This window comes from Arthrobacter sp. G119Y2, from assembly GCF_038069765.1.
Taxonomy (GTDB): domain Bacteria; phylum Actinomycetota; class Actinomycetes; order Actinomycetales; family Micrococcaceae; genus Arthrobacter_B.
Genome location: NZ_JBBPFS010000004.1, coordinates 1 through 109056 on the forward strand (window position 1 = coordinate 1; position 109056 = coordinate 109056).

118 protein-coding genes, 1 tRNA gene, 1 other RNA gene, 1 pseudogene and 1 riboswitch (1 of these 122 only partly in view) are annotated in these 109056 nt (G+C 66.0%); of the genes and pseudogenes, 65 read left to right on the forward strand and 56 right to left on the reverse strand.

What is annotated here, in order from left to right; all coding sequences use genetic code 11:
• Positions 1 to 178: 178 nt before the first annotated feature.
• The gene (locus tag WKB88_RS09210; protein ID WP_341394262.1) at positions 179 to 1504 is read right to left on the reverse strand and encodes a M20 family metallopeptidase; all 1326 of its coding nucleotides are present in this window, start codon (positions 1502 to 1504) and stop codon (positions 179 to 181) included.
• Between the two features lie 87 nt (positions 1505 to 1591).
• A complete protein-coding gene (locus WKB88_RS09215; RefSeq protein WP_341394263.1) occupies positions 1592 to 2353 on the reverse strand; it encodes an SDR family NAD(P)-dependent oxidoreductase in 762 nt (253 codons plus the stop codon).
• 139 nt (positions 2354 to 2492) lie between these two features.
• On the opposite strand from WKB88_RS09215, the gene WKB88_RS09220 reads away from it, so the two are divergent.
• The 4 genes from WKB88_RS09220 to WKB88_RS09235 all read left to right on the forward strand — a co-directional run bounded on the left by WKB88_RS09220 (position 2493) and on the right by WKB88_RS09235 (position 6215).
• Positions 2493 to 3197 (forward strand): phosphoribosyltransferase, encoded by a 705-nt coding sequence (locus WKB88_RS09220; RefSeq protein WP_341394264.1) that lies wholly within the window; start codon positions 2493 to 2495, stop codon positions 3195 to 3197.
• A 48-nt stretch (positions 3198 to 3245) separates the two neighbouring features.
• Entirely contained in the window at positions 3246 to 4058 is an 813-nt protein-coding gene (locus tag WKB88_RS09225; protein WP_341394265.1) for an SGNH/GDSL hydrolase family protein, read from the forward strand.
• 134 nt (positions 4059 to 4192) lie between these two features.
• Entirely contained in the window at positions 4193 to 4786 is a 594-nt protein-coding gene (locus WKB88_RS09230) for an HdeD family acid-resistance protein (protein ID WP_341394266.1), read from the forward strand.
• Positions 4787 to 4934: 148 nt separating this feature from the next.
• On the forward strand, positions 4935 to 6215 hold the full coding sequence (locus WKB88_RS09235; RefSeq protein WP_341394267.1) for an ammonium transporter: 1281 nt from the start codon (positions 4935 to 4937) through the stop codon (positions 6213 to 6215).
• 37 nt (positions 6216 to 6252) lie between these two features.
• On the opposite strand, the gene WKB88_RS09240 is transcribed toward WKB88_RS09235, so the two are convergent.
• Positions 6253 to 8073: a thiamine pyrophosphate-requiring protein gene (locus WKB88_RS09240; RefSeq protein ID WP_341394268.1), complete on the reverse strand. Its 1821-nt coding sequence runs from the start codon at positions 8071 to 8073 to the stop codon at positions 6253 to 6255.
• A gap of 161 nt (positions 8074 to 8234) precedes the next feature.
• Here WKB88_RS09240 and WKB88_RS09245 point away from each other — a divergent pair, with 161 nt between their 5' ends.
• From WKB88_RS09245 to WKB88_RS09260, 4 genes are all read left to right on the forward strand, one after another.
• Positions 8235 to 8768, forward strand: a complete 534-nt coding sequence (locus tag WKB88_RS09245; protein WP_341394269.1) for a dihydrofolate reductase family protein — start codon at positions 8235 to 8237, stop codon at positions 8766 to 8768.
• Positions 8769 to 8921: 153 nt separating this feature from the next.
• Positions 8922 to 9734, forward strand: coding sequence for an alpha/beta fold hydrolase (locus WKB88_RS09250; protein WP_341394270.1), 813 nt, complete (start codon positions 8922 to 8924; stop codon positions 9732 to 9734).
• Between the two features lie 8 nt (positions 9735 to 9742).
• Positions 9743 to 11338 (forward strand): PAS domain-containing sensor histidine kinase, encoded by a 1596-nt coding sequence (locus WKB88_RS09255; RefSeq protein WP_341394271.1) that lies wholly within the window; start codon positions 9743 to 9745, stop codon positions 11336 to 11338.
• 57 nt (positions 11339 to 11395) lie between these two features.
• Complete coding sequence (locus tag WKB88_RS09260; RefSeq protein ID WP_341394272.1) at positions 11396 to 11881, forward strand: GtrA family protein; 486 nt, start codon at positions 11396 to 11398, stop codon at positions 11879 to 11881.
• An 84-nt stretch (positions 11882 to 11965) separates the two neighbouring features.
• On the opposite strand, the gene WKB88_RS09265 is transcribed toward WKB88_RS09260, so the two are convergent.
• The 4 genes from WKB88_RS09265 to WKB88_RS09280 all read right to left on the reverse strand — a co-directional run bounded on the left by WKB88_RS09265 (position 11966) and on the right by WKB88_RS09280 (position 15620).
• Positions 11966 to 13372 carry an NAD-dependent succinate-semialdehyde dehydrogenase gene (locus WKB88_RS09265; protein WP_341394273.1) on the reverse strand — a complete coding sequence of 469 codons (1407 nt, stop codon included), beginning with the start codon at positions 13370 to 13372 and terminating at the stop codon, positions 11966 to 11968.
• A 71-nt stretch (positions 13373 to 13443) separates the two neighbouring features.
• Positions 13444 to 14244 (reverse strand): trimeric intracellular cation channel family protein, encoded by an 801-nt coding sequence (locus WKB88_RS09270; RefSeq protein ID WP_341394274.1) that lies wholly within the window; start codon positions 14242 to 14244, stop codon positions 13444 to 13446.
• 126 nt (positions 14245 to 14370) lie between these two features.
• Positions 14371 to 14811 (reverse strand): SRPBCC family protein, encoded by a 441-nt coding sequence (locus WKB88_RS09275; RefSeq protein ID WP_341394275.1) that lies wholly within the window; start codon positions 14809 to 14811, stop codon positions 14371 to 14373.
• An 80-nt stretch (positions 14812 to 14891) separates the two neighbouring features.
• Complete coding sequence (locus WKB88_RS09280) at positions 14892 to 15620, reverse strand: NUDIX hydrolase (protein ID WP_341394276.1); 729 nt, start codon at positions 15618 to 15620, stop codon at positions 14892 to 14894.
• A 133-nt stretch (positions 15621 to 15753) separates the two neighbouring features.
• Here WKB88_RS09280 and WKB88_RS09285 point away from each other — a divergent pair, with 133 nt between their 5' ends.
• Complete coding sequence (locus WKB88_RS09285) at positions 15754 to 16380, forward strand: GyrI-like domain-containing protein (protein ID WP_341394277.1); 627 nt, start codon at positions 15754 to 15756, stop codon at positions 16378 to 16380.
• A 152-nt stretch (positions 16381 to 16532) separates the two neighbouring features.
• Here the strand turns inward: WKB88_RS09285 and WKB88_RS09290 are convergent.
• Positions 16533 to 16880, reverse strand: a pseudogene (locus WKB88_RS09290) (TetR family transcriptional regulator); the annotation flags it as partial.
• A 145-nt stretch (positions 16881 to 17025) separates the two neighbouring features.
• Between WKB88_RS09290 and yczE the strand changes: the two are divergent.
• Positions 17026 to 17634 carry a membrane protein YczE gene (yczE, locus tag WKB88_RS09295; RefSeq protein WP_341394279.1) on the forward strand — a complete coding sequence of 203 codons (609 nt, stop codon included), beginning with the start codon at positions 17026 to 17028 and terminating at the stop codon, positions 17632 to 17634.
• A gap of 12 nt (positions 17635 to 17646) precedes the next feature.
• On the opposite strand, the gene WKB88_RS09300 is transcribed toward yczE, so the two are convergent.
• Entirely contained in the window at positions 17647 to 18195 is a 549-nt protein-coding gene (locus WKB88_RS09300) for a dihydrofolate reductase family protein (protein WP_341394280.1), read from the reverse strand.
• Positions 18196 to 18379: 184 nt separating this feature from the next.
• Here WKB88_RS09300 and WKB88_RS09305 point away from each other — a divergent pair, with 184 nt between their 5' ends.
• Positions 18380 to 18742: a hypothetical protein gene (locus tag WKB88_RS09305; protein ID WP_341394281.1), complete on the forward strand. Its 363-nt coding sequence runs from the start codon at positions 18380 to 18382 to the stop codon at positions 18740 to 18742.
• Positions 18743 to 18838: 96 nt separating this feature from the next.
• On the opposite strand, the gene WKB88_RS09310 is transcribed toward WKB88_RS09305, so the two are convergent.
• From WKB88_RS09310 to WKB88_RS09320, 3 genes are read right to left on the reverse strand one after another with little or no spacing between them, the layout of a single operon-like run.
• Positions 18839 to 19531, reverse strand: coding sequence for a TetR/AcrR family transcriptional regulator (locus tag WKB88_RS09310; RefSeq protein ID WP_341394282.1), 693 nt, complete (start codon positions 19529 to 19531; stop codon positions 18839 to 18841).
• A 25-nt stretch (positions 19532 to 19556) separates the two neighbouring features.
• Positions 19557 to 20828, reverse strand: coding sequence for an ABC transporter permease (locus tag WKB88_RS09315; RefSeq protein WP_341394283.1), 1272 nt, complete (start codon positions 20826 to 20828; stop codon positions 19557 to 19559).
• Entirely contained in the window at positions 20825 to 21547 is a 723-nt protein-coding gene (locus tag WKB88_RS09320) for an ABC transporter ATP-binding protein (RefSeq protein ID WP_341394284.1), read from the reverse strand. The genes WKB88_RS09315 and WKB88_RS09320 overlap by 4 nt, the downstream gene beginning before the upstream one ends.
• A 175-nt stretch (positions 21548 to 21722) precedes the next feature.
• Between WKB88_RS09320 and WKB88_RS09325 the strand changes: the two genes are divergently transcribed.
• Entirely contained in the window at positions 21723 to 22493 is a 771-nt protein-coding gene (locus WKB88_RS09325) for an alpha/beta hydrolase (protein WP_341394285.1), read from the forward strand.
• A 22-nt stretch (positions 22494 to 22515) separates the two neighbouring features.
• Here the strand turns inward: WKB88_RS09325 and WKB88_RS09330 are convergent, their stop codons facing one another.
• Positions 22516 to 22911 carry a ClpX C4-type zinc finger protein gene (locus WKB88_RS09330; protein ID WP_341394286.1) on the reverse strand — a complete coding sequence of 132 codons (396 nt, stop codon included), beginning with the start codon at positions 22909 to 22911 and terminating at the stop codon, positions 22516 to 22518.
• A 133-nt stretch (positions 22912 to 23044) separates the two neighbouring features.
• Here WKB88_RS09330 and WKB88_RS09335 point away from each other — a divergent pair, with 133 nt between their 5' ends.
• The 3 genes from WKB88_RS09335 (at position 23045) to WKB88_RS09345 (ending at position 25966) form a co-directional block, all read left to right on the forward strand.
• Positions 23045 to 24295, forward strand: coding sequence for an MFS transporter (locus tag WKB88_RS09335; protein WP_341394287.1), 1251 nt, complete (start codon positions 23045 to 23047; stop codon positions 24293 to 24295).
• Positions 24296 to 24352: 57 nt separating this feature from the next.
• Positions 24353 to 25024: an alpha/beta hydrolase family protein gene (locus tag WKB88_RS09340; protein ID WP_341394288.1), complete on the forward strand. Its 672-nt coding sequence runs from the start codon at positions 24353 to 24355 to the stop codon at positions 25022 to 25024.
• 90 nt (positions 25025 to 25114) lie between these two features.
• On the forward strand, positions 25115 to 25966 hold the full coding sequence (locus tag WKB88_RS09345) for a hypothetical protein (RefSeq protein ID WP_341394290.1): 852 nt from the start codon (positions 25115 to 25117) through the stop codon (positions 25964 to 25966).
• Between the two features lie 64 nt (positions 25967 to 26030).
• Here the strand turns inward: WKB88_RS09345 and WKB88_RS09350 are convergent, their stop codons facing one another.
• Positions 26031 to 26369 (reverse strand): hypothetical protein, encoded by a 339-nt coding sequence (locus WKB88_RS09350; protein ID WP_341394291.1) that lies wholly within the window; start codon positions 26367 to 26369, stop codon positions 26031 to 26033.
• 85 nt (positions 26370 to 26454) lie between these two features.
• Positions 26455 to 26688, reverse strand: a complete 234-nt coding sequence (locus tag WKB88_RS09355; protein WP_341394292.1) for a hypothetical protein — start codon at positions 26686 to 26688, stop codon at positions 26455 to 26457.
• A 164-nt stretch (positions 26689 to 26852) separates the two neighbouring features.
• Between WKB88_RS09355 and WKB88_RS09360 the strand changes: the two genes are divergently transcribed.
• The 3 genes from WKB88_RS09360 to galK all read left to right on the forward strand — a co-directional run bounded on the left by WKB88_RS09360 (position 26853) and on the right by galK (position 30135).
• Positions 26853 to 27692: an SDR family oxidoreductase gene (locus tag WKB88_RS09360; protein WP_341394293.1), complete on the forward strand. Its 840-nt coding sequence runs from the start codon at positions 26853 to 26855 to the stop codon at positions 27690 to 27692.
• 143 nt (positions 27693 to 27835) lie between these two features.
• Positions 27836 to 28981 carry a galactose-1-phosphate uridylyltransferase gene (galT, locus tag WKB88_RS09365; protein ID WP_341394294.1) on the forward strand — a complete coding sequence of 382 codons (1146 nt, stop codon included), beginning with the start codon at positions 27836 to 27838 and terminating at the stop codon, positions 28979 to 28981.
• Positions 28978 to 30135, forward strand: coding sequence for a galactokinase (gene galK, locus WKB88_RS09370; RefSeq protein ID WP_341394295.1), 1158 nt, complete (start codon positions 28978 to 28980; stop codon positions 30133 to 30135). The genes galT and galK overlap by 4 nt, the downstream gene beginning before the upstream one ends.
• Before the next feature lie 76 nt (positions 30136 to 30211).
• Here galK and WKB88_RS09375 read toward each other — a convergent pair whose 3' ends face one another.
• Entirely contained in the window at positions 30212 to 30703 is a 492-nt protein-coding gene (locus WKB88_RS09375) for a hypothetical protein (protein WP_341394296.1), read from the reverse strand.
• 97 nt (positions 30704 to 30800) lie between these two features.
• On the reverse strand, positions 30801 to 31649 hold the full coding sequence (locus WKB88_RS09380) for a phosphotransferase family protein (protein ID WP_341394297.1): 849 nt from the start codon (positions 31647 to 31649) through the stop codon (positions 30801 to 30803).
• Positions 31650 to 31697: 48 nt separating this feature from the next.
• On the opposite strand from WKB88_RS09380, the gene WKB88_RS09385 reads away from it, so the two are divergent.
• A complete protein-coding gene (locus tag WKB88_RS09385; RefSeq protein ID WP_341394298.1) occupies positions 31698 to 32054 on the forward strand; it encodes a nuclear transport factor 2 family protein in 357 nt (118 codons plus the stop codon).
• Between the two features lie 134 nt (positions 32055 to 32188).
• On the opposite strand, the gene ssrA is transcribed toward WKB88_RS09385, so the two are convergent.
• Positions 32189 to 32559: a transfer-messenger RNA gene (gene ssrA, locus WKB88_RS09390) on the reverse strand.
• 159 nt (positions 32560 to 32718) lie between these two features.
• Here ssrA and WKB88_RS09395 point away from each other — a divergent pair.
• Positions 32719 to 33414: a nucleoside/nucleotide kinase family protein gene (locus WKB88_RS09395; protein WP_341394299.1), complete on the forward strand. Its 696-nt coding sequence runs from the start codon at positions 32719 to 32721 to the stop codon at positions 33412 to 33414.
• A gap of 27 nt (positions 33415 to 33441) precedes the next feature.
• Here the strand turns inward: WKB88_RS09395 and WKB88_RS09400 are convergent, their stop codons facing one another.
• Positions 33442 to 33741, reverse strand: coding sequence for a hypothetical protein (locus WKB88_RS09400; protein ID WP_341394300.1), 300 nt, complete (start codon positions 33739 to 33741; stop codon positions 33442 to 33444).
• A gap of 99 nt (positions 33742 to 33840) precedes the next feature.
• On the opposite strand from WKB88_RS09400, the gene WKB88_RS09405 reads away from it, so the two are divergent.
• Positions 33841 to 34782: an SMP-30/gluconolactonase/LRE family protein gene (locus WKB88_RS09405; RefSeq protein WP_341394301.1), complete on the forward strand. Its 942-nt coding sequence runs from the start codon at positions 33841 to 33843 to the stop codon at positions 34780 to 34782.
• Between the two features lie 61 nt (positions 34783 to 34843).
• Here the strand turns inward: WKB88_RS09405 and WKB88_RS09410 are convergent, their stop codons facing one another.
• The 6 genes from WKB88_RS09410 to WKB88_RS09435 form a co-directional block, all read right to left on the reverse strand.
• The gene (locus tag WKB88_RS09410) at positions 34844 to 35938 is read right to left on the reverse strand and encodes an FAD-dependent monooxygenase (RefSeq protein WP_341394302.1); all 1095 of its coding nucleotides are present in this window, start codon (positions 35936 to 35938) and stop codon (positions 34844 to 34846) included.
• An 86-nt stretch (positions 35939 to 36024) separates the two neighbouring features.
• Positions 36025 to 36897, reverse strand: a complete 873-nt coding sequence (locus WKB88_RS09415) for an NAD(P)H-binding protein (RefSeq protein ID WP_341394303.1) — start codon at positions 36895 to 36897, stop codon at positions 36025 to 36027.
• Between the two features lie 65 nt (positions 36898 to 36962).
• Positions 36963 to 37310: an antibiotic biosynthesis monooxygenase family protein gene (locus WKB88_RS09420; protein ID WP_341394304.1), complete on the reverse strand. Its 348-nt coding sequence runs from the start codon at positions 37308 to 37310 to the stop codon at positions 36963 to 36965.
• Between the two features lie 23 nt (positions 37311 to 37333).
• The gene (locus tag WKB88_RS09425) at positions 37334 to 38176 is read right to left on the reverse strand and encodes a sugar phosphate isomerase/epimerase family protein (protein WP_341394305.1); all 843 of its coding nucleotides are present in this window, start codon (positions 38174 to 38176) and stop codon (positions 37334 to 37336) included.
• Positions 38173 to 39387, reverse strand: a complete 1215-nt coding sequence (locus WKB88_RS09430; protein WP_341394306.1) for a dihydrodipicolinate synthase family protein — start codon at positions 39385 to 39387, stop codon at positions 38173 to 38175. Before WKB88_RS09430 ends, WKB88_RS09425 begins: the two co-directional genes overlap by 4 nt.
• Positions 39387 to 40565 carry a Gfo/Idh/MocA family protein gene (locus WKB88_RS09435; protein ID WP_341394307.1) on the reverse strand — a complete coding sequence of 393 codons (1179 nt, stop codon included), beginning with the start codon at positions 40563 to 40565 and terminating at the stop codon, positions 39387 to 39389. Before WKB88_RS09435 ends, WKB88_RS09430 begins: the two co-directional genes overlap by 1 nt.
• 136 nt (positions 40566 to 40701) lie before the next feature.
• Here WKB88_RS09435 and WKB88_RS09440 point away from each other — a divergent pair, with 136 nt between their 5' ends.
• A complete protein-coding gene (locus WKB88_RS09440; protein WP_341394309.1) occupies positions 40702 to 41754 on the forward strand; it encodes a LacI family DNA-binding transcriptional regulator in 1053 nt (350 codons plus the stop codon).
• Between the two features lie 79 nt (positions 41755 to 41833).
• Here the strand turns inward: WKB88_RS09440 and WKB88_RS09445 are convergent, their stop codons facing one another.
• Positions 41834 to 42685, reverse strand: coding sequence for a LysR family transcriptional regulator (locus tag WKB88_RS09445; RefSeq protein ID WP_341394310.1), 852 nt, complete (start codon positions 42683 to 42685; stop codon positions 41834 to 41836).
• 205 nt (positions 42686 to 42890) lie between these two features.
• Here WKB88_RS09445 and WKB88_RS09450 point away from each other — a divergent pair, with 205 nt between their 5' ends.
• From WKB88_RS09450 to WKB88_RS09490, 9 genes are all read left to right on the forward strand, one after another.
• Positions 42891 to 44339, forward strand: coding sequence for an MFS transporter (locus tag WKB88_RS09450; RefSeq protein ID WP_341394734.1), 1449 nt, complete (start codon positions 42891 to 42893; stop codon positions 44337 to 44339).
• Between the two features lie 116 nt (positions 44340 to 44455).
• A riboswitch (guanidine-III (ykkC-III) riboswitch) is annotated at positions 44456 to 44520 on the forward strand.
• A gap of 10 nt (positions 44521 to 44530) precedes the next feature.
• Complete coding sequence (locus WKB88_RS09455; RefSeq protein ID WP_341394312.1) at positions 44531 to 44845, forward strand: DMT family transporter; 315 nt, start codon at positions 44531 to 44533, stop codon at positions 44843 to 44845.
• Between the two features lie 2 nt (positions 44846 to 44847).
• A complete protein-coding gene (locus tag WKB88_RS09460) occupies positions 44848 to 45231 on the forward strand; it encodes a DMT family transporter (RefSeq protein WP_341394313.1) in 384 nt (127 codons plus the stop codon).
• Between the two features lie 163 nt (positions 45232 to 45394).
• The gene (locus WKB88_RS09465) at positions 45395 to 46855 is read left to right on the forward strand and encodes an amino acid permease (RefSeq protein ID WP_341394314.1); all 1461 of its coding nucleotides are present in this window, start codon (positions 45395 to 45397) and stop codon (positions 46853 to 46855) included.
• A gap of 109 nt (positions 46856 to 46964) precedes the next feature.
• Entirely contained in the window at positions 46965 to 47852 is an 888-nt protein-coding gene (locus WKB88_RS09470; protein WP_341394315.1) for a GAP family protein, read from the forward strand.
• 206 nt (positions 47853 to 48058) lie between these two features.
• Entirely contained in the window at positions 48059 to 48460 is a 402-nt protein-coding gene (locus tag WKB88_RS09475) for a hypothetical protein (RefSeq protein ID WP_341394316.1), read from the forward strand.
• A 181-nt stretch (positions 48461 to 48641) separates the two neighbouring features.
• A complete protein-coding gene (locus WKB88_RS09480; RefSeq protein ID WP_341394317.1) occupies positions 48642 to 49046 on the forward strand; it encodes a hypothetical protein in 405 nt (134 codons plus the stop codon).
• Positions 49047 to 49199: 153 nt separating this feature from the next.
• A complete protein-coding gene (locus WKB88_RS09485; protein WP_341394318.1) occupies positions 49200 to 49568 on the forward strand; it encodes a DUF1622 domain-containing protein in 369 nt (122 codons plus the stop codon).
• Positions 49569 to 49907: 339 nt separating this feature from the next.
• The gene (locus WKB88_RS09490) at positions 49908 to 50408 is read left to right on the forward strand and encodes a PLD nuclease N-terminal domain-containing protein (RefSeq protein WP_341394319.1); all 501 of its coding nucleotides are present in this window, start codon (positions 49908 to 49910) and stop codon (positions 50406 to 50408) included.
• 65 nt (positions 50409 to 50473) lie between these two features.
• On the opposite strand, the gene WKB88_RS09495 is transcribed toward WKB88_RS09490, so the two are convergent.
• Positions 50474 to 52072, reverse strand: coding sequence for an HNH endonuclease signature motif containing protein (locus WKB88_RS09495; RefSeq protein WP_341394320.1), 1599 nt, complete (start codon positions 52070 to 52072; stop codon positions 50474 to 50476).
• A gap of 471 nt (positions 52073 to 52543) precedes the next feature.
• On the opposite strand from WKB88_RS09495, the gene WKB88_RS09500 reads away from it, so the two are divergent.
• Positions 52544 to 53812: an Nramp family divalent metal transporter gene (locus tag WKB88_RS09500; RefSeq protein WP_341394321.1), complete on the forward strand. Its 1269-nt coding sequence runs from the start codon at positions 52544 to 52546 to the stop codon at positions 53810 to 53812.
• Positions 53813 to 53880: 68 nt separating this feature from the next.
• On the opposite strand, the gene trxB is transcribed toward WKB88_RS09500, so the two are convergent.
• Positions 53881 to 54858 carry a thioredoxin-disulfide reductase gene (gene trxB / locus WKB88_RS09505; RefSeq protein ID WP_341394322.1) on the reverse strand — a complete coding sequence of 326 codons (978 nt, stop codon included), beginning with the start codon at positions 54856 to 54858 and terminating at the stop codon, positions 53881 to 53883.
• A gap of 63 nt (positions 54859 to 54921) precedes the next feature.
• On the opposite strand from trxB, the gene WKB88_RS09510 reads away from it, so the two are divergent.
• Entirely contained in the window at positions 54922 to 55464 is a 543-nt protein-coding gene (locus WKB88_RS09510) for a GNAT family N-acetyltransferase (protein ID WP_341394323.1), read from the forward strand.
• Here the strand turns inward: WKB88_RS09510 and WKB88_RS09515 are convergent.
• Together WKB88_RS09515 and WKB88_RS09520 are read right to left on the reverse strand one after the other, a co-directional pair.
• Entirely contained in the window at positions 55461 to 55868 is a 408-nt protein-coding gene (locus tag WKB88_RS09515; RefSeq protein WP_341394324.1) for a PadR family transcriptional regulator, read from the reverse strand. The two genes, WKB88_RS09510 and WKB88_RS09515, sit on opposite strands and share 4 nt — an antisense overlap.
• A gap of 77 nt (positions 55869 to 55945) precedes the next feature.
• Positions 55946 to 57070, reverse strand: a complete 1125-nt coding sequence (locus WKB88_RS09520) for a hypothetical protein (RefSeq protein WP_341394325.1) — start codon at positions 57068 to 57070, stop codon at positions 55946 to 55948.
• 106 nt (positions 57071 to 57176) lie between these two features.
• On the opposite strand from WKB88_RS09520, the gene WKB88_RS09525 reads away from it, so the two are divergent.
• The gene (locus WKB88_RS09525; RefSeq protein WP_341394326.1) at positions 57177 to 57764 is read left to right on the forward strand and encodes a GNAT family N-acetyltransferase; all 588 of its coding nucleotides are present in this window, start codon (positions 57177 to 57179) and stop codon (positions 57762 to 57764) included.
• 24 nt (positions 57765 to 57788) lie between these two features.
• On the opposite strand, the gene WKB88_RS09530 is transcribed toward WKB88_RS09525, so the two are convergent.
• The 3 genes from WKB88_RS09530 to WKB88_RS09540 form a co-directional block, all read right to left on the reverse strand.
• Complete coding sequence (locus WKB88_RS09530) at positions 57789 to 58667, reverse strand: ABC transporter permease (RefSeq protein WP_341394327.1); 879 nt, start codon at positions 58665 to 58667, stop codon at positions 57789 to 57791.
• Positions 58664 to 59593, reverse strand: coding sequence for an ABC transporter ATP-binding protein (locus tag WKB88_RS09535; protein ID WP_341394328.1), 930 nt, complete (start codon positions 59591 to 59593; stop codon positions 58664 to 58666). Before WKB88_RS09535 ends, WKB88_RS09530 begins: the two co-directional genes overlap by 4 nt.
• 72 nt (positions 59594 to 59665) lie before the next feature.
• Complete coding sequence (locus WKB88_RS09540; RefSeq protein WP_341394329.1) at positions 59666 to 60211, reverse strand: GNAT family N-acetyltransferase; 546 nt, start codon at positions 60209 to 60211, stop codon at positions 59666 to 59668.
• Positions 60212 to 60260: 49 nt separating this feature from the next.
• Between WKB88_RS09540 and WKB88_RS09545 the strand changes: the two genes are divergently transcribed.
• Both WKB88_RS09545 and WKB88_RS09550 read left to right on the forward strand, forming a co-directional pair.
• Complete coding sequence (locus tag WKB88_RS09545) at positions 60261 to 60971, forward strand: DUF6308 family protein (protein WP_341394330.1); 711 nt, start codon at positions 60261 to 60263, stop codon at positions 60969 to 60971.
• 39 nt (positions 60972 to 61010) lie between these two features.
• Complete coding sequence (locus tag WKB88_RS09550; RefSeq protein WP_341394331.1) at positions 61011 to 61640, forward strand: HAAS signaling domain-containing protein; 630 nt, start codon at positions 61011 to 61013, stop codon at positions 61638 to 61640.
• Positions 61641 to 61764: 124 nt separating this feature from the next.
• On the opposite strand, the gene WKB88_RS09555 is transcribed toward WKB88_RS09550, so the two are convergent.
• Positions 61765 to 62910 carry a glycerol dehydrogenase gene (locus WKB88_RS09555; protein ID WP_341394332.1) on the reverse strand — a complete coding sequence of 382 codons (1146 nt, stop codon included), beginning with the start codon at positions 62908 to 62910 and terminating at the stop codon, positions 61765 to 61767.
• A 232-nt stretch (positions 62911 to 63142) separates the two neighbouring features.
• Between WKB88_RS09555 and WKB88_RS09560 the strand changes: the two genes are divergently transcribed.
• Positions 63143 to 63574, forward strand: coding sequence for a LexA family protein (locus tag WKB88_RS09560; RefSeq protein ID WP_341394333.1), 432 nt, complete (start codon positions 63143 to 63145; stop codon positions 63572 to 63574).
• A gap of 45 nt (positions 63575 to 63619) precedes the next feature.
• Entirely contained in the window at positions 63620 to 64906 is a 1287-nt protein-coding gene (locus tag WKB88_RS09565; RefSeq protein ID WP_341394334.1) for a Y-family DNA polymerase, read from the forward strand.
• A gap of 55 nt (positions 64907 to 64961) precedes the next feature.
• On the opposite strand, the gene WKB88_RS09570 is transcribed toward WKB88_RS09565, so the two are convergent.
• Positions 64962 to 65330 carry a VOC family protein gene (locus WKB88_RS09570; protein WP_341394335.1) on the reverse strand — a complete coding sequence of 123 codons (369 nt, stop codon included), beginning with the start codon at positions 65328 to 65330 and terminating at the stop codon, positions 64962 to 64964.
• Positions 65331 to 65392: 62 nt separating this feature from the next.
• Here WKB88_RS09570 and WKB88_RS09575 point away from each other — a divergent pair, with 62 nt between their 5' ends.
• Entirely contained in the window at positions 65393 to 65836 is a 444-nt protein-coding gene (locus tag WKB88_RS09575) for a MarR family winged helix-turn-helix transcriptional regulator (RefSeq protein WP_341394336.1), read from the forward strand.
• A gap of 47 nt (positions 65837 to 65883) precedes the next feature.
• Positions 65884 to 66306, forward strand: coding sequence for an alternative ribosome rescue aminoacyl-tRNA hydrolase ArfB (arfB, locus tag WKB88_RS09580; RefSeq protein WP_341394337.1), 423 nt, complete (start codon positions 65884 to 65886; stop codon positions 66304 to 66306).
• Between the two features lie 76 nt (positions 66307 to 66382).
• Here arfB and WKB88_RS09585 read toward each other — a convergent pair.
• Positions 66383 to 66455: transfer RNA gene (locus WKB88_RS09585), tRNA-Ala, on the reverse strand.
• 222 nt (positions 66456 to 66677) lie between these two features.
• On the opposite strand from WKB88_RS09585, the gene WKB88_RS09590 reads away from it, so the two are divergent.
• On the forward strand, positions 66678 to 67097 hold the full coding sequence (locus WKB88_RS09590) for a four-helix bundle copper-binding protein (RefSeq protein WP_341394338.1): 420 nt from the start codon (positions 66678 to 66680) through the stop codon (positions 67095 to 67097).
• Positions 67098 to 67171: 74 nt separating this feature from the next.
• On the opposite strand, the gene WKB88_RS09595 is transcribed toward WKB88_RS09590, so the two are convergent.
• On the reverse strand, positions 67172 to 67687 hold the full coding sequence (locus WKB88_RS09595) for a mycothiol transferase (RefSeq protein ID WP_341394339.1): 516 nt from the start codon (positions 67685 to 67687) through the stop codon (positions 67172 to 67174).
• Between the two features lie 169 nt (positions 67688 to 67856).
• Here WKB88_RS09595 and WKB88_RS09600 point away from each other — a divergent pair, with 169 nt between their 5' ends.
• The 3 genes from WKB88_RS09600 (at position 67857) to WKB88_RS09610 (ending at position 70865) form a co-directional block, all read left to right on the forward strand.
• A complete protein-coding gene (locus WKB88_RS09600; protein WP_341394340.1) occupies positions 67857 to 68081 on the forward strand; it encodes a hypothetical protein in 225 nt (74 codons plus the stop codon).
• 68 nt (positions 68082 to 68149) lie between these two features.
• On the forward strand, positions 68150 to 70036 hold the full coding sequence (locus tag WKB88_RS09605) for a heavy metal translocating P-type ATPase (protein WP_341394341.1): 1887 nt from the start codon (positions 68150 to 68152) through the stop codon (positions 70034 to 70036).
• A gap of 283 nt (positions 70037 to 70319) precedes the next feature.
• Complete coding sequence (locus WKB88_RS09610) at positions 70320 to 70865, forward strand: AAA family ATPase (RefSeq protein ID WP_341394342.1); 546 nt, start codon at positions 70320 to 70322, stop codon at positions 70863 to 70865.
• 402 nt (positions 70866 to 71267) lie between these two features.
• Here WKB88_RS09610 and WKB88_RS09615 read toward each other — a convergent pair whose 3' ends face one another.
• Together WKB88_RS09615 and WKB88_RS09620 are read right to left on the reverse strand one after the other, a co-directional pair.
• Positions 71268 to 72029 carry an SDR family NAD(P)-dependent oxidoreductase gene (locus WKB88_RS09615; RefSeq protein ID WP_341394343.1) on the reverse strand — a complete coding sequence of 254 codons (762 nt, stop codon included), beginning with the start codon at positions 72027 to 72029 and terminating at the stop codon, positions 71268 to 71270.
• Between the two features lie 61 nt (positions 72030 to 72090).
• Positions 72091 to 73092: an acetamidase/formamidase family protein gene (locus WKB88_RS09620; RefSeq protein ID WP_341394344.1), complete on the reverse strand. Its 1002-nt coding sequence runs from the start codon at positions 73090 to 73092 to the stop codon at positions 72091 to 72093.
• A 177-nt stretch (positions 73093 to 73269) separates the two neighbouring features.
• Between WKB88_RS09620 and corA the strand changes: the two genes are divergently transcribed.
• Positions 73270 to 74265 carry a magnesium/cobalt transporter CorA gene (corA, locus tag WKB88_RS09625; RefSeq protein ID WP_341394345.1) on the forward strand — a complete coding sequence of 332 codons (996 nt, stop codon included), beginning with the start codon at positions 73270 to 73272 and terminating at the stop codon, positions 74263 to 74265.
• Positions 74266 to 74268: 3 nt separating this feature from the next.
• On the opposite strand, the gene WKB88_RS09630 is transcribed toward corA, so the two are convergent.
• A complete protein-coding gene (locus WKB88_RS09630) occupies positions 74269 to 74589 on the reverse strand; it encodes a hypothetical protein (RefSeq protein WP_341394346.1) in 321 nt (106 codons plus the stop codon).
• A gap of 204 nt (positions 74590 to 74793) precedes the next feature.
• Here WKB88_RS09630 and WKB88_RS09635 point away from each other — a divergent pair, with 204 nt between their 5' ends.
• The gene (locus WKB88_RS09635) at positions 74794 to 75195 is read left to right on the forward strand and encodes an META domain-containing protein (protein WP_341394347.1); all 402 of its coding nucleotides are present in this window, start codon (positions 74794 to 74796) and stop codon (positions 75193 to 75195) included.
• Here the strand turns inward: WKB88_RS09635 and WKB88_RS09640 are convergent.
• Together WKB88_RS09640 and WKB88_RS09645 are read right to left on the reverse strand one after the other, a co-directional pair.
• On the reverse strand, positions 75192 to 76313 hold the full coding sequence (locus tag WKB88_RS09640; RefSeq protein ID WP_341394348.1) for an alcohol dehydrogenase catalytic domain-containing protein: 1122 nt from the start codon (positions 76311 to 76313) through the stop codon (positions 75192 to 75194). The genes WKB88_RS09635 and WKB88_RS09640 overlap by 4 nt on opposite strands.
• Before the next feature lie 94 nt (positions 76314 to 76407).
• Positions 76408 to 77760, reverse strand: a complete 1353-nt coding sequence (locus WKB88_RS09645) for an MFS transporter (RefSeq protein ID WP_341394349.1) — start codon at positions 77758 to 77760, stop codon at positions 76408 to 76410.
• Between the two features lie 404 nt (positions 77761 to 78164).
• On the opposite strand from WKB88_RS09645, the gene WKB88_RS09650 reads away from it, so the two are divergent.
• Positions 78165 to 79610: a DHA2 family efflux MFS transporter permease subunit gene (locus WKB88_RS09650; protein ID WP_445818906.1), complete on the forward strand. Its 1446-nt coding sequence runs from the start codon at positions 78165 to 78167 to the stop codon at positions 79608 to 79610.
• Here WKB88_RS09650 and WKB88_RS09655 read toward each other — a convergent pair.
• Positions 79523 to 80587, reverse strand: a complete 1065-nt coding sequence (locus tag WKB88_RS09655; protein ID WP_341394351.1) for a glycosyltransferase — start codon at positions 80585 to 80587, stop codon at positions 79523 to 79525. The two genes, WKB88_RS09650 and WKB88_RS09655, sit on opposite strands and share 88 nt — an antisense overlap.
• A 107-nt stretch (positions 80588 to 80694) precedes the next feature.
• Positions 80695 to 81576 carry a manganese catalase family protein gene (locus WKB88_RS09660; protein WP_341394352.1) on the reverse strand — a complete coding sequence of 294 codons (882 nt, stop codon included), beginning with the start codon at positions 81574 to 81576 and terminating at the stop codon, positions 80695 to 80697.
• Between the two features lie 175 nt (positions 81577 to 81751).
• Between WKB88_RS09660 and WKB88_RS09665 the strand changes: the two genes are divergently transcribed.
• The 5 genes from WKB88_RS09665 (at position 81752) to WKB88_RS09685 (ending at position 84504) form a co-directional block, all read left to right on the forward strand.
• Complete coding sequence (locus WKB88_RS09665) at positions 81752 to 82480, forward strand: GAF and ANTAR domain-containing protein (RefSeq protein ID WP_341394353.1); 729 nt, start codon at positions 81752 to 81754, stop codon at positions 82478 to 82480.
• A gap of 142 nt (positions 82481 to 82622) precedes the next feature.
• Complete coding sequence (locus tag WKB88_RS09670; RefSeq protein ID WP_341394354.1) at positions 82623 to 82982, forward strand: hypothetical protein; 360 nt, start codon at positions 82623 to 82625, stop codon at positions 82980 to 82982.
• A 44-nt stretch (positions 82983 to 83026) separates the two neighbouring features.
• Complete coding sequence (locus WKB88_RS09675; RefSeq protein ID WP_341394355.1) at positions 83027 to 83227, forward strand: hypothetical protein; 201 nt, start codon at positions 83027 to 83029, stop codon at positions 83225 to 83227.
• A gap of 174 nt (positions 83228 to 83401) precedes the next feature.
• Positions 83402 to 84121, forward strand: a complete 720-nt coding sequence (locus tag WKB88_RS09680; RefSeq protein WP_341394356.1) for a GAF and ANTAR domain-containing protein — start codon at positions 83402 to 83404, stop codon at positions 84119 to 84121.
• A 98-nt stretch (positions 84122 to 84219) separates the two neighbouring features.
• A complete protein-coding gene (locus WKB88_RS09685; protein WP_341394357.1) occupies positions 84220 to 84504 on the forward strand; it encodes a hypothetical protein in 285 nt (94 codons plus the stop codon).
• A 19-nt stretch (positions 84505 to 84523) separates the two neighbouring features.
• Here WKB88_RS09685 and WKB88_RS09690 read toward each other — a convergent pair whose 3' ends face one another.
• Positions 84524 to 85405, reverse strand: a complete 882-nt coding sequence (locus WKB88_RS09690) for a manganese catalase family protein (RefSeq protein WP_341394358.1) — start codon at positions 85403 to 85405, stop codon at positions 84524 to 84526.
• Between the two features lie 213 nt (positions 85406 to 85618).
• Here WKB88_RS09690 and WKB88_RS09695 point away from each other — a divergent pair, with 213 nt between their 5' ends.
• Positions 85619 to 87151 (forward strand): S10 family peptidase, encoded by a 1533-nt coding sequence (locus WKB88_RS09695; protein ID WP_341394359.1) that lies wholly within the window; start codon positions 85619 to 85621, stop codon positions 87149 to 87151.
• 6 nt (positions 87152 to 87157) lie between these two features.
• On the opposite strand, the gene WKB88_RS09700 is transcribed toward WKB88_RS09695, so the two are convergent.
• The gene (locus tag WKB88_RS09700; RefSeq protein WP_341394360.1) at positions 87158 to 87658 is read right to left on the reverse strand and encodes a DUF456 domain-containing protein; all 501 of its coding nucleotides are present in this window, start codon (positions 87656 to 87658) and stop codon (positions 87158 to 87160) included.
• Positions 87659 to 87789: 131 nt separating this feature from the next.
• On the opposite strand from WKB88_RS09700, the gene WKB88_RS09705 reads away from it, so the two are divergent.
• Entirely contained in the window at positions 87790 to 88794 is a 1005-nt protein-coding gene (locus WKB88_RS09705) for a hypothetical protein (protein WP_341394361.1), read from the forward strand.
• 138 nt (positions 88795 to 88932) lie between these two features.
• Here WKB88_RS09705 and WKB88_RS09710 read toward each other — a convergent pair whose 3' ends face one another.
• The gene (locus tag WKB88_RS09710; RefSeq protein ID WP_152221190.1) at positions 88933 to 89841 is read right to left on the reverse strand and encodes an SDR family oxidoreductase; all 909 of its coding nucleotides are present in this window, start codon (positions 89839 to 89841) and stop codon (positions 88933 to 88935) included.
• Between the two features lie 254 nt (positions 89842 to 90095).
• The gene (locus WKB88_RS09715) at positions 90096 to 91301 is read right to left on the reverse strand and encodes a multidrug effflux MFS transporter (protein ID WP_341394363.1); all 1206 of its coding nucleotides are present in this window, start codon (positions 91299 to 91301) and stop codon (positions 90096 to 90098) included.
• 110 nt (positions 91302 to 91411) lie between these two features.
• On the opposite strand from WKB88_RS09715, the gene WKB88_RS09720 reads away from it, so the two are divergent.
• Positions 91412 to 91867 (forward strand): universal stress protein, encoded by a 456-nt coding sequence (locus tag WKB88_RS09720; protein ID WP_341394364.1) that lies wholly within the window; start codon positions 91412 to 91414, stop codon positions 91865 to 91867.
• A 35-nt stretch (positions 91868 to 91902) separates the two neighbouring features.
• Here the strand turns inward: WKB88_RS09720 and WKB88_RS09725 are convergent, their stop codons facing one another.
• Positions 91903 to 93426 carry an MFS transporter gene (locus tag WKB88_RS09725; RefSeq protein WP_341394365.1) on the reverse strand — a complete coding sequence of 508 codons (1524 nt, stop codon included), beginning with the start codon at positions 93424 to 93426 and terminating at the stop codon, positions 91903 to 91905.
• Positions 93427 to 93533: 107 nt separating this feature from the next.
• Between WKB88_RS09725 and WKB88_RS09730 the strand changes: the two genes are divergently transcribed.
• The 4 genes from WKB88_RS09730 (at position 93534) to WKB88_RS09745 (ending at position 95895) form a co-directional block, all read left to right on the forward strand.
• Complete coding sequence (locus tag WKB88_RS09730; protein ID WP_341394366.1) at positions 93534 to 94106, forward strand: TetR/AcrR family transcriptional regulator; 573 nt, start codon at positions 93534 to 93536, stop codon at positions 94104 to 94106.
• Between the two features lie 21 nt (positions 94107 to 94127).
• Entirely contained in the window at positions 94128 to 94595 is a 468-nt protein-coding gene (gene rraA, locus WKB88_RS09735; RefSeq protein WP_341394367.1) for a ribonuclease E activity regulator RraA, read from the forward strand.
• 77 nt (positions 94596 to 94672) lie between these two features.
• The gene (locus WKB88_RS09740; RefSeq protein WP_341394368.1) at positions 94673 to 95311 is read left to right on the forward strand and encodes a ClpP family protease; all 639 of its coding nucleotides are present in this window, start codon (positions 94673 to 94675) and stop codon (positions 95309 to 95311) included.
• Entirely contained in the window at positions 95308 to 95895 is a 588-nt protein-coding gene (locus WKB88_RS09745; RefSeq protein WP_341394369.1) for a ClpP family protease, read from the forward strand. The genes WKB88_RS09740 and WKB88_RS09745 overlap by 4 nt, the downstream gene beginning before the upstream one ends.
• 51 nt (positions 95896 to 95946) lie before the next feature.
• Here the strand turns inward: WKB88_RS09745 and WKB88_RS09750 are convergent, their stop codons facing one another.
• Positions 95947 to 96375: a helix-turn-helix domain-containing protein gene (locus WKB88_RS09750; RefSeq protein ID WP_341394370.1), complete on the reverse strand. Its 429-nt coding sequence runs from the start codon at positions 96373 to 96375 to the stop codon at positions 95947 to 95949.
• A 117-nt stretch (positions 96376 to 96492) separates the two neighbouring features.
• On the opposite strand from WKB88_RS09750, the gene WKB88_RS09755 reads away from it, so the two are divergent.
• Positions 96493 to 97074 carry a dienelactone hydrolase family protein gene (locus WKB88_RS09755; RefSeq protein WP_341394371.1) on the forward strand — a complete coding sequence of 194 codons (582 nt, stop codon included), beginning with the start codon at positions 96493 to 96495 and terminating at the stop codon, positions 97072 to 97074.
• A 45-nt stretch (positions 97075 to 97119) separates the two neighbouring features.
• Here WKB88_RS09755 and WKB88_RS09760 read toward each other — a convergent pair whose 3' ends face one another.
• The 5 genes from WKB88_RS09760 to WKB88_RS09780 form a co-directional block, all read right to left on the reverse strand.
• Positions 97120 to 97965 carry an HpcH/HpaI aldolase/citrate lyase family protein gene (locus tag WKB88_RS09760; protein WP_341394372.1) on the reverse strand — a complete coding sequence of 282 codons (846 nt, stop codon included), beginning with the start codon at positions 97963 to 97965 and terminating at the stop codon, positions 97120 to 97122.
• 103 nt (positions 97966 to 98068) lie between these two features.
• The gene (locus tag WKB88_RS09765) at positions 98069 to 98242 is read right to left on the reverse strand and encodes a hypothetical protein (protein ID WP_341394373.1); all 174 of its coding nucleotides are present in this window, start codon (positions 98240 to 98242) and stop codon (positions 98069 to 98071) included.
• A 53-nt stretch (positions 98243 to 98295) separates the two neighbouring features.
• The gene (locus tag WKB88_RS09770) at positions 98296 to 99693 is read right to left on the reverse strand and encodes an FAD-binding oxidoreductase (protein ID WP_341394374.1); all 1398 of its coding nucleotides are present in this window, start codon (positions 99691 to 99693) and stop codon (positions 98296 to 98298) included.
• Position 99694: 1 nt separating this feature from the next.
• The gene (locus WKB88_RS09775) at positions 99695 to 101554 is read right to left on the reverse strand and encodes an L-lactate permease (RefSeq protein WP_341394375.1); all 1860 of its coding nucleotides are present in this window, start codon (positions 101552 to 101554) and stop codon (positions 99695 to 99697) included.
• 144 nt (positions 101555 to 101698) lie between these two features.
• A complete protein-coding gene (locus WKB88_RS09780; protein ID WP_341394376.1) occupies positions 101699 to 103084 on the reverse strand; it encodes an alanine/glycine:cation symporter family protein in 1386 nt (461 codons plus the stop codon).
• On the opposite strand from WKB88_RS09780, the gene WKB88_RS09785 reads away from it, so the two are divergent.
• Both WKB88_RS09785 and WKB88_RS09790 read left to right on the forward strand, forming a co-directional pair.
• Positions 103074 to 103331, forward strand: a complete 258-nt coding sequence (locus WKB88_RS09785) for a hypothetical protein (RefSeq protein WP_341394377.1) — start codon at positions 103074 to 103076, stop codon at positions 103329 to 103331. The two genes, WKB88_RS09780 and WKB88_RS09785, sit on opposite strands and share 11 nt — an antisense overlap.
• 65 nt (positions 103332 to 103396) lie before the next feature.
• A complete protein-coding gene (locus WKB88_RS09790) occupies positions 103397 to 104896 on the forward strand; it encodes a mannitol dehydrogenase family protein (protein WP_341394378.1) in 1500 nt (499 codons plus the stop codon).
• Here the strand turns inward: WKB88_RS09790 and WKB88_RS09795 are convergent.
• Positions 104893 to 105723 carry a sugar-binding transcriptional regulator gene (locus tag WKB88_RS09795; protein WP_341394379.1) on the reverse strand — a complete coding sequence of 277 codons (831 nt, stop codon included), beginning with the start codon at positions 105721 to 105723 and terminating at the stop codon, positions 104893 to 104895. The genes WKB88_RS09790 and WKB88_RS09795 overlap by 4 nt on opposite strands.
• Positions 105724 to 105956: 233 nt before the next feature.
• On the opposite strand from WKB88_RS09795, the gene WKB88_RS09800 reads away from it, so the two are divergent.
• The 3 genes from WKB88_RS09800 to WKB88_RS09810 all read left to right on the forward strand — a co-directional run.
• Positions 105957 to 107339, forward strand: a complete 1383-nt coding sequence (locus WKB88_RS09800; RefSeq protein WP_341394380.1) for an ABC transporter substrate-binding protein — start codon at positions 105957 to 105959, stop codon at positions 107337 to 107339.
• A gap of 65 nt (positions 107340 to 107404) precedes the next feature.
• Complete coding sequence (locus WKB88_RS09805) at positions 107405 to 108280, forward strand: carbohydrate ABC transporter permease (protein ID WP_445818907.1); 876 nt, start codon at positions 107405 to 107407, stop codon at positions 108278 to 108280.
• A gap of 2 nt (positions 108281 to 108282) precedes the next feature.
• Positions 108283 to 109056: the 5' portion of a carbohydrate ABC transporter permease gene (locus WKB88_RS09810; protein WP_445818896.1), read on the forward strand. The gene runs 117 nt beyond the window's last position; 774 of the gene's 891 nt are visible here — the first part of the coding sequence; its start codon is at positions 108283 to 108285; the stop codon falls past the right edge of the window.

Below are 109056 nucleotides of genomic sequence, written 5' to 3' on the forward strand. Positions count from 1 at the left end.
GCCAAGTCGGTTCCGGTGGCAACACCCCCCGGATCATGGGCGACTGGGGGCAAAAACCATGCCGGAACCGACCGGCCAACACACCCATATCCTGCATCAGGAACGGGCTACGAAAAAGGTAACGGGGCGTCGTGGTCATTCCAGTCTCATTTCCTGGTGCGGGGAAGCTTGTCCGGGGTCAGTCGAAATAGGCGGGAACGTCCACGGGCCCGCCGGCGTCGGCGAATTCCCGGGCCACCGCGCCGCGCAGCTCGGGGTCGCAGAGGTAGTCCAGCGCGGTCAGCGCGAGTCCCGCGGCGCCGTCGAGCGCGCCGGATTCGGCCGCCGGCGAGCCGGCTGCCTCCGCGAAGGCCCTGGTATGCAGGGCCACGTCGGCCGGGGCAATGCCGATCAGCGGATGGATCCCCGGGATGCGGTAGCTGACGTTGCCGAAGTCGGTGGAGGCAGCGATGGTTTCGGAGACGACGCCGGCCGGCAGGGGGCTGCGGCCCCGGCGCTGCTGGGCCGCCACCCACCGGCCGGTCAGGGCCGAGTTGGTCCGCACCGGCAGAGACGGCGGGTGTTCATCCCAGCTGATGTCCACTGCCGTGCCGGTCATGAGCGCGGCGCCGGCGGCAATGTCTTCGAGCCGGCTGCTCAGGTCCTTCAGGCTTTCGGGGTACTTGGACCGTGCGTAGAGCTTCAGGACGGCCTTTTCCGGGATGACGCTGGGACGCTGCCCGCCCTCGGTGATGATGGCGTGCACGCGGTCCGCCGGCGACAGCTGTTGGCGGAGCAGCCCGATGCCGGTGTAGGCAAGGGAGGCGGCGTCCAGCGCGTTGCGACCCATGAAGGGCTGGGCGGAGGCGTGTGCTGCAACGCCGGAGAACGTCACTGTGAGCAGGCGCCGGCCGAGCCAGACCTGCTCGGACAGGTCCATCGCATAGGGATGGACCATGATCGCCGCGTCGACGCCGTCGAAAGCGCCGTTGCGGGCCAGGACTTCCTTGCCCGAGTGCCCTTCCTCGGCGGGGGTGCCCAGGAACACCACCCGGCCGGGGAAGGCTTCCGGGTTTTCCCCGAGGGTTTGGGCCAGGGCGATGAAGGCGCCTACTCCGGTGGCCGCAATGACGTTGTGGCCGCAGGCGTGGCCCACCTCCGGCAGCGCGTCATACTCGCTGAGGACGGCGATGGCCGGTCCTTCGCCGCTTCCGATTTCGGCCCGCAGTGCGGTGGGAACGCCGTGGGCGCCCAGTTCTGCCTGAATGCCGTGCCGGTGCAGCAGATCAGCGAGGAAGGCGGCGCTGCGGTGTTCCTCGTAGGCGGTTTCGGGATCCTTGTGCAGGGTATGGACAACCTCATTGAGGTCATCCGCGAGCGCGTCCACCCGGGCTTCCACGGCGGCGGCCAGCCCTGCCGGTGCTCCGGCGAAGGGTGACTCCGGGGTTTGGGCCGTCTGCATCCTGCGGGTTGTTTCGGCGTCGAGCTGGTTCAAGTAGGCAGTGCTGGGTGTGATGCGCGTCATGGGCCCCCACCCTAAGGGCCCGGCCCGCCCGGGAGCCAGTTAGATGACGCACCGTGTTGGGCGCACAGGTGCCGCGCGCCGCCTGCGCTACCTGCCTCGGCCGGCAATCCGGGCTACCAGTGCCTGCGGTCCGCGGGCGCCGAACCAGGCCAGCGCCTTGTACCGCTTCGAGGGAATGGAGACACCCTTGCCGGCGAAGGCATCGGCAAGGCCCTCACGCACCACCCGTTCGGCGTCGAGCCACATCCAGTTCGGATACACGGACTTGTCCATGTCCATGCGCTGGTGGAACTCGGTGTGGACAAACCCCGGGCACAGCGCGGTCACATGCACGCCGCGGCCGCCGTAGGAGAGGTTGGCCCAGCGGCTGAAGGTGATGACCCACGATTTCGCGGCGCTGTAGGTGCCGCGCGGGATAAACCCGGCCACCGACGCGACGTTAATGATGTGCCCGCCCGGTCCCTCGAGGCGGGAAAGCATGGTATTCAGGGCCGTGTGGCTCAGCTGCAGCGGAGCCGCCACCAGCACGTTCAAATGGTCCAGCTCCGCGGACAGGTCATTGCGTTCGAAGCTGTTCTTCAGCCCGTACCCGGCGTTGTTGACCAGCATCGTGATGTCCGGCTTCTCCAGCCGCCGACCCACCCGCTCCACTCCCCCGGGATCGGCAAGGTCCGCCGCGATGTACTCCGTCTGGACGGAGTATTCCCGGGCCAGTTCCTCTGCCGAATCCTTGAGCCGCTGTTCGTTGCGGGCCGTGAGGACCAGGTTATAGCCGCGGTTGGCCAGCTGGCGGGCGAATTCAGCGCCGATACCCGATGTGGCGCCGGTAATTAATGCTGTGGGAGTCATGGGTCCACCTTTCCACGCCTACCCTGCTATGCCCCGCAGGCTTTGGCAACGCGCGGCGAGGTTCCGCGCCCGGTGCCTTGCCAGCAGCCCTAAGCCGCCCCTACCGTGACAAGATAACCGGCCCCCTTCAGGAGGAGCCATGGCACCACCGCGGTTATATCGGGACAGGCAGGATGCAGGGCGGAAACTCGGCGTCGAACTGGCGGCGTATTTCGGCCTGCCGCATTTGCTGGTGCTGGGGCTGCCGCGCGGCGGCGTACCGGTTGCCGCCGCAGCGGCGGAGCTGCTCCGGGCCCCGCTGGACGTTGTGGCGGTCCGCAAGGTGGGGCTTCCCTCCCAGCCGGAACTGGCGGCCGGAGCCATGGCATGGCTGGCGGGAACCGTCACGACCGTGCGCAATGAACCCGTACTGGTGGACTGGCAGCGCGCCCTCGCGTCCCGGCGCGGCCGGGATCAGCATCCCCCGGGCCGGCCCTTCGACGCAGACCAGGCTTTTGATGAGGCGGCGGCCGTTGAACTGCTCGAACTGATCCGCCGGGACAAGCTCTACCGGATGCAGCGGGATCCGCTGGACGTGCGGGGGCGGACCGTCATAGTCGTGGATGACGGACTGGCCACCGGCAGCACGATGCGGGCAGCCCTGCTGGCCCTGCGCCGGCAGGAGCCGGCCCGCCTGATCGCCGCAGCTCCGGTCGCCTGCGGCAGCGCGGGCTGGCTTTCCAGCTTCGCCGACGACGCCGTCGTTCCCTGGGAGAGCAGTGAACTGGCATCCGTGGGACAGGCGTATGAGAGCTTCGACCAGACCACCGACGCGCAGGTCCGGCAGCTCCTGGACTTCCCCTAAAGTGTCCGGACTCCTCCGGATCCCTCCCACCATCGAAGGCAGGAACCCATGAACGCAGCGCCAGACAACGACGGCGGCACACGCAGCTGGGCCGGAGCCCGCTATGTGGCGCTGGGAAGCTCCTACGCGTCGGCGCCGGGCCTGGGGCACCCTGTGCCCGGCAGCCCGCCGGAGGCAGGGCGCACGGATGCCAACTATGCCCACCTCCTGGCGGGAGCACTGCAGCTGTCCCTCACCGATGCCACCAGCTCCGGGGCAACCACCGCGGATGTAATGTGGCGCTCGCAGTACGGACAGGCGCCGCAGGCCGATGCGCTCACCCCCGACACGGACCTGGTCACGGTCACCATCGGAGGCAACGACATCGGTTATGCCGCTTCCATGATGCTGGCGGGACTGTCGCCGGCGGCATATCTGCGCCACCGCCCGTCGCTGGAGCTCATCAAGGCGCTGGCTCCGGCAGCGCTGAACCGGAACATTGCCATGCTGCCGGCTGACATGGCATCCGTTGGCCAGCTCATCCGGCGGCGCTCCCCCAACGCCGTCGTCCTGTTTGTGGAATACCTCACCGTGCTGCCGCTGGACCCGCACACCAGGGTGCCCGGCATGAAGCCCGCGCAGGCCGCCGCCTCCCGCCGCCTCGCTGTACACCTGGCGCTGGCCACGGAAGCCGGTGCCAACGCCACCGGGTGTTCGGTGCTCCGGGTGGCGAAAGCCAGTGCCGACCACTACGCCGGATCCGATGACCCGTGGACCGTGGGGGCCTTCCTTCCGGCCGAGGGCGGGCCGCTGCCGTTCCATCCCAACCAGGCCGGCCATGAAGCCGTGGCGCGGATGATCCGAGACTACCTCGGAGCGTAGAACCGGCCGGCCGGTGTGCGTTCCGGGCTCTCCGAAGGCGCGGAACGCGGCCTGCCCTACCGCTGGCAGCGCCTTCGACGGGATAATTCCAGGGAGCGGGCAACCCGCTTTTCGAACTCCGCGGGAGGTTCCAGATGTCCATGTCAGGAAGCGTGTTCAGGCTCGGCGGATTGAACCTCGACATCAGTGAACTCACCCGCAAGGCCGTCCGGAGTATCCGCGCCGGCCTGGCCCTCACCGGAGTGCTTTCCATCATTCTGGGTGCCCTGGTGCTGTTCTGGCCCGGGGCAACGCTGGAGGTTGTCGCGTTCCTTTTCGGACTGTTTTTCCTGGTGTCCGGGGCGATACGGGTAGTCACGGGAATCTTCACGCCCCTGTCGGGAGGCCTTCGGGTGCTCAACATCCTCACCGGTGTGCTGATCTTCATTGTCGGCGTGGTGGCCATGCGCAACCCGCTGGCTTCACTGGCCGTCCTGGGCATGGTGATCGGCATCGCCTGGATCATCGAGGGCATCATGGCACTGACCGAAAGTGAGAGCGGCGGATCGCGGTGGTACGCCATCACCTACGGGATCATCAACATCATCGCCGGAGTGGTGGTGCTGTTCCTGCCGGTGGATTCCCTGACCGCCCTGGTTGTCTTTGGCGGAATCTTCCTCGTGGTCCTGGGCATTGTGGAAGTGGTTCGGGCGATCGCGTTTGGCCGCGGCATGCCGCTGGCCTCCTAGCGTCCAGCAACCTTCCAGCAGCTGTTAACACAGTGCTAACCTGCCGCGAAACCTGCCTGAAATACGGGGCCTCCACGCTGGGATAAGTACGGTTTCCATCCCCGCGCTCCGGCCCGCGTGGCCGGCCATCCCCGAATGGAGTAACTCCATGGATTCTGGAAACACCGCCTGGCTGCTCGCCAGCTCCGCACTGGTCTGCCTGATGATCCCCGGTATCGCCTTCTTCTACGGAGGAATGGTGGGCTCCCGCCGGATCCTGAACATGATGCTGATGTGCTTCGCCGGAGCCAGCCTCGTCGCTGTGCTCTGGGTGCTCTACGGCTATTCGGCTGCCTTCGGCAACTCGATGACCGGAGCCGGCCTGCTGGGAAACCCCGCCGAGTTCTTCGGGCTGTCCGAACTGCTGGTGGAGGATCCGGAGAGCTCACTGCCGACGGCCCTCTTTGCAGCCTTCCAGCTGATGTTCGCCTGCGTCACTACGGCTCTGGTGGCCGGTGCCGCGGCCGGCCGCATGAAGTTCGGCGCCTGGATGCTGTTCGCCGGGCTCTGGGCAACCCTCGTCTACTTTCCCGTGGCGCACTGGGTCTTCGCTTTCAGCAGCGAGGACGGGTCCGTGGCCGGGGGCTGGATCGCCAACCAGCTGGGAGCCGTGGACTTTGCCGGCGGCACGGCCGTCCACCTGAATGCCGGCGTCGCCGCGCTGGCCCTGGCACTGGTCCTGGGCCGCAGCAAGGGCTGGCCGCACGCCCACGGCAAGCCGCACAGCCGGCCCCTCGTGCTGCTGGGCGCCGGGCTGCTGTGGGTGGGCTGGTACGGCTTCAATGCCGGCTCGGCCCTCAGCGCCGGCCACGCCGCTTCCGTCGTTTTCCTCAACACGGCCGTGGCTGCGGCGGCGGGACTGCTCGGCTGGATGCTGATGGACCGGCTGCGGCTGGGAACGTCCTCCTCGCTGGGAGCGGCCTCCGGGCTGATTTCTGCGCTGGTGGCCATTACCCCCGCCTGCGGCGCGGTCAGCCCGCTGGGTGCCCTGGCGATCGGACTGCTGGCCGGCCTCGTGTGCTCGCTGGCCATCGAATGGAAGTTCCGGCTCGGTTACGACGACTCGCTCGACGTCGTCGGCGTCCATGCCGTGGGCGGGCTGCTGGGCACCCTGCTGATTGGCCTGTTCGCGACCGATGCGGCGCCGAACGGGGTCAGCGGCCTGTTCTACGGCGGAGGCTTTGAACTGCTCGGCATCCAGGCGCTGGCCGCAGCCGCGGTCCTTGTCTACTCCTTCGCCGTCACCTGGCTCATTGCGAAGGCGCTGCAGCTGACCATCGGCCTGCGCATCCCGGAGGAAAGCGAGCTGCAGGGGATCGACATTGCGGCGCACGCCGAGTCCGCCTATCTGAACGACGAGGAGCCGGTGGAGCTGGGCGCCCGCCCCTAACCCGGCAGCTAGTCTCCCGCCTCCAGTCCTCCGCCCGTCAGTCCTCCGCCAGGGCCTCCTCCTGGCGGAGGTAGACGGACAGCAAATCGCGGGCATGCTGTGTCTGCGGCCCTTCCTTCTCCATGGCCTCCATCATGGATTCCGCCTGGGCCCGGCCGCCGGGGAAGGGCGGCAGGAGCGGAACGTCGGGGTCGGAAACCACTTCGATGATGCACGGGCGGTCCGCGGCGAGCGCCCGGTCCCAGGCCTCCCCGAGCAGTTCGGGGTCCTCCACCCGGATCCCTTCGAAACCCAGCAGCTCCGCGTATCCGGCGTAGTTGAACTCCGGCAGGGCCTGGCTGTCCTCGAACCGCGGTTCGGTCTCCATCTCCCGCTGTTCCCAGGTGACCTCGGTGAGTTCGCGGTTGTTCAGCACGCAGACGATGAAGCGCGGATCCTCCCACTGCTTCCACATCCGGCTGACGGTGATGAGTTCGGTGAGCCCGGCCATCTGCATGGCCCCGTCTCCGGCCAGCGCAATGAGCGGGCGGTCGGGAGCGGCCAGCTTTGCGGCAATGCCGTAGGGCACCGCGCAGCCCATGCTGGCCAGCGTGCTGGACAGGTGTGCGGGAACTCCGCGGGGCAGGCGCAGCTGGCGGGCGTACCAGTAGACGCTGCTTCCCACGTCCACCGCCACCTGCGCGTTGTCCGGCAGGCGCCGGCTCAGTTCGTGGATTGCCCGTTCCGGGTTCACCGGGTCCGCCGGCGTGAACGCTCGTTCCAGGGACAGGTCGTGCCAGGAGCGGACGGCCCGTTCCACGTCGGTGCGCCAGGCGGTCGCGCCGCGTTCGGTGAGCAGGGGCAGCAGCGCATCGAGGGTGGCGGCCGCCTCGCCGGTCAGCGCCGCTTCCACCGGGTACCGGTTGCCGATGGCGGCGGAATCGATGTCGATCTGCACGGCCCGGGCGGCTCCCGGCGGCGGATAGAACTCGGTCCAGGGATCATTGGAGCCGATGATGAGCAGGGTGTCGCAGTTGGCCAGCGCAAATCCGCTGGCTGAAGTGCCCAAATGTCCCATCACGCCTGCGGCCAGGGGATGGGATTCATCCACATACGGCTTCCCCAGCAGGCTGGTGGTGATGGCCGCACCCACCTTTTCCGCCAGCGCCACCACCTGTTCCTGGGCGCCGCGCGCTCCCTGGCCGACGAGCAGGGCAATTTTCTGCCCGCTGTTCAAGAGTTCCGCGGCGGCCTGGACATCCTCCGAGCGGGGCAGGATCCGCGCCGGCCGCCAGACCGGTGAGGTGCTGAGGACACCGTGTTCCTGGTCCAGCTCCGGTGTCTGCGCCTGCTGGACGTCGTGGGGCAGGATGACCACCGACGGCGTGCGGGTGGCCAGTGCTTCCTTGAAGGCCCGGTCAATTACCAGCGGCGCCTGCTCCGGGCTGCTGACCTGCTGCCGGAAGCCGGACGCAACGTCACGGAAGAGGTGCATCAGGTCCACCTCCTGCATGTAGGCCGACCCAAGCACGCTCAGGCTTTGCTGTCCGATCAGGGCCACCACGGGCGCGGAATCCATCCGAGCGTCATACAGGCCGTTGAGCAGATGGATGGCACCGGGTCCCTGGGTGGAGACCACCACACCCACTTCCCCGGTGTACTTCGCGTGGCCCACGGCCATGAACGCCGCGTTTTCCTCGTGCCGGGCCTGGACGAACTCCGGTCCGCCGGCCCGCCGCAGCGCACCCATCAGCGGGTTAATGCCGTCTCCGCTGTAACCAAAGATCCGGCCCACGCCCCACGCCTTGAGCCGGGAGACCAACAAATCCGCCACCAGCTTCGGTTCGCCCTGCTGTTCCGCGCCCGCCGTTTTGCCCATCGCCTGCCTCCTGGAAATGATCAGTGTGCTAAGTACCCCCACTCTAACCTCGCCTCCAGACAGGGACGCAGCGGACGACGCCGCGGACGACTTTGCCCTCACAGGCTGCTGTCGGCGCATGGATTGGTGTACAGGAACCGGGCCGCCGATATGCTCTTCCCATGGGTGTCCTCTATTACGTCGCGTCGTCGCTGGATGGTTTCATAGCCACGGAGGACCACAATCTGGACTGGCTGATGGCCTTCGGATTCGAGGCTTTCCAGGACCACTATGACAAGTTCATGGCCGGTGTCGGTTCCCTGGTGATGGGTTCAGCCACGTATGAATTCGTGCGCCGCCAGGAGCCGGACAGCTGGGCCTACGGCTCCCTGCCCTGCCAGGTGCTCACCCACCGAAGCCTCGAGGCACCCCCGGAGAGCGGCGTGCGTTTTGCTTCCGGGGACATCAGGCAGATTTGCGCTGACGCCGTTCGGGACGCCGCCGGACGCAACGTGTGGGTGGTGGGCGGCGGCGACGTTGCCGCGCAGTTCGCGGAGGCCGGGCTACTGGATGAAATCCGGGTTACCTACATGCCGGTTGCGCTGGGCTCGGGGCGGCGGCTGCTCCCGGTGTCCACGCCGACCGCTCCCATGCGGCTGGCCGGCACGACGTCGTTCAACGGCGGTGCCGCCGAGCTCCGCTTTTCACTGACGTAGGGCTCCAGCGGCGCTCCAGCGGCACTGCCGGACACGGCGTCACCGCCGCCGCTCCCCGTGTTTCGGGGGCTGGGCACCGGACCACGGTAGAGTGTGGGTTTCGCGCAGGCGCCGTGGCCCGGCCCGCAAGTCTCAGAAAGTGGCAGATCAATCATGGGGACAGATATCCGCACCCGCAACAACGTCCAGGTCCTGGGAAACCCTGACGGGCCGGTGATGATGTTCGCGCACGGCTTCGGCTGTGACCAGGGCATGTGGCAGCGCCTGGTTCCCCGGTTTTCCCGCGACTACCGGATCGTCCTGTTCGACCACATGGGTGCCGGCAACTCGGATATCGACTCCTATTCCTCCGCCAAATACTCTTCGCTGGACGGCTATACCTCCGACGTGCAGGACATCATGTCGGAGCTTGACCTGCGGGACGTGACCTTCGTGGGCCACAGCGTGGGGGGCATGATGGGCGTGGCCGCAGCGGCGGCGGACCCGTCGCGCTTTAAGGCACTGGTGTTCCTGGCCTCCTCGCCCAGCTACATGGATTACCCGGAGGACGGCTACGTGGGCGGAACGTCGCAGCGGGACATCCGGGAGCTGCTGGATTCGCTGGACAGCAACTACATGGTCTGGGCAGCAACCATGGCACCGGCCATCATGGGAAATCCGGACTCCCCGCAGCTGCACAGTGAGCTGGAGGGCAGCTTCTGCCGGATCAACCCGACCATCGCCCGCGAGTTTGCCCGGGTCGCGTTCCTCTCCGACGTCCGCCACCTGCTTCCGGACGTCACCGTCCCCACGCTCGTCATGCAGTGCTCCGAAGACCTGCTGGCTCCCGTCCACGTCGGCACATACACGCAGGAACAGCTGCCCCACGCCACTCTGGCGGTCATGAAGGCCACCGGCCACCTTCCGCACGTCAGCGCTCCGGCGGAAACCGCCGACACCATCATCAGCTACCTGCAGGCGGCGTAGTTCCTCTGGTGGAAGCTGCTCCCCTGGACTACGAAGCGCTGTTTCACGATGCTCCGGCCGGGTATCTCATCAGCGGGGCTGACGGCACCATCCTCGAAGCCAACCGCACGCTGCTGTCCTGGCTGGGAATGAGCCGCCGGGAGCTGGTGGGAACCAGCTTCCTGAAACTGCTGCCGATCGGCGACCGGATTCTCTACGCAACGCACGCCGCACCCCAGATGGGGGTCGCCGGTGCGTTTGCCGAGCTCGCCGTCGACCTCATCAAGGCTGACGGCGCCCGGATGCCGGCCCTGCTCTCGGCGAGCAGGGTCCCTGCCGAAAACGGCGGGCCGGCCCTGGACCGGGTCATTGTCTTCAACGCCCGCGAGCGCCGGCTCTACGAACAGGAACTGGTCAACACCCTGCGCAAGACCGAGGAAGCCGAGGCGGCACGGGCCAGCGCCGAGGCATCTGTTTTCGCCCAGCAGGAGGCACTGCGGCAAAAGGACCTGGTCCTGCAGGAAAGCCTGACTGAAAGCCGGCGCAAAGAAGCCCTGCTGGAGACCATCCTGAACACTGTCGAGGTGGGCGTGGTGGTGATCGACGAGGCGGGAACGGACCTCCTCACCAACAGCCGGCAGATTCACAACCGACAGCGCGCCCTCCCTCCGGGCATCCATGACGCCGAGGAGCACGACCTGCTCATGTTTGGTCCGGACCGGGTGACCCTTCTGCCCGCGGACCTGCGGCCGCTGCGGCGCGCCATGCTGGGCGGCTCCTATTCGGATCAGCTGGTGTGGTTTGGCGCCGGTGAGGGCCAGCAGGCGCTAAGCGTCTCGGCCCGTTCAGTGCGGGGCGACGGTGCGTTCCGGGGTTCGGTGATTGTCTTCAGCGACGTCACCGGCCTGGTAAACGCAGTGCGTGCCAAGGATGACTTTGTTGCCAACGTTTCGCACGAGCTGCGCACACCGCTGACGTCGATCATGGGGTACCTGGACCTGCTGCTGGAGGACGCGGACGACCTGCCGGGCCATGTCACGGCATCGCTGAAGGTCGCCATGCGCAACTCCGAGAAGCTGCTGGCCCTGGTCTCGGACCTGCTCACCGCGGCTGCCGGCGGCAGCACCCTGGCACTTCAGGCCACGGACCTGTCCGAGCTGATCCGGTCCGCCGTCACCTCAGCCGCGCCCCGGGCCGAAATCAGCGGAGTGCATTTCGAGACCGACCTGCCGGACACCCTCCCGGACACCCTTGACCCACAGCGCATCGGCCAGGTGCTGGACAATCTGCTGTCAAACGCCGTCAAATACTCGCCCGACGGCGGCATTGTCACCGTCAGCGCGCGGCGCACCGAGACGCACACCAGCATCGAGGTGGCCGACCCCGGCATCGGCATGACGGCCGCGGAACAGGGCGAGGTGTTCACGAAGTTCTTCCGTTCCGCAACGGCGCGCAAGGCTGCCATTCCCGGCGTCGGCCTCGGGCTGGTCATCAGCCGCAAGATCGTCGAGGAACATCACGGCACCATAACGCTGCACAGCGAGCCCGGCCGGGGAACTGTCTTCACCGTCACGCTCCCGGTTGCCCAGGCCCGGGCAAATTTTGTGCCCGTTGACCCCTTGTGAAAATATCCAAGTAAATCCCCGGTATCTGCCGGGCTGAAGTCAGCAAGGGACGTATCCATGGCCAGCAGCAAAGCCGCACCGGTGCGAAAAATAATGCGCCGGCTGGGATCTTTCTCCCTTGTGGGCACTGTTGCCTTCCTCGTGGACATCTCGCTCTACAACCTGCTGGCTTCAACGGTCCTGGACGACAGCCCCATCACAGCCAAGGTGGCTTCCGTTGCCGCCGCAACCACGGTGTCCTGGCTCGGCAGCCGGTACCTGACGTTCCGCAGTACCCGGGGCCGGCGCCTCCGCAGCGAAACGCTGCTGTTTGCCCTCACCAACTTTGTGGGGCTGCTGATTGCCACCGGCTGCCTCTATGTCTCCCACTACCTGCTCGGCTTCGACAGCCAGCTGGCGGACAACATCTCCGGAAACGTGGTGGGAGTGATTGCCGGCAACGTTTTCCGGTACTTCGCCTACCGGTACGTCGTCTTCACCACCGACGAGGAACGTGCCGCACGGGCCGCCCGGAAGGAAGCCCTGCTGAAGGAACCCGCGTAGGTTCCGCCTTCCCTGCTAACGACGACGGCTGCGTCTCCTTCAGCTGAAGGAGACGCCGCCGTCGTCGTTATGGGGAAGAGGTTCCTACTTGGCCGTGGGGTCCGCGCCGCCCCGGTGCTGCTTCGGCGTGCGGATGAGCTTCTTGTTCACGAACTCGTCCATGCCGTAGCGGCCCAGCTCGCGGCCTACGCCGGAACGCTTGACCCCGCCAAAGGGCAGGTCTTCCTGCGTTCCGGAGACACCGTTGATCCAGACCATGCCCGATTCCAGGCGGTCCGCGACTTCCAGTGCCTTGTCCTCATCGGTGCTGAAGACGGCGCCGCCCAGGCCGTAGGGCGAGCTGTTGGCCAGTTCCACCGCTTCATCCGCGCTGGAAACCTTGTAAATCACTGCTGCGGGGCCGAAGAGCTCCTCGGAGAAAGCACGCATCTCCTCCGTAACTCCCGTCAGCACGGTGGGCTGCATGTAGGCACCCGGGCCGTCCACCAGGCTGCCGCCGGTGTGCAGCGTGGCACCCTTGTCCACGGCGTCCTGAATCTGTTCGACCAGTCCGTCCGCTGCGGCCTGCGACGACAGCGGACCGAACCGGGTGGCCTCGTCCAGAGGATCCCCGGGCTGGATCTTCGCCATCTTCGCCGTGAACTTCTCGACGAAGTCCTCGTACAGGTCCTCCATGATGATGAAGCGCTTGGCGGCGTTGCAGGCCTGCCCGCCGTTGCCCATCCGGCCGGCCACTGCTGACTTGACGGTGGCGTCCAGGTCCTCGGAATCGAGCACGATGAACGGATCGCTGCCGCCCAGTTCCAGCACGTACTTCTTCAGGTTCCGGCCGGCGACCTCAGCGACGGCCGAACCGGCGCGTTCGGACCCGGTCAGGGAGACCCCCTGGATACGCGGGTCGGCAATGATGACCGCAGCCTGGTCATTGGTGGCGAAGAGGTTGATGTAGGCATCCTGCGGCAGTCCGGCGTCGCGGAAGATCTGTTCCATGGCCAGCGCGGACTGCGGGCAGTTGTTGGCGTGCTTAAGCAGCACGGTGTTGCCCAGCATCAGGTTGGGGCCGGCGAAGCGGGCCACCTGGTAGTACGGGTAGTTCCAGGGCATGATGCCCAGGATCGCGCCGATCGGCTCGGTGCGCACGGTGGCTCCGCCGCCGCCCTTGACGGTGAGTTCCTCGTCGGCCATGAAGCCGGGGCCTTCAGCGGCGTAGTAGTCATAGATGTTTGCGGAAAGGGCGACCTCGCCCTTGGCCTCGCGCAGGGGCTTGCCCATCTCGGTGGCGATGAGCGCTGCGAGTTCATCGCTGCGCTCGCGGTACAGCTCCGCCACCCGGGCGATGATCTTGCTTCTGGCTTCAACCGGCTGGCCGCGCCAGGAGGCAAAGGCCCCGTGGGCGGCGCTGATTGCTTCGCTGATCTCGCTGTCGGTGGCTTCGGCGAATTCCTGAAGTGTTTCCCCGGTTGCGGGGTTCACGGTTTTGTAAGCAGTCATGCGGGCCACGCTACCGGTGACCGTGACCCGGGCAACACGGGGTTCGCTCCCGGCTCAACCGACGTTTCAGATTAGGTGCCGACGGGCCGGGCGTCGTCGTCGGGCTCCGCGCGGTTCCGGCGCCGGGACCGCAGGCCCGGGATGCGGCCAAAGCGCGGCCGCGGCCAGCCCTGCTGCTCGCGTTTGCCGTTCCGCCGGCCGGCGCCCGGGGCGCTTGACGGACGCGGGCGCCGGGTCATGCGGACGCTCCATTCCCCCGGTCCCGGCAGGCGCCAGCCGCGGCGGCGGGCCACGGTGCAGAGGACGGCGGCGGTCACGATGGCTACCGCCATTCCCACGTTGGGCATGCCCAGGCGGTACAGGATGGCCATTTCGACGGCGGCAACCAGAGCGCCTGTCGCGTAGAGCGTGTTGCCGCCGAAGATGGCCGGCACCCGGCCCACCACAATGTCGCGGATCATGCCGCCGCCCACCGCGGTGGCCACGCCGAGCAGGATTGCCGGCAGCCACTCCAGGCCCACGGTCAGGGCTTTCGATGTTCCGGTGGCGGCCCAGCAGCCCAGGGCCAGGGCATCAATGACAATCAGGAAGCGGTTGGCCCATTTGCCCTTGAGTTCGATCAGGTACGCAATGAACGCTCCGGCAATGGCGGCCAAAAGGTACGCGGGGTTGGTCAGGGCAACCGGTGTTCCGACCTGCAGCAGGGTATCGCGCAGGACACCGCCGCCCAGGGCGGAAGTCAGCGCCAGGACGAGGAAGCCGACCGGATCCATGCGCAGCTGCCGGGCCACTGCACCGCCCAGGACGCCGTTGGCCAGCACTCCGGCAAGGTCCACGACGTTGAAGACGGCCTCCGGATCGAAATTCTCCACGCCGCTCCCGGTGTTAGTTTGCCTGCCCGTGTTTCAGGCATCCATTCTACGGGGCGGCAGCCCCCTGGGCGGCCCTCCAGAGGGCGTTGGAAGCGAGGAGCCCCAGACGGGTCAAGAGCAGCGGAATCACTTCACGGCGAAGTGCGCGGCGAGCTTCCCGAGTGTCTGTTCGATGCTGGCCGGGTGGTTGCGGGTAACGCCCGTGACCCGGTACATCACCCGGTGGCGCACCTTCCGGGCGTCCCACTGCTCGGTCACGAGGGTGCCGCCGTCGGCGGGTTCGAGGAGGTACCGCCAGACATGCCCTCCGGCATGCCGCCAGGCGATGCGGCGGCCCTCTTCGAACTCCGTTACCGTGTTGCGGATTTTGTACGGAATGCCCATCTTCATGTCCATGCCGAATCGGGCTCCCGGGGACAACCGGGCCGGCCCGTCGGGCTGGGCCTCGCGGACAGTGCCGGACCCGTCGATGACGCCGTGCATCGCAGGGCGGGCGAGCAGGTCAAAGACGGCGTCAGGGGCAGCCGGAACGAGCCGGTCACGGGAAATCAGATAAGGACTGTTCATCCGGCCAGTCTAGGGCGCCCGTCATTGCTGACGAGGCACGGACGGCCATGCGCGCCGGCGGTGCGGGATGGTGAGGAAGCCTACGTGGTGCGCTGATAGATCCAGCCGGTTCCGTCCCGCACCAGCCGGTGCCGGGCGGACGCGTCTGCTGTTTCCGCTGCTTTTCCCCCGGCGTCCTCCCCCATGTCTTCCCCCGCGTCCGGATACTCCGGATCACCAGGCCAGACCATCACCGACGGTTCCCGCCCGGGAAGCATGCGCGTGGCATAGGTTTCGGGGACAGCGGCAGCGGCCGCGGCAAGCGCCTCCGCCACACTCTTCCTGCCCAGCAGCCCGTGCAGGGTGACCCAGGTGGGCGGCACCAGATCCATCGTGCCCTCATGTCCGCGCCGGAGCGCCTCCGCGGGCGTAAGCCAGACGGCGTCCACGTGTTCCTCCGGACTCAGCGTGATGTCGCCGGCCGGCGCCGGCGCGAGGAAGAACTCCGTTTTCCAGCGGCGGGGCGCTTCGGGCGGCGGAACCCAGCAGGACAACCTGACCAGTTGCTGCGGCTGCAGCACCAGTCCGGTTTCCTCGGCTGTTTCGCGCACGCCCGCCCGGCGGGCAGAAGCCAGGTTGGCGTCGTCGCCGTCCGCTGTCTCAGCGGCGGTGCCGATATCAACGGCGTCCCCGGGATCCACCACTCCTCCGGGAAATACCCAGGCGCCGGCGAAGGACCCCCGGTGGCGGGGACGTTCGAGCAGCAGCACCTGCAAACCTTCGGGGTCATCCCGCAGCAGCACCACTGTGGCGGCCGTGCCATGAAGCATGATGGAAAATCCGTTCCTGAGGAAACTTTGTGTGACCGGGACCATTAGGTCCCTACTGGATCGTAGCTGTTTGCCCGCAGACGGTAGCCCTCGATCCCGGGAACCTACCCTGAGAACCGGCTGAGAGGCGGGCATGACAGTGGAGAAGTTCGAGTTCAGGAAAGCGTATCCGGAGCTGTACGCACCCGGATCCGGAGATTTTATGCTGGTTCAGGTTCCGCCCCTGCAGTTTCTGGCCTGCGACGGGCACGGAGATCCGAACACCTCCGCCGAGTACTCCGGCGCCCTGGCCTGCCTCTACCCGGTGGCGTACACGCTGAAGTTCGCGTCGAAAAAGGATCTGGGGCGGGATTTCACCGTGGCCCCGCTCGAGGGCCTGTGGCGGGCGGACGATATGGACGCGTTCACCCGCCGGGAGAAGGACACCTGGGACTGGACCATGCTGCTGGCCCAGCCGGAGTGGATCACCGGGGACATGGTGCAGACCGCCGTCACGGCGGTGCGGAACAAAAAAGGGCTTCCGGGTCTGGAACGGCTGCGGCTGTTTCGGCTCGAAGAAGGCACCGCGGTGCAGATACTGCACCGCGGACCCTACAACGACGAGGGGCCAGTCCTGGAGCGGCTGCACCACCAGTGGATGCCCGCCCACGGACTGACGTTCAACGGCGACCACCACGAGGTGTATCTCAGTGATCCGAGGCGGACCGCCCCCGAAAAACTGCGGACGGTGCTGCGGCAGCCCGTCCGTCCGGCAGCTTAGCGGCGGCCCGGGAACTGACGGTCCTGCTGTGCCGCACTCTCCCCGGACGCGGTGAGCGCACCGAGCATCGATTCGAGCTGCTCGTCGCTGACCCGGGTCAGCGCTGTGAGCAACTTGGTGATGCGGGTGCGTTCCCTGTCCTCAAAGCGGGTGGCATCCAAGATGTCGCTGACCCACAATCCGTCCATCGCCAGGCGGATGATCACGCCGATGATCCCTGTGGGCTGGCGGGGGTCCAGATTGTCACGGTCCAGGCGCCGGTTCAGGTAGATCAGTGATTCCGCCAGGTTCGGCCGCCCGACGGCGGTGGCCAGCAGTGCGCCCTGGTCCGTCTCGCTGTTGGACCCAGCATCAGAGAACGCCTTGATGTAGGCGCGGTCCTGCGCGCCCACCGGATCCGGATCAGCTTCCGCCAGCCGGCCCAGTTCATGGACCAGCTCGATGATCATTGCTTCAACGTCCTGCTCGACTTCGTCGATTGGTGCGCCCGGCCTGAACATTCTTCCTCCAGCTCAACGGTCAACCGTGTTTCGGTTGACCGACCAGCTTAGCCCGTTTTCGGATTTCCTTCCGCTCCGGCAACCCTTTCTCCGTCATGCCTGACATCTGCTTGAACCGGGGCCGATTACGGGCTTGTCTTGGGGCATGACTTGGATCACCGTGCGCCGTTCCGCCCAGCTCCTGTTCGGGCTCTTTTGCTACGGCTTTGCAATCGGCATGATGATTCAGGCAAATCTGGGAGTGTCCCCCTGGGACGTCCTCGGGCAGGGTACCTCTAGGCAGTCGGGCATCCCGTTCGGCTTTGTCACCAACCTGATTGGCCTGCTGGTGCTCCTGCTGTGGATTCCGCTCCGGCAGAAACCGGGGATTGGCACTGTCCTCAACGTACTGCTGGTGGGCCCCAGTGCCGAGATCTGCCTCATCCTGGTTCGGCAGCCCGAGCAGCTCTGGGCGCAGGTGCTGCTTTTCGCCGGCGGGCTGCTCCTGCTCGCTGCGGCCACGGGGCTTTACCTCGGAACACGGCTGGGACCGGGTCCCCGGGACGGACTCATGACCGGAATACATATCCGTTTCGGCTGGCCGGTCTGGGCGGTCCGCACCGGTATCGAAGTGGCCGTGCTCGCTCTTGGCTGGGCGCTGGGAGGCACCGTAGGGCTGGGCACGGTGGCCTTTGCCCTGCTGGTGGGCCCGCTCATCAGCCGCGCCCTGCCGCTCTTCGACATGCGGGGAATTCCGCTGCGTGCGCAGAGCTAGCGGACGCTCGCGTTACGTCCTCAGCCCATAGGTTAGGAGGGCGTTCCCTGAGGCCGTTATCTGCGAATCGGCCAGCCTCAGCCGGGTCAGCGGATCCCCGGGCTCGAACAGGCGCCGACCGGTGCCAACCACCACCGGGTGGATCATCAGCGTGAGGGATTCCAGCAGACCGGCAAAGAGCAGTCGGCGTACCACGGAGATGCTGCCGTTCACCGCAATGTCCCCGCCGTCGAGCTCCTTGAGCCGCCGCACAAAATCCTCCAGCTCGCCGTCCATCAACCGGGAATTGTTCCACTGCAGGTCTTCGTCCGAGAGCGTTCGGGAGGCCACAAATTTCCGGACCGGGTTGATGAAGCCGCCAAAGTCGTCCGAGGTGTTGCCCGGCCAGTAGTCCGCCCACTGCTGATAGGTCACCCGTCCCAGCAGCACCGTGTCCTGGGTGGACAGGGCCGCTTCCATGGCGGCGCCCATATCCTCGTCAAAGTGGTCAAACTGCCACTCCCCCGGGTTTTCCACCACACCATCGATGGAACTGAACAGTGCCGCCGTCACCTTGCGCATGGCCGTACTCCCGCATCTCTGGTCCGATGTCCGGCCTTACGCGCCGCCGGACCGTTCCCCGGAAGAATAGTCGCTGCGGATGCAGGAAGGAACGCCGGACGGGGTTCGCGCGGGGGTTCCGGCCGGCGCTGATGAGTCTTACGATGGGGCGTGCCTCTTCACCCTCTCCCAAGGAGGAATGGCCATGCCTCAGAGCACGCCGTCAACGCCCGGCCAGCAGGGCCCGGCCGGGCGGCAGGACTACGGCAACGTTCCCGTGATCATCTCCGCCGTTCTGGCAGCAGTGGCCGGAGTGTCCGTGGCGCTCTTTTCCACCGGAGGCACGGAGCGCGAGTTCCGGTGGGAGCTCGGCGTCGCGGCTGCCTGCGTTACCTTCATTGTGTCGCTGCTGATTTTCCTGCTCCTGATTTTGACTGCCCGCCCCAATCCCGAGCATCTGGGCAAAGGCACCGGGATCAAGCGCAGTTTTGGATCGCGTCCCGGTGTGACGGACGACGACGGCGAAGGCGACGGCGAGTTCCGTTCCGGCACCCCCGGCCCCCGCTGATTCCCGGCCCGTACTGATTCCCGGCCGGCGCTGATTCCCGGCCCGTACTGATTCCGGCCGGCGCTGACGGCGGCAGTCCTGCCGGCAGCGCCCCTCTCAACGCGCGAAAATCTTCTCCAGCAGCTCTCGGGAGCGGTCCATGGCGGCGGCGCCGGGCCACCCGCCGTCGTCCTCCGGCTCGCTCTCCTGCAGCACCACGCGGACGACTGCCAGCGCCAGGCCCACGGCCATCCGCGCCTCGGCGGCGAGCTCCGCTGCCGGTTCGGTGCGAAGCTGATCCCGGTACCGGGTGACGACGAGGTTCACCAACTGGTTCTCATGGACCGCCATCCATTCGTTCTGCTTGGACAACAGCTCCGGTGTGCCCATCACCACCTGCATCCGGGCCCGGGCCAGTTCGGCGTCGGGCTGGCCTTCAAACAGTGCGGAGAACACCGCTTTGGCGAGCGCGAAAACCACCGGGGCGGCGCTGTCGGCCCGAAAGGCGCGGGCCACCGCCTCGGTTGCATCGGCGGGAGGCGGCCCAAGAAACACGCCTTCCTTGGAGCCGAAGTAGTTGAAGAAGGTCCGCGGCGAGACCATGCCGGCGGCACAGATCATGTCCACCGTCACCCGGTCATACCCGCGCTCCAGCACCAGGTCTATCGCGGCCCTTTCGATCACGGCACGGGCGGCTGCGCGCTTGCGGGCGCGCAGCCCCTCGCCGGGGTGCCCCTCGCCGTCGTGCCCCTCAGCGCCCGGCTCCTCGACGCCCGGATTACCGCCCTTGCCTGCCCCCGCCGTCGTCATGGTCGCTGCCCCCGGTCTTCAGCCGCTACTCGTACCGCAGGGCGTCGATTGGATTCTGCTTCGCCGCGCGCCGGGCCGGCAGGGTGCCGGCCAGGAAGGCGATCAGCATAACGACGCCGATGATAGTTGCAACGGACGCCGGGGTGAACAGCATGATGTGGAGTCCGGGCAGCGATGAGAGGACGGTGTTGGAAAGCACCGAACTGATCACCGAGCCGAGCCCGACGGCGACGCCGGCTCCCAGGGCTGAGCCGAGGAAGCCGATGAAGATCGCTTCAACGCTGAACAATGCAAAAATCTTGCCGCCGCCCATGCCCATGGCCTTCATCAGGCCGATCTCCCGGGTGCGTTCCTGCACGCTCATCAGCAGCGTGTTGACGATGCCGAAGCCTGCGGCGATCAGGGCGATGACGGCGAAGGCGTTCAGGACGCCGATGATGCCGTTGATGACGGTCTGGATGGCGCCGATCTGGTCGGCAACCGTGAGGCCGGTGAAGCCCTTGGCGTCCAGGTCAGCCTTGACCGCGGCCAGGTGTTCTTCGTCCGTGCCCTCGTCCAGGTACGCCACGGAGGTGATGTAACCGGTGGAAACGCCTTCCGGAATTCCGGTGCGCTGCAGGGCGTCCATCTCGGCACGCAGGCCGGCGCTGAAGCCGGATCCGTCGCCAAAGAGCGAGTCGTTCTGCACGCCGGCAATGACGGCGTCAACGGTGTGCTGGGTTCCGGCATAGTCAGTCACGGCAAGAGTGACGGTCTGGTCCACGGCTGCCTGCTCGTCGGTGAAGCCCAGCGCTTCCACGTAGCTGGACGGGACCAGCACTTCCAGCGAGCCGCTGTCCTCCGCGAGCTGGCGGCCGGCGGCGAGGTCCGCATCCGCCAGCCCCGCCATCGGGTTCACGGTCAGCTCAAACTTGGCCCCGCCGTCGTACTGGATGAAATCGGGAGCGAGCATCGCGGCCGGTTCCACCTTCTCGATGCCTTCGGTGGCACGGATAGCCTCGATGTCCGCATCGGAGAGCAGGGTGAAGTTGCCCTGGGTGGCGGCGCCGTCGGGGTTGTATTCCTTGGGCCCCTCATCGGCCGCTTCCGCTTCGGTGGCGGGCGAGACCGTCATCAGGTTGTCGCCGCCGATGGCGCCCACCTGCTTGTCGATGTAGTCCGAGACGCCGGCACCGATGGCGCTGGTGAGCGTCAGGGTGAAGGCACCGATGAAGATCGCGACGACGGTGAGCGCGGTGCGGACCTTGCTGCGGAAGGTATTGGATACGGCAGAGCGGAGAATGTCGCCGGCGGTCATGCGGAGGCCCCTGTGGTGATGGTGGTGGAGGAAAGCTCGGCGGCCGACACTTCGCGGCCGTCCTTGATGTAGAGCTGGCGGCCGCAGCGGGCCGCGAGGTCGGTGTCGTGGGTGACGGCGATCAGGGTGATCCCCTGTTCCCTGTTCAGGTCGAAGAGGATGTCTTCGACGACGGCGCCGGTGGCGGTGTCAAGGTTGCCGGTGGGTTCATCGGCGAAGATCACCGACGGATTGTTCACCAGGGCGCGGGCGATCACCACCCGCTGTTTCTGGCCGCCGGAGAGGTCCGTGGCCTTGTTTCGAGCCTTGTCCGCCATTTCCAGGCGTTCCAGCGCCTCCATGCCGCGCTTTTTCCGCTCGGCCGGCTTTACTCCGGCGATCATGAGCGGCAGCACCACGTTGTCCAGCACCGAGGAGTTGGGGGTGAGGAAGAACTGCTGGAACACGAATCCGAAGTCCCGGTTGCGCAGCTCGTTCAGTTCGTTCTTGCCCAGGGAGCGGGCATCCTGGCCCTTGACCGAGATGATGCCGCCGTCGGGCGTATCCAGCAGTGCCAGCAGGTGCATGAGTGTCGACTTGCCGGATCCGCTCTTGCCGACGATGGCCAGGGAATCCCCGGCCTCCACGGCAAGGCTGACCCCTTTGAGTGCGTCAAACCGGTTCTCCCCCTGGCCGTATGACTTGGTCAGGTCCTGGGCGCTGAGTACGTGTGGTGTCATAAGCCAACCGTACGTGCAGCACCTGCAAGTTTGCAGGGAGTGCACCTTTGGTAGGCGGGCGCTGGCCTTACCCTGCCCGGTGCACCCTTTACACGGCGCAGCGGGGCCGCTTGACTCGTGGTGGAGTTACCGGACCGGCCGGCCCGGACACCGGCAGGAGGGAAAGGTGCCTGAGATGTCCCGTCGAACCTTTGCAGCTGCCGCTGCCGTACTGGCAGCCGGTGCCTTCATCCCGGGCTGCCGCCCGGTGCGAAGTACGGATGCCGGGATACACGCAGCCCGCCTCAGCGCCCGGCCGGAGAAGGACGGCGTCGCTGCGGCCCCGGGACAGCGGCCTCTGGGACTGGTCGCTGAACGTGATGCGCTGCTGTATGTGCCGGCTGAACCGGCCGGTTCGGCGGCTGCCCCGGGCGGACTCCTGCCGCTGCTGGTTCTCCTGCACGGTGCAGGTTCGGACGCCGCGGGAGGACTGTCCCTGCTGACGGGCCTTGCTGATGAGTACGGGCTGGTACTGATGGCTCCCGCGTCGCGCTCCGGAACCTGGGACGCCATCCGCGGCGCATACGAGGCCGACGTGGATCATATCGATGCAGGGCTGCGGGAGACGTTTTCCGCCGTCGGCATTGATCCCGAGCGCATCGGCATCTGCGGCTTTTCCGACGGCGCGTCCTATGCGCTGGGCCTCGGTCTGGCCAACGGGGACCTGTTTTCCAAAGTGATCGCCTTTTCACCGGGATTCATTCCGTCCGGTCCGCGGCAGGGCAAGCCGGCTGTCTTTGTTTCCCACGGCACCGGTGACGACGTTCTCCCCATCCGTTCCACCAGCCGGAAAATCGTCCCGGCCCTCGAACGGGACGGATACGACGTCACCTACCGGGAGTTCGACGGCGGCCACACGGTCCCGGCGGCGATTGCCAGGGAGGCCCTGGACTGGCTCGGGTGGTGAGCGGACCAGCTGTCTGAAGCAACTAGCTGCGGAACCGCTCCCAGGCTGACTGGCGGGACATGCCCAGCGCTTCGCCGATCCCGGCCCAGCTGATGTGCCGCGCGCGGGCTGCGGCGACCCACCGGCGCAGGTGGTTTTCGACGTCGTCGCGCGCCCGGGCGACCTGCGGCAGCTTCTCCAGCAGCTCCTTGTCGCTGAGGAGGTCCCATGGGGCTCGGGGCGCGGGCTGCACATCCGACGGCGCCTGCCGGAACAGGACGAGCGCGGCCTCTGTGCAGTTCCGGCAAATGGCAGCTGCCGGCGCACCCACCAGCAGGCCGGTCTCCTCGCGCGGGCGCAGGCAGAACGAACACATAAACGGCTGAGCGGCAGGATCCGCGGCAGCAACTTCTCCGGATTCCCCGGAACGGCTTTCCATTCCCCCACCCTACGGTGCAGCTTGAACCACCTGCCGTACGCCTGCCTTGTGAGCCCTTGCCGTGTCAGGTATTACCTGACAGACTCGCCGGATGTCAGGGCTTGCCTGACATCGGTAATCCACAGGGGGAAACATGGCAAAACGGGTTTCGGAGGTTCATTCTGCCGCCTCCGCCGGCGAGGCAAGCCCACGGACGCTTCGGTTTATCCTGGCCGCCGGCGCCGCGGAGGGTTTCGGAGATGCCCTAACCCGCACGCTCCTGCCCATCCTGGCCGTAACAGTGCTCGGTCTCGGCACCGGCTTCGTGGGCCTGCTGAACGCCGTCAGCCTCACCGCGTTTCTCCTGCTGGGCATGCCGGCCGGAATGCTCATTGACCGGATCCGGAACAGGACGCGTGCCATGGGGGCGGCAACCCTCGGCCGCTGCCTCGCTGCGGTGCTTCTCACTGCGGGATACTGCTTGGAGCTGCTCTCAGGACCCGCCCTGCTGGGCGCCGCCGTCCTTGTGGGTGTGGCCGACGTCGTCTTCACCACCGCGCAGAGCACCGTCATTCCCGCAGCCGTGCCTCCCCGGGGACTGAAGGCGGCCTACTCCCGCCTGGCACTGGTGAACCAGGCGGCGTCGACAACCGCGGCAGCCGCAGGCAGCGCCGCACTGGCGCTGCTCGGCCTGCCCGGCATAATGCTGGCGGCGGCCGCCTCCTACGCAGGGTCGCTGGTTTTCCAGCGCGGCATCCGTGTCAGCCCCGTTCCGCGGGTGCGCCGGAGGGAAGCGGGCGGGCAGTTCCGCCGCGGGTTCGCCACCCTGCGCCGGACCCCCGCGCTGTGGGCACTGACCCTTTCCGGAACTCTGACCAACGCCGGAGCAATGCTGGGCAACACGGTGCTGCCGGTGTTTGTCCTCCGGGATCTGGGGATCGACCCGGCGGCCTACGCAGCGCTGGGCGTGGTGGCTGCGGCCGGTGCCATGGCCGGTGCTGCCGCCGCGCCGCGCCTCACCGCCGGACTTGGCTTGAAGGTGCTGCGGACCGGCGCGGCACTGCTGGCTGTTCCCGCGGTGGGCATGGCCATGGCCTGCCAGTGGCTTCCCGGGCCTGAGATCACGTGGCTGGCGGCCCAGTCGCTGGCCTGGAGCTTTCTGGTGTCGGTCTCGGCGGTGGCCGGGGCGGAGGTGCTGCCCCGGACGGTGCCGCCCGGGGAACTCGCCACCGTCGGGTCGGTGCAGCGCACCATCACCTTGGGAGTCATGCCGGTCGCGGCAGTCCTGGGCGGTTTGGCCGCGGGGCTGGCCGGCCCCGTTCCGCTGCTGGCGGTGTGGGCTCTGTTGTCGGGGGCGGCCGCCCTTCCGCTGCTGCGGGCGGATTCCCTCCGCGGATTCCGGTGACGGGCGGCACGAACGCCTGTCGGGACCTGCTGGCTGCAGCCGCGTAAATTGAAGGACATGTCCATCCAGCACGAAAAGTTTCTTGTTCCGGCAGGCGGAGTCGAAGTCTCGGCGGCCTTTGCCTCCCCCGCAAACGCAACCGCCGCCGTCGTCGTCGCGCACGGCGCCGGCGCCGGGATGGATCACCCGTTCCTCACCGGCTTCACCGATGCGCTCAATGACGACGGCGTTGCCACGCTGCGTTTCAACTTCCCCTACCGCGAGGCCGGGAAGAAGTTTCCGGACCGCCCTCCGGCTGCCATCGAAGCGTGGCGGGCTGCCATGACTGCGGCGGCCGCCCGGACACCGGGTCTTCCGCTCTGGGCGTGCGGCAAATCCTTCGGCGGGCGGATGGCCTCAATGGCCGCCGCGGAGGGAATGACGACGGCGGGCCTGATCTTCCTGGGTTACCCGCTGCATCCGCCGGGCAAGCCCGAAAAGCTGCGTGACGAGCATCTGTACGGGCTGACCCTGCCGATGCTGTTTCTGCAGGGAACCCGGGACCCGTTCGCGCTGCCGGGGGAACCGGAACCCGTGGCCGAACGCATTGGCCCCAACGCCCGCATTCACTGGGTCGACGGCGGCAACCACTCATTTGAGGTCCGCGGGAATAAGCGGGACCCGGAGGTTGTGGGGGCCGAGCTGGCCGGCCCGGTCGTGCGGTTCCTGGAAGGGACGGCGCCGGACTGAGCCGATACCGGGGCGGCACAGCCCACGCACCTCCGTGAGATAGGTTTCACCCCCTGTCCCGACGGGCCCGGCACTGGGTAAGCTATCGCCATGCTGAAGAGACTGGCGAAGAAGGTCGCGGTTGCAGCCCTGGTCTTCACGGCCCTTGCTGCAGGCCTGGTGGCGGTTCTGGGATACGGCGCCTTCCAGATGCTCGGGTGGATCCTCTCGGAATCCTCCGATCTGGCGGACGGCGCCGAGGGTTTTTCCGGGTTCGACGACGGTCCCTCCCTGCTCTCATTCTTCGGCGTCTTCATCGCGCCGTCGCTCTTCATCGGAGCGGCGGTGCTGCTGACCCTGGGCGTACGGGGCGTCAGGCGCAGGGCGCGCAGGGCCCAGAACCGACGTTATGACGCCGCTGCGCAGGCTGAAGCTTGGCGCCGGCTGTACCAGCGCCGCGACGAACTGCTGGTGAAGTGGTCCCGGTATGAAACCGATGTGTCGCTGATGATCGACTACCCGGTCATGACCGACTACTCCGACCCCGTCATCCGCGACGTCATCGTCGCTATGCAGGGCATCCGGGCCGCTGAGGCGGAAGCCCTGGACCTCGGCCGCGGCCAGGTAGAGGCTTCCACGCTTCGCCGCGCCGTGGACCGTTTCGAAGTTGCCTTTGTCACCGCCGAAAAATACGCGCGGCGCTGCGGGCAGTCAAAGCTCAGCGATGCCGAACGCAGCAAGCTCGCCACAGCGCGGCAGGCGTTGAACATCATCCTCGACGGCGCCGCCACCCCTTCGGAGGTGGAAGCGGCCTACCGCAGCCTGCGGGGTTCCCTGCGCGGGATTATTGATCTGCCGGATCAGGCCGTCGCCGGCCTGGAAGCGCACACCCGGCAGAGCCTGGGCGTGCACCCGCACGGAGCGCATCAGCACCGGAGGGTGTCGGCGGAACGGGCGGCCTGAGGCAGGCCGCCCGCCGCCGGAGAGGTTAGCGCAGCGCCGGAGAGGCTAGCGCGACTGCAATGGGTTAGCGCGGCTGCGCCGGATTGGTGGGATCGCCCTGCGACGGCGGATTGATCTTGGGTCCGGTGGTCGCCGGGGAAACCTTGGAGCCCTGCTGATTCTGCGTCACCTCGGGCAGGTCCTCCGGAACCGAGCCGCTCGGCTCCTCACCGTTGCGCAGCGCGTCCAGCCGGCGCTCAAGGACCTGAATCACCGGCAGCCGGTTTCCGTGTGCGCGTTCGTAGTCCAGCAGCCCGGACACTCCGGCTTCGTCGAGCGGATGGATCCTGGACGGCAGTGAGCCCAGCGGAATGTGGTCGAAATCGGGCAGCTGAAGGTCTTCGTGCGCGGGTGAATCGGTCATGGTTGCTTCCTCCTGCAATTTGTCGGGTTTGGCTCTGGCGCTCTTTCGGGAACAGCCTTTCGGGAACGGTGCAGCGGGACGGCTGTCAGCCGGCACTGCCGCGGGGGTAGTCATCCTCGTCAGGAGGCAACCCGCCGTCGGCCCCCTGCTCAAGCCGGTCCGCTTCCGAGCCCTCCGGCCGCAGCGGATCTCCGTGCGCCCGCACGGGGTCCTGGATTCCGCTGTCTTCCTGGGCCTCGGGGACCGTGGGAGCCTGCTGCTCCAAGGCATCGGCTTCGTTCTGCGCCGGCACGGCGGATGTGTCATCTGCGGTGGGCATCGTCATTCTCCTTTGCTGTCGGCGGCTGCTGCGGGACAGCAGCGCGAAGGCTGTCGAGATCGCGCCGGCCCAAGTCCCGGGTGCCCGAAAACAGGGCTTCCCAAGAGCTGCCGGCACCATTAGATTATAAGCCTGCTTACCACTTTGCCAGTGAAAGGACTGTCATGAACCAGCCGGAACAGCAGCAGGACACCCCGGGCACGCAGGGCCAGATGACCCCCACTCCGGACTGCGGCGAAAAAACCTACCGAGGAATGGGCAAGCTCACCGGCAAGACCGCGGTGATCACCGGCGGCGACAGCGGCATCGGCCGTGCAGTCGCCATCGCCTACGCACGCGAAGGCGCCGACGTCGTCATTTCCTACCTGAATGAGGACGACGACGCGAAGGAGACGGCCAGTTGGGTGGAGGAAGCCGGACGGCGCGCCGTGCTGGTTCCCGGAGACCTGGACACGGCCGAGCAGTGCCGCAAGGTCATCGAAACCGCGGTGCGCGAATTCGGCAAGGTCGACATCCTCGTGAACAACGCCGCGTACCAGATGAACCACGAGACTCTGGAGGAGATTTCCGACGAAGAGTGGGAGTACACGTTCAAGGTCAACATCAACGCCATGTTCTACCTGGTCAAGGCCGCACTTCCGCACATGGCGCCCGGATCCGCAATCATCGGCAGCTCCTCGGTGAACTCGGACATGCCCAGCCCCACGCTCGCGCCGTACGCGGCCACGAAGTCGGCGATCGCCAACTTCTCCGCCAGCCTCGCGCAGCTGCTGGGCGAGAAGGGCATCCGGGTCAACAGCGTCGCGCCCGGACCCATCTGGACGCCGCTGATTCCCGCCACCATGCCGCCGGAGAAGGTGGCGTCCTTCGGGTCCGACACCCCGCTGGGCAGGCCCGGGCAGCCCGCCGAACTGGCACCGGTGTACGTGCTCCTGGCGTCCGACGACGGCAGCTACATCTCGGGTGCGCGGGTTGCAGTGACGGGCGGCCGCCCAATCCTGTAACCCTCCCGGCGGCGGCGTTCCGCCGTCGCGCGTTCCGCAAGGCCCGCTGTCACACGTTCCGCCGGGGCGCCGTCACACCCCGCGTTAGAGCCGGGAGCTTGGGATAGTCTGTGAATTTCAGCGACAGGCCGACAAAGGAATTCATGACAGTCTCCACCAGCACGCGGCTCTCCGACGGCCGGGAACTCATCTATTTTGATGCCTCCGCGGAGACTGCACGCCGGCGGACGGCAGCCCCGGCTGATCGCCGGGGACTGCCCGCCCGGCCCGGCAACGGCACCGCCCGGTACGACGCACTGACCGGAGAGTGGATCGCAGTGGCTGCACACCGCCAGTCACGGACCCACCTGCCGCCCGCCGACCAGTGCCCGCTGTGCCCGTCGTCGCCGTCGCGCGCCTCGGAAATCCCGGCTGAAGACTACGAAGTGGTGGTGTTCGAGAACCGCTTTCCGTCCTTCGGCCCCGATCTGGGCATGCTCCCCGACAACCCGTCCTGGGGCACGACGGCGCCTGCCTACGGACGCTGCGAAGTGGTGGCCTTCGACTCCGCACACGAAGGGTCCTTCGGGTCGCTGTCACCGGAGCGCGCCCGCACCGTCGTCGACGCCTGGGCACAGCGCACGGAGGCGCTCTCCGCCATGGAAGGCATTCGGCAGGTGTTCTGCTTCGAGAACCGCGGGGCAGATATCGGTGTAACCCTCCTGCATCCGCACGGCCAGATCTATGCCTACCCGTTCATCCCTCCGCGCTCCGCGGTCATGGCGCAGCAGGCGGCAGCCTTCCACGAGGCCTCCGGCGGACGGCAGACCCTGATTGGTGCAGCTCTGGAGGCGGAACGGAGCTCCGGGGACCGGATGATCCTCGAAGGCCGGCACTTCAGCGCCTTTGTTCCCTTTGCAGCCCGTTGGCCGCTGGAAGTCCATTTGGTGCCCCACCGCCAGGTGGCGGACCTTTCCGAACTGAACGACGACGAGCGCGACGACCTGACGTCCGTCTACCTTGACCTGCTGGGCCGCGTGGACGGCCTGTACTCCATACCCACCCCGTACATTGCCGCCTGGCACCAGGCCCCGCTGGACCCCCGGTTCCGCCCGGCGAGCCGCCTGCACCTGCAGCTGACCTCGCCGCGCCGGGCTGAGGACAAGCTGAAGTTCCTGGCCGGCTCCGAAGCGGCGATGGGAGCCTTCATCAACGACACCCTTCCCGAACAGGTGGCAGCAAGCCTGCGTGCCGCCGCCCCCTCTTCCTCCGCCGATAAAGTGCAGTCCGCAGGAAAGGCCCGGTCATGACTCTCTCCGCCCCTGAACTGGCAGCCGCTTTCACCGAGCGTTTCGGGCGGGAGCCGGCAGGGATCTGGTCCGCTCCCGGACGGGTTAACCTGATTGGCGAGCACACCGACTACAACGACGGTTTTGTGCTGCCGTTTGCCATCAACCGCTCGACGTCGGTGGCTGCCGCGCCGCGCGGCGACCGCAACGCGCACATCCATTCGGCGTTCGACGGAGGAAGCACGGCCAGCACCCATCTGGACGACCTACGGCCCGGCAGCGTCGAAGACTGGGCCGCTTATCCGCTGGGGGTGCTGTGGGCCTTCGAGGACCAGGGCACCAAGGTCCCCGGCGTCGACGTGTATCTGGATTCGGATGTACCCGTAGGGGCGGGCCTCTCCTCTTCGGCTGCCCTCGAGTGCGCTGTGGCAGTCATGGCCAACGACCTCTCCGAGGCCGGACTGACCGGACCCGAACTGGCCGCACTTGGCCAGCGGGCCGAAAACCTCATGGTGGGTGCACCCACCGGAATCATGGACCAGTCCGCATCCCTGCTCGGTGAGGAGGGACATGCCGTCTTCCTGGACTGCCGCAACCGGGAAGCGCAGCTCGTACCGCTGGATCTGGCCGGCAACGGCCTGACCCTGCTGGTGATCGACACCCGGGTCAGCCACGAACATTCCACCGGCGGTTACGCCTCCCGGCGGGCCTCCTGCGAGCAGGGCGCCAAAGCCATGGGAGTCGCTGCCCTGCGCGATCTCAGCACGGAAGACCTGGCCGAGGCCGCCGGCATCCTGGATGAAGAGACCTTCCGCCGCGTGCGGCACGTGGTCACGGAAAATGCCCGTGTGCTGGCTGCCGTCGACGTCCTGCGCACGGAAGGTCCGGCCAAACTCGGTGCCCTCCTCGTGGAAAGCCACGCTTCCATGCGCGACGACTTCGAAATCTCCTGCCCCGAGCTGGATCTGGCGGTGGAGACGGCCCTCGGCGCCGGTGCGCTCGGCGCCCGGATGACCGGCGGCGGGTTCGGCGGTTCGGCCATCGCCCTGGTGAACTCCGACGACGCCGGCGCCGTCACCGATGCTGTGACCCGCGCCTTCGCCGCGGCGGACTACGCCGCTCCCGCCGTCTTCACCGTGCTGCCTGCCGCCGGAGCCGGCCGGACGGAAGGCTAGGACCGAAGGCTAGGACGGAGCCGCTCCACATCTCTCGTGCAGATAACGGGCCTGCAGAGATTCCATCCAGCCCGGCTCAGTGGCTAACGGTCCCGCGCCTGGACTCCAGCACCGGCGCTATCCAAGCATCGCAGACGATTCCGGTCACCCACGAGTAGACCGCCTTGTGCCACACATCAACCACGGTTTCGCCTGCCGGCCAGGAGGTCGGCGGAGCTCCGACACCGGTGGCATTCTCCAGCGTCTGGTCCGTGGCCAGCCGCACTACGGTGTGGGTGGTGTTCGCCACCGGACCCCGGATACCCGTTACCGCCCAGACTCCCCGCAGCGCGCCGAGCACGGCACCGGTCCCCCAGTGCATGGCGTGGTTCCAGACCGGCGGGCGGGCGTCGTCGTCGGGCTTCTGGCCCAGCAGCGACAGCAGGGTTCGCGCCGGCACGTAGGAATTGGGCCGCGAGGTGAACAGCTGCTCCACCTTTTCCCCGGCGGTCATCGCTGCCACACCCACCAGCCCCGCCGCCGCTCCCGACCCTGCCGCCTTGAGCAGCGTTCGTCCGCGTCCTGCCATGGTTGACCTCCCCTGTCCGAGTTTTCTGTCTGGGTTTAGTACGTGAAACCCAGCCTAGGAGACGGGGCCGGATCCGGCACCTGTGATGACGCAGGTGCTACAGGTTCTGCCGGAGCCAGGCACTGGCCCGCGCGGCTGTCCGTTGAATTTCCTCCGCTGATCTGCCGTTGACCACGGCAAACGCGAGCTGCTGCAGCCGGAAGGTGTTTCGCCGCACCAACGCCCGGCTGGTGTCCTCAGAATCGGCGATCAACGGCAGCTTGTCCCACCCGTTCCACGCACCGACGCATGCAAGGTCAGTAGAACGGTCGCTCCGGGAAGCCAAATCCCAATCGAGGACTCCGACGACCCGTCCGCCGTCCCAGAAGACGTTCTGTCCGGCCAGATCGCCGTGGGCGAAGACCTCCCGGAAAGGTTCAAGGGCCGCCAGGGCGCAGACCGCGTGCAGGGCCCGCCCCTGAACGTCCCCGTCCAGAAGCGGAACCACCTCCTTCCGCTGGATGCCGTACCACTCGGCCCCTCCGCAGAATTCCAGGGGCTCAGCGAGCAGCTCTTCGATTGGCCCGGTGGGAATGGACGCAACCCGGGCGAGCAGCTTCCGGAGCTCACCCAGGTCCCCCTCGCCTGCCGGGCAGGGTGCCCCGGGTATCAGTTCGGTGGCGACCGCCGAGGTCCCGTCGAGTTCCACGACCGGACCCAGCGACCGCGGGAGCAGGAAGCCAACCGATGCGGGGATGCTGTCCACAAGCTGCTGCCGCCGCCGCATCCCGGCCGCAGTGCCGAGATCACGCCGCACCCGAACGGCGGCGTACCCCCGGAGCAGGACAACGGTGTGTGCTGTTCCAAGGTCCACAACGGTCCGCTGTGCTGCCTGTGCTCCCGGCGGCAAACCATCGACGGCAAGATCCACAATGTCGTGCAGAACGCCGTTCACGCTTTTCCCCATGGTCCGAAAGTAACAGGGCTGAGCCGGAGAATCGGGCACACTGGCTCCATGGCCGCACACACCCTGATACAAACCGCAGAGATGGAGCTTCTCGAGTCCTCGACGCGGGGCAATGCACCTCGGGTTCGGGAACTGCTACACCCGGGCTTTCTCGAGATCGGCCGTTCCGGGCGGCGGTGGACCCGCGCCGAGGTCATCGAAGCACTGAACCGCGAAGCCGCGCGCCCGGTGCCGGACACGGACGAATGGGACTTCACCGAACTCGCTCCGCACCTTGTTCTCGTCACCTACCGGATCCGTTCGGGCACCCGACAGAGCCGCCACGCTTCACTGTGGGACACGTCGGCCGCCACGGCACGCCTGCGGTATCACCAGGGAACGGTCGTGCCGCCGGACTTCGAGTAAGCCTGGAAACCCGGAGGGTCCGGACATGAGGCAGGGCCGGAAAACACTAAAGTCCCGGAACCTGTGAAGGTCCCGGAAACACGGAAGGCCTGCCCGGTGCCGGGCAGGCCTTCGCGGTCCGGCAGGTGCCGGATCTGTGGAGATGGGGGGAATCGAACCCCCGTCCGATGTTGAGTTGAAAGGGCTTCTCCGGGCGCAGTCTGCGTCGGATTTTCTTGGCCCCAGCCGTCGTACAGACGTGCGGCTGATCCGGGCCCAGCCGTTAAAGTGTCCTGAACACCCCAACGGCAAGAGTGTTCAGCAGTGGCCCTCTAAACGACGCCAGATACCGGAGCGAGAGCAACTCCGGGCTGACGGACTGTGCCTTACTGCTTAGGCAGCAAGGGCGAAGTCAGTGCGCATAGGTTTGGCACTTATTTTTTTGCAGAGAGCGTTAGCGAGATAACTCTGCATCCTCGGCCCGCTTCCCCTTTCGCGGCAAACACCGTCGAAACCGATCATCCCCGTTTTAGTTATCAAGGTTTGTGTAGTTATCAAGGTTCATGCACTCACGCCGCCGGCCCGTTCCCGGCGTCCAAAAATAATAACGCAGGCCTCCCCGGGATGATTCCCGGTGCGCCGGAAAAAACCCGTGCGCATGAGAAATGTGCACGAGAATGGTGGGATGAACAACTTTCAGCCCGGGGAGGGCACCGGCCGGGCCCCGCAGCAATCGGTCAGCGTCGCTGAGCTCGCCCGCCGCGCGCGGTTGCTGGCATCTGCAGGAACGCGTCGGATTTTGGGGATCACCGGAGCGCCCGGGGCGGGCAAGTCCACGCTTGCGGCGCACCTCGTGGAAACGCTGGGTCCCGAAACCGCCGTCTTGGTGCCGATGGACGGTTTCCACCTGGCCAACAGCGTGCTGGACGCGTTGGGCCGGCGCGGGCGCAAGGGTGCTCCGGACACGTTCGACGACGGCGGATACGCTGCGCTGCTGGAGCGCCTCCGCAGCCAGACGGCCGAGGAGCCGGTCATTTACGCCCCTGACTTTCGGCGCGAACTGGAAGAACCGATCGGGTCTGCTCTAGCCATCCGTGCCGCTGTCCCGCTCGTCATCACCGAGGGCAACTACCTGCTCCTCCCCCGGGGCCACTGGCCGCGGGCCCGGGCCGCCATGGACGAGGTGTGGTACCTCGAGGCCGACGACGCCGTCCGCCGTGAGCGGCTGATCCGCCGCCACACGCAGTTTGGCAAGACGGCGGATGAGGCCCGCGAGTGGACCTCGGGCAGTGACGAAGCCAATGCCCGGATCATCGCAGCCTATGCAGGGCAGGCGGACGCCGTCGTCCGGGTTGCCGATGCATCCGCAGGACACGGGTAACCCGGCGGATGCATCGACAGCAGGCCGCTAGCGGCGGCGTCCGAAGATGAGGGAGGCAGCAGCCGTGGCGGCAGTCACCGTAAAGACCGACGGCCAGGCACCGAGCTTCTTCGCGAGCGGGTGCGACAGGCCAAACGCCGTCACGTAGCCGGCGGTCAGGGCTGCGGCCGTACCGGTGCCGGCGTCGCGCTTCCACAGGGTAAAGGCTGCCGCGCCTGCGGCAGCCAGGACCGCTCCGCCGAGCTGGCGGTTGCCGGTGTCCCGTGCGGTCTTGTAGCCGCCGATCAGACCGGCGCTGGAAACGAGGGAACTCAGAAGTGCACTCACTGCGGATTTTCTCCTTTTAGCTGGGAACAAGTTCCAGCCTAGCGCGGCCCACCGTCTAAGCTGGGGCGGACCCCTTCCCCTCCCGCTGAAGGACTGAACATGACGACGACACCCGAAAATCTGCTGGCTGACGATGCCGCACTGGAAAAGGTGGCCACCGGCGCCGACTGGGCCGAAGGGCCGGTCTGGATTCCCGGGCGGTCGGCGGTGCGCTTCAGCGATATTCCGGGCAACCGGATCCTGGAATACCGCGAGCGGACCGGCGACTTGGAGGTCTACGCACAGAACGCCGAGTTCACCAACGGCCGGGCTCTGGACCTCGACGGAGCGGTCATCCAGTGCTCGCACGGCCGGCGGGCTATTGAGCGGGACACCGGCACGGCGGACGACGCCGTCCCCGCCGTCAGCACGCTTGTGGACTCCTACAACGGGCGGCGGCTGAACTCGCCGAACGATGTGGTGGTGAAGTCCGACGGCACCATCTGGTTCAGCGATCCCTCCTATGGAATCCAGAAGGAGACGGAGGGCCACCCGGGCCGGGAAGAGTACGGTGACCGCTATGTCTTCCGCTTTGATCCGGCCAGCGGTGAGCTGACTCCGGCGGTCATTGACGTCGAGGTGCCCAACGGGCTGGCGTTCTCCCCGGATGAATCCGTCCTGTACGTATCGGATACCTCGCTGGGCACCCCCGCCATGGACGGCGGCGAGCGCCTGCACTGCCACGCAATTCATGCGTACGACGTCGTCGGCGGCCGGTTTGCCCGCAACGGACGGGTTTTTGCCGAGGTGGATCCGGGCGTTCCGGACGGCTTCCGGGTGGACGTCCACGGCAACATCTGGTCCTCGTCGCAGGACGGGGTGCAGGTGTTTTCCCCCGAAGGTGAGCAGCTGCTGCGGATCCCGGTTCCAGAGACTGTCAGCAACGTGTGCTTCGGCGGCGAGGACGGCACCACCCTGTATATGACGGCGTCGAGCAGCCTGTACCGGATCCGCACCACGGTTACCGATGCGGCTGCCGCGCTTCGGGACGGCGGCCGTTAGAGGCGGTCGTTAGAGGCGGCCGTTAGAGCAGCAGCCGCCGGGCGGTTGCCCCTAGCCACGGTCAGCTGAATCGTGCGGCGGTGGACACCGCGAGGTTGCGGGCTGCAGTGAAGCGTTTGGCCGTGCTGGCCCGGTTCAGCAGCCGTGCCGCACGCACCATCCGGTTTCCCCGGCGGCGCCGGCCGGCGTCGTAGGCGCGCAGGGCGGCGTCGGCGTCGGAAGCCTTCGCCAAGGCCTCCACCAGCGCTACCGCGTCAAGAAGTGCTTCGCAGGCGCCCCGCCCCAGGTTTGGCGCCATGCCGTGGGCGGCATCGCCCAGCAGCACCGTCCTTCCGAAGACGTAGGAGGGCAGCCGCGGTATGTCGAACAACTCGCGGTAGTCCACCGGGCTCCCCTCGAGGTTTCCAATGACCCGGACCACGGCCGGATGCCAGCCGCGGTAGAGGCTGGTCAGTATCTCACCCGCCCTTCCCCGGACTTCTTCCGGGGAACCTTCCCCTGGTCCGGAACCCTGTCCGGCACCTTGCCCGGAACCTTGCCCGGAACGGAAGAGCGCCAGGTCTTCAGAGCGGATACAGGCGAACCAGTTGGTGTTTTGCCCGTCCAGCGGTGTGATGCCGAACAGGCGTCCGGGCCCCCACGTCTCCGTCACTTCGGCAGCCGGACCGGGAACAACACCCCGGAATGCCACCGTTCCCAGCGGCCGGGGCCTCGCGGCGCAGCATCCGGTGCGCAGCCGGCTGGAAATACCGTCCGCGGCAATAACAACGTCGGCGCGGGGCAGGGTTTCCAGGCCGGCAACCGGCGAGTTCCAATGAATGATCCCCGGGGGAAGTTCATCCGCCAGCGCCTCCAACAGGACTGTCCGGGGCACCAGTCTAGCGGTTCTGCCTCCGCCGAGCGCCGCAATCTCGCTGCCGTCGGGCCTCAGGAGGCGGGCACCGGGCTGCTCAACCGAACCGGCGCGGACCGTCGCGCCGGCTCCCAGCACATCCAGTGCCCGCGTTGCCTCCGGCCACATCGCCAGCGCCGTTCCGCTTCCGGGCAAGCTCCCGTTCCGTTCAAGGACCTGCACTGACCAGCCGGCACGGAGCAGCCCCCGGGCGGCGGCCGTTCCTGCAATGCCTGCTCCGACGATCACTGCCGATCCGCGCATCGCCGCCCCTCCTCAATCTCCGGAGCCGCGCCCGGCGGCCAATCCCGGTAAGCCTGCCGGAAACCGATGAATGATGCAACGGCCGCTCACGTGGCCAGCAACGGGCGCAGATTCTCCCAGGCCCAGGCGCCCAGCGTGGTGGGAGTGGTTGAGAGGTAGTTCCGCTGATTCTCCGGCGTAAAACCCAGCTGGCCCCGGGACATGCCCAGCACTCCCTCGACCTGTGCCTCGGTGAGGCCGGCAGCGCGCAGCCCGGCCGCGGCGTCGCCCTCCGCCATTTGATCAACGACCAGCTCGCGGCCGACTGCCTCTCCGACGATCCGTGCGACTTCCGGGAAGGTCAGATCCCGTGGCCCAAGTACGCCAAGCGTGCTCACCCCGGTCCAGTCCCGAGCCAGCAGACGCGCCGCGGCCACATCGCCCACATCCCGCGGGTCCACCCAGGGCATCTGGTGCTCCGCCGGAAGCGTCGTGGAGAGCACGCCCGCCCGCAGGGACTCCAGATCCATCAGCAGATTGGTAAAAAAGTAGCCGCAGCGCAGATGCGTCACGTGCGCGCCGGTGGCATTGAGCAATTCCTCGGTGCCGCCCAGTCCGTCAATCTCGCCGAAACCGCTGCGGGCTTCGGCGCCGACACTGCTTTGAAACACCACCCGCGGCACGGCATTGGTGCTGACCGCCGATGCCGCAGTCCTGCCCATCCGGAGATATCCGGCAACCGGATCGTCATCCCCGGTGGGAGGATCCACCCAGTACAGCGCATCTGCACCCAGCGTCGCCCGGATCACTGCCCGTTCATCCCCGGAGTCGCCTTCCACCACATCGCAGCGTCCAATGAGGGCGGGATCCAAACGGCCGGCGTCCCGCACCAGGACCGTGGGCTGCATTCCCGCCTGCACCAGCAGCTGGACCACCCTAGATCCCACGCGTCCCGTTGGGGTTGTCACCACAATCTTCATGAGAATCCTCCGCAGCCGTCGCCACCAGAGTGGCCTGCCGGCAGGTATTCATCAAGAGGAAGCGCTCACTCCGTGGTTCCGGTGCTGCCTCCGGCGGTCCGGTAGCTCCACAGCTCGGCGCTCAAACCGACGGGCTTGCTCCGCGGAGTCCCCGCCGGCTCTCCGTCACCTGCCGCTGCTGCGCCGTGCCCGTGGCCGAAGTTCTTAGACTCCACCCAAGCCTGGAACGACTCCTCATCCCGCCACCGCGTGAGAACAAGCCAGGTCGTGCGTTCGTCGGTGGGCTGCAGCAGTTCAAACCCCTCGAAGCCGTCCTGTCCGTCCACGGCACCGGCACGGGCTGCAAACCGGTGCGCGAGCTCATCTCCGGAATCGGCGGGAACGGTGATGGCGTTGATCTTGATAATGGTCATGGCCCTATTATCGTCGGTGTAGCCTACCCGGCCCAGGGCAGCACCAGCGAGGCGTAGCGCGCCTTGACGGTCTCCAGGAGCTCGTCGCCGGGGTTGTCCCAAATTTCCTGGTTAAAGATCTCCACCTCAATGTCACCGGTGTATCCGGCCTCGGCCACCCAGCCGGTGATCGTGGCAAAGTCGATGACGCCGTCGCCCATGATCCCGCGCGAAAGCAGGGCATCGGAAGCGATGGGCAGGTTGAAATCGCAGACCTGGTAGGACGCGATCCGGTTTTCACGGCCGGCCCTGGCAATCTGCGCCCGCAGCTGCGGGTCCCACCACACGTGGAAGGTATCCACTGCCACGCCGACGACGGCGGCCGGGTAGGGAGCGGCCAGGTCCAGCGCCTGCCCCAGAGTGGAGAGAAGTGCACGGTCCGCGGCGTACATCGGATGCAGGGGCTCCAACACCAGGCGCACACCGTGCTCGGCGACAAAGGGGACCAGTTCCTCCAGACGGTCCGCGATGCGTTGCCGTGCGGCAATGATGTCCCTGTCACCGTCCGGAAGCCCGCCAACCACGAGGAACAGCTCGGACGTCCCCAGGGCTTCGGCCTCCAGGATGGCGGCCCGGTTGTCCCGGACCGCTGCCTCGCGGCCCTCGGCGTCCGCGGCGGTCAGGAAACCGCCGCGGCACAGGGAGGACACCCGGAGCCCGGCATTGCTGATGAGTTTGGCCGCCCGTTCCGTGCCTACTTCGGCAACGCGGTCCCGCCACGGGCCGACGGCGGGGATTCCGGCGCGGACGCATCCCTCGATGACCTGCTCCAGGGTCCAGTATTTGGTGGTGGCGCTGTTCAGGGACAGCCGGGAGAAGTCAGTCACGAGGCAACTCCGTTCACGGTGAGCCAGGCCTGCATGCGGGCGGCGGAGAAGTCAGGGTCCGCGAGCAGTCCGGCCCGGTCCGCCAGCTCGAAGGTCCGCACCAGATGTGGGACCGAGCGGCCGTTCTGCAGCCCGCCCACCATGGAGAAGCCGGGCTGCCTGCCGTTGAGCCAGGACAGGAACGCGATACCCGTCTTGTAGTAGAACGTGGGGGCGCTGAAGATATGCAGGCCCAGCTCCCGGGTGGAATCCAGGATGGCCCGCGCCTTGTCCGGCCGGCCGGCGTCGTAATCCTGCAGTGCAGCGGAGGCGGCCGGGTAGATCGCCGCAAAAATCCCCAACAGGGCGTCGGAATGGTGCGTCCCGTCGCCGTCGATCAGCTCGGGATAGTTGAAATCGTCCCCGGTATAAAGGCGCACTCCCTCCGGAAGGGCCGCACGCAGCGCCTTCTCGTGGGCGGCGTCGAGCAGGGACACCTTCACTCCGTCAACCTTTTCGGCGGACCCTTCGATCAGTTCCCGGAAGGTGGCGGTGGCTGCATCGACGTCCGCGCCGCCCCAGTAGCCGGCCAGCGCGGGGTCGAACATGTCCCCCAGCCAGTGCAGGATGACCGGCTCAGCGGCTTCGGCCAGCAGCGTGGAGTACACGCGCAGGTAATCCTCCGGACCCGATGCCGCTTGGGCAAGGGCGCGCGAAGCCATCAGGATCACCTTGGCCCCGGATCCCTCCACCACTGCCATCTGCTCGCGGTAGGCCTCCAGCACCGCGTCCACTCCCGCCCGCCCGGACGGCAGCATGGCCAGGTCAAGCTGGTCGGTGCCGGCTCCGGCGGCAAGCAGGTCGCGGACAGTCTTGCCGGCGACGGCGGGCGCATCCGAACCAACCACGCCCGCGGCCTCAGCTCCGGAGCGTTTGATCAGTTCCTGAGTGGCCGCCCAATCCAGGCCCATTCCGCGCTGGGCCGTGTCCATGGCATCGGCGACCCCCAGCCCGTAGGACCACAGCTCATGCCGGTAACCCAGCGTGGCGTCCCAGTCCAGGTCAGCCGGAGCACCCGGGACATTGTTGCCGGCGGTACGCGGGATAACGTGGGCGGCGGCGTACGCTCGGCGTGCGCGCAGCGGCGCCGACGGGCGGTGCCACTCCGGAGGCGGAGCGGTCGTATAGGCGCGGGTGCCGCCGTCGTCGGCCGGAAGCATCAGCTCAGCCATCAGAGGGCAATCTCTTCAATGTCCAAGGTGCGCCGCTCCGCGGAGGATCTCAGGCCGAGTTCGGCCAGCTGCACGCCCCGGGCAGCGGAGAGCAGGCCGAAGCGGTGTTCGCGGCCGGCGACGACGTCGCGCAGGAATTCTTCCCACTGCAGCTTGAAGCCATTGTCCAGGTCCGCGTTGGCCGGAACTTCCTGCCACTGGCTGCGGAAGGATTCGGTCACCGGCAGGTCCGGGTTCCAGACCGGCTTGGGTGTGTTCACCCGGTGCTGGGACACGCACTTGTTCAGACCGGCGACGGCGGAGCCGTGCGTGCCGTCCACCTGGAATTCGACCAGTTCGTCGCGGTACACGCGGACGGCCCAGGAGGAGTTGATCTGGCCGACCACAGGATCACCGGCCGGGGTTTCCAGCTCGAAGATGCCGTAGGCGGCGTCGTCTGCGGTGGCCTGGTATTCGTTGCTGTCCTCGTCCCAGCGGGTGGGGATGTGGGTGACGGTCTTGGCGTTGACGGTGCGGACTTTGCCGATGATGCCTTCGAGCACGTAGCTCCAGTGACAGAACATGTCGGTGGTCATGCCGCCGCCGTCTTCCTTGCGGTAGTTCCAGGACGGACGCTGTGCGGCCTGGCTCTCCCCCTCGAAGACCCAATAGCCGAATTCGCCCCGGATGGAGAGGATCCGCCCGAAAAACCCTTCGTCAACCAGGCGGCGGAGCTTGACGAGCCCGGGCAGGTACAGCTTGTCGTGCACGACGCCGGCGGTCACCCCGGTTTCGCGTCCGAGCCGGGCCAGCTCAATGGCCTCCTCGAGGGTTTCCGCCGTGGGTTTTTCGGTGAAGATGTGCTTGCCGGCCAGCATGGCCTTCTTGAGGGTGGCAGCCCGGAGGTTTGTCATGGAAGCGTCGAAAACGACGTCGACGGTGGGGTCCGCGATGACGGCGTCCAGGTCCGTGGTCCATTCGGACACCTTGTGCTTTTCCGCCAGTTCCCGGAGCTTGGCTTCATTCCGGCCCACCAGGATCGGCTCCACCTGGACCCGTGTGCCGTCTTCGAGGAGGAATCCGCCGGCTTCAACGATGGGCAGGATGGAACGCAGCAGGTGCTGGCGGTACCCCATCCGTCCGGTGATTCCGTTCATGGCAATACGGATGGTGCGGGGCCTGGGGGTGGTGTTCTCCATGGGGTCGGTCTCCGTCGACGGCGGGAAAATGCGGAAAGCGCATTCCGGAATGGGTCCATCCTGCCCCAGCCCCTAGCTTCTGGCAAGCACTTTCCCGGGGGTGCCATAATTGCCCCCTGACTACAGTGGAGGAAACGTGCCCGCTAGCACCTTGTATGAAGTTGCCCGCCATGCCGGGGTTTCCCTCGCCACCGCCTCCCGCGTGCTCAACGGCTCCAGCCGCCGTCCCGGCGATGCCATTTCCGAACGGGTCAGGGCGTCAGCGGTGGAGCTCGGCTACATCGCCAATGCACAGGCCCAGGGCCTGGCGAAAAAGAACAGCGGGATGCTGGGACTGATCCTTCACGACATTGCGGACCCGTACTTTTCCACCATTGCCCGCGGCGTCCAGGAGGCCGTACAGGACCAGCAGAAGGTGGTCCTGCTGGCAAGCACGGGCGGCGGACCGGCCAGCGAGCACCGCGCCGTCGCCGCTTTTGCCGCACGCCGTGCGGATGCGATCGTGATCGCCGGAACGCGTTTTAACGCCCCGGAAGCCGCCCAAGAAAATGAACTCCTGCTCGCCGAGCTGCGGCGCTACCGTACCAACGGCGGCAAGGTGGCGGTGATCGGCCAGCCTCTGGTGGGATCTGTGGCCGAGGACGGCTTCCGCACCGTCCCGGTGCCCAACCGTGAGCTCAGCCTTCGGCTTGCTGCGGATCTGGCCGGTGCCGGCCACCACCGCTTCCTCATCCTGGCAGGCCCCGAGGGCCTGCTCACCTCCGACGAACGCGTGGCCGGCTTCCAGGAGGGCCTGAGGCAGGCAGGCCTGGAGCCCGCGGAGGTTCGACGGACCGGGTTCAACCGCGACGGCGGTTACGAGGCGGCCGTCGCGCTGGCGGGCGAACTGGCCGGGGGTCCCGGGGGCCGCCCCGCCGTCTGCGTGTTTGCAGCCAGCGATGTGATGGCCATTGGAGCCATCGCCGGCCTGCGCGAGCATGCGCTGCGCATTCCCGAGGATGTTGCAGTCGCCGGTTTTGACGACATCGAAACCCTTCGTGATTTCACTCCTGCACTGACCACGGCGCAGCTGCCGCTGTCCAGTCTGGGCAGCGAGGCGGTCGCCCTCGTACTCGCGGAGGATTCTTCGACAGAGCCCTACGTGGCTGAAGGCCACGTTATTCTGCGCCGGAGCACGGACGTTTCCTAGCCGTACCTGAGTACAGCGGGGCGCCTCGCCACCGCCTTTTCCCCGGCGCCCGGGTCTTCCGCCTGTCGCCCGGATCTTCCTAGACTCCGGCCTCCACGTTGTCAGCGATGGCGGCGGCGAGCACATCCACCACGTCCCGGTTGGCCAGCGGATTACTCATCAGGGTGAAGTCCACTTCGCCGAGCGGAGGAAGGTCCAGCCGTCTGCCTACTTTCTCCAGATCGGCCGGAACCAGGGAGGAAGGCAGCACTGACAGGCCAATCCCGGCACGGGTTGCCGCCAGGATCCCGTTAACCTCGCGCGTGTTGCAGGTGACCCGCCAGGTCCGGCCGGCGGCTTCCAGCGCCTCGATCGCGAACCGCCGGCTCAGACTCGGATGCGGGTAGGCAACGAGCGGAACCGGAGCACCCGGTTCCAGGACTGTCTCCTTGAGCCCGACCCAGACAAACCGGTCACGACGAACATCCGTTCCCTGATCAGAGTTGGCTGCGGTTTTGATAAACACCAGGTCGAGCTGTCCGGCCTGCAGCCGGCGGTGGAGGCGGTCGCTCTGGCTCACGGTCAACTCGAGATTAATCTGCGGATACAGCCGGCGGAAGCGGCGCAGAATATCCGGCAGCCGGGTCAGGGACAGGTCGTCCGCGCTGCCGAAGCGGATCCGGCCCCGCATGGCCGAACCGGAGAAATACGATTCCGCGCTCTGATGTGCGGCCAGGATGTTCCGGGCAAAACCGGCCATGGCGTCGCCGTTGTCGGTCAGGCGCACCGTTTGCGTGTCACGCTCCAGGAGGATCCGGCCGCACGCGGCTTCCAGCTTGCGCACGTGCTGGCTGACGGTGGGCTGGGCCAGGTTCAACCGGGCTGCGGCTCCCGTGAAACTCAGGGTTTCCGCCACAGTCAGAAAACTCAGCAGCTGTGCGGGCTCATACATCGTTCCTCCGGTTGACGCATTCATCTCCGACCGCAGCAAAACCGCCCGCGCCTATTACAAAGTGCAATGAGGTTGATAGGGAGCATACTCCCTCTATTCGCTGCTGTCCCGAACTAGGCTGAGGTCCTCATTCCTCCTCACCGCACCCGCCGCTTCGCTCACAGGACGTTCCTTGGTACACCCGTCACCGCAGAAACCCTCCCCGCTGCCTCCTTCACCACAGCCCTCTTCCCAACGGTCCGCCTCCCCGCATCCCGCACCGGCCCAGACTTCTCTTGCTCAGACTTCTCCTGCTCAGGCCCCTCCCACCCCCGTTGCTTCTCCGGCTCAGGCCACTCCCGCCCCCGCTGCTTCGCCTTCAGAGCGCGTGCCGTGGCGGGACACCTTTGCCTCGCTGCGGATCCTGAACTTCCGGCTCTTCACCGCCGCGCACCTCGTGGCCGTGGTGGCCATCTGGATGCAGCGCATTGCCCAGGACTGGCTTGTTCTGGAGCTTTCCGGAAGCGTCACCGCCGTCGGTATCACCACCGCCTTCCAGTTCCTGCCGACCCTGCTGCTCGGACCCCTGGGCGGAATCATCGCTGACCGGCATTCCAAGCGGATCCTGCTGATGGTGAGCCAGTCTGCCGCCGCCGTCCTGGCCCTTGCCCTTGCGGTGCTTGCGCTGACCGGCGCGGTTCAGGTGTGGCATGTCTACCTTGTGGCGCTGGCGCTGGGCATGGTGACCGTGATTGACCAGCCGGCACGGCAGGTTTTCGTCCATGAAATGGTGGGGCCTAAGCACCTGCGCAACGCCCTGAGTGTGAGCTCCTCGGTCTTCCAGCTCGGCGCCATGGTGGGGCCGGCAGTGGCCGGCGTCATGATCGGCGCCGTCGGCGGAGGGTGGGCCTTCGCCATCAACGCAGCCGCCTGCAGCTTCACGGTGTTCATGCTCGGACGGCTTCGCACCGATCAGCTTTTCCGGACCGAACCCGCGCCCCGCACCAAGGGGATGCTCCGGGAAGGAGCGCGGTATGCCCGCACCACGCCCACCGTGTTCTGGCCGATGGCCATGTGCGCCTTCGTATCGGTCTTTGCCCTGAGTACCCCTGTTCTGATGGCGGCTTTCGCGGACGAGGTCTTCCACAGCGGCGCCAACGGCTTCGGACTCCTGAATACCCTGGTGGCCACCGGAGCGTTGGCCGGTGCGGTGGCGTCGACGCGGCGCCGGACGCTGCGGCTTCGGACCGTCATCGTCAGCGCGGCCACCTTCGCCATCGCTCTGGCTGCGTCCGCCTTTTCGCCGTCCCTTCCGGTCTTCGGCGCGGTCATGATCGTGGCCGGATTCTGTTCCATGCAGTTCATTACGAGCGCCAATCAGCTCGTGCAGTCGACGACGGCGGTAGTCATCCGCGGGCGGGTCATGAGCCTGTACATCATGGTTCTGATTGGCGGACAGGCAGTCGGCGGACCACTCACCGGCTGGCTGGCCGAAGTTCTCGAACCGCAGGGCGCTATTTTCGTCGCCGGGGCGGTCCCCGCACTGGCTGCCGCCGTCATCGGCCTCATCCTGGCACGGCAGGGAAACCTGCGGCTGCGGTTGCCTTCACGGCTGCGCCTGCGGTCACCTCTGCGGCCACGGGGCATCGCCGAGAGCCGGAGGCAGCAGGCCTGATCCGCTTGATCGCTGAGCCGTTGAACTGCTGATGCGCCCGCCGGCAGACGGCACGGGCACAAGCACCGGCAGTCAGCGGCACCGGCAGGCCCGTTCCGGATTTGCTACCGTAGGAGATCAAGACCGGATCCCGGTCTCCGGACGACGGTTCAGTACCCGGACAGCGACAAGACTGGCCAAAGGAATGTGTCATGGCATGGGTCATCCTTGTTTTCTCCGGCATGCTGGAGGCGGTCTGGGCAACAGCGCTCGGCAAATCGGAGAACTTCCGGCGTCTCTGGCCCACGGTCATCTTCGCGGCGGGGATTGTCCTGAGCATGGCCGGCCTTGCCGTTGCCATGCAGTCCATACCTGTGGGCACCGCTTATGCCGTGTGGGTGGGTATCGGGGCCGTTCTGACCGCCGCCTACGCGATGGTGTTCGGCGGCGAGAAAGCCACGGTCATTAAGGTCCTGCTGCTGCTCGGCGTGGTGGGCTGCGTTGTCGGCCTAAAGTTGGTGGGCTAAGCATGCCGTGGATCATCCTTCTCCTCAGCGCCGTCCTGGAAGCCGTCTGGGCAACCGCCCTCGACGCCTCGGCAGGCTTTACCGTTCTCCTTCCGTCCCTGATCTTCCTTGCCGCCGGGGCCCTTTCCATGGTGGGTCTTTCGTACGCCATGAACTTCATTCCCATCTCCACTGCCTACGCAGTCTGGACGGGCCTGGGTGCGGTTCTGACCGTGGCCTATGCCATGATCTTCGGCAATGAACAGCCCGGGCTGCTGAAGATCCTTTTCCTGACGGGAATCATCGGCTGTGTGGTCGGACTGAAGTTCGTGGATTCGCCATCCGGTGAGGGACGGGACAGCTCCAACCGCAGCGCCTCCGCACAGGATCAGGAAAGCGGGCACTAGCGGCTTCTAGGGGCGGCCTTTGCCGGCGGGGCGTGCCAAGGCCGGCTTTTTGCCGCCAGGGCTTTCCAAGGAGTTCAGGCGGGACGATACTGCTCTGGATGCCGGAGTGAAAACGAACTCCGGCACACCTCAGGTAAACCGGCAGCGACGATCGGAGCCTTCCATGGCCACGGCAGAAAGCTCGTCCTCCACCTCCCTCTTCCGGCGCAAGCCCATTGACGAGGTGGAAGACGAAAAAACCGGCAGCAAACTCTTCAAAAGCCTCGGCCTATGGCAACTGACCGCCATCGGCGTCGGCGGCATCATCGGCATCGGCATCTTCACCCTCGCCGGCCTGGTGGCCAACGGCGGCGCTGATGCTCCCGGCGTCGGGCCCGGCGTGCTGATCTCCTTCCTCATCGCCGGCCTGGCGAGTGCGGCTGCGGCATTGTCCTATGCAGAATTTGCCGGCATGGTTCCCCGGGCCGGTTCCGCGTACACCTACGGGTATGTGGCGCTTGGGGAGATCATCGGCTGGTTCATCGGCTGGGATCTGCTGTTGGAATACACCGCCATCGTTGCCGTGGTCGCCATTGGCATTTCCGGCTATTTCACCGAGTTCATGGCCGGAATCGGCATCGACGTGCCGGCCTGGATGCAGGGCACCGGCGATACCGTGGAGGGCGGGGTCGTGAACCTTCCCGCTCTGGTGGTCTGCCTCTTCATCACGTGGATTCTCAGCCGCGGCACCAAGACCTTCGGCCGGTTCGAGCTCGTGGCCGTGGGGCTGAAGGTGCTGCTCATCCTCTTCATCGTGGGTCTCGGGTTCTTTTTCGTGAACGTAGAGAACTACACACCCTTCCTGCCCAACGGCTTCGGCGTGGTCTTCACAGGTGCCGCCACGGTGTTTTTCGCGGTGTTCGGCTATGACGCCATGAGCACGGCAGCGGAGGAGGCAACCGACGGCAAGAAGCACATGCCCAAGGCAATCCTGCTGTCGCTGGCCGTGGCCATGGTGCTGTATGTCCTGGCCACACTGGTGTTGACGGGCATGCAGAACTACACCGAAATCAGCCCCACCGCAGGCTTCGCGTCTGCGTTCCAGTCCGTCGGGTTGCCCGTCATCGCCACCGTGATTTCGGCCTTCGCCGTGCTCTCCATCCTGACCGTCATGCTCACCTTCCTGCTCGGTGTCACCCGGGTCTGGTTTTCCATGAGCCGCGACGGCCTGCTGCCGAGCTGGTTCGCCGGGACCGACCGCCACGGCACTCCGCAGCGCGTGACCTGGATCGCCGGCATTGCTTCCGCCCTGCTCGCGGGCGTCTTCCCCATCCGCGCCGTGGCCGATCTGACAAACATCGGCATCCTCGCTGCGTTTGTGGTGGTCTGCGTGGCAGTCATCGTCCTGCGCCGCCGCCAGCCCGATGCGCCCAGGGAGTTCCGCCTGCCGCTGATGCCGTGGATTCCGGCATTTGGCGTTCTCTCCTCCGGGTTCCTTATGCTGCAGCTGCACTGGGAGACATGGCTGCGCTTCGGCGTCTGGCTCGTGATTGGGCTGATCATCTACTGGTTCTACGGGCGGCGTCATTCGCTGCTGAATCCCAGCAGCCCGCGCCTGGCGCCGCCGGCACCCGAGGCCGCCTAACTGCCAGCCCCTGCCCGGCGCCGGGGCCGTTCCTTTGGACGACCGCTTCTGTGGGACGTCCTCCTTTCGGCCGACGACGACGGCGGCACGGTCTTCTACCGTTGGGGCCATGGATCCCGCTCATTTTGGTGCTTTGGCCGTACTCGCCCTCGTGGATTCCACGAGCTTTGGAACCCTGCTCATTCCGGTCTGGCTGTTGCTGGCACCGGGCAGGCTGCGTCCCGGAAGGATACTGCTGTTCCTGGCGACTGTGGCCGTCTTCTACTTCGCCGCCGGGCTGGCCATCCTGTTTGGCGCCGGGTTTGTGATCGAGAATTACGGCGGGCTTTTCCAATCGCGCGGATTCTCGGTGCTTCTGCTGGTTGCCGGCGCAGCGCTGCTGGCTTGGAGCTTCCAGCTCGAGGCCAAGGCAAAACAGGAAAAGGCCTCGCGGTTACAAGTCCAGGTGCCTGTCACCGCTGACCGGCAGGAGGGCGAAAGTTTCGCCGGTTCCGGTGCCGGTACTAGTTCCAGTTCCAGTTCCAGTTCCAGTTCCAGTGCTGCCAGTGCCGGGACCAGTGCTGCCAGTGCCGGGACCAGTGCTGCCAGTGTCGCCGGTGCCGTTCCTGCGGGCCGATTGTCGCGCTGGCGGCTGAAGGCAGTGGGGACCGACTCCCGGCGGGGCGGAAGTGCGGCCCTGGTCGGTTTGGCGCTGGCGGCTGCCACTCTGGAACTCGCGACCATGCTTCCGTATCTGGGTGCGATCGGCTTGATCAGCACCTCTGCTATGGCGTGGCCGCTGCCCGGTTTCGTCCTCGCCGCCTACTGCACGCTCATGGTCATGCCGGCACTCATCCTTCTGGCTGCACGCCTCACCGCGTCCCGGCGGGTGGACCCGATCCTGAGAAGGCTGGACGGCTTTCTGACCCGGACGTCTACAAACACCCTCTCCTGGGTGACTGGAATTCTGGGTGTCATCCTGATCATCAACACTGTCGGGCCCGCCCTCAGCGGATAACCGCCGCGCCGCCTTTTGGGACAGCCGTCTCCACCGTCGTTGGCGGCCACGCCCTTGGCGGCAGCGGCCCTGCCAGCCGTATTTCGTCCCACGGGTAAAACGCGACACAGCACGTTTCAGCGCACCGTTAGACATCGTTCGGTATAAAAGGGGCTATCATCTGCTTGAGGACCTGCTGGGTGGGTCCGGTAGCTGGGGGAGTAAAAATGGGCGGGGAGTCTCAAGAAGTGCCTTTTGCACGGAAAAAATCCGCAATGCTCTTTCGCCGCGGGCGGACCATGCTGGTTCTCGTGGCGGCGTTCTGGTTGTGGCTGCTGCTCGGCAGTGCCAATTTTATTGCCAGCCTCTTCGAATCGCCTTTCTACGCACTGCTGGCTCTGTACGGCCTCGGTGTCGTAACCCTCATCTCCCTACTGGTGGCCGTAGTTTCCGTTTTTTATCTGGTTGCGAACCGTCCTGAAAGCACCAAGGCTGCTGCAGGCGATTCGGTTCGTCCCGGTTTCTCCGAGCTGGCACCGGTTATCCGTCTGGTTCCGCGCAAGGTCGCTGACCACAGCGCCGCCCTGACCAACAAGGCAGCAGCAAAATGGCGGGATCTGGCTTCCTGACCTGAGCAATTCCGGCTAAGCAGTTCCCAGCAGCGGGGCCAACCTTGCGCAGGGTTACTCCCCCAAAGGGGCCAAACCCGGCAGCAGGGTTACTCCCCCCATAAGGGACCAAGCCCTTGCAGCGGGGCTACTCTCCCAGCAGCGGGGCCAAAATGTCAGAGCCGGGCGGCAAGGTTGTCCCATGCCTTCCGTCGTTTCAGGTTTCCTTCCTGCCCCCTCACCTGCGGCGCCTCATGTTCCGGGACCCGCTGTCAGCATTCCGGTCGGGACCTTGGCTGGAACGCCGTCGCCAATCACGCATGCGCCGTACCGCCGTGAGCCGTACATCCGGTGCCGGACGCCGTCGTCGTCCGTCATTGACGGCAAGGCAGCTGCCTGGACCCGCACCGCAGTCCTCCTGCATTGGATGGACGATCTCGGACGAGCCCACAACCGTTGGGTTCCCGCGAGGGCAGTGCAGCGCGTGAGCCGGGACGAATCGTCGTGGCAGGACCCCTACGACGACTGGTCCTTCTACTATCCGGAGCTTCCCGCAGCTTTGCCTTCCGCAGCCTCGCACTCCGCGGCTCTGCCCGCCGCAGCTTAGGACCAGTCGAGCGGCGTATCCCGCCGGGGTTCTCCTCTTTATGCGCTCCTGCGCTGTCAATTCCTTGACACTTCCGCGCCCCCGCGTGCTTATGGAGGTAAGGCGGAGCGCCGGCTGGGATCAGCAGCTGCAGCCCGGGGAGCGGAGCAGGAAATGGAATTCAAGAACATCATTGAGGCGGCCGGGGAAATCGTTGACCTGGCAGGGGTAGCGGTAATCATTATCGGTGCCGTTATTGCTACGGTGTCCGCTCTGCGGACCCTCCTCCGGCGCAGCGGACGGCCGGTGTATGAGTCCTACCGTCAGCAGCTGGGCAGATCCATTCTCCTCGGTCTGGAGCTGCTGGTGGCTGCGGACATCATTCGCACGGTGGCTGTGACTCCCACCTTTGAGTCGCTCGGTGTATTGGCTCTGATCGTCCTGATACGGACTTTCCTCAGCTACACCCTGCAGCTGGAAGTCACGGGCAGGCTGCCCTGGCAGCAGTCACGCGGCACCGCCGCCGTTCCTCCTGGTGGATAAGTGGGACGGGGGCCGGCGGGAATCAACCGCGAGCCAAAGCACCGGGCCACCCGAACCCGACCGGAACCAACCGGAACCCAACCGGAATCAGCCTGTTCCACCCGTGCTCATGGGGCCACTCTGAGGTGCTGCCAATGCTCTTTCGGGTGTCGCCCCTGCGGAAGGTGGAGATTGCCGGTCCCAAATGTCATCACAGGGGATGAGGTGCGCCGGCAGCGGCTGATCCTATTCTGGACTGGCGGCGAAAAGGCTTCAACAGAGGGTGCGGCCGCACGAATGGAGATTTTCATTCATTGATTGTTGGGCCTCTGTTAATGATGAAGGAGCAAGGTTTTCCGTATGCCGATCGAATACCTTATGTGGGCTCCTTTGGTGGCTACATCGCTGGTTTTGTACGTCACTCTGGCAGCGGCCGCCTTTTTCAGCATCGCCAATTCGGACTGGGTTTCTCCCCTTTCCCGCCGACTGTGGGCGGCAACCGTGATTCTGCTGCCCATTGCTGGTGCCGTGTTGTGGTTGGCGGCCTCGCATCGCTACAACACAACCCACCACGACGACGGCGAGGCGGAACGGACGCCGAAGGCCGACGCCGGCAAGGCGGAACGGACGCCGAAGGCCGACGCCGGCAAAGTGGCGCCGGATAGGAGCTTTCTGGCTAAGCGGAAGCCAGTTCAGCGGACGACGGGTAAGAGGACTCAGGCTAAGAGAACGAAGGCCAGGAGAACGCTGGCTAAGAGAACACTGTCTAAAGGAAAGCCAGCTAAAAGGACGGCGGCCAGTCACGGTAGCGGACGGTGGACCCTGCCTGTTCACCACCTCCGCAGCCGCGGCGGTATCTAGGCAACAACAGCGGCAGGCATGGCCCGCACCGATATATCCCCTAGAAGGTGTGGCGAATGTATCCCCTAGAAAGGTGGCGGGTCGTCTCCGTAGTCGTCCGGGTCGCCAGCATCTGGGGGTGCCAGGGCTGGGACAGTCGGGATTGGCGGGGCCGGTGCTGCGACGGCTGGGGCTGACGGGGCTGGGACCGGCGGGGCTGGGACCGGCGGGGCTGGTTCCGTGTCCTGGGTCAGCGCGAGGCGCGGTTCGGTGCGGTACTTTCGTCCTCCCGGTGAGGTCCACTCAATAATCCCGGGACTGGGCTGGCAGGCTTTCCAGAATCCTTTGGTTTTGAACATGTGGTGCCGCCGGCATAAATGTTCCAGGTTGTCGTGATCGGTCACGCCTCCCTGCGCCCAGGGTTTGGTGTGGTCGATTTCGGAGATCACCGCGTTGGTCCGGCAGCCCGGGAACCGGCACGTCCCGTCCCGGACCCGCAGCAGCTGCTTCAACCCGTCCGGTACTTTCCGCCGCTTTCCAACCCGCAGGACTTCCTCGGTGTCCGGGTTCCGTTCCACCGGTGTCCACTTCGCCGCTTCGCGGGCCATCCGCCGTGCCGTTTCGGGGCTGATGGGTCCGTAGCCGTGCAGTTCCGCGGGCTGGTCGTCGGCGCCCAGGAGGGTTTCGGCGCTGATCAGGACCAGGATCTCGGTCCGGGCCCGGGAACCGTGGCCGCCGCACCCGGTGCCGGTCTTCGAACCCCCGCTTCTGCCCGCCCCGGAACGCTTACCTGCACTGGCACGCGGGCAGTCACCCTCACACGTAGCGCCGTGGTTTCCGCCGTCGAGGAGGTCGGTGAGGATGTCGGTGCGGAGCTGGTCCACGGTGCGCGGGTCGCCGTGGGCCTGCTCGCCGCGGGCTGCGAGGCTGAGCCGGGTGAAGAACGCCTGGGCTTTCTCGGCCGGGAGCAGGGCCGAGAGCCAGGACATTCCGTCACAGTCCGGCTGCAGGGCAACCCGCCGCTGTTCGAAGGCGCTGCGCTGACGCACGACGATGGTTTCCGGGTAGGTGTTCTCCCGCAGCCGCCGGGCCCGGACCCGGAACTGGGTGTGGGTTTGTTCGGGTGCCAGGTCCAGCAGTTGTGTTTGGAAGGAGGGCAGTTCCTTGGCGGGGATGTTCTGGCATTGATCGATGACGGTCTGCGCGTGGGCGTAGCTGATGTTTCCGGTTTCCAGGGCGTGGAGGGTGGGGGTGTGGGTGGTGCACAGGGTGCCGGCTTCACTCATCAGCATCATGGCGGTGTTTGTGGGGATGTGCAGGATCGCAGCTGCTTCCTCGGCGGCGAGGCTGAAGGCCATCGCGGGGTCCAGGGTGGCGGTGTCCTGGTGGTATTCGGTGCGGAACTGGGTGTGGATGCGGGTGAGGGTTTTGGCTTGCTGGGCCTGGGCCCAGCGGATGAGGTGATCGAGGCGGGAGAGGACGGTGGCGGCTTCGTCCTGGTTCAGGGACTGCAGGTTTTGCAGGGCCAGGGACCCGGTGAGCCCGTCCTGGGACACGGGGCCGGAGCATTCAGGAGCGGTCGGGGCTGGAACGGTACCGGGAGCGGCAGCGTAAACCGACAGGCCGCACTTCGCAGCGTTGCCGTTGCCGGCAGTCTCACCGGGGAAAGATCCGTTCTGATCCATGTCTTCAGGCTTTCACCCGCCACTGACATTTCCGGCCCCAAAAGAGCCCGAAACGGCCCCTCGGGAGCCCTTTCAGGTACTCCAAATACCCGACTTTTTCACCCGACTACCTAGGCGGTGGCCGTGCGACTCCCCTGTGCCTATCGCACAGCATCCGCCCAGTGAGACAGCGTCCGGTCCGGCAAATGAGACTGTCGGGTCCGCCGAAGGAAACCGTCCGGTCAGGCGAAGGAGACAGGGTCGGGTCAGGCGAGAGAAGACTGGCACCCTCCTGCCTGAGGAGCCTGGTTCGGGCGCTGTGCAGGGGAGCTGTGCAGGGAAGTTATGCAGGGAAACGGATACGAATCCCATTGGCTCTTTTTCCTCGCCCGCGCAGGACTTTTCCCTCACCAGCACAAGACTTTGCCCCGAGTGTTCGACCTCCCGGCAGCTTAACTTCGGCTCACCGAACTAGCGTGTTACGTTTCTGTTATGAGCAACAAAACGGCCACCTCAGCCTCGGCCGCATCCCACGTGACGGCACCCGCTCCGAAGCGCCTGCTCTGGATGCTCGGTCCGGCATTGGTTGCCGGAGTCGCGTATCTGGACCCGGGCAACGTCGCCAGCAATATGACTGCCGGAGCCCGCTTCGGTTACCTGCTGGTCTGGGTAGTGGTTGCCGCCAACACCATGGCCTGGCTCATCCAATACCTCTCCGCCAAGCTGGGCCTGGTCACGGGCAGGTCCCTGCCCGAACTCCTGGGTCAGCGCATAAGCCGCAAATCAGCACGCCGGTTGTACTGGCTCCAGGCTGAACTCGTGGCCATGGCCACCGACGTTGCTGAGGTCATTGGCGGAGCGGTAGCCCTCTGGCTTTTGTTCGACCTGCCGCTGCTGCTCGGCGGAGTGATCACAGGAGTGATTTCCATGGCCGTGCTCGGCCTGCAGGGCAGCGGCCGGCACCGGACCTTCGAGTACGTGATCGTGTCCATGATGGCGATCATCGCCGTCGGCTTCACTGCCGGCGTCGTCATTTCACCGCCCGACGCCGGTGAACTGGCAGGCGGTCTGGTTCCGCGCTTCGAGGGCAGCGAATCCGTGCTGCTAGCCGCCTCCATTCTGGGCGCGACCGTCATGCCGCACGCCATTTACGCACATTCGGCGCTGACCCGCGACCGCTTCCCGGACCGCAGCGCCGCCCTCACCACTCCGATGTTGATCCGTGCCACACGGTGGGATGTCACCATTGCACTGGCCGTGGCCGGAACGGTGAACCTGGCCATCCTGCTGCTTGCGGCCAGTTCTTTGCAGGGAGTCGACGGCACCGACACGCTGGAAGGAGCTCACGCTGCCATCGCTGCATCCCTGGGCGGCGCCGTCGCAACCCTCTTTGCGGTGGGACTCCTCGCCTCGGGCCTGGCCTCGACGTCGGTGGGCGCATACGCCGGAGCTGAAATCATGCAGGGGCTGCTGAAGGTCCGCATTCCGATGCTCCTGCGCCGCCTGATCACCCTGATTCCGGCGCTCCTGATTCTTGCGGCCGGAATCGACCCCACCTGGGCGCTGGTCCTGAGCCAGGTCATTCTGTCCTTCGGTATTCCGTTTGCCCTGATTCCGCTGGTCTGGCTCACCTCCCGCAAGGATCTGATGGGAGTTCACTGCAACCGCTGGTGGACGACGGCGCTTGGCGTGGTGGTCGCGCTGCTTCTGGTGGGTCTGAACATCACGCTGCTCGTCCTGACCTTCAGCGGTGCAGCCTAACGGCAACCGCGATTCACCGGGCGCCGCCGCAGCCGCGTTGACATCGGGTCAGTCAGTCAGTCAGTCAGTCAGTCAGTCAACGATCCCTCCACCAGCGCGGTGGCAATACTGTCGGCGTCCTGCAGCGCTGCCAGGTAGCGTTCGGCGTCGAGAGCTGCCGCGCAACCGGTCCCGGCAGCCGTGATGGCCTGGCGGTAGCGGTGGTCCACAGCGTCTCCGCAGGCAAAGACCCCGTCGGCTGAAGTGGCAGTGGTGGGAGCGGAAACGCTGATGTAGCCCTCCGAATCCAGCTCCACCTGCCCGTGCAGCAGTTCGGTGCGCGGCACATGGCCGATGGCGACAAACACCCCGTTGGCGGGCAGCTCCCGTTTTTCCCCGGTCACCGTGTCAGTAAGAGTCACTCCCGAAACCCTGTCAGTACCGTGGACGGCGGTTACCTCGCTGTTCCACTCGAACCGGATCTTTTCGTGGCTTTTGGCCCGCATCGCCATGATGCGCGAGGCCCGCAGCTCGCCGCGGCGCACAATAACCGTAACCGTCTTGCCGAACCGGCTCAGAAACAGTGCCTCCTCCATGGCCGAGTCCCCGCCGCCAACCACCAGGACGTCCTGATCGCGGAAGAAGAACCCGTCGCACGTGGCGCACCAGGAGATACCCCGGCCGTTGAGCCGTTTCTCCTCAGGCAGTCCCAGCTCCTTGTAGGCGGAGCCCGTGGCCAGAATGACGCTGCGCGCCTTGTACTTGCCGCCACCCCCGGTCTCCACCCGCTTGGTGTGCCCGCCCAGTTCCACGGATACGACGTCGTCGTACTGCACGACGGCGCCGAACTTTTCCGCCTGCCGGCGCAGGTTGTCCATCAGGTCCGGACCCTGGATGCCGTCCGGAAAACCGGGAAAGTTCTCCACCTCAGTGGTGTTCATGAGGGCGCCGCCCGCGGTCACGGAGCCCGCGAGGACGCGCGGTGTGAGCCCCGCGCGAGCGGCATAAACAGCTGCCGTGTAGCCGGCCGGACCGGAGCCGACGAGGATGACCTGATCAGTGCCCATTGTGTGCGCGCCTTCCGGTGTGGTCCTTCCGGTGTGGTTCCAGTGTGAAGGCATACTTGACGGGTGAGAACCCTTCCCCTGCCAGCCGTCGACCTGGTGCAGCTGCCGGTTCCGGCCATCGATGCCCTCGCCGCCGGCGACCTGGCCACAGCCAACCAGCTTTCCCCCGTGCCCCTGACGGCACACTTTTCCTCGGACCGGCAGGCGGTGTGGAAAATCCGCAGTGTGCAGCTGGCTACCGCGCCCGACGACGCCGGGTGGGTCACCGGAGCGATCGTGGACCGCGCGAGCGGGCAGGCAGTGGGCTGCGCCGGATTCCACGGGCCGCCCGATGCCGGCGGCATGGTGGAACTGGGGTATTCAGTGGACCCGGTTTTCCGCCGGCGCGGCTATGCCCGGGCAGCGCTGGAACTGCTGCTCGCGCGGGCGGCCCGGGAGCCTGCCGCGCGGACGGTGCGGGCGACGGTCAGCCCCGAAAATGAAGCCTCCATCAACCTCGTGCTGCAGTACGGGTTCGAGGAAAACGGCTCCCAATGGGATGAGGAAGACGGGCTGGAGATTATTTTTGAGCGTGACGCGGGTCTGCAGAGTTCCGCGGGACGTTAGCGGTCAGGAAGCCGCTCAGTAAGCCGGCCATCGGCTGCCGCGGTCTGCGCGGGCGCCGCGGAATTTTCATCCGGTGCAGCGCCCAGGAGGTCGGCAACCGCACCGGCAAAGGGCTGCCACTCGCGCTGCATCTGCGCCAGCCGCTCACGTCCGGCGGCGGTAATCTCGAAGACCTTGCGGCCGGGTCCGCCCTCCCCCTCGCGCCACACCGAGGTCACCGCGCCCTCGGTTTCCAGGCGGTTGAGAACGGGATAAAGCGCACCACCCTTAACCGGGCCGATACCGGTTTTCTGCAGGCGCTGAGCCACGGCATATCCGTGGGCGCCGCCATGCGCCAGTACTGCCAGCACGCAGGTCGTAAGCAGGCCCCGCTGCCACTCCCGGGACAGTTCGGGATCATTCATGACACTAATCATGCCACCCACTAGTTACCGCTGCGACTAGGACGGGTGAGCCTCGGCCCGGTGTGCATGTCCTCTTCTCAGACGTCTGTTGGTTCGGAGCCTTTGCGCCGGCCACGCAGATCCCGCCGCCACGCGAGCAGGGCGCCCACAATAAAGAACGCCGTAGCGAACCAGCGCCACAGACTCGGCTGGTCACCAGTCCACAGGTACACGACCGTAATAAGGACCCACACTGCGGCAACCACCGTGGCCGCCCAGGCCAGGAAACGCCCCTGGGCGCGGTGGGGCTGCGCCGAACCGTCCACCAGCTGCAGGGCGTACAGCTGAGGCGAACCGAGCACGTCCTGCGGATGCGCTGCACCGCTCTCCCGCCATGTGGTCCGGGCCTCAGCCACGTAGCCGGAGGCGGCCGGGCGGCTCAGGAAGTAGCGGCCGCGGAGCAACCCGCTGAGCTGCGTAAACCACTTGTCGGCCGAGAGGTCCTGCTGGGCCGCCGAACGTCCGCGGCTGGGCATATTCCACGCCACGACAAACACAGTGATAAACGCGAGCAGCGGCACGAAGGTTGACACCGCACCGATCGGTTGGCTGTCCGCGAGCGGAAGGGCGGCGGCGGTGCCTAGTCCAAGGGCAGCGACTGCCAGCGCCACCAGTGACCAGCTTCGCCGAAGCTGCCCGGCGCGGCGTGCAAACCAGCCTGCCACCACGGACCCGAAGGCAACGGTTCCGGCCGTGAGCAACACGAGCTGCCAGGGAAACATCTCCACCGTCATGCCCTGCGCGAGCAGCAGGTAGGCGCTCAGAAGGGATCCGGTAAAGCCCACAGCCAGCAGGACGCCCTGCAGATGATCCGCCGGGGCGGCGCCGTCCATGTCGACGGCGGCGCGTTCCTCGTCAGTGATCCGGTCGGCGGCCACCTCGTCAGCATAGGTTTCCGCGTCACCAAAAAGCTCCTGCGCAGGGCGGCCGGATTCTGCGCAGGCTTCCTGCGCTTCAACCAGGACCTGTTCAATCAGCTCCCGCCCGGCCGCAGAATGCCCGACTGCCAGCCGCCATCGGAGCGCGTATCCCCATTGTTTATCCTCCGGCCGGACCCAGTCGGTCTCGTTGTACGTGCCCATGGATTCTCCTTGCTGTTCTCCGGCGGCCAGCCGCCCGGTGGTGGTTCCACCGATCTTGGCACCTTCTAGTCTGAAACTCAACTAGTCGAAATACTGATCAGTCCAGCTGGCAGCCCCTGCCCCGCCCCCTGGACGCCTATCCCGTCTCATTTCACGGGACCAGCCACCCGACAGCTAGGCTGGCCCGGTGATTTCCGAAAACCTCTTCGCCCGCCAGGCCACCCTGACCACCGAGCGGCTGCGCCTGGAGCCGCTGGGCCCGGAGCATTTCGACGGCGCCTGGGCGGGCCTGCAGGATGAGGAAGCTATGCGTCTGACCGGAACGCACGCGAATTTCGCGCCGGCGCAGATCCGGACTTGGCTGGCAGGACTGGCCGGACGGCACGACCGGGCTGACTGGGCCGTCATCCGGCTCGCCGATGACCGCAACCCGGATGAGCGGTACCGCCGGGAGCAGTATCTGGGCGAGGTCGTGCTGAATGACCTGGACCCGGACAACGAATCCGTCGGCTTCCGGATCGCACTGGCACCGGCCGAGGTGCTGGGCCAGGGGTACGGCACGGAGGCGACCCGCGCCGTCGTCGCGCATGCGTTTGATGTTCTGGGCCTGCACCGGGTGGCACTGGAGGTTTTCGCCTTCAATCCGCGGGCGCAGCGCGCGTACGAAAAGGCAGGCTTCACTGTTGAGGGCCGCCAGCGCGAGGCCCTGTTCTGGGAGGGCGAGTGGGTGGACGCCATCAGCATGGCGATGCTCGCGGGTGACCCGCGGCCCTAAGCCATTCGATGTCCGGATGCGGCTCTAGGCGATGCGCCGGCGGATCTGCACGGCCGCCAGCAGGGTAAACACCACCGCCATGACGCTCAGGACAGCCACCACGTAGCCGTTGCTGATCTCCCAGTCCCCCATGGTTGCCGTGATGCCGAAGAGCTCCTGCAGTTCCGCCACGGCGCCGGGCTGGTCGCCGGCCATGGCCTGCAGCGAATCCGCCGTCATCTCCTGCCGGACCGGAACCGACGCCTGCATAAACGGCAGCGCGTTGATGACCGCCCGGACACCTTCGGGCAGTGCGCCCACGGGAATGTAGGCACCGGCCAGGAAGCCCAGGATCGTTCCCACAATGGTGGACAGCGCGGAATAGGCTCCGGCTGTGCGGACAAAGGAAACCACAAACGCACTCAGCGCCGCGAATGCCAGACAGCTCAGCGCCAAAAAGCCGTACACCGTGGCAATTTGCGCGGGACCGAAGCTCACCCCGTCCACCAGATACAGGTATACGAGGCTGATGATCAGCACCACGGTGGTCATGATCAGGGCCACGACGCCGGCGGAGAGCAGATAGCCGAGGATCAGTTTTTCGCGGCGGATCGGTGATACCAGGAAGTCCCGGAACCGGCCGGACGCCGAATCCTCCACAAAGACGTTCATGGCACCCAGGCCGGTGGTGATGGAGGTGATCCCGACAATGCCGGCGAACATCCAGGTGTCCACAAAGCCCTTCACCTCGGCCTCGGTGGCGCCGGGAAAGGACTGCTGCAGATCATCCACCTGCCCGCTGCCGAGGAACAGGGTGTAGAGCAGGAACAGGATCAGCGCCGAGAGCAGCGAAAAGAAAACGCCCAGCCGGTCACGGAAGAAGAGGCGGAGGTTGCGGGACATCAGGGTGAGGACCACGCTCATGCTGCTTCCCCCTCGCGTCCGGTGAGCGCCAGGAACACGTCGTCCATGGTGCCGTGCCGGAACTCAAAGTCCAGGACGTGGTCTCCGTGCCGGTTCAGGATGCGGCGTGCCGCGGCGGCGTCGCCGGCCACCAGCCGCACCGCGCCGCCGTCGTCCTCATCCCGGACCCCGGCACCCTCCTCCGCCGCGAGAGCCAGCAGCGCGGGGCGGTCGTCGGTGGTGATGCTGAGGATTGAGCTGCTGTGCCGCGCGCGCAGCTGGGCGGGAGTTCCGTCGGCGATGATCCTGCCGCGTTCAATGATGCAGACCCGGTCCGCTTCTTCGGTTTCCTCCATGTAGTGCGTGGTCAGGAAGACGGTGAGGCCGTGGCGGTCCCGCAGCTCGCGGATGGTGGACCAGACCAGGGCCCGGCTGGCGGGGTCCAGACCGGCGGTGGGTTCATCCAGGAAGAGGATCGACGGCGAATGCAGCAGTGCGCGGGCAATGTCCACGCGCCGGCGCTGGCCGCCGGAGTACGTGCCGTAGGGGCGGTCCACAAACTCCTCGAGACCGATCAGCGCGCTTAGCTCCGTAATCCGGGCCTCGTTGGCCCCCGTGTCCGGGGAGTAGAACCGGGCACGCGTCCGCAGGTTCTCCCGGCCGGTGAGTAGCGGGTCCAGGACCGAATCCTGAAAAACCACGCCGATGTTCTTCCGCACGGCGCCGCCTGCGGTGCGCACGTCGTCGCCGTCCACCGATGCCTCTCCGGCGTTGAAGGGAATGACCGTGGTCAGGCAGGAAATGGTGGTGGATTTGCCGGCTCCATTTGTGCCGAGGAAAGCGAAAACCGTGCCGGCCTGCACGTCGAAGGACAGATCGTCGACTGCGGTGGTGGCGCCGTATTTCTTTGTCAGTCCGCGGACCGAGATGGCCGTTTCCGTGCTCACAATTCCCCCGAATTTCTCGGCCGGCGGCCGGTTATTTCTCCAGAGTCTACGGGCAGGCGGGCGGTTCCCCGGTCAGGCCGGCAGGTCATCCCATTCGAACGATGTGGTGTCCTTGCTTTCCCAGTCCTGGCGCAGGATGGCGTAGGCGACGGAGGCTACCCGGGGACCTTCAGCGGTGGGCCAGCCCAGACGGTAGTGGGCTTCCTTCAGGAATCCGGTCCGGAGGAAGGTTTTGCGCATGGCGATGTTGTCCTCCCGTGTCTGGCCCTCAAACCGCACCGGTTCCGGGAACTGCTCAAACACCTTGGCGCACAGCGCGGTGAGCACCTTCGGCCCCAGACCCTTGCCGCGGAACTCCTCGGCCAGGCGTAAATCAAACATGGGAGTGTCCTCGTCGAGGTCTTCCAGGACCACCAGCCCAATCCGGGAGGCGCCGTCGTTAATCCAGTAGCCGAGGGATTCCTCCGACCAGAAGCGCCCGCTGGCCACGGACTCCCGCGCCGACTCCTCCGAATGCCGGGCCCGCACGTGGAACGGAAACCGGTTGGACGTGAGAAACTCCACCAGGTCACGGGAATCCTGCTCGGAGTTGGCCATGGGGCTGAAGGTAATGGGCATGGTCGAACTCTAGAGAACGACAGTAGGGTGTGGAAGCAACACCTGCTTTATGACTTTCCAACCCACCGACGGGGGAACCATGAAACGCGTTATTTCGACGGGCGAAATCACCGTTGATACGGCAGCGCAGAATCTGCGGGATTTCTTCACCGAGATTATGCCGCGCACCGGAATGGTCCGCAGCAGCTCCCGGTTCGATTCCTGGGCCGGCGGAGGCGATGCCCCCGAAACCGTGAACCGGATTACCGCCGATGACCTCGTAGCAGCATCCTTCAGGTCGGTGAAGATTCCGCCGCGGACCGCAGTAGCCGTCTTGGAGACGCGGGCGGAGGAAATCTCCGATCTCCTGGCGCAGATTCCCGCAGACGTGGACCTGCCCGACGCCGATCCGGTGCGAGACCTGGGCGCTGACAGCCCCGCCCGCCAGCTGTGGAACCTGCTCCGCGGCAAGGCTGACGACGCCGGGTGGGGAGTTGGCCCCAGCACCACCAGCAAGATCATGGCCCGGAAAAGGCCGCGGCTGATCCCGGTCTACGATTCCATCATCCGCCGGGTGACCGCGCTGCCCGGCCCCAAGGACCAGTGGCTCTACTGGCACACGTCCTATGCCGACGGCGTGCTGGCCGAGCGGCTGGCCGAGATCCGAGCCAAGTCGGGAATCACCGAGCCGATTACCGACCTGCGGGAGCTGGACATCGTGCTCTGGATGCACGGCAAGCGGCAGGGTTTCGAGCCGCAGGCTGAGGACATTGAAACCTGAGCCGTTCGCCCGCACAACTACCCAACTGAAGGAACTGCCATGAACGCGGACGCGGACACTCATCCCGAGCACATCGTTGCCCACCCCCTGGTCCGGGCGTATCTGCAGGATCTGGACCGGATGCTGGCCGGGACCGAAGACCGCGCCGAAGTCCTCGACGCCGTGACGGAACACATCACCTCCGCTGCGGCCGCGCTGCCCGGCCCGCCCACCACGGCTCAGGTGCAGGACATTCTGGCCGGCTTGGGTCCGGTGGAACGCATCGCCGCGGCGGGTGCTTCGGCAGCGGAAAGGGCAAAAAACGCGGCGCCCCAAAGCGTGCCACCGCCAACGCAGGCCGACAGCGCGTGGCTGGGAACGCCGTCGGGCATCGTGGCGCTGGTTTCACTGATCCTATCGGTGTTCCTGTTGCCCCTTTTCCTCCCGCTGGCAGGCCTGTCGCTCGTGCTGGCAATTATCGCCCTGGTCAGGCGCCGTCCCCGCCCGCGCAGTGCCCTGGTCATCACGATCAGCAGCAGCGTGCTCATCGTGGCGTACCTGGCCATCGGAATCCTGGCCACGCTGGCGCTGTTTTCGCTTACCACCGGCGATGGGTCCACCTCCGAACCAGCTGTGCCCAGCCCCGCAGGTACGTCGGCGCCGGCTTCGGCTCCCGCAGGCCAGCCCTAGCCGATGACTAAAGCCGCGCTTTGGCTGTTCCTTGCTAGCGAGACCATCCAGCAGCAGAGAGAGGGTTAACGCCAACAGGCCAACGATTGCACGGCAGACCCGCGGGAACGAGAATGCAGCTGCCTCAATGCGCCTTATACGGGACGGGCTCGGGGAGGCCCGCTTCCCGCCGCACCCGCCGGGAAAAACGTTCGATGGACTTCAGCGCCGCCACCACGTCCGCGGGACCAACGTCAAACGGCATCGACTTCATGGTTTCACCCGGCACCGTGGCGGCCTCCGCCACCAAATCCAGTTCCCGCGCGTCGTCCACGGACAAGCCCACCTCGGTGAGAGTGTTCGGCAGGCCGACCCGGGTGGTGAACTCGACAAAGTCCCTGACCTCCGCGGTGGGGGCGCCCTCAAGCACCAGCTGCGTCAAAGACCCGATATTGACCTTCTGCCCGTGGGCGAGTCCGTGCGTCTGCGGCGCGGCGGTCAGGCCGTTGTGGATGGCGTGCGCTGCCGCCAGTCCCCCGGATTCAAACCCGAGGCCCGAGAGCAGGGTGTTGGCCTCAATGACCTTCTCCAGCGCCGGCGTGACCACATGGTCACGGGCCGCATCCAGCGCCGGCAGCGCGAATTCCCACAGCACGTCCCAGCTCAAACGGGCCAGAGCGGTTCCGGTCTCGGTCGGAAGCCCGCCGGCCATGGTCAGCGAGAAGGAGGCTGCCGTGGCCCGGGCTTCAAGCCAGGTGGCAAGCGCATCCCCCACCCCGTAGGCGAGGAACGACGCCGGGGCGTTGGCGACAATCTGTGAGTCCACCAGCACCAGGTCCGGGTTCCGGGAAAAGAACCGGTACTCCTCGAACGCACCGTCGGCGGTGTACACGACGGCGAGGGCGGAGGTCGGCGCATCGGTTGACGCAACCGTCGGCACCGAGGCCCAGCGGATCCCGGCCGCATCTCCGGCGGCCTTGCACGCATCGATGGTGCTGCCTCCGCCGACGCCCACCACCACATCGGCTTCGGCTGCACGGATGGCCTGGGTCAACCGGTCAATCTCGGCAGCAGTGGGGGTGCCGTTGAAGACTTCCCGGGTCACCGGCAGTTCCTGCACCTGCAGCGAGACGGTGATGTCATGACTCACGAAACCCCAGACGACGTCGTCGGCCACCAACAGCGGTTTCTTCCCGATCTGCGCCAGAAACTCGCCCAGGCGGTGAATGGCGCCCGCCCCCTGGACGTAGCGGCCGGGACTGATCACGGTACGAACTGGTGCCTGCTTCATATTGAGCTCCTGACCCACGTCTGGGACGGCTGCGCCGCCGCCCGGATTTCAGCGTAGGGGGCGGGCCATAGCCACGGCTAGGGAACAGTACTGCAACCCGGGGCGGGCCCACCCAAGTGAACGTCAGGCGGAAGCTTCCGGTTCGGTGCAGGAATTGCGCGGCGGCAGCCCGGCCCGGCGGCGGCGGTGCTAACCTGAAGGCATTCGAAAGTGTGTTCTAGGGAGGCGGGTCATGGCAGTCTTTTCCTCGAACCCTTCCCAGCGCCCGAGCGGCGGGGAAGAGGGAGCAGCAACCCGCTCCTCCACCCTGCCGGCCGGCTTCGCCTCCCCGGCCCAGGACTATTACGACGCCGGCATCGACCTGAACCGGCATCTGATCCGGGATGCGACGTCGACGTTCATCATGCGGGTTTCCGGCGATGCCATGGACGGCGCCGGCATCAGCGACGGCGACGAGATTATCGTGGACCGTTCCCTGACGCCCAAGGACGGTTCCGTCGTCGTCGCCGTCCTCAACGGCGAGCTGACCATCCGGCGTTTGCTGCTCACCGGCCAGGGCATCTTCCTGCATGCGGACAGCCCCGGTTCAACGGATATTCCGGTGCCGGATCCGGCCGAACTGTCAGTGTGGGGCGTGGTGACCCGGTGCCTGCACCACGTCTAGCTTGCAGTACCGCCGGTTGGTGCGGCCGCAGCCGAGGAGCTCGCCGTGGCTGAGCAGCAGCGGTTCGCTCTGGTGGACGTCAACAGCTTTTATGTTTCCTGCGAGCGCGTTTTTGATCCGTCGCTCGCCGGCATTCCGGTAGTGGTGCTGTCCAACAATGACGGTTGCGTGGTGGCGCGCTCCGATGAAGCCAAGGCCCTGGGCATCAAAACCGGAGAGCCGTGGTTCAAGCTGGCCGAGGCCGCACCAAAACTGGGCCTGGTGCAGCGCTCGAGCAACTATGAACTGTACGGAGACCTGAGTTCGCGGGTGATGCAGCTGCTGGCCCGCTTTTCCTCGGAGCAGGAAATCTATTCCATTGACGAGTGCTTCCTGCACCTGAACGGAACCGATGAACAGCTGCGCAGCCGCGGAACCGAAATTCGGGCCGCGGTGGCGCGGAACATCGGGCTGCCCGTCTGCGTGGGGATTGGCAGCACCAAAACCCTGGCCAAGTTCGCCAACCGGATTGCCAAGCAGAATCCGCATCTGGGCGGGGTGTGCAACCTGGACGCCCTGGGTCCCGCCGTCGTCGACACCATCATGTCCCGGGTGCCGGTCACCGGACTGTGGGGTGTGGGCGCGCGGAACGGAACCCGGCTGAACGCTCTGGGCATTCACACGATTGCGGACCTGCGCGACGCCGATCCCGTCGTGATCCGCGCCAAGTTCTCCGTGGTGCTGCAGCGGACGGTGCTGGAGCTGAACGGCACCGCGTGCATTCCAATGGAAACCGAATCCGCCGACAAACAGCAGGTGCTCTTTTCGCGCAGCTTTGCGACGCCGGTGACCACCCGCGAATCCATGCGCCAGGTCATGAGCCTCTACGCACAAAAAGCAGCCATCCGGTTGGCGAAGGAGGGGCAGCTAGCCACGGTGATGACGGTCTTTGCCGCGACGTCCCGGTTCAATACGACGGCGGCATCATCGCCTTCAGCGACAGTGCGGCTCGAGCGGCCCACAGCCGATCCGTTGGTGCTGACCCGCGCCGCCATCACCGCCATGGACTCACAGGTGGTGGAGGGTGCGCCCTACGCCAAGGCCGGCATTATGCTCACCGGCCTGTCCCCTGCCGGGGCAGAGCCGGTGTTTGATCTCTTTGACGCCGGCCCGGAGCAGCCGGACATCGGTCCGCTGCTGGCACAGGTCACGGACAAGTACGGCGCCGCCAGCATCGGTCTGGGTTTGGCCGGGATGGCTTCCGCCAAACCGGACTGGACCATGGCCCGGAAATTCGCCTCCCCGCGCTTCACCACGGAGTGGTCGGACCTGCCGGTGGTGAAGGCGGTTTAAGCGGTCACATGCTCCTCGCACAGCCAGGCACTGAGACGGAACAGTGAAGTGCAAACTATCCCTGACTGTGCACCGTGACGGCGTATCCTTCGGAATCGAGGAAGGTGAAAGTGGTGCCGAACGGCCCCTCGAAAGGCGGCTGCACGATCCGCACTCCCGCGTTGGCCATGGACCGGTGAAGCGTCTCCGCCTCCGGGTCATGCAGCCACAGCGCCACGCCCAATCCCGGCTGTTCGACAGCGTCCAGGTTCACTCCGGGCGCCGCTTCACGCACGGCAAAAGCTATAGGCGAGGTTGCAAAGACAACGGCGCCGGGAGGGGAAGCAGGCGCCCGGGTCAGGCCGACCATATCCTCATAAAAAGCTGCGGCCTGTTCCAGACTTCGCACCTGAAGGGCGATGAAATCGGGTCCTGTGACGGTCATGGTGTCTCCTTGGATTATGTGTCAGGTTACTGACATACGTCATCGTATGTCAGGATATTGACATGAGCAAACCTGACCGTCCACAGATCGGATATCTCCTCAAAGAGGCCCAAGCTGTGCTTCGGGTGCGCATGGATGAGGTGCTGCGGCCGCTGGGCCTCAGTGTTCCGCAGTACGTATGTCTGCATCTGCTCGAGCGCGAGCCGGGCATTTCCGCGGCTGAGCTCGCCCGGGGCGCCTTCGTCACGCGGCAATCGATGAACACCCTGCTGCAAAACCTGCAGGACCGGGGTCTGGTGGAGCGCCCGGCACGGCCGGCGGCGGGCCGGACCCTGCCGGCGGTGCTCACGGGACCGGGAGCTGAGGTGCTTGCGGACGCACAGGCTCTGGTTGACCAAGTGGAAACCCGAATGCTCTCCCGCCTTGATGCACAGGGCGTCGAAGGGCTGGGCGCGGCACTGTCCCTGTGTATCGAGGCCTTGGAGGCGCCGGCGTCGGGCAGCTGACAGCTTGGGGCCCCGCATAGCCGGACCCGGCATGGGACGCTGGTGACATGGATTTGATGGTCTCGCCCGCGCTCACGATCCCGGCGTCAGAGCTGAGCTGGCGGTTCTCCCGCTCCTCCGGGCCCGGCGGCCAGCACGTGAACACCTCGGACAGCCGCGCTTCCGTGTCCTGGAACATCGCCGATTCGGCGGTGTTGTCGGAGACCCAGCGGGTGCTGCTGCTGAGCCGCCTGCAGCGGCGCCTCATCGACGGCGTGGTTACGGTGACGGCGTCTGAACAGCGCTCACAGCTGCGCAACCGGGAGATAGCTCTGGCCAAGCTGGCTGACCTCGTGGCGGAAGCCCTTGCTCCCGAAGCTGCCCTGCGCAGGAAAACCAAACCCACGCGGGGCTCGAACTATCGGCGCCTCGATGCCAAGAAGCAGCGGGCTGCGACAAAACAGCAACGCAGAAGGCCGCCGACGGATTAGCGGCTGCTTCGGTGGTGACACGTTCAGCTTCGCCTGCCCGGACTACAAAAAACCCCCGACATGCGGGGGCATCCTGTGGAGCTTAGGGGAATCGAACCCCTGACCTTTTCATTGCGAACGAAACGCTCTACCAACTGAGCTAAAGCCCCTTCCCCGGCACCAGCCGGGCGGCTCCGGAGAGCTAACCCCGATTCTAGACCCGCTCCCATGCCCCCGCGCAAATCGCAGCCGCCAAACGAGCGCCGGAGGCCCCCGAACCGGGCCCGACCCTGCCTCCGGAACCGCACCCCGGGCTATCCTGACAGCCCGGCCGCCAGCATCCGGCCGGCCGGAAACGCACCTCTATTCCGCAAGCGAAAAGGAGCAGTGCCATGTCCCTCATCGAAGATGTGATCAGCGAACGGCCCGACGGCGCCGGAACAGACCTCTTGGCCGTATCCACCTGCGTTATTGCCTGCTTTGACTGCGTGCAGGTCTGCAACGCCTGTGCGGATGCCTGCCTCAGTGAAGACATGCTCGGCGACATGGTCGAGTGCATCCGCATGGATCTGAACTGCGCCGACATCTGCGCAGCTACCGGCGCCACTGTAGCGCGCACCGGAACCCGGTACGGCGGATACGACGGGAGCACGGCAACCCTGCTGCGCGCCTGCGCCGCAGCCTGCCGCCGGTGCGCCGAAGAGTGCGAACAGCATGCCGCCGCACACGGGCACTGCCGGATCTGCGCGGAAACCTGCCGCCGCTGCGCCGCCATGTGCGAGGAACTGCTGGTGGTGTTGGAACGCGGCTGAGGATCCCCCAAAAAGAACCCGGCGTACGCACAAACTAGGCCCCCGCCCAACGCCGGCACGACGGCGGGGCCGGGCTATGTGCCCGACGCCAGAACCATCCCGCGCAGGTAGGCTGCCTGGCCCGCGTGCTCCAGGCCGTCCCCCAGGATGCTGACCAGCCGGACACCCAGAGTGACGGGCGGATCCCAGGCGGTGTCCACCACCTGGTCAAGGTCGCCGCCGTTCACACCGGAGACAAAGGCGGCCGTACGCGAATGCACCGCCTCGTAGTAGTCCAGCAGCACGTCGGCCGACTGGACCTGAACCAGGGCCACCTGCTCCGAATCGTGCCCGTAGCCGGTGTCATCCACCGCCAGCGGCAGCCCGACGCGTTGGTACCAGCCTTCTGCCGTCCACGCCTGCTCGTGCCCGGCCAGCGGAGCTATCTGGGCGTCTTCGCTCCGCGCCAGGTGCCAGATCAGCCAGGTAATCGAATTTCCCGCCGGGTACGGGCGGTGGTTCAGGGCTGCAGCATCCAGGCCGTGCACAGCCCCGCGCACGGCCTGGGGCAGGCGGCCGAAGGCATCAATGAGAAGATCGCTCTGTTCCATGGCGGTTGACTCCGTAGGTCGCATTTCGGCGCCGGACTGCGGCGGGGGATCGCGGCCATCCTTTCACGCCCGGTACCGCCGGGAAAGGGAGGAAGCACAGAAGTGCCCTCCTCAAAAAATTCGGCGGCCGGCCGGTTCCATCTGCCGGCCGCGGCCCTAAAATTGCCAGATGAGTTGGACTGACGAGCGTCCTCCCTGGCTTCCGCCCCTGCCGTCACCAAACCGCGGGAGAGTGCGGATCATCGTGGGCATGACCCTGATTATCGCCGTCATGCTCGGCATCCTCGTGGTCGCTTTCCTGGGCGAAACACTGAGCATGTATTCCTGGTGGCCGCTGGCCGCCGGCCTGGCGTTCCTCATGTCCGGGCTGTTGAGCCGCCGCCGGATGCCGTGATGTTCCAAGCGGGTTAGGCAAGCTTTCTCTTGCTGGAATTACCCCGCCGGCAGGCCTATAACGAAAGCATGAAGAGACTCTCAGCGATCCGGCGATACCCGGTGGTGGCGGCAACAATCGCCGTCGGGCTGGCAGTCCTGGCGCTGCACGGAGCCGGCCTGCCGGCTGCCGCCGCCTGGCTCGCTTCCGGCTACGCCCTGCTCGTCGCCGCAGCCACCGGCGTCCGGATGATTCGTGACCTGCGCCGCGGCCACTGGGGACTGGACATCCTCGCCGTACTGGCCATTCTCGCCACCGTTGCAGTGGGCGAATATGTTGCTGCCCTGATCATCGTGCTGATGCTCTCCGGGGGTGAAGCGCTCGAAGACTATGCGGCCAGCCGGGCCCGCAGCGAACTAGATGCCCTGCTGGAACGGGCACCGCAGACAGCGCACCGGATGCAGCCCGGAACGGAGACGCCGGCGGACATCCCGGCCTCCGAGGTCAGTGTCGGGGACATCCTGCTCATCAAACCCTCCGAACTGGTGCCCGTGGACGGCATCCTGCTCAGCGCTGAAGCTTCCTTTGACGAGTCGTCGCTGACCGGCGAATCGCTGCCGGTCTCCCGCACCGCAGGAGAGACGGTGCTGAGCGGTTCCGTCAACGGCTCGCAGGCTGTCCGCATCCGGGCCACGGCCACGACCGAGGACAGCCAGTACCAGCGGATCGTGGCTCTGGTCCGCGAAGCCTCGGAGTCCAAAGCACCCGTGGTGCGGCTGGCGGACCGGTTCGCGGTGCCCTTTACGGCGGTGTCCCTGCTTATCGCCGGCGCCGCATGGTTCCTCAGCGGTGATCCGGTGCGCTTCGCCGAGGTGCTTGTGCTGGCCACACCCTGCCCGCTGCTGATCGCCGCCCCGGTGGCTTTCCTGGGCGGTATGAGCCGGTCCGCCCGCAACGGCATCATCGTCAAGGGCGGAGCCACCCTGCAGCAGCTGGCCCGGGCCCGCAGCATTGCCTTCGACAAGACCGGCACCCTGACCTACGGCAGGCCACGGCTTGTATCCGTTCATCCCGAGCCGCCGTTCACCGCCGATGAGGTGCTGCAGCTCGCTGCCTCCGCCGAGCAGTACTCTTCCCATGTGCTGGCTGCCGCGGTGCAAACTGCCGCCCAGGACCGCGGACTGGCCCTTCGCCCGGCCGCCTCGGCATCGGAAGTGGCAACCAACGGAGTGCAGGCCAGCATCGGGGGCCGCACCGTGCTGGTCGGCAAACAGCGTTTTGTCGCGGCTGCAGTGCCAGACGAGGTCAGCGCTCCGGCGGCCGGGCAACTGATGGTTTATGTCGGGATTGACGGGCGGTTCGCGGGCACGCTGGCCCTCAGCGACACTCCGCGGGAAAACGCACAGGCCACCCTGGACCGTCTGGCGGGACTCGGGCTGCAGTCTCCGGTGATGCTGACCGGAGACGGCAAGGCCTCGGCGGAAGGCACCGCGGCCGTACTGGGTATCCGCACGGTCCATGCGGAACTGCTGCCCGAGGACAAGGTCCGCCTGGTCGCGGCCCTGCCGCAGCGGCCGGTGATCATGGTGGGCGACGGCGTGAATGACGCGCCGGTGCTTGCAGCCGCCGACGTCGGAATTGCCATGGGTGCCCGCGGATCCACGGCCGCCGGAGAATCCGCCGACGCCGTGATCGTCACCGACGACATCTCCAAAGTGGCCGACGCCGTCGACATCGGCCGGCGGACCATGCGCGTGGCGCTGGGCAGCATCTGGCTGGGCATCAGCCTCAGCGTAGGACTGATGCTCACCGCCGCCTTTGGATTCATCCCCGCCGTTGCCGGGGCCCTGACCCAGGAGCTGGTGGATCTGGCCGCCATCCTGAATGCACTGCGGGCGCTGGGCGGCGGAAGAAGCGCGGCGCCGGTGCCCTCCGTTCCGCCGGAGTCCCGGAAAGTCCGCGAAGTGCGGGCCTAGGGAAGAATGGCGGCCTGCAGCACTGCTCCAGCTCCCTTCAGCGGGGCCTCTCTGTGTCGTCCGGTGCGCTATCTATCTGTCTTCACTGCTGTGTTGCCTGCCCAGGAGGGGACGATAAAAGCACAAATGCCCCGGGTGCGCTTCTACAAATATTTACAGAGAGGCGAGGGCCATGTAGTGCTCCCGGCTATATCACGGGTGCGCACGGAGGTGCAGACTTGTTAGCCGATCGGCTTGCGGGCGTGCCATGAAGGCCATTTCTTTTGGCGTTAGAGTTCGGTCCATGATCATTTGGCTCAACGGCGCCCACGGAGCGGGAAAGACGACGACGAGCACGCTCCTGCAGCAATTACTGCCCGACGCACGCGTCTTCGACGCTGAGAAGGTCGGCGAGGTGCTCATGGACATCAAGCCGGGACTTCCTGCAACGGATAATTTCCAGCACTGGGAACCGTGGCGACCGCTCGTTGTCGAAACCGCTCGGCGCGTGCTCGAGTACACCGGAGGCACACTCGTGATGCCGATGACTGTCCTGGTCGAGAGCTATTGGCGGGAGATCAGCGGTGGTCTTGCCAAGCACGGCGTACCGGTCCAGCATTTCGTGCTCCACGCCGATCAGGCCACGCTTCGCGACCGGATACAGAACGACAAAGTCCTCGGCCCCTCGACGTTCCGCTTCGCCTACGTGGAGCCGTACGCCGAGGCAGCCCGTACCTGGCTCCACAAAGCAGCCGAGGTCATCGACACCACTGGCATCACGGCGGACCAAGCCGCCCAGCAGATCGCAGATTCAATGCTTGGCCGGATTTCGAACCGGATCAACGGCTAGGTTCGGCCGCTGGGATTTTTTGAGAAACCACCCACACTCACAAGGCGATCCAAGTGCCCGTAAGCCGGCGCCCCGGTGAAACGCGCTGCTGCCCCTTCCCCTCTAGGGACATTGCCATGCCGATGCTGGCATCGAGGTTTGCATGTCCCTGCCCGCGAAAAATGCCCGGTGAAGGCGGCCCAAACGCTACAGCTGAACGCATGCAACTACATGTCAGCGTTGCCGCACGGGCGTGCACGAATGCGACCCTTTCCGTGCATGCTGATGCATCCCTAAAGACCAGGTGCCAGATCACCTATCTTCCGCGGGGCGCTCGGCGGCGCGAAATCACCGGCGCCGGTGCCCTCCGTTCCTCCGGAGGCGCGGGACGTTCACGAAGCCCTTGCCTAAAAAAGCCAGCACCTAGAACTGGATACCGCGCGAGAGCCCGCCGTCCACGAGGAGGTTCGCGCCGGTTGTCCGGCTGGAAACCGGGCTGGAGAGGAACACGACGGCGTCGGCTACTTCCTGCGGGACCCCCATCCGGCCCGTCGGATTGAGCGCCATCGACGCGGCGAAGAGTTCCGGGTTGTTTGCCTCGATGCTCTGCCACACCCCGCCGTCGTGATACGTGTTTCCGGGCGAAACGGTGTTGGCCCGGATCCCCTGGTCCGCCAGCTGGAAAGCCAGGCCGGACATGTACGCAATGAGCGCGGACTTCACCGTTCCGTAGGGGCCGGAGGTGAAGTCCACTTCCCGTCCGGAGACGCTGGAGATGGCAACGAGGGAGGGAGAGGAGCTGCCCCGAACATGCGGAATCGCTGCCTTCATGAGGCGTACGGTGCCCAGCAGATCCACATCGAGGGAGGCCTGCCACCCTGCGTCGGAATCGTCGATGGCGAGGGCGCTGACGTTGCTGACCACCGCGTCGATTCCGCTAAAGCGTTCGGCCGCGCCCTCAACCCAGCGTGCCACCGCCGCAGCATTCCCCATGTCCACCGCCGTGCCCTCCACCAGCGGTCCCACGGCAGCCAGAACCTCCTCCGTCTCCGCCACTTGGGAGGCGTTGCGGGCGCAGAAGGCCACGTTGGCGCCTTCCGCCAGGAAGGTTTCCACGATGGCCCGGCCAATCCCCCGCGTTCCTCCGGTCACCAGCGCGGTCTTTCCGGTCAGCTGCAGATCCATGGTGATCCTTCCGGGTGAATGCTAAACGAGTTCGGTACTGGCTAGACGAGTTCGGTACTGGTTAGACGAGTTCGGTACTGCGGCGGCGAAGATCGGCGTGGAGACCCTCATAGGCGTCCGCCGGCGGAAACAGTGCCTTCCGTGCCTTGACTACCACGCTGTAGTTGGCGTCCACCGCGTTGGCAATGGGGGCAAGCGCGGTCTGGGTCAGCAACTGGTACGCATCCATCTGATGGAGCCCGAAAAGCTCACCAAACCAGCGAACCATCTCCACCTGCCCAATCCGCCAGGAGTCCTCCATGGGACGCGAGGAGCCAACCGCCATCCACTCCGTGTCGGTCTCCAGCCGCGGCCAGGCCGGGGCTCCGCCCTTAATCAGTTCCACGATGATCGTGGAATTCATCGCTCCCTCAACGGCGGTGCCGCAGGCTTCGCCCTCCCCCTGCCGGTAGTGTCCGTCACCGACGGAAAACAAGGCACCCTCTTGGTTGACCCCGAGGTAGACCGTCGTTCCAGCCTTTACCTCCGGGGAATCCATGTTGCCGCCGAAGCGCTCCGGCACCAGCGAGGAGCGCACCTCTCCGCCCGGCGGCGCTACGCCCACGGTGCCGAGCATCGGTTCAAGGGGAAGCGCAATCTCAAAGTCTCCGAAGCGGGCCTGAAATCCCACCGTCTGCCGTACGGAGTCAACGTGGTAAATCCAGGTGGTGTCGGGCAGCGGATCCTGCAAAAACGCTGTCCGGTCGGTACTCGTCAGACCGCCGAAAAATGGAATAGTGGCCGACGCGCCGTAACTCCGGGCGGGAGAGAGCTCCACGATATGCAGGGCCAGCGTGTCCCCGGGCTCTGCCCCTTCAACATAAAAGGGTCCGGTCTGCGGATTCACAAAATTCAAATCGACTTTTTCACTGGACAGGTCCTCAACCGACGTCAAGGCATTGTTGAAGGCATCCTCGGACCATAATTTCAGCGCTGTTCCCGGTTTTATCCGCAGCACCGGAGCTGCTCCCCCGAAGGTATAGACAAGTTGTTCACGACTGGGCCTGTATTCGACGGTCTCCATGCCCGGATACTATAGGCGCCGCTTTTCACAAACAACAGGTCTGGAGCGCCGCGAAAAAGCCCCTCCGACTGACCGGCAAACGCTTGCCCGTCCCTCCGGCTGCCGGCGGGAGGGATAATGGACACCGGTCCGGATCAGCCGCGGCCGGAGCTCAGATCTACCAGCTAGGGGACGTCCATGACCTTGATCGACAACGGTGTGTATGTGGACGGCAAGCGGCAACACACTCCGGACAACCTCGACGAGACCTTCGAATTGACGCGCACGTCCGGCGGGATGGCGTGGATTGGCCTGTACCGGCCCGACGACGTTGAGCTGCTGGCAGTCGCCGAAGAATTCGGCCTGAACCTGCTGACCGTGGAGGATGCCCTGGCCGGACATCAGCGGGCCAAGCTGGAGCACTACGATGACACCCTCTTTGCGGTGCTGCGCCCGGCCCGCTATCTCGATGAAGTGGAGCGCGTGGAGTTCGGCGAGCTGCACGTCTTTGTCGGTCCCAACTTTGTTGTCACCGTCCGGCACGCCGAATCCCCGGATCTTGGCCGCGTGCGCAAGCGGCTGGAACAGGAGCCGGACCTGCTGGCACTTGGCCCCCATGCCGTCCTCTACGCCGTGATGGACCAGGTGGTGGATGAATACGCGCCGGTGGCCGCCGGGCTGGAGAACGACATCGACGAGATCGAGGACCAGCTCTTCGGCGGCGACGTCGAAGTGTCGCGCCGCATCTATGAACTTTCCCGCGAGGTTATCCAGTTCCAGCGGGCGCTCTCTCCGCTGGAAGGCGTGGTGGGAGCCCTGCAGCGCAACGCAGACCAGTTTGGTGTTCCCGCCGAGCTGCGGGACAACCTTGGGGACGTACTGGACCACGTGCTGCGGCTGATCGACCGGGTCAATGCTTACCGCGCCCTGCTGGAGAACGCCCTGAACCTGGCCTCCACGCTGGCCTCGAACCGGCTTGCCGAAACCAGCATTGAACAAAACGAGCAGGTCAAGCGCATTTCTTCCTGGGCCGCCATCCTCTTTGCCCCTACTCTGGTGGGAACCATCTACGGCATGAACTTTGAACACATGCCGGAGCTGGGCTTGGAATGGGGTTATCCGCTGGCACTGGTGGCGATGGTGGTTATGGGTGTTGCCCTGTATGTCACATTCAAGCGGAACAAGTGGCTCTGACGTTCAGCCTGCTGGCTCGCTGAAGTCCGTCTTTGCGGTATTCTCCATTGGTTTCGCGACCCTCACGGCATTGCGTTCAGTAACTGCTATGCCAGCGATGAAAACAGTGACGGCGAAATACAGGGGGATGAACCCCCCGAACCCGTCATCCTCCGGCATCCTCTGATTAGCCAGCAGGAACACCGCCGCCGCCACGGCTGCCCAGACGGCACTCCAAGTGAGCTTCACGGCCGTGCGTACGCCATGCCACATAGGAACTTTGCCGGTGACTCCGGTTTCCGTGCCATTTGCAGTCATACCCAGCCACGCGCCGACTTTACCCATGTTTTGGATCACTCCATTTCCGAATAATTCGTTGAACGTCGAAAGCTGCGGCCCTGCTATTCCCGGTTTCCACGCTCCCAGATCATCATCAAGGATCCAACTTATTCCGGCCCGCCCCCGGAATGCGACAATTGACGGATCCCTTCCCGGTGGGGATAAGAGATACGATCCGGGCATTCTCCCGCTGACAGGAAAAGGACGGCCATGATGCGTTTTAGGACACCCGGCGGACGGCTGCTGCCGGCCGCCGCCCTCAGGCTGGCAGCGGCACTGCTGGTTGTCGCCGCCTTGGCTTCCTGCGCTGACAGTCCGGGCTCCGGGACGCCGTCGGTCGAAGGAACGTGGGGTGACACCGGCGATTCCAGTGCCCCCTCGCTGGACTTTGCATCCGACGGACGCGTTAGCGGAACCGACGGGTGCAACCGGCTGATGGGTCACTGGACGCAGGAGGGCGCGTCAGTGGCGCTTAAGGAGATGGCCTCCACCCTGATGGCGTGCCAGGATGTGGACACGTGGCTCTCGGCAGCCGCCACCGCCGAGGTGGACGGTGACACGCTGGCATTGTTCAATTCGGACGGCGAACCGATCGGCACCCTCCGGCGCTAGGGCTGGCCGGCCGGTTCATCGAAGTGGATGATCTGCCGCAGGGCACGCCCTTCAGCCAAATCGTCCATGGCCCGGTTGATATCCCCGAGCCCGATTCGGGACGAGACCAGTTTTTCCACCGGCAGCCGGCCCTGACGCCACAAATCGGCAAAGACGGGAATATCCCGGGACGGAACGGCAGAGCCCAAATAGCTCCCGATGATCGTCCGGGCCTCCGCAACCAGTGTGAGCGGCGAAACCCGGGCCATGGCATCCGGTGCCGGCAAGCCCACGGTAATCGTGGTGCCGCCCGGCTCCGTCAGGGCGACGGCGGTCTCGAAGGCCCGGGCGTTCCCGGCCGCTTCCACCACCACGGGCGCCGTAATTGCTCCGGACTGCGCATCCGCCGGGCTGTAGGCAGCAGCAGCTCCCAGCGCCACGGCCTGGTCCAGTTTGTCAGGATTTGCATCGATGCCTATGACTTCGGCCCCCAGCGCCCGGGCTGTGAGCAGGGCGGCCATGCCGACGCCGCCCAGGCCCACCACGATCAAGGTGTCCCCCGGCACCGGCTTGGCCAGGTTCAGTACGGCACCTCCGCCGGTCAGGACAGCACACCCCAGCAGGGCAGCAACCTCGGGTGGAACGTCCGCGTCCACCTTCACCACCGACCGCTGGTCAACGACGGCGTGGGTGGCGAAACCCGAGACGCCCAGGTGGTGCAGCACCTGGGCGTCTCCCCGGTGAAGCCGGACTCCTCCGGAGAGCAGAGTCCCCGCGGTGTTCGCCGCCGTCCCCTCGCTGCACGGCAGCAGGCCATTGGATTGGCAGCCCCGGCAGGACCCGCACCGTGGCAGGAATGTCATCACCACGCGGTCCCCGGGGACCAGGTCCAACACGTCGCCGCCCACGCTTTCCACGATGCCGGAGGCTTCGTGGCCCAGCAGCATGGGCACGGGCCGCACCCGGTCCCCGTTCACTACGGACAGATCCGAATGGCAGATTCCTGCGCACTCTATCCGGATAAGGATTTCACCGCGCTCCGGGGCATCAAGTTCCACATCACAAACCGTGAGCGGCAGCGAGTCCGCGTACTTTGCGGATTTACCCACCTGTTCCAGAACTGCACCCCGGATTTTCATGCGCTCCGCCTCATCTGTTGACCGTTAGCTGGCTTCTTTCCTGCAATCTACCGGTTCCTCCCGAAGCCCTGCCTCAATTTCTCAGGCCCCGGGATCAGGAGCGGCCCTGCGTCTGGACGTCTTCCACGTGCAGGTCCGCTCCCTTGGTTTCCCGAACCATGGAAACGGCAACAAAAGAGATGACGCACAGCACCATGATGTAGATACCGATGGACGGGGACCAACCCGTCTCGTTGAGCAGCATCTGCGCGATGGTCGGGGCAAACGCGCCGCCGAGAATCGCGCCGAGCGCGTAACCGATGGAGACGCCGGAGTAGCGCACCCGTGCCGGGAACATCTCCGCGTACAGGGCCGACTGCGGACCGTAGGAGAGCCCCAACCCAATGGTGAGCACGAAGATGGATACCGCAAACAGCACGATGTTGGCAGTGTCGATGAGCAGGAACATCGGTACGGACCAGAGGAAGACCCACGCGTAGCCGATCTGGAACGTCTTGATGCGGCCAATCCGGTCGGAGAGTATCCCGCCGTACAACGTAAAGATCAGCCAGCCGAAGGAGCCCAGGGTGGTGGCGAGCAGGACTGAAGGCCGGTGCATGCCCAGCCCTCCGGCGTCGACCTTGCCCGTGGCATAGGAGGCGAAGAAAGCGATGACCAGGTAGCCCGCGGCGTTGTTGGCGATGAAGATCAGGGCGCTCAGGATCACTTCGCGGGTGTTGTGCTTGAACAGCTGGGCCAGCGGTGCGGAGGACTCCTTCTTGCGTTCCTGGATTTCCTTGAAGACGGGACTTTCCGAAACGGAACGGCGGATGAAATACCCGACGCCGATCAGCACCACGGAGAACAGGAACGGGATCCGCCAGCCCCAGGACAGGAACTGCTCCTCGCTGAGGGTGGTGCTCAGTACGTACATGACGAAGGTCGCCAGAATCATGCCGATGGGAACACCGATTTGGGGGTAGGCCCCAAAGAGCCCGCGCTTGTTAACCGGTGCGTGTTCCACCGAAAGCAGGGCCGCACCGCCCCATTCTCCGCCGGCGGAGAAGCCCTGCAGGATGCGCAGCAGCACCAGCAGGATCGGAGCGGCAACGCCGATCTGAGCGTAGGTGGGAACCAGGCCGATCAGGGCCGTTGACGCGCCCATCATGAGCAGGGTGAAGACCAGCATTTTTTTCCGACCCAGCTTGTCGCCGAGGTGCCCGGCGACGACGGCGCCCAGCGGACGGAAGAGGAAACTGATACCGATGGTCGCAAAGGAGACCACCTGCCCCAGCGGCCCCTCGCTGACGGGGCCGAAGTACAGGGTCGCCAGAACGAGGCCGGCAGCCTGGGCATAAATAAAGAAGTCGTACCACTCGATGGTCGTGCCGACCAGCGTTCCGGCGAGGACTTTCCGTTCCTCATGCGTCATGCGCCCGTGGGGCTTCGCTGCAGTGTTGTTGCTCATGAAAACTCCGTTGTTGTCTGGGGGGTCAGCTGTGTGATCAGCGGGTGCGCAGGCAATAACTGAAAGAACGGTCGGTCACTGCCTGCGGTAAAAATACACCCAATGAGAGGTAGATCACAGAAGGCGACCCGAGATGCCCGTTTATGACGAAGACGGGCCGGGTAAATGAAGCGATGCTGCAACCGAGCCCGGGCTGGCCGGGCTGGGGGTTGGAAGGGCGGCAAAAGAGGTTCAGAATGGTTTTCGGTTTCTGACCTGCCTCATCCCGCATGCCCATCCGCAGTCCCCACCGGACCCCATCCCATCCCCATCCCCCACCGAACGGCGCCTTCCCCTTGGACACCATCAAACCGGGAACCCTTAAACCCTGGCCGGCCCTTTGGTCGCTCGTCATCGGCTTTTTCATGATTCTGGTGGATTCCACCATCGTGAATGTGGCCACCCCGGCCATCATGGCCGACCTGAGCGCCGACATCGACAAGGTCATCTGGGTCATCAGCGCCTACCTCCTGGCCTACGCAGTGCCGCTGCTGGTCACCGGCAGGCTCGGCGACCGCTTCGGCCCCCGGCGCATCTACCTTGCGGGACTGGTGGTCTTCACCGGATCCAGCGCCTGGTGCGGCTTCGCCGACACTGTGGACATGCTCATCCTGGCCCGGGTGGTGCAGGGCCTGGGCGCAGCACTGATGACGCCCCAAACGATGTCCGTCATCACCCGGATCTTCCCGCCGCAGAACCGCGGGACCGCTCTCGGGCTGTGGGGCGCGACGGCGGGCGTGGCCACTCTGGTGGGCCCGGTCCTGGGCGGCGTCCTCGTGGACAGCCTGGGCTGGGAATGGATTTTCTTTATCAATGTTCCCGTGGGAGTTGTCGGGTTCATCCTGGCATTCCGCCTCGTGCCGAAGCTCCCCACAGCCGTGCACCGCTTCGATCTGCCGGGCGTCTTCCTCAGCGCTGCCGGGATGTTCTGCCTGGTGTTCGGCATCCAGGAAGGCGAATCGTACAACTGGGGCACGATTGCCGGTCCGCTGTCCGTGTGGTCACTGATCATTGCGGGCCTCGTCCTGCTGGCACTCTTTGTCCTCTGGCAGCAGGTGAACCGCAGCGAACCGCTCCTGCCGCTGAGCCTGTTCCGGGACCGCAACTTCTCACTCGCCAACGCTTCCATCACTGCGATGGGGTTCGCCATTACGGCATTCTCACTGCCGCTGATCCTCTATGCGCAGACCGTCCGCGGCCTCAGCCCCACCCAGGCGGCACTGCTGCTGACACCCATGGCGGTGCTTTCGGGCGTGCTGGCACCGCTGGCGGGCAAACTCGCCCAGCGGGGCAACCCGAAATTCATGGCCGTCGCAGGTTTCGCAGCCCTGTCCGTATCCCTGTTCTGGCTCGGGAGCATCCTGACCCCGGATACGCCGTACTGGCTGCTGATGCTGCCCGTCGCACTCATGGGCCTGGCCAATTCCTGCATCTGGTCTCCAGTGTCCCTGACCGCCACCCGGAATCTTGCCCCCTACGTTGCCGGCGCCGGCTCCGGTGTCTACAACACCACCCGGCAGTTTGGCGCCGTTATCGGCAGCAGCGCGATTGCCGCCATGATGCAGTCCCGTCTTAGTGCACAACTGGGTGCCGACGCGGACGGCGGACAGGCATCGGGCGGCGTCCTGCCGGAACCGCTGGCCGCCGGCTATGCAACAGCCATGGGCCAGTCCCTGTACCTGCCCGGCGTCGTGATTCTGATCGGCCTGGCCACGGCTCTCTTTTACGCCCGCCCCGCCGCGGAAAAGGCCGCAGCCGGATCCTCCCCGGCAGCCACCCCCGGCACGGAGAAATCCTCCCGCGGGCAGTGACCCCCGGCCGCGCGCATCCTGCGGAGCCGGCGTACTGAGTGTCCGGCCGTGCGCAGCCGCGAGTCGCCGTAGGGAATGCCTCCGCGCAGACGCCAGCCCACTGCGAGCCACACACACAGCGCCCGCTCCAGTATCCACAGCGGGGCCCAGAGTGCGGCACCAGGGCTGAACACCCCGGCGCCGTGCGCCCGCCGCCGGCCCGCTTCGGCCGCGAGAATGCCCGCAGCCGCGAGTGCCGCCAACCCCGCAGGTTTCCGCAGGCACACCAGTATTGCGGGAAGCAGCGCCAGCTCGGCGGCCAGGCGCACGGGCTGGGCAAAGTCGTCATAGGCCTGCCGCACCCGCTGGCGCCGAAAGTGCGGAGCCGAACACGGGACCCGGGGAACAAACAGGTCATCAGCCCTGATCTCGCGTCCCCCCGCTGCGCGGACGGTCCGCAGCAGCTCCAGGTTTTCGAACAACACGTTTCCGCTGTACCCCCCGGCGGCCTGAAGGGTTGATCTGCGGAGAACAAGCGTCCCGGGGTAATCCGATCCGAAGGCCCGGTTGATCAGCGTTCTGGCCGTATCCCAGCGGGCATGCCAGGGAAGCGGGCCAGGGAAAAAATTCTGGGGACGGACGACGTCGGCCCCTGCCAGCAGCGCGACGGCGCGCTCCAGCGCCGCACGCGTGTACCGCACGTCGTCGTCGGCAATTACGAGGTATTCGCGCTCCATCAACTGGACACCGGTCAGCACCCCCGCCACTTTTCCGTTGGCGCAACCCGAGTGCCGGGGCCGGCAGTGGCGCACTGCACGGGGAAGGGCACGGGCGTGGGCAGCAAACACCTCCGGAGGTGATCCATCAACCACCAGGACCGGGATCCAGCGGCTCAGCTCCTCCAGATAAGAGCACAGCGGTTCCAGATCCGCGTCGTCGTGCCATTTGAGCGGCAGTATGTATCCGGCCTCCGACAGCTGCGGCCCTCCACTCGTCACGTTTCCTCCTTGCCCCCGCACCGGCCCCGCAGTCCGTCCCCGTGGCTACTGCTCCGGCGGCCGGCGCTCCGCGACTGTCGGGAAGGGGCAGCCGCGGAGCGGTCCTGCTATTCCTTGTGCAGTTTGTCCTGCATGCTGCCAGCCATCTTCTCGACGACGTTCGGCAGATCGGTGGTGCCGTAGTAGCGGGCATCCACGCGGGTGGGCGGCGGCATGGGCGACGACGTCGTCGGTCCCTCGTGGTAGCTGAACTCGCCGTGGCCGTCGGGCGTGGGGCCCGAAGCCCAGGTCCCCTCGGACGCAGCCTTCCCGTCGGAGAAGTTCAGGTACTGGTAAGACACGGACCGTTCTTCCTTCTTGATCGGGAAGTTCGACGGAACGGGCAGCAGTTCGGCGCCTTCCGCCTGCAGTTCCTTCGCCGCCGCCATCCACTGGTTCTGGTGCATGGTGTCCCGCGCCAGCAGGAAGGACAGCATGTCCCGCACCCCGTGGTCATCGGTCATGTGGTAGAGCCGGGCGACCTGAAGCCGGCCCTGCATTTCCGCGTTGGCATTGGCCGTGAAGTCAGCCAGCAGGTTGCCGCTGGCGGTGATGTAGCTGCCCTGCCAGGGGTTTCCGTTGGAGTCCACGGGGCGTGCTCCGGCACCGGCAACGATGGCCTGCTGGACGTCCATGCCGCCGACGACGGCCGCCACTGTCGGGTCGGACTGAACGGCGTCTTCGGTAATGCCCAGCGGCGCCTTTTCCAGCAGCTGGGCGATCATGATCGCCAGCATCTCCACGTGGCCCATCTCCTCGGCGCCGATCCCGTAGAGCAGGTCCCGGTACTTGCCGGGGATGTGGGAGTTCCAGGCCTGGAAGCCGTACTGCATGGCAACGGTAATCTCACCGTACTGGCCACCCAGGACTTCCTGGAGTTTGCGGGCATAGACGGCATCCGGCTTGTCAGGCGTGGCCTTGAACTGGAGCTCCTGTTTATGAAAGAACAATCTGCACCTCCGAAAGACGTTTCCGGCTTACGGTCCGCGAGGGGGACCTGCGGTCTTATGCTGAAAAAGCTAGCCCAAAGACAAACTTGTAAGCAAGCTTTGTATTATTACGGCTGCATGGGGGCATGGCGTATTCCACACAAGTAACGGTGCAGGCCAGGGGCGAAAAACCCCGGTGGAGGCCTTTGACGAGGTCCTCAGTGATCATCTCCAGAACCTGATTCTGGACAGCGCTGATGTGCAGGAATTCCTCTCCCGATTTGCGGACTATTCGACGAGGCGCTTCTCGACGGACGACTCTGAAGTTATCTGCGGCCTGACCCTGCTGCGGGACCGGAAACGGATCCGCGTTGCCTTCAGCGATGAGCGGGCGCACCGGCTGGACGAGATCCAGAACGACTTCGGCGAGGGACCGTGCCTTTATGCTGCACGGGAGCAGGCCACGGTCCATCTTTCCGATCTGGGTCGCGAGACGCGATGGCCCGAATATGCCGCAGTTCTCCGGGAGCACGGTATTGCTTCGCTGGCTGCCGTGCCGTTCAACCTCGAATCGGACGGATCCGCAGCCCTCAACCTCTACTCAAGACGCCCCGATGCCCTGGACGCCCCGACGATTGCCGCAGCCGAGGAATACGCCGGGAGGGCAGCCAAGCCCCTGCGGCCGGCCGTACGGTTCTCGGTCCGCGAAGACAACGCCGTTGACCTGGCTGCTGCCTTGGAGTCACGGACGGTGATCGATCTTGCGGTGGGAACCATTATGGGCCAGAACCGCTGCAGCCAGCACGAAGCGTTCACCATCCTGCGGACAGCGTCCGGGCGGAGCAACATGAAGCTCCGGGACCTGGCTGCACAGCTCGTAGCCTCCGTAGGTGAACCAGCACCGCAGACACATTTCGACACGTAAGCCTCGGCCGTCCCAGCCTCGTCAGCACCGTGCAAAGTGAGGGTGCCTGGGGGATTGCGGGCACAGCGACCCGGGCGTTACCGTTGTTACGGCCCAGAAGTGCGCCATGCTTTCCACCAACACGTCATGGTCCGGGGAAGATATGGAACATAAACTTAACGCACTGATCCGGCTGGACCTTGATCCGGCCTCTGCTGTCATTGAAATTACCGGCTGTCTAACCCTGGGCGGTTCCCAGGCGCTCCTTCCGGTGATCCGCCGCCTCGGAAACCTCATCCCCGGCGGACACCATTTCGTCACGGTGAGCCTCCTGTGTGCCAGACACATAGACGCCGAGGGGCTTGCCTACCTGCAGGGGCTGCGCTCCATGTCGGCCGAGTCATTGACGGGCGCTCCGCTGACACTGCGGATCCAGGCGCCGGACATCCTGCCGGAATGCCCTGCCCGCGCCTACGTTTCAGCCGGGACCGGCCGCAGCACCATGAGGGGGGCTGACTGGTGAGAACCAGATACCTGAAACCTTTTTTCCCCGACCAGTTGAACTCAATGGGGCTTCCCACCGACCCGACTGACGCCCATGGCCTGGCAGCCCTGCCGACCCCTACCCTGCAGGGACTGGCGGACCGGGTTTTTGAGCAGCTGGACACCGACTATCCGTCGCTGGAAGCCGCTGACTGGTACAACGCCCTGGCTGATGTCCTGAGCCAGCGAGCGGACAGTCCTCAGGTCTTGGACCGCCCAGCCTGAGCCAGCTGCACAAGCCGCACAACCTCTCCGGCGGGGGCCGAAATTTTGCGTTGGTCTGTGTAGTATCGGATATATCCGAGCGTGGCACGGACACTGTCTCCAAGCACTGTCCCTCTCACGCGGCCCACCGTCGGACCGGCACTCACTGGCCCCGAAACGAATGCGAGGCCCAGTATGGCTGCCGACCTTCCGCTCGATGAATTGTCCACCACTTTTGCCCGGATTCAGGGGCTGCTGCTGACCGAGGAAACGGTCGGTCATGCAGTGGACCTTCTTGCTGATGCTGCAAAGGAAGCCATTCCGGGAACCTCGGGGGCGGGCGTGTCCCTGATGGACGAACAGGGGCGCCGAACCAGCCGCGGAGCCACCGACGATATCGTGAAGCAGGCCGATGCACTGCAGTACGAACTCGGTGAAGGCCCGTGCATCACGTCCTGGGCAGCAACGGGGATCGTGCGCTCGGACGATCTGGCTACTGAAGAACGGTGGCGCCTCTGGACCCCGCGGGCCGCCGCACTGGGGCTGCGTTCCGTCCTGAGCGCACCGCTGGTCTTCCAAACCGAGTCACTCGGAGCCATCAAGGTTTATTCGAAGCTCCCGGGCGCCTTCGACGCGCGCAGCGAACGGCTGTTGACCCTCTTTGCCGGTCCGGCTGCCACACTGCTGGCCAACGTTCAGTCCGCCCAGGCTCCCCGCCGCCTCAGCAGGCAGCTCAAGGAGGCCATCACCAGCCGTGACTCCATTGCCTTTGCGCGGGGCGTCCTCATGGAGCGCGAAGGCCTGAGCGAGGACGACTCCATGGCGCGCCTTCTTGAGATCGCACGCAGCAGCAGGGCAACTCTCCGCGCTGCCGCCGAGTCGATTGTCTCGGGCAGCGGAAAGCACCAGGGCTAAGGACGGGAAGAATGGGCTTTGATGCGGTGGAACCGGAACAGCGGAGACGGCTGAGGTTGGCATTAACCCAGGCTGGCCTCGGGACTTCCCAGCTCTGGATGAAGTACTTCAGCATTGGCGGCGAGGCCGGGGAGTATGAGGTGGATGCGTACCTGAACGGTTCTTTGTCCCTTCCCCCGCTGCAGCGCGACATCCTGGCACATGCGGCAAACGAGCTGATTGACGACCTGCCTCCCCGGCTGCGTGCACCCTACTGCGACGACGATGACCTGGCCGGTCCAGGCAACCGCCGGGAGCAGTCCTCCGATGAGTTGCGCACCGAAGGAGAGTCCGGCCGGGAATCAGGCAGACCCCGCAGGGATGCCGGTCCGGACCAGGGATGATCCGGACCGGCAAAGGTTCCTACTCCTTGTTCAGCTTGTCCTGCACGGCGCCGGCCGTTTTTTCAACGGCGTTGGGCAGCTCGGTGGTGCCGTAGTAGCGGGAATCGGGGTGGGTGGGCGGCGGCATGGGAGCCGACGTCGTCGGTCCGTCGTGGTAGCTGAACTCGCCGTGGCCGTCGGGCGTGGGCCCCGAAGCCCAGCTCCCCTCGGACGCTGTTTGGCCGTCGGAGAAGTTCAGGTACTGGTAGGAAACCTCGCGGTATTCCTTGTTCAGCGGGAAGTTGGACGGGACGGGCAGCTGCTCCGCTCCCTCCGCCTGCAGTTCCAGTGCTGCGGTGGTCCACTGGTTCTGGTGCATGGTGTCCCGCGCCAGCAGGAAGGACAGCAGGTCCCGAACCCCGTGGTCGTCGGTCATGTGATACAGGCGGGCTACCTGCAGGCGCCCCTGCATTTCCGCATTGGCGTTGGCCGTGAAGTCGGCCAGCAGGTTGCCGCTGGCGGTGATGTAGCTGCCCTGCCAGGGGTTTCCGTTGGAATCAACGGCACGGGCGCCGGCGCCGGCCACGATGGCATGCTGGACATCCATTCCGCCCACCACTGCCGCCACCGTGGGATCGTCCTGCACGGCATCCGACGTAATCCCCAGCGGAGCCTTTTCCAGCAGCTGGGCGATCATGGTGGCCAGCATCTCGACGTGGCCCATTTCCTCGGCGCCGATCCCGAACAACAGGTCACGGTACTTGCCCGGAACGTGCGCATTCCAGGCCTGGAATTCGTACTGCAGAGCCACCGTGATTTCACCGTACTGTCCGCCCAGGACTTCCTGAAGCTTGCGGGCATAAACGGCATCGGGCTGGTCAGGCGTGGACTTGAATTGAAGCTCCTGCTTGTGGAAAAACATATGTACCTCCGGGAGGGTTGAAGCACCCGGTTCCGCACCTCCGTCAGGGGCCGGCAAGCCGGTGCACGTGTGCCCAACGTAATCCCGGCACCCCTCCCGCCGGAAGGGTAATCAGCTTACTTATCAATTTCCTTTTCCAACTCGCTGCCGGTTCCGCGGCAAGCCTCCGGTCCTATGACCGGCCCCACCCTCAGGAGTCGCTAGACTACCCCAATGCCCCATGACGATCAGCCCCGGGACGCCGGAAACCAGCCCTCGAGCCAGCCCTCCCCGATGGAAGAAGCCAGCGACGACTTCGTTGTCCGCCGCCACACCCTGCCTTCCGGACTCCGTTACACCACCACCGCCGGGCGCATGGTGCTGCGGAGCGAAGAAACCAAGGACGGCAAGGCGGACGGGTTCCGGCCCCGGGCGGAGATTTTCCTCGTGGCCTACACCGCAGACGGGGAAAGTCCCGCCCCTGCAGCGGCTGCCGCCAACACCCCGGAGACCGCAGCGGAAACTGCCGCACCAGCCAACCGGCGCCCCGTAGTGTTCGCCTTCAACGGCGGGCCGGGATCCTCTTCGGTCTGGCTGCACATGGGCCTGCTGGGGCCCCGCATGGTGGACTCCGGGGACGTCGGATCCTTGACCCCTCCCCCGTTCGGGCTGACGGACAACCCGGAAACGCTGCTGGAGCACGCGGACCTGGTGATGATCGATCCGGTCAACACCGGTTTCTCCCGGGTGGTGGACGGCGTTGAGTCCGGCCAGTTCCACGGCTTCGAGGCGGACCGGGATCTCGTCGCCGAGGTCATCAGGCTGTGGACCACCCGCAACAACCGCTGGCTGAGCCCGAAGTATCTGGTGGGAGAGTCCTACGGCACGCTGCGCGCGGTCGCCGTGGCCGGGCGCCTGTTTGACGCCTACGGGATGGCGGTGAACGGGCTGGGCCTGATCTCCACCGTGCTGAACATGGCCACGCTGAACTTCGCACCGGGCCGCGACACGCCCTATGCGCTGCACCTGCCCACCTATGCGGCCATCGCGCATTTCCACGGCCGGCACGGGGACCGGGAATTGGCCGACGTGGTGCGCGAAGCCGAGGCGTATGCGGGCCGGGACTTCGGCTACGCCCTCACGCAGGGAGCGCGGCTCAGCGCGGAAGAGTTCGACGACGTCGTCGGCCGGCTGGCCGAGATCACCACCCTTGACCGCGGATTCATCCGGCGCACCAATCTGCGCTGGGATTACGCGCAGTTCTCCGCAGAACTGCTGCGGGACGAGAACCTGGTGGTGGGCCGGATCGATGGCCGTTTCACTGCACCGGCGGCCCATCAGCAGGATTCCATCAACTGGGACGATCCCAGCCTGGCAGCCATCAACGGGCCGTACTCGTCGGCGGTCAACCACTACGTGCGGGCCGAACTGGGCTACGAGAACGACCTGCCCTATGAAATCCTCACCGGCCGGGTGCAGCCCTGGAGTTACAAAAACTTTGAAGGGGTTCCCGTGGACGTTACCGACACGCTGGAGCGCCTCCTGGCGCACATTCCCTCCCTGCGGGTGCATGTGGACTACGGATACCACGACGGCGCAACGCCCCATTTCGCCGCGGAGTACGTTTGGGCACACATGCGGCTGGACGACGCAGCGCGGTCAAGGTTTTCGCACCACTACTACGAGGCCGGACACATGATGTACGTGAACCCCGGGTGCCGGGTGGACCAGCTCGCCGCGCTGCGGGAGTTTGTCAGCGCCGGCTGAGCGGGGCTACCGGGAGGCGAAGTGCCACCAGATCCCGCCGACAAAGACAGTGCCGGCCGCAAAGGCGAAGGCGAGCTCCAGCAGGATGCCCAGGCCCATGGCCTTCAGTGCCGCATAGCTGGCAGACCAGGCCTGCGGCAGGCTGCGCCGGCGCAGGAATTCACTCAGCAGCAGCCCGAGGGTGAACCCGATGATCAGCCCCACCACGGGAATGACGAACATCCCCACAATTCCCACCACCACCCCGGCCAGGACCGAGGCATTGGGGACCTTCCGCTGTTTCAGCCGGCGGCCGGTCAGCACCGCACTGGACAGCAGGCCGGCCGCGGCCAGCACTGCACCGACGCCGAAGGCCCACCAGGCAGCGGCGCTCTGCATGCCCAAAGCCCATCCCAGCAGCGCGGCAATGATCAGGATGCTGCCCGGCAGAACCGGAATGACTATGCCCGTCATGCCCACGGCGATGGCCAGGGCGGCAATGACGGTGATGATGATGTCGGGGTCCATCCCCCCAGTCTTCCACCCGGGTCCCGGCGCACCGGCTGCGGCACGTCGGTCGCCAACCCGCGGCGGTCGATACTAAGCTTGCTTACAGAGCGGCAACCCCGGTCTGCACCCAATTGCATCAGGAGAGACAGATGAGCACCGACTCAGGCAACAATGGCCGGCCCGGAGCATCCGACGGCTCCACCGGCAGCACCGGCAACCCGGTGGGACCGGACGGCGGACGCCTGCGGGACCGTTCCGGCCGGGTCCCGTCAGCGGACGAAACCCAGGTCCTTCCCGCCGGCAACAGTGATGCCGGGGCACCTCCGGCAGCCGGGGCAACCGCGGCCGGGGCCTCTTCGACGGCATCGTCCGGAGCCTCCCCCGACGCCGGGCACAGCGGCCCGCAGCACGACGACGACGGCCGCACCCGGGCCATGCCCCTGAGCGCCACCAAGGATCCCGATGCCGACTACGCCGGCGACGGCTCCCGGTCCGGAGACCGCGGGATGGATGACGGACGGGCTACGGCAGGCAGCGGCCGCGGCACCGACAGCCGCACGGCACTGCCCGGCAAGGCAAACCGTGAGGCCCTGCTGGCCATGGAAAAGGAACGGTTCGGCGGCATGAAGTTTGGTGCGGCCTTTTTCGGCTGGCTGACCGCCACCGGCATGGTGGTACTCCTCTCAGCACTGGCCGCCGCCATCGGTGCCGCCGTCGGCTTCTCCACCGACAATGACCTGGGCCAGTCCCTCGACCAGGCAATGGCCAACCAGAGCGCCGGCATTATCGGGACAGTGATCCTGCTGGTGATCCTCCTGCTCGCGTATTACGCCGGTGGTTACGTGGCCGGCCGGATGGCCCGCTTCAACGGCCTGAAGCAGGGCCTGGCGGTCTGGCTCTGGGCCCTGATTGCCGGAGTGGTTGTGGTGGTGCTGGGACTGATTTTCGGGGATGACATCCGCAGCATCACCCAGCTGAACACCGTCGCGCCGCTGCCCGAGGATCTCGGCGGAGCAAGCGCCGTAACCTGGCTCGCCGTTGCCGCCACGCTGGCCGCGACGCTCATCGGTGCACTGCTCGGCGGCCTTGCCGGCATGCGCTACCACCGCCGCATCGACCGCGCGGACTACAGCGACGCCGACGTCCGCGCCTAGCAGGACGGCTCCTTCCAGGACCGCTCCTCCCAGGACGGCTCCACCCGATTAACAGCAAACCGGCCCGCACCTTCGAAAAGGTGCGGGCCGGTCCTTGTTAAGGCAGCTTGGCGCTAAGGCAGCTTGGCTGAGCCCTGCTTACGGCGAGGGCGTGCCGCCGTTGACGTTCAGGGTTTCGCCGATCACGTAGCTGGACTCGGGCGACGCCAGGAAGACGTAGGCCGGGGCGAGCTCGGTCGGCTGGCCGGCGCGGCCCAGCGGAGTGTCCTTGCCGAACTCCGGCAGCATCTCCTTGGGCTGTCCGTCGGACACCTGCAGCGGCGTCCAGAACGGCCCCGGAGCCACCGCGTTGACGCGGATGCCCTTGGGTGCCAGCTGCTGGGCCAGGCCCTTGGTGAAGTTGTTGATGGCCGCCTTGGTGCTGGCGTAATCCAACAGGAACGGCGACGGGTTGTACGCCTGGATGGACGTGGTGTTGATGATGCTCGATCCGGCCGGCAGGTGCGGCAGCGCGGCCTTGGTGATGCGGAAGAACGCGTAAATGTTGGTCTTGAACGTGTCATCGAGCTGTTCGTCAGAGAGGTCCTCGAGGTTCTCCACGGCAACCTGCTTGCCCGCGTTGTTCACGAGGATGTCCAGCCCGCCCAGGGCCTCGACGGCGTCGGACACCAGCTGGGCGCAGTACGCTGCGTCGCGGACGTCGCCGGGAAGCGCCACGGCCTTGCGGCCGGCAGCCTCAACGAGGCGGACAATTTCCTGTGCGTCTTCCTCTTCCTCGGGCAGGTAGGCCAGCGCGACGTCGGCACCTTCCCGGGCGTAGGCGATGGCCACTGCCGCGCCGATGCCGGAGTCGGCCCCGGTAATGAGAGCCTTGCGCCCTTCCAGCCGGCCGGTGCCGCGGTAGGATTCCTCGCCGCGGTCCGTCTTCGGCTCAAGGTCTGCATCCAGGCCGGGCTCGGGCTGGTCCTGCTTGGGCGGCGTAATCGTCGGGAAGCGGTCCACCGGGTTCTGGAAGGTGTACTGATCGTTTGTGCTGCCGTTTGTCATGGAGTTTCCCACTTTCGGTAGGTCATTCTGCATGCGGTACGCCCGTCCCGGGCGAGCGGATTCCCGCCGGGAGAACAAGCGTAAGTATGCTTACTATCCTAGACCTGCAGGACTTCCCGGCTCAAGTTTGGCCCTGCCGGAGGCTAAAACAGCATGCTGAGGAACCCCACGCTGACACTGGCCACCAGAGCAATAATCAGGAGCCAGACAATGACGGTTCGATACTTATTCATGGTTCGCATAGTCAGACGAGTCTACCCAGCCGGCGCCCTGCGCGTTCGGGTGGAGTACAGGGCGGTCACGGCAGCGAGCGCTGACAGCGTCATGATGACCGCCAGCGGCAGTGCTGATCCTCCCCCTGCCAGCCCGGTGAGCGGTGACACGAGTGCACCCGCGAAGAACTGTCCGCCGCCCAAGACCGCCGAACCGCTGCCAGCCGCCCGCCCCACTTCGGCCAGTGCCAGGGAGGTGGTGTTGCCCATGATGAAACCCACCGAAGACGCTGCACAGAAGATGGGCACGGCCAGCAGCAGGGGCGGGGCTGCGGTGACCGTCAGCGCCAGTATCGCCAGGGACATCGCGAGCAGCACGGAAACCGCGGCGGTGACTGTCTTCCGCGGCGGAACGCGCCGGGCCAGCCGGGCGGAGATGAACCCGGAAGCCACCAGCCCCAGGGCATTGATACCGAAGGCCATTCCGTAGGCCGACGCCGAGAGTCCCATGAGGTTTTGGTAAATGAACGGAGAGGCTGAAATGTATCCCATTAACACTCCAAAGGTGCTGGCAAACAGGACTGCGTAGCCCAGGAACTTCCGCTTGCGCAGCACGCCGGCCAGGCCCGCCAGCATCGGCCCGCTGCTGCGGTGCGTGCGGGGCTGGGTCTCAGAGAGAACGGAAGCGGCACAGACGAACATCACCAGGGCCAGCCCCGCCAGCACCCAGAGCACTCCCCGCCAGCCCGCAGTTTCCGCCAGCAGGCCGCCGACTGTCGGTGCGACGACCGGAGCCACCCCTCCGATCGTCATCAACAGGCTGAAGGTGCGGGCCGACGTCGCTCCGGTCGTCAGATCCGCGACCATGGCCCTGGCGATGACCACTCCGGCGGAGGCGCACAATCCCTGCACCAGCCGGGCGGCTACCAGAACTGCCAGTGTCGGGGCGAGCGCGCAGGCGGCTGAGGCCAGAACGAAGCCCGCCGATCCCAAGAGGAGCGGGCGGAAGCGGCCGTAACGGTCGGACAGGGGTCCGAACACCAGCTGCCCCGTCCCCATGCCGAGCAGGAAGGCCGTGAGCGTGAGCTGCACGCCCGTGGCTGACACTCCGAGATCGTCCGTCATAACCGGAAACGAGGGGAGGTACAGGTCCGTGGCGAACGGACCGGTGGCGGAGAGCAACGCCAGGACCAGGAGCAGACCGGTGGTCATAACGGTGGCCGGAGTGCGGCGAAGGGCGCGAAACATACGCATGATGCTACGTCCCCCTCGCCTGCGGCCCCGCCGGAGGGGAGGATGAAAGGGACGGCGGGCAGAATTCCGGCACGGCCCGCAGACCGGAAAGGAACGGTTTCGCGATGAGCACTGGCGACGAGGACCGCAAGCAGATTGTCGTGGGCGTGGACGGCTCCCGCCTCTCCATCGAAGCACTGTGGAAAGCCCACCGCCTGGCTGCGGTGCTTGGCTGCCCGCTGCGAGTCATCACGGTGTGGGAGCAGGCCATTTCGCTGACGTCCCCCATCCCCACCGGCATATGGTCTCCGCACGTCGAGGCGGAGCACACGCTGGACGACGTGCTGCAGGAAGCGTTCGGCACCGACATTCCGGCGGACCTGACACGTACCGCGCTGGTGGGCCCGCCGGTGGAGCTTCTGATTGAAGCCAGCCGCGGCGCGGAGATGCTGGTGGTGGGCAACCGCGGCCGGGGCGGCTTTGCCGGGCTGCTGCTCGGTTCCGTGAGTTCGGTGCTGGCCGCCCACGCGCACTGCCCGGTGCTTATTGTCCACCGCGGCGAGTCCGGAGAACCCGCCTAGGGGAACGGCGGCGGCGCGGGCGGCAGCTGTGGTGTCTAGTTGTCCGCCGTGGCGCGGCGCAGGATGAGCACTGCCCCCGCGGCGGCAACCAGCATCAGGACCACGCCGATAAGGGACGTGGTAACCACGCCGGAATCAAAGGCGGCCCGGGCGGACTCCAGCAGCTGATGCGCCGCACCTTCCGGCAGCCGCTGCGCCGCCTCGACGGCACCGCCGAGGGTTTCGGACGCTGCTTCGGCATCAGCGGGGGCGAGACCCTCAGGCAGCACGACGCCGTTCCGGTAGCCGGCGGTCAGGATGCTGCCGAGCACCGCGGTGCCCAGGACGGCGCCCACTTCATAGGCGGTCTCGGAGATCGCCGAGGCGGCGCCTGCCTTGGTGGGCGGCACGGACGAGAGGATCAGGTCGTTGGAGATGGTCTCCGCAGCGCCGACCCCGAGGCCCAGCACCATGAACGCGGCCATCAGTTCACCCACCCCGCCGCCTCCGGTCACCAGGATGACGGTGTAACCCACGGCGTTGAGCAGCAGTCCGCCGGCAATGATGTAGCCGGGACGCACGTGCCGGACAACGCGCACCACGGCCAGGCCGGCGATGATGGTCAGCACAAGGCCCGGCAGCATGATCAGCCCGGCCTGCTGGGGAGACTTCTCCAGGACCAGCTGCAGGTGCTGGGACAGGAAGAAGATGAAGCCGACCAGCGAGAAGACGCTGAGCAGATTGGCGCCGATCGACCCGCTGAAGGTGGGATTGCGGAACAGCCGCACATCCAGCATGGGATGCAGCCGGCGGAGCTGGCGGCGGACAAAGAGCACGCCGAAGACCAGCCCGACGGCGATCGGAACCAGCGATTCCGCGCCGACCCCCGACGTCGCAATCGCCTTGATGCCGTAGACGACCGGGAACATGGCGGCCATGACCAGCAGCACGCTCCACAGGTCCACCGGACCCGGGTTGGGGTCGCGGGACTCGGGCAGCAGCATCGGGCCGAACACCAGGAGCGGAATGAGCACCGGTACGGAGAGCAGGAACACCGAACCCCACCAGAAGTGCTCCAGCAGCAGGCCGCCGACGATGGGGCCCAGCGCAGCGCCGCCGGAGAAACCTGCGGCCCAGACGGCAATGGCGATCCTGCGCTGGGACGGAACGGTGAAGATGTTCCGGATCAGCGACAGCGTGGCCGGCATCAGCATGGCGCCGAACAGGCCGAGCAGGGCCCGGGCCGCGATGAGCGCTTCGGCGGTGGGGACAAAAGCTGCTGCGGCGGAGACCAGGCCAAACCCGGCGCTGCCGATCAGCAGCAGCCGGCGCCGGCCGATCCGGTCGCCCAGGGCACCCATCGGCACCAGCAGTCCGGCCAGGACCAGGGCGTAGATGTCCACGATCCACAGCAGTTCGGTCCCGGAGGGCGCGAGCGCGCGGGACAGTGACGGGATCGCAAAGCTCAGGACCGTATTGTCCACTGAGATCAGCAGCACCGGCAGCATGAGCACAGCGAGACCCAGCCATTCACGCCGGCCGGCTCGTTGGGTGTGGGGTGCTTCCTGTACCGCGGGCACAGCTGTCTCCTTCGCTCATCATTGGGGTGTGTCAGCACGCGCGGACGGGGCCGCAAGCTTTACTGTACCGTCTAGACTGTACAGCACAGATGGCGTAGCGTAAACGTATGCCTGAGCACACTTCCACCCGGGACCGCATCCTCTTCGCCTATGAGGAGCTGCTGATCAATGAGGGTCCCCGCGGCGCCACCATGGACGCCGTCATCGCACTGGCCGGAGTGTCCAAAGGCGGACTGCTCTACCATTTCAAGAACAAGGAAGCCCTGGCCGCAGCACTCATCACCAGGCTCGGGGAACTGGCAGCCGTTGACATGAAGGCAATGAGCGCGGACCCCGAGGGTCCGGCCCGGTATCTGGTCCGCGAATCCGTCTACGTGGGCAGCGCGCTGGACCGCGCGCTGATCGGCGTCGTCCGCCTGGCCCAGGCCTCGGACCCGGACGCATCGGCCATGCTGGAACAGATTCACCACAATTGGATGCAGCTGATCCTCCAGGAGGTCGGCAACCCGGCCATCGCGCGTGCCATCCTGCTCCTGGGCGACGGCCTGTACTACAACCAGGGGCTCGCCGGCGGCTGGCCCCGGGAGAAGAGCACGTCCACAGCGGAATCCGTAGCCGAGCTGCTGGAAGTCGTGGAAGTCCTCAAAACCCATGCAGCTTCCCTCCAACGCTCACGCTAGGGCCTGTGCCACAGTAGGACCATGGAAATCAGCACAGCAGACCTTTACGACCGGCACGGCGAGAACCTGGCCTCCGTGTCACTGCAGTTTCAGGATCTGGGCGGCAGCACCGCTTTCACCGGACCCGTCCGCACCATCCGCTGCATGGAAGACAACGGGCTGGTCAAGTCCGTCCTGAACTCCCCGGGCGACGGTGCGGTCCTCGTCGTCGACGGCGGCGGGTCGCTGAACACCGCACTCATGGGGGACATGATCGCCGAGGCCGCCGTGGCCAACGGCTGGGCCGGCGTCGTGATCAACGGCGCCGTCCGTGACCGCGCCGCCTTGGCCGGACTGCCGCTGGGGGTGAAGGCCCTGGGCTCCAACCCCCGCAAGAGTGCGAAGGAGTCTGCAGGAGAAATGGACGTGACCGTGGAATTCGGCGGCGCAGTCTTCCGGCCGGGAGCCGTTCTTTACGCCGACGACGACGGAATCCTGGTCGAGCGCTAGGGACGCGCTGCCGGCAGCAGATCTGCTGCCGGCAGATTCGCCTATCCGGCAGCAGGTTCCGGAGGCACCGTGGAGTCATGAATGATTCCGGGAAAACACCCCTGTTCACTGAAACTATCCGCCGCGAATTCTACGAGCGCCGCGTCCTGGTTCTGGACGGTCCGCTGGATGACGACAATGGAACACTGCTCGCCGCCCAACTGATTGCCCTGGCCGCCGAGGATCCGCTGACCGACATAGCCCTGTGGATCCACTCCCCCGGCGGATCCGTCCCGGCGATGCTGGCAATCCGGGACCTCATGCGGGCCGTGCCCAACGATGTCTCGACACTGGCGTTTGGCATCGCGTGCTCCGCCGGCCAGTTCCTGCTCTCCGCCGGAACGCACGGCAAGCGCCGGGCCCTGCCTCATGCCCGGGTCCTGATGCACCAGGGATCCGCCGGGATCGCAGGCACCGCCGTCGACATCGAACTGCAGGCCGACGACCTGCGGCACACCCGGGACACCGTGCTGCGGCTCATTTCGGAAGACACCGGGCAACCCGCGGAACGGGTTTTTGAGGACTCTCTGCATGACCACTGGTACACCGCCCGGGAGGCGCTGGATTACGGGTTCATCGATTCCATCGTCCGGGACTTTGACGAGTTCCGTCCCCGGCACCGGGTGGCCGCCGGGTTCGGCCGCCCCGCCGTACCCCTTGCGGAGGAGACACGATGAGCAGCTACACCATTCCCACTGTGGTGGCCCAGCATCCGCGCGGCGAGCGGATCATGGACATCTATTCGCACCTGCTCACGGAGCGGGTTGTCTACCTCGGTACCGCGATTGACGCCGGGGTGGCAAACGCCCTGATCGCCCAGCTGCTGTACCTGCATTCGGCGAGCCCGGACAGGGATATTGATCTGTACATTAACTGCGACGGCGGAGACCCCAGCGCCATGCTGGCCGTCTACGACACCATCCGGTTCATTCGACCGGACGTGGCCACCACCTGCGTTGGCCAGGCTGTCGCCGTCGGCGCGGTCCTGCTCGCGGCCGGCGCCGAGGGGAAGCGGGCGGCGCTGCCCCACGCGCGGATTGTCCTCCACCAGCCGGCAGCCCAGGGCCGGGGCACCATCCCTGATCTGATCCTGCAGGCCGACGAGCTGGTGCGGGTCCGGTCCGACATGGAGGCCATCCTCTCCCGCCGGACGGGCCAAAGCGTGCAGACGCTGCGCGCGGACACCGACCGGGACCGGCTCTTTACCGCTGCTGCGGCCCGGGACTACGGGCTGATTGACCGGGTGATCGAGCAGGCCTGAGCCCGGCCAGGGTGAGCCCGGCCAGGGTGAGCCCGGCCAGGGTGAGCCCGGTCAGGCCGCGAGGGTAAAGGAGGAACGGCCGCCGGCCCGGCCGCCGGACGTCCGGGCGAGCGGGGCTCGGACTGCAGCTGCAGGGGCGGCAGGCGCATCGCCGCCGGCGAGGATCAGCGTTTCAGCGACGGCCAGCGTCAGATCAACCAGGGTGACGCCCAGCGCCCCGGCTACTGCCTCGATCATCTCGCTGGACGGCTCTTTGAGGCCCCGCTCGATTTCGGAGAGGTACTGCGGAGACAGCCCGGCCCGGTCTGCAATCTCGCCCAGTGTGAGGCCGCGTTCATGCCGAAGCCTCCTCAGCAGCTCCCCGAGGACCTCCCGCCACAGCGGCTCCCGGGGCTTGAGGGGGTGCTGCCGGCCGGACCGCTGCCCTCCGGCCGTGCTGCGCGTTCCCGCTGGACTCTGAATTCCGCTGATGTCGGCCATGCTTGATCGTAAAACGGTGCGGGCGGGCGGCAACAGGGGCTCTGCTCTCAGCAGAGTTCTGCGGGGACGCGAATAGGATGGGTCCGTCCGCTTTTCGACCAGCGATGGGAGCTCCCCTTGGCCAATGTCCTGATGTTCCACCATGCCCAGGGGCTGACGCCGGGCGTGGATGCCTTTGCCGACGTACTGCGGGAAGCCGGGCACACCGTCACCGTCCCCGACCTCTTTGACGGGCGGACCTTTCTGGAACCGGGCGACGGCCTGGCCTATGCCGAAGAGATCGGCTTCCAGGAGCTGGAGGACGCAGGAGTGAGGATCGCCGGGCGCTTTCCGCACGAGATGGTCTACCTGGGATTCTCGCTCGGCGTCCTGCCGGCACAGCGGCTGGCGCAGACCCGGCCAGGCGCCCGGGGCGCTGTCATGATCAGCGGCTGCGTCCCGCTTGGCGTCTTTGATGATTCCTGGCCCGCCGGCGTTCCCGTGCAGATTCACGGCATGGATGCAGACCCCATTTTCGTGGACGAGGGAGACCTCAGCGCAGCGGAAAACCTGGTGGAAAGCTCCGCAGAAGCCGAGCTGTTCCTCTACCCGGGCAGCTCCCATTTGTTCGCGGACATCAGCTTGGAGGACTATGACGAAACAGCAGCACCCGCGCTCACGGCGCGGGTGCTGGATTTCCTGGCCCGAACGGACGCTTAGGCCAAGCGGCCCGGGTTCCTGAAACGGCCCGGAAAGCTGGAGCTTTTAGGCGTTCCAGAGCCCGTAGGAGTCGGCCAGCGAGGAGATCTTCTGCGCGCGCGCCAAGCGCGGCAGGTAGGACCCGTCGCCCACCACTGCACCGGCGGCGTGCGCTTCGAGCAGTTCATGGGCCCACTGGACTTCCGACTCGCTCGGCGACAGCCCGTGGTTGATCGTATCTGCGGCGTCGGGCATCAGGCACAGCTTGCCGGTCATGCCCATGGACTGGGTCACCTTGCAGGCTTCCAGCAGCTTTTCGCCCAGGGCGCCGACGGTGGGGCCGTCGATCGGCCCGGGCAGCTGCCCGACGCGGGAAGCGACCACAAGCTTGGAGCGGGCATAGGCCAGCGCCATCGGATCATCGGAGGCACCGGTGTCGCGACGGAAGTCACCCACCCCGAAGGCCAGGCGGAATGTACCCGGGGCGGAGGCAATGGCCGTCGCGTTCTCGATGCCCAGTGCGGATTCAACGAGTGCGAGCACCGGAGTGCCGGCCTGCAGGCGCATGGCCGTGTGGGTGACCTGCTCGGGCTTTTCAGTCATGGCCAGCATCACGCCGCGCAGGCCCGGCGCCTTGGACAGCGCAGCCAGGTCATCTGCCCAGTAATCGGTTTCGATGCCGTTGACACGCACCCAGGCGGTCATGCCGGTGGACAATGCCTCAACTACGCGTTCGCGGGCTTCAGCCTTGCCGGCGGCCGGAACGGCGTCTTCCATGTCGAACACCACGGAGTCCGCTTCGGACGCCAGCGCCGGCGCAAAGTTCGCTTCGTCGGCTGCAGAGGCGAGCAGCCAGGAACGGGACAGTTTTGCGGGCAGCGACGCGGCGCGGCTGTTTCGAAAGGGGGCCATGGATAAGACACTACTTTCACGGCGCCGGTTCCTAAAATGGGACGCCTCATATGTGCCGACGATCACTTTAACCGCGCGTTCCCCGCAGCTGGCCGTCGCTTCCCTAGCGCGTGCGCCCGGGAAGACCGGCCGAACCGGCAGCAGCTCGCAACTCAGCGATCCGCAGCCGCAGGAAGATGATCAGCAGCACCAGCACCCACACCGCCATGACCGCCACCGCGGCTATGGCCAGATACATGAGCAGGGCAAAAATCAAACTAACACCAGAAGCAGCCATCATTGTTTCCCCCCGCTGTTGCCCGACAAGTTCTCCGAGGCTACACGACGCCCTCAGATAGCCTTGCCGGGATTGAGAATGCCCAGCGGATCAAGGGCCCGGCGGATGGCGTGCTGCACCCCCAGCGACACATCCCCCAATTCGGCACCGACCCAGTCCCGTTTCAGCAGGCCCACGCCGTGTTCACCGGTCAAGGTTCCGCCGAGCCGGTTGGCCAGGAAGAACATCTGGCCCAAGGCCTCCTTGGCCGGCCCCTCGTCAACCGGATCCTGCGGGTCCATCACAATCATGGGGTGCAGGTTTCCGTCCGAGGCATGGGCGATGGTGAAAATGCGGGTGCCCGTGTCCGCCGCGATCCGCTCAAGCCCGGCAACTGCCTCGGCCAGCCGGCCCCGCGGCACTCCGATGTCTCCGATGGAGACCCGTCCGATCTTCTCCAGGGACGGGATAGCTTCCCGGCGAGCCCTGATAAAGGCGGCCGCTTCGTCGTCGTCGGCCGCTTTGCCGCAGGACCCGGCATGCGGGCGGACGGCTTCAAGGACCACATCCTGTTCCAAAAACGCACCGTAGCCGTCGGTCTGCACCAGGAGGAAGGAGGCGCCGCGGGAACGGTAGTCAGTGCCCAGCGCCGCATCGACGGCCTCCAGGGTGGGCCCGTCGATCAGTTCCATCATCGAGGGCTGGATCCGCGCCGCAACAACGGCGGACGCTGCCCGGGCCGCGCTTTCGACGTCGGGAAAGAAAGCGGCCACGGTGGCGGTGGCCACCGGCAGCGGGCGCAGCCGCAGGGTGGCTTCGACAACGACGCCGAGGGTTCCTTCGGAGCCGATCATCAGCGCATTCAGGTCATACCCGGTGACGCCCTTGATAGTCTGCCGGCCGGTGCGCAGCTCACTCCCGTCTGCCAGGATGACCCGCAGCGCCAGCACCGATTCCCGGGTCACGCCGTACTTGGCGCAGCGCATTCCGCCGGCGTTGGTGGCTATGTTTCCGCCGATGGAGCAGATGGCGGTGCTCGCTGGGTCCGGCGCGTAGAAGAGTCCGTACTCGGCTGCAGCGGCATTAATCTCGGCGTTCAGCACCCCGGGCTGGACCACGGCCAGCTGTTCCACCGGATCGATGCGCAGGATCCGGTTCATCCGGGACACATCCAGCACCACTTCGCCGGAGCGCGCGGACGATCCCCCGGCCAGCCCGGTGCCTGCCCCGCGCGGGACCACCGGCACGCGGTGGGCGGTCGCCAGCTTCAGGGTGGCCGCGACGTCTTCCGCAGATTCAGCAAACACCACCCCGTCCGGGTGGGACCGGGCCACGAAGCCGGAACGGTCGGTGCTGGCGTGTTCACGGTGTCCGGCGTCGCGGGAAGCGTGGGGGGCCGCGCTCAGCAGAGTGTCGCTGGCGCCCGGCGCCGACGAGTCGAGCAGGGGCCCGGAGTCGGAAAAGAGGCTCATGCTAGGGCACCATCCAGCCCAGAATCGACGTCGACTGCAGCCAAATCAGCAGGGTCATCAGCACCAGCAGCCCCAGGCTCCAGCCGATGAGTTTGCGCAGCAGCGTGCTTTCGGCTCCCTCCAGCCCCACCGCCGCAGAAGCAATGGCAAGGTTCTGCAGCGAGAGCATCTTTCCGAGTACGCCGGCGGATGAGTTCGACGCCGCCATCAGCGTTGCGGACAGCCCCGTTTCATTGGCGGCGGCCACCTGCAGCTGGCCGAACAGCGAATTGGAGGAGGTGTCCGACCCGGTGAGGGCAACGCCAATCCAGCCCAGCAGCGGTGACAGGAGAGCAAAGAATCCGCCGGCCGAGGCAAGGGCGACGCCCAGGGTGGTGGTCTGGCCCGAGAGGTTCATGACGAAGGACAGCGCCAGCACGGCGCAGACGGTCACGATCGTCCAGCGCAGCTGCTTCAGGGTTTCCCCGTAAACCTTCAGCCCCTGTGCGGGCCGGATGCGGTAGAGCAGCATGGTCAGGATACCGGCAAACAGCAGCAGGGTTCCGGTGGCGCGGATGTGGTCAAAACGGAGCGTCTGCGCGCTGATCGCCTTGCCGTTTGAATCCACGACGTCCAGGCCCGGCCAGCGGAAGGTCACGCTGCCGATTTCGGTCAGCCAGGCCTTGATTCCCGGTACTTGGGCCAGGGAGAACACCGCGATGATGATCAGGTAGGGAGCGGTGGCCATCCAGACGTTGCGGGCATCGGGGCGGGTTGTGCCCGCTGCGGATGCGGGGGCAGCTTCGGCAGCGGATGAGCCGCCGGACATGCCGCCGGAATCCGGCTCCGGCGCCGGCGTTCCGGAGGCGCTGACGGGCACCGCATAGGCTGAGGCACCGCCAACCGGCGCCGCAGCGGAACGGCGCCGCCTGCCGCCGCCCTCCGGAGGAGAAACACTCCCCGCGGCCGTCTCCTGCCCGGAGCTTTCCGGCCCCGTCTCCTGCCCGGAATCATCCGCACCCTGGACCTGTCCGGACATGCCGATGAGTTCCGCCGGCTGCCAGACGCGGAGCATGAGCAGCACGGCGATGACGGTGGCCACCGCGGCAACGACGTCGGTCAGCTCCACCACGAAGTAGTTCGAGGCCACAAACTGCGCCAGTCCGAAAACGACCCCGGAGACGAGTGCCACCGGCCACGTTTGCCGCAGTCCGCGCTTTCCGTCCACCAGGAACACCAGGATCAGGGGTACCACCAGCGCGATGAACGGTGTTTGCCGGCCGGTCATGGAGGACAGCTCCTGCAGCGGAATCCCCGTTACGCCGTTCAGGGCGATGATGGGCGCCGCCATGGCTCCGAATGCGACGGGTGCGGTGTTGGCCAGCAGCGCGACCATGGCCGATTTCAGCGGTTTCATCCCGGCGGCCATCAGCATGGCTGCGGCAATCGCCACCGGCGCCCCGAACCCGGCCAGGGACTCCAGCAGTGCGCCGAAGCAGAAAGCGATGAGGATGGAGAGGATCCGCAGGTCGTCGGAGATGGAGCGGATGGTTCGTCCCAGCACTTCAAACCACGGTGTTGCCACCGTGAGCTTGTAGATCCACAGCGCGTTGATCAGGATCCAGAGGATGGGAAAGACGGCGTAAAAGGCGCCCAGCCCGGTGGCCGCCGCAACCTGGTCCACCGGCATCCGCCACACAACCGCCGCCAGCAGGATGGAGAGCACCAGGCTGATGATTCCGGCCTGGTACGCCTTCATGCGGAAAACGCCCAGCAGGACAAACAGCAGGATCAGCGGCAAAGCGGCCAGAGCCGCCGAAAGTCCCAGGGACCCGCCCGCCGGATTAAGGATCTGTTCAAACGTCTGCGCCTGGATGTCCACGAAAACCCCTTTGTTCCGCCGTGGCCGTCGCTCATTCCGGACAGGGCGTCCCTGTCGCCGTGAGCGTAGCGTCACCCTAGGCCCGCAGCGGCCGGCGGTCAACGGGGCCGGCGCCCAACAGCGCACCGGCCACCGCAGTTGGGGTTAGCTGCTGGGGGCTGCGTCCCTAATATCCTGGGCGTCAATACCGAGCAGCTCGAGCTTGCCGCTCTTGCGGTCCGCCAGGTAGGCCTTCATTTCCCGTTTGATGACCGGCAGCAGCAGGTAGACACCGAGCAGGTTCACGAAGGCGCAGACAAAGAGCGCGGCGTCAGCGAAGCTGATGACCTGGCTGAAGGACAGGACACAGCCGGCCACGGTGAAGGTCAGGAAGATGACCTTGTAGGTGATTTCCCGGCGGCGCCCGCGGCCAAAGAGATATTCCCAGGACTTCAGGCCGTAATAGGACCAGGTAATGAGGGTGGAGTAGGCGAAGAGCGCGACGGCGATGGAGAGGACAATCGGGAACCACGGCAGAACGGTGGCGAAGGCGTCGGAGGTGAGGATCACGCCGTCGGGCGCATCTCCGCCGCTCTGCACCTGGTCGATACCCGCCTGCAGGCTGGGCGTGGACGCCATGATGATGGCGAGCGCAGTCATGGTGCAGATGAGCACTGTATCCACCAGCGGCTCGAAGAGCGCCACGAAACCCTCGCTGACCGGGCGGCGGGTCTTGACCGCGGAGTGCGCGATCGCTGCGGAGCCAACACCTGCCTCATTCGAGAAGGACGCCCGCTGGAAGCCGACAATCATGACGCCGAGGATTCCGCCGGCAAAGCCCTCCGGCCGGAAGGCACCGTCGATAATGGCGCCGAACGCCGCCGGGACGTTTTCGAAGTTGACGATGATGACGAACAGGCACGCCAGGATGTAGACGCCGCCCATGGCCGGCACCAGTTTGGAGGTGGTCGCGCCGATGGACTTGATGCCGCCGAGAATCACCACGGCCACCAGGGCCGCCAGGACCAGCCCGAAGATCAGAGCCGCTCCGGCGCTGCCGAGGAGCCCGTCGTCGCCGCCGGTGACGTTCTGGATCTGCGCGAAGGTCTGGTTGGCCTGGAACATGTTGCCGCCGGCAATACCGAAGATCAGGATGGCCACCGCAAAGGTTCCGGTGAGGATCCTGGCGGGCCACCGGCCGAACCGTTTGAAGGCCACGGGCAGGTACTTGAAGGGGCCGCCGCTGATGGAGCCGTCTTCGTGGATTTCGCGGTATTTCACGCCGAGCGTGCATTCCGCGAACTTCGAGGCCATGCCCAGCAGTCCGGCAAGAATCATCCAGAAGGTCGCACCCGGCCCGCCGAGCGCCATGGCTGCACCGACGCCGGCAATGTTACCCAGCCCTACCGTGCCGGAGAGAGCGGAGGTAAGGGCCTGGAAATGCGGCACTTCCCCCGGATCATCCTTCGAGGAGAACTTACCGCGGACCACCTGTGCGGCCACCCGCAACCCGCGGAACTGGATGAAACCGAAGTAGAAGGTGAAGACCACCCCCGCCACGATCAGCCATGCGACGACAACCGGAAAGCTGATGTCACCGATGGTGACGGGTAAGCCTGCTGCCGAAACGAAGTCCTCAGCCTTACTTAAACCATGGGGTAATCCAAATCACAAGCGGCTTGCCGTACCGCTGGAAGAGACCTGGGCGGCCGTCCCGCTGCACACCGAAACGGCAGAGGATGCCCTTCGGGGCGCTCAGACGCGCGCCTTCCGCCTTTTCGGGGATGCGCTCATTTGATGGGTCCACGGCCGCTCACATGCTAGATTGATCGGCACCTATCCGCCTCGTCCCCAGGTGTGACCATGACCAAACTCAGCACGTCTTCGCTGCCCGGCATCTCCGCCAACGTGGCGGTGCCGTCCTATGACCGCTCCAAGCTCACCGTGGGGATTGTCCACTTTGGTGTGGGCGGCTTCCACCGCGCGCATCAGGCCATGTACCTGGACCGGCTGATGAATGCCGGAGCCGCCGGCGACTGGGCCATCTGCGGGGTGGGCGTGCTGCCCTCCGACGCCGCCATGAAAACCGTCATGGAAACCCAGGACTGCCTGTACACGCTGGTACTCAAAAATCCGGACGGCACCCGGGAGGGACGCGTTATCGGCTCCATGATCGAGTACCTGCTGGCGCCGGAGGACCCGGAAGCCGTCATCGAAAAAATGGCGGCACCCGGCACCCGCGTTGTCTCGCTGACCATCACCGAGGGCGGGTACAACTTCCACCACGTCACCGGTGAATTCGACGCCGCCAACCCCGCCGTGGCGGCGGACCTGGTGCCGGGCGCGGTCCCGTCCACGGTCTTCGGACTGGTCACCGAAGCTTTGCAGCGGCGCCGGGACCGCGGGCTGCCGCCGTTCACGGTCATGTCCTGCGACAACATCCAGGGCAACGGAGACGTTGCCGCCGGTATGTTCACCGCCTTCGCACGTCTGCGCGACCCGGACTTCGGTCAGTGGATGCAGGAAAACGTCGCCTTCCCGAACTCCATGGTGGACCGGATCACGCCGGTCACCACGGATGAGGACCGGTCCATGGTGGCGGAGGACTTCGGCGTGGAGGACGCGTGGCCGGTCGTCAGCGAGGACTTTGAGCAGTGGGTGCTTGAAGATCATTTTCCCCTGGGGCGCCCGGCCTTTGAGGAGGTTGGCGTCCAGATGGTCGACGACGTCGAACCCTACGAACTCATGAAGCTGCGCCTGCTTAACGCGAGCCACCAGGGCCTGTGCTATTTCGGCTACCTTGCCGGTTACCGGTACGCCCACGAGGTCTGCCAGGACCCGCTGTTTGCCCGGTTCCTGCTGGATTACATGGACAAGGAGGCTACGCCTACGCTCAAGCCGCTGCCGGGCGTGGACCTGGCCGGCTACAAGCACAAGCTGATTGAGCGGTTCTCCAACGAATACGTCCGTGACACGCTCGCCCGGCTGTGCGCCGAGAGCTCGGACCGGATTCCCAAGTGGCTGCTGCCGGTTATCCGCGAGAACCTGGCCGCCGGCGGCGACATCCACCGCTCCGCCGCCATCGTCGCGAGCTGGGCCCGGTATGCCGAGGGAACCGATGAACAGGGCGAACCCATCACGGTGGTGGACCGGCTGCGGGAACCGCTGACGGCGGCCGCGGCACGCAACCGCGAAGATCCGCTCGCTTTCATCTCCAACCCGGAGCTCTTCGGGGATTTGGCGTCCAATGACCGGTTTGTCAGCGCCTACACCGGCGCCCTGGCTTCGCTGCACGACGCCGGGGCGCGGGCCACGGTCGAAGGGCTGGTCCGGAACGGGGAAAACCACACCCAGGGGAACTAAGGGCTCCCGCCGCCGGCCAACAGGGCAGCAGCGAGCTCTTCATCCACCAGCAGGGTGGTGATGAATCCGGCCGCCAGCACCGCGCGGACAGCATCGGCGCGGGCGGCCCCCTGCGCTACGGCCACCACCTTGGGGGTGTTCTGCAACTGGGCCACCGTAACTGCCAGCACCCGGTCCTCGAGTTCGGAATCGACCGGCCGGCCGGCTGCGTCCAGGAGCCGTCCGGAACATTCGGCGACGGCACCGGCACGCGCGGCCTGCAGCCGGAGCCGGTTGTCCACCCTGTCCCACACGGTGGAAAGTCCCGGCGTCCAGGCGCCGACGGCAACCACGGCGGCATCCAGCGTGTCCGCCCGTGCCAGCGTGTCAGCGATTTCCGGCTGGCGGCGCAGGCTGTCTGCGGTGTCGGCGTGCTCGACCACCAGCGGAGCCCACAGCGGCCAGGTGCTCACCCCGGGGTGCCTGCCCAGGCTCTGGATCAGTTCCAGAGAATTGCCGCTGCCCGGAACCGGGAGGGCACCGGCCAGCTGGACGATGTTGCACGGCGGCAGATCAGTGACATAGCCGGCGGCCAGGTCCAGCGTGCGGGACCAGGAAATGCCCACCGTGGCGCCGGGCTGCGCTGCATTCATCAGTTCTTCGGCCGCTTTTTGAGCCATGGCTTTGCGGGTTGTCCGGTCATCCGGCCCGGTGGGAGTGATTTCAACCCGGTCTATTCCGAGGAGTTCTGCCAGCCGGCCGGGTTCCGGATCCGAAGCCGGACGGGGAAAGCGGACGTCGATGTGCACAATTCCCAGCGTTCGGGCCTCTTCGAGGTGCCGGGCCACTTGAAACCGCGAAATCCCATAGCTTCGGGCAATCTCCACCTTCGAGTGGTTGGAGAGGTAATAATCCCGGCCGATCCTGGCCAGAAGTTCCTCGTGGGACCAGCCTGATTCGGTAATGATCGACCCTGCCCGTTCTCGAAGATAAACGCCCGTAGTTGCCCAATTGAGTCTATCTGCCTAGAGTTACTCCACAAATGAGCGCAGGGCAATTCTCACATGAGCAAGGACGACGTATGAGATCACGACGCAGCGGCCCGATCCACTACAGACGCAGGCACCTGCGGACCGCGGCAGCCTCGGCAGCGGCGCTCTCCCTCGTGCTGACCGGATGCGGCGGTGACAGCGCAGCGGGCCCGGAGGAGATTGTGGTGGCCATCGTCTCCAATCCGCAAATGACCGACGCCATTTCCCTGGAGGAGAATTTCCGCGAACAATACCCCGACGTCGATGCGCGCTTTGTCTCGCTGCCGGAGAATGAGGCCAGGGCAAAGATCACCGCGTCGGTTGCCACAGGCGGCGGGGAGTTCGACGTCGTCATGATCTCCAATTACGAAACCCCCATGTGGGCTGAAAACGGCTGGATCACCAATCTGCAGGAGTATGCCGACACCACTGAAGGCTATGATCCCGACGATTTTGTTCCCAATATCCGTGACGCCCTGAGCTACGAGGGGGATTTGTATTCTGTGCCGTTCTACGGCGAATCCTCTTTCCTGGCCTACCGTGAGGACATTTTTGAGGCGGAGGGCCTCGTCATGCCGGAGCGTCCCACCTGGGAGGATGTTGCCGGCTTCGCCGAGCGGCTCCATGACCCGGACAACGGATTCTCCGGCATCTGCCTCCGCGGGCTGGCCGGCTGGGGTGAGGTCATGGCGCCGCTGAGCACCATGATGAACACCTACGGCGGAGGCTGGTTTGACCAGGACTGGAACGCCACCCTCGATTCCCCGGAAGTGGAAGCAGCCGTCACCGACTACGTGGACCTGGTGCGCACGTCGGGCCAGCCCGGGGCGGCGACCAGCGGCTTCGGAGACTGCCTGACCCAGTACAGCCAGGGCACCGCGGCCATGTGGTACGACGCCACGTCCATGGTTTCCTCCGTGGAGGATCCGGCCTCCTCCCTGGTGGTCGGCAAAACCGGGTACGCCCAGGCCCCTGTGGAGGAAACGGAATCCTCCGGCTGGCTGTACAGCTGGTCGCTGGCGATTCCCGAAACCAGCCAAAAGAAGGACGCCGCCTGGGACTTCATCTCCTGGATGACCAACAAGGAGTACATCCAGCTGGTGGGCGAAGAGATCAGCTGGGAACGGGTACCGCCGGGCAGCCGGCTGTCGACTTATGAAATTCCGGAATACGCCGAAGTGGCGGAGAACTACGCCGAACCCACGCTGTCGGCCATGGCCGGTGCCTCACAGGAAACCAGCATGGTGGGCGGAGTTCCGTATCCGGGCCTGCAGTTTGTGGGGATCCCGGAGTTCCAGGACCTGGGCACCCGGGTGGCGCAGCAGATTTCAGCAGCCATTGCCGGACAGAAAACAGTGGCCGAGGCGCTGGAACAGTCGCAGCGCTACGCCGAAACCGTCGCGGAAAGCTACCAGTCAGGAGAAAACCAATGACCAGCCTGGTAGACAAACACCACCAGAAGGTCCGCCGCGACGCGGAGCAGCGGCAGTCCCGGGGCATGTCCCGCGCCGAGGGCTGGCGGCGGCGGGGACCGCTGCTGCCGGCCCTGGTTTTCACGCTGATTGTGACGCAGGTGCCGTTCCTGTTCACCATTTGGTATTCCCTGCAGAACTGGAACCTGCTCAATCCGGAAGGCGACCGGTTTGTGGGCCTGGGCAACTACGTGGAGATCTTCGCGGACTCCACCTTCCGCCAGGCCGCGCTGAACAGCGTGATCTTCACGCTGGGCTGCGTCTTTTTCGCGATGCTCCTCGGAATCATCTTTGCCCTGCTGCTGGACCGGTCCTTCGCCGGCCGCGGCGTGGTGCGGACCCTCCTGATCACACCGTTCCTGATCATGCCGGTGGCCGGTTCCCTGCTCTGGTCCGTGTCCATCCTTAACCCCAGCTACGGCCTGCTGAACTGGCTGATCGGCCTGGTGGGAATTTCACCCGTGGACTGGACCTCAACCCACCCGATCGCCTCGATCCTGATGTCCCTGGTGTGGCAGTGGACGCCGTTCATGATGCTGCTGGTCCTGGCAGGCCTGCAGGCCCAGCCCAAGGATGTGCTGGAAGCAGCACAGGTGGACGGAGCAGGCTGGTGGCGCACGTTCATCTCCGTCACCCTTCCGCAGCTGCGCCGCTACATTGAACTGGGCATCCTGCTCGGTGCCATCTACGTGGTGAACACCTTCGACCAGATCTATCTCATGACAGCGGGCGGGCCCGGCACTGCCAGCGCCAACCTGCCGTTCTACATCTACCAGCGGGCCTTCCTGGGCTTTGATATCGGGCAGGCCGCCGCCATGGGCGTCGTGGTGGTCATTGCCACGATCATTGTGGCCACCTTCGCCCTCCGCCTGATTTTCCGCAGCTTCGACGTAAAGGACTAGCCGTGGCCACGCAGACAGATTCGGCTTCCACCGGAAGCACCCCGCCGGCAGACCGGCCGCCGGTACCGGCACGCCGCGGACGGTCCCGGACAGGCGGTTCGCTGCTGACCGCGCTGACCTGGATCATCGCCATCGGATTTTTCTCCCCGGTCCTGTGGATGGTGCTCACCTCGTTCAAGCAGGAGTCTGCGGCAGCCTCCAACCCGCCGACATTCTTTTTTGCCCCCACCCTGGACCAGTACCGGGCCGTGCTCGACGCCGGGGCCGGGACCTACTTCGTGAACTCGATGATCGCCACGGGTGTTTCCACGATCCTGGTGGTGATCATGGCGGTTCCGGCCTCGTATGCCCTCAGCATCCGGCCGGTCAAAAAGACGCAGGATGTGCTGTTCTTCTTCATTTCCACCCGCATGCTCCCCGTAGTCGCCGTCATCATGCCGATCTACGTCATTGCGGGCCAGCTGAAGGTCCTGGACAACATCTGGACCCTGGTGGTCCTCTACACATCAATGAACCTGCCCATTGCCGTCTGGATGATGCGCTCCTTCTTCCAGGAGGTGCCCGGCGAGGTGCTGGAGGCGGCACAGATGGACGGCGCCGGACTGCTGAAAACCCTCTGGCGGGTCCTGATGCCCATGGTGGCCCCGGGTCTGGCGGCCACGGCCCTGATCTGCGTCATCTTCGCCTGGAACGAATTCTTCTTTGCCCTGAACCTCACGGCCGCCAGGTCCGCAACAGTGCCGGTTTTCCTGGTGTCGCAGATGACCAGTGAGGGC

Coding starts and splice junctions, on each gene's coding strand:
- WKB88_RS09210 (WP_341394262.1), bottom strand. CDS start 1,504: ATGACGCGCATCACACCCAGCACTGCCTACTTGAACCAGCTCGACGCC.
- WKB88_RS09215 (WP_341394263.1), bottom strand. CDS start 2,353: ATGACTCCCACAGCATTAATTACCGGCGCCACATCGGGTATCGGCGCT.
- WKB88_RS09220 (WP_341394264.1), top strand. CDS start 2,493: ATGGCACCACCGCGGTTATATCGGGACAGGCAGGATGCAGGGCGGAAA.
- WKB88_RS09225 (WP_341394265.1), top strand. CDS start 3,246: ATGAACGCAGCGCCAGACAACGACGGCGGCACACGCAGCTGGGCCGGA.
- WKB88_RS09230 (WP_341394266.1), top strand. CDS start 4,193: ATGTCCATGTCAGGAAGCGTGTTCAGGCTCGGCGGATTGAACCTCGAC.
- WKB88_RS09235 (WP_341394267.1), top strand. CDS start 4,935: ATGGATTCTGGAAACACCGCCTGGCTGCTCGCCAGCTCCGCACTGGTC.
- WKB88_RS09240 (WP_341394268.1), bottom strand. CDS start 8,073: ATGGGCAAAACGGCGGGCGCGGAACAGCAGGGCGAACCGAAGCTGGTG.
- WKB88_RS09245 (WP_341394269.1), top strand. CDS start 8,235: ATGGGTGTCCTCTATTACGTCGCGTCGTCGCTGGATGGTTTCATAGCC.
- WKB88_RS09250 (WP_341394270.1), top strand. CDS start 8,922: ATGGGGACAGATATCCGCACCCGCAACAACGTCCAGGTCCTGGGAAAC.
- WKB88_RS09260 (WP_341394272.1), top strand. CDS start 11,396: ATGGCCAGCAGCAAAGCCGCACCGGTGCGAAAAATAATGCGCCGGCTG.
- WKB88_RS09265 (WP_341394273.1), bottom strand. CDS start 13,372: ATGACTGCTTACAAAACCGTGAACCCCGCAACCGGGGAAACACTTCAG.
- WKB88_RS09275 (WP_341394275.1), bottom strand. CDS start 14,811: ATGAACAGTCCTTATCTGATTTCCCGTGACCGGCTCGTTCCGGCTGCC.
- WKB88_RS09280 (WP_341394276.1), bottom strand. CDS start 15,620: ATGCTTCATGGCACGGCCGCCACAGTGGTGCTGCTGCGGGATGACCCC.
- WKB88_RS09285 (WP_341394277.1), top strand. CDS start 15,754: ATGACAGTGGAGAAGTTCGAGTTCAGGAAAGCGTATCCGGAGCTGTAC.
- yczE (WP_341394279.1), top strand. CDS start 17,026: ATGACTTGGATCACCGTGCGCCGTTCCGCCCAGCTCCTGTTCGGGCTC.
- WKB88_RS09300 (WP_341394280.1), bottom strand. CDS start 18,195: ATGCGCAAGGTGACGGCGGCACTGTTCAGTTCCATCGATGGTGTGGTG.
- WKB88_RS09305 (WP_341394281.1), top strand. CDS start 18,380: ATGCCTCAGAGCACGCCGTCAACGCCCGGCCAGCAGGGCCCGGCCGGG.
- WKB88_RS09310 (WP_341394282.1), bottom strand. CDS start 19,531: ATGACGACGGCGGGGGCAGGCAAGGGCGGTAATCCGGGCGTCGAGGAG.
- WKB88_RS09315 (WP_341394283.1), bottom strand. CDS start 20,828: ATGACCGCCGGCGACATTCTCCGCTCTGCCGTATCCAATACCTTCCGC.
- WKB88_RS09320 (WP_341394284.1), bottom strand. CDS start 21,547: ATGACACCACACGTACTCAGCGCCCAGGACCTGACCAAGTCATACGGC.
- WKB88_RS09325 (WP_341394285.1), top strand. CDS start 21,723: ATGTCCCGTCGAACCTTTGCAGCTGCCGCTGCCGTACTGGCAGCCGGT.
- WKB88_RS09330 (WP_341394286.1), bottom strand. CDS start 22,911: ATGGAAAGCCGTTCCGGGGAATCCGGAGAAGTTGCTGCCGCGGATCCT.
- WKB88_RS09335 (WP_341394287.1), top strand. CDS start 23,045: ATGGCAAAACGGGTTTCGGAGGTTCATTCTGCCGCCTCCGCCGGCGAG.
- WKB88_RS09340 (WP_341394288.1), top strand. CDS start 24,353: ATGTCCATCCAGCACGAAAAGTTTCTTGTTCCGGCAGGCGGAGTCGAA.
- WKB88_RS09345 (WP_341394290.1), top strand. CDS start 25,115: ATGCTGAAGAGACTGGCGAAGAAGGTCGCGGTTGCAGCCCTGGTCTTC.
- WKB88_RS09350 (WP_341394291.1), bottom strand. CDS start 26,369: ATGACCGATTCACCCGCGCACGAAGACCTTCAGCTGCCCGATTTCGAC.
- WKB88_RS09355 (WP_341394292.1), bottom strand. CDS start 26,688: ATGCCCACCGCAGATGACACATCCGCCGTGCCGGCGCAGAACGAAGCC.
- WKB88_RS09360 (WP_341394293.1), top strand. CDS start 26,853: ATGAACCAGCCGGAACAGCAGCAGGACACCCCGGGCACGCAGGGCCAG.
- galT (WP_341394294.1), top strand. CDS start 27,836: ATGACAGTCTCCACCAGCACGCGGCTCTCCGACGGCCGGGAACTCATC.
- galK (WP_341394295.1), top strand. CDS start 28,978: ATGACTCTCTCCGCCCCTGAACTGGCAGCCGCTTTCACCGAGCGTTTC.
- WKB88_RS09375 (WP_341394296.1), bottom strand. CDS start 30,703: ATGGCAGGACGCGGACGAACGCTGCTCAAGGCGGCAGGGTCGGGAGCG.
- WKB88_RS09380 (WP_341394297.1), bottom strand. CDS start 31,649: ATGGGGAAAAGCGTGAACGGCGTTCTGCACGACATTGTGGATCTTGCC.
- WKB88_RS09385 (WP_341394298.1), top strand. CDS start 31,698: ATGGCCGCACACACCCTGATACAAACCGCAGAGATGGAGCTTCTCGAG.
- WKB88_RS09395 (WP_341394299.1), top strand. CDS start 32,719: ATGAACAACTTTCAGCCCGGGGAGGGCACCGGCCGGGCCCCGCAGCAA.
- WKB88_RS09405 (WP_341394301.1), top strand. CDS start 33,841: ATGACGACGACACCCGAAAATCTGCTGGCTGACGATGCCGCACTGGAA.
- WKB88_RS09410 (WP_341394302.1), bottom strand. CDS start 35,938: ATGCGCGGATCGGCAGTGATCGTCGGAGCAGGCATTGCAGGAACGGCC.
- WKB88_RS09415 (WP_341394303.1), bottom strand. CDS start 36,897: ATGAAGATTGTGGTGACAACCCCAACGGGACGCGTGGGATCTAGGGTG.
- WKB88_RS09420 (WP_341394304.1), bottom strand. CDS start 37,310: ATGACCATTATCAAGATCAACGCCATCACCGTTCCCGCCGATTCCGGA.
- WKB88_RS09430 (WP_341394306.1), bottom strand. CDS start 39,387: ATGGCTGAGCTGATGCTTCCGGCCGACGACGGCGGCACCCGCGCCTAT.
- WKB88_RS09435 (WP_341394307.1), bottom strand. CDS start 40,565: ATGGAGAACACCACCCCCAGGCCCCGCACCATCCGTATTGCCATGAAC.
- WKB88_RS09445 (WP_341394310.1), bottom strand. CDS start 42,685: ATGTATGAGCCCGCACAGCTGCTGAGTTTTCTGACTGTGGCGGAAACC.
- WKB88_RS09455 (WP_341394312.1), top strand. CDS start 44,531: ATGGCATGGGTCATCCTTGTTTTCTCCGGCATGCTGGAGGCGGTCTGG.
- WKB88_RS09460 (WP_341394313.1), top strand. CDS start 44,848: ATGCCGTGGATCATCCTTCTCCTCAGCGCCGTCCTGGAAGCCGTCTGG.
- WKB88_RS09465 (WP_341394314.1), top strand. CDS start 45,395: ATGGCCACGGCAGAAAGCTCGTCCTCCACCTCCCTCTTCCGGCGCAAG.
- WKB88_RS09470 (WP_341394315.1), top strand. CDS start 46,965: ATGGATCCCGCTCATTTTGGTGCTTTGGCCGTACTCGCCCTCGTGGAT.
- WKB88_RS09475 (WP_341394316.1), top strand. CDS start 48,059: ATGGGCGGGGAGTCTCAAGAAGTGCCTTTTGCACGGAAAAAATCCGCA.
- WKB88_RS09480 (WP_341394317.1), top strand. CDS start 48,642: ATGCCTTCCGTCGTTTCAGGTTTCCTTCCTGCCCCCTCACCTGCGGCG.
- WKB88_RS09485 (WP_341394318.1), top strand. CDS start 49,200: ATGGAATTCAAGAACATCATTGAGGCGGCCGGGGAAATCGTTGACCTG.
- WKB88_RS09490 (WP_341394319.1), top strand. CDS start 49,908: ATGCCGATCGAATACCTTATGTGGGCTCCTTTGGTGGCTACATCGCTG.
- WKB88_RS09495 (WP_341394320.1), bottom strand. CDS start 52,072: ATGGATCAGAACGGATCTTTCCCCGGTGAGACTGCCGGCAACGGCAAC.
- WKB88_RS09500 (WP_341394321.1), top strand. CDS start 52,544: ATGAGCAACAAAACGGCCACCTCAGCCTCGGCCGCATCCCACGTGACG.
- trxB (WP_341394322.1), bottom strand. CDS start 54,858: ATGGGCACTGATCAGGTCATCCTCGTCGGCTCCGGTCCGGCCGGCTAC.
- WKB88_RS09515 (WP_341394324.1), bottom strand. CDS start 55,868: ATGAATGATCCCGAACTGTCCCGGGAGTGGCAGCGGGGCCTGCTTACG.
- WKB88_RS09530 (WP_341394327.1), bottom strand. CDS start 58,667: ATGAGCGTGGTCCTCACCCTGATGTCCCGCAACCTCCGCCTCTTCTTC.
- WKB88_RS09540 (WP_341394329.1), bottom strand. CDS start 60,211: ATGCCCATTACCTTCAGCCCCATGGCCAACTCCGAGCAGGATTCCCGT.
- WKB88_RS09545 (WP_341394330.1), top strand. CDS start 60,261: ATGACTTTCCAACCCACCGACGGGGGAACCATGAAACGCGTTATTTCG.
- WKB88_RS09550 (WP_341394331.1), top strand. CDS start 61,011: ATGAACGCGGACGCGGACACTCATCCCGAGCACATCGTTGCCCACCCC.
- WKB88_RS09555 (WP_341394332.1), bottom strand. CDS start 62,910: ATGAAGCAGGCACCAGTTCGTACCGTGATCAGTCCCGGCCGCTACGTC.
- WKB88_RS09560 (WP_341394333.1), top strand. CDS start 63,143: ATGGCAGTCTTTTCCTCGAACCCTTCCCAGCGCCCGAGCGGCGGGGAA.
- WKB88_RS09570 (WP_341394335.1), bottom strand. CDS start 65,330: ATGACCGTCACAGGACCCGATTTCATCGCCCTTCAGGTGCGAAGTCTG.
- WKB88_RS09575 (WP_341394336.1), top strand. CDS start 65,393: ATGAGCAAACCTGACCGTCCACAGATCGGATATCTCCTCAAAGAGGCC.
- arfB (WP_341394337.1), top strand. CDS start 65,884: ATGGATTTGATGGTCTCGCCCGCGCTCACGATCCCGGCGTCAGAGCTG.
- WKB88_RS09590 (WP_341394338.1), top strand. CDS start 66,678: ATGTCCCTCATCGAAGATGTGATCAGCGAACGGCCCGACGGCGCCGGA.
- WKB88_RS09595 (WP_341394339.1), bottom strand. CDS start 67,687: ATGGAACAGAGCGATCTTCTCATTGATGCCTTCGGCCGCCTGCCCCAG.
- WKB88_RS09600 (WP_341394340.1), top strand. CDS start 67,857: ATGAGTTGGACTGACGAGCGTCCTCCCTGGCTTCCGCCCCTGCCGTCA.
- WKB88_RS09605 (WP_341394341.1), top strand. CDS start 68,150: ATGAAGAGACTCTCAGCGATCCGGCGATACCCGGTGGTGGCGGCAACA.
- WKB88_RS09610 (WP_341394342.1), top strand. CDS start 70,320: ATGATCATTTGGCTCAACGGCGCCCACGGAGCGGGAAAGACGACGACG.
- WKB88_RS09615 (WP_341394343.1), bottom strand. CDS start 72,029: ATGGATCTGCAGCTGACCGGAAAGACCGCGCTGGTGACCGGAGGAACG.
- WKB88_RS09620 (WP_341394344.1), bottom strand. CDS start 73,092: ATGGAGACCGTCGAATACAGGCCCAGTCGTGAACAACTTGTCTATACC.
- corA (WP_341394345.1), top strand. CDS start 73,270: ATGACCTTGATCGACAACGGTGTGTATGTGGACGGCAAGCGGCAACAC.
- WKB88_RS09630 (WP_341394346.1), bottom strand. CDS start 74,589: ATGGGTAAAGTCGGCGCGTGGCTGGGTATGACTGCAAATGGCACGGAA.
- WKB88_RS09635 (WP_341394347.1), top strand. CDS start 74,794: ATGATGCGTTTTAGGACACCCGGCGGACGGCTGCTGCCGGCCGCCGCC.
- WKB88_RS09640 (WP_341394348.1), bottom strand. CDS start 76,313: ATGAAAATCCGGGGTGCAGTTCTGGAACAGGTGGGTAAATCCGCAAAG.
- WKB88_RS09645 (WP_341394349.1), bottom strand. CDS start 77,760: ATGAGCAACAACACTGCAGCGAAGCCCCACGGGCGCATGACGCATGAG.
- WKB88_RS09650 (WP_445818906.1), top strand. CDS start 78,165: ATGATTCTGGTGGATTCCACCATCGTGAATGTGGCCACCCCGGCCATC.
- WKB88_RS09670 (WP_341394354.1), top strand. CDS start 82,623: ATGGAACATAAACTTAACGCACTGATCCGGCTGGACCTTGATCCGGCC.
- WKB88_RS09675 (WP_341394355.1), top strand. CDS start 83,027: ATGGGGCTTCCCACCGACCCGACTGACGCCCATGGCCTGGCAGCCCTG.
- WKB88_RS09680 (WP_341394356.1), top strand. CDS start 83,402: ATGGCTGCCGACCTTCCGCTCGATGAATTGTCCACCACTTTTGCCCGG.
- WKB88_RS09685 (WP_341394357.1), top strand. CDS start 84,220: ATGAAGTACTTCAGCATTGGCGGCGAGGCCGGGGAGTATGAGGTGGAT.
- WKB88_RS09690 (WP_341394358.1), bottom strand. CDS start 85,405: ATGTTTTTCCACAAGCAGGAGCTTCAATTCAAGTCCACGCCTGACCAG.
- WKB88_RS09695 (WP_341394359.1), top strand. CDS start 85,619: ATGCCCCATGACGATCAGCCCCGGGACGCCGGAAACCAGCCCTCGAGC.
- WKB88_RS09700 (WP_341394360.1), bottom strand. CDS start 87,658: ATGGACCCCGACATCATCATCACCGTCATTGCCGCCCTGGCCATCGCC.
- WKB88_RS09705 (WP_341394361.1), top strand. CDS start 87,790: ATGAGCACCGACTCAGGCAACAATGGCCGGCCCGGAGCATCCGACGGC.
- WKB88_RS09710 (WP_152221190.1), bottom strand. CDS start 89,841: ATGACAAACGGCAGCACAAACGATCAGTACACCTTCCAGAACCCGGTG.
- WKB88_RS09715 (WP_341394363.1), bottom strand. CDS start 91,301: ATGTTTCGCGCCCTTCGCCGCACTCCGGCCACCGTTATGACCACCGGT.
- WKB88_RS09720 (WP_341394364.1), top strand. CDS start 91,412: ATGAGCACTGGCGACGAGGACCGCAAGCAGATTGTCGTGGGCGTGGAC.
- WKB88_RS09730 (WP_341394366.1), top strand. CDS start 93,534: ATGCCTGAGCACACTTCCACCCGGGACCGCATCCTCTTCGCCTATGAG.
- rraA (WP_341394367.1), top strand. CDS start 94,128: ATGGAAATCAGCACAGCAGACCTTTACGACCGGCACGGCGAGAACCTG.
- WKB88_RS09740 (WP_341394368.1), top strand. CDS start 94,673: ATGAATGATTCCGGGAAAACACCCCTGTTCACTGAAACTATCCGCCGC.
- WKB88_RS09745 (WP_341394369.1), top strand. CDS start 95,308: ATGAGCAGCTACACCATTCCCACTGTGGTGGCCCAGCATCCGCGCGGC.
- WKB88_RS09750 (WP_341394370.1), bottom strand. CDS start 96,375: ATGGCCGACATCAGCGGAATTCAGAGTCCAGCGGGAACGCGCAGCACG.
- WKB88_RS09760 (WP_341394372.1), bottom strand. CDS start 97,965: ATGGCCCCCTTTCGAAACAGCCGCGCCGCGTCGCTGCCCGCAAAACTG.
- WKB88_RS09765 (WP_341394373.1), bottom strand. CDS start 98,242: ATGGCTGCTTCTGGTGTTAGTTTGATTTTTGCCCTGCTCATGTATCTG.
- WKB88_RS09770 (WP_341394374.1), bottom strand. CDS start 99,693: ATGAGCCTCTTTTCCGACTCCGGGCCCCTGCTCGACTCGTCGGCGCCG.
- WKB88_RS09790 (WP_341394378.1), top strand. CDS start 103,397: ATGACCAAACTCAGCACGTCTTCGCTGCCCGGCATCTCCGCCAACGTG.
- WKB88_RS09800 (WP_341394380.1), top strand. CDS start 105,957: ATGAGATCACGACGCAGCGGCCCGATCCACTACAGACGCAGGCACCTG.
- WKB88_RS09805 (WP_445818907.1), top strand. CDS start 107,405: ATGTCCCGCGCCGAGGGCTGGCGGCGGCGGGGACCGCTGCTGCCGGCC.